Origin of the sequence: Streptomyces sp. S063, assembly GCF_002832675.1 — a bacterium.
Taxonomy (GTDB): Bacteria; Actinomycetota; Actinomycetes; order Streptomycetales; family Streptomycetaceae; genus Streptomyces; species Streptomyces sindenensis.
The window spans coordinates 4,427,472-4,540,855 of record NZ_CP021707.1; the positions used below are offsets into that span (position 1 = coordinate 4,427,472).

Below are 113,384 nucleotides of genomic sequence, written 5' to 3' on the forward strand. Positions count from 1 at the left end.
GCCGCGCTGCCGGAGACCCGGGCCCGGCGCCGGGGCATCGCGCTGGTGCTGCTGGCCTCGGCCCAGGTGCAGCAGCGGGAGGTGGAGCGGGCCTGCCACACGGGGACCCGGGCGATGGAGCTGCTGTCGACGGTGCGCTCCAGCCGGGGCGCCGAGTATCTCGACGACCTCCAGCAGCGGCTCACGCCTTTCGGGGAGGAGCCCGCGGTACGGGAGTTCGGCGAGCGGCTGGAGCTCCAGGCGGCGTGAGGAACAGGTGGTCGTCCGGGGTGGCCCGGGCCGCTTCCGGGGCGGTCCGGGGGCCCGGCGCGGCGGTACGGCCCCATAACAGCGTCGTCGGACCGCGGGATGTTACCCACCCTGTGAAGGGGTGGTGAGCGGTACCACGCGCTTGGCGGAGACGGGCGACCACCCGATAGCGTGAGCCGACGATTCCGTAGGTTCACACGTAGGAGTCCCGGTGACGCAGAGCGGACAGGGCGGACAGGGCGGCGAGCATCAGCTCCCCGCCGCACGACCCGCGCACGAGGGTGTCGTGCTGCCCGCCGACGGCGGAGCCCCCTGGGCCCCGGGGGCACCCCCGGCCGGGCCGGGCGGGCAGGGCGCTCCCGCGGGCGGTCAGCCGTGGGGGCAGACCTGGGGACCGCAGTCCGCCGGGGCGCCGCAACCGGACCAGCAGGCGCAGGGGGGCTACGGCTACCCGCAGGCGCAGCCCCTGCCGCCCGCGCAGCAGCCGCCGGGCCCGGAGTCGTACCAGCAGCCCGGCGCGTACCAGCAGCCCCAGCGGCCCGGCTCCTACGAGCAGCCGCAGCAGCCCGGGCCGTACCAGCCGCAGTACCAGCACCAGCCTCAGCACGACCAGCACCAGCACCAGCCTCAGCACGACCAGCACCAGCACCAGCCTCAGCACGACCAGCCCCAGCACCAGCCGCTTCCCTACGCGCAGCCGCTTCCGCCGGAGGCCGGGCCGGGTGCGCCGGGCGGTCAGGGGGTTTTGGGCGGGGACGCGGACGCCACGCAGTACATCGCGCCCGTCCCGGGCGACCCGGGGCCCGTGGGGCCGCAGCCGGGCGGCGGGGACGCCGACGCGACCCAGTACATACCCCCGGTGCCGGGCGGAGCCCCGTACGGGATCAGGCCGGGCGCGCCGGCGGACCGGCAGCCGCCCGCGGAGTTCGACAACCTGTTCCGCAGCGAGGAACCGGCGGGCGCCACCCAGCAGATGCCGCGGTTCGACGCGGGGCAGCAGCCCCCGTCCGCGTACGAGCAGCAGGGCTACCAGCCCCAGCAGCCCCAGGGCGGCCAGTTGCCGCCGCAGGCGCCCGGCGGCTATCAGTCCGGCCTCCAGGGCTTCCAGAGCCGCGCGGAGGACGACGGACCGGTTCCGCAGCAGAGCGGCGAGGCACCGCGTCGACGGTCCGCGCACATTCCGCTGATCGCGGCGGTCGTCGTCGGCTGCGCGGTCATCGGACTCGGCGCGGGCGCGCTGATGAGCGGCGGCGACGACTCGGGCAAGGACGACAAGCAGCCGGTCGCCGCGCAGAGTTCACCGGTCGCGGCGGAGCCCACCGAGAAGGCGGCGGTCGATCCGGCGAAGCCGCAGGCCGAGGCGTTGGACAAGCTGCTGGCCGACAGCAACAACAGTCGGGCCGCGGTGATCAGCGCGGTCGAGAAGATCAAGTCCTGCAAGGACCTGGACCAGGCGGACAGTGACCTCCGGGGCGCCGCCCAGCAGCGCCGCGACCTCGTGACCCGGCTCCAGGGGCTGACCGTGGACAAGCTCCCGCGGCACGCGGAGCTGACGGCCGCGCTGAACCGGGCCTGGAAGGCCTCGGCGGCGGCCGACGACCACTACGCCACCTGGGCGCGGCAGGCCAAGAAGCAGAAGCACGTCTGCAAGGGCGGCCAGGCCCGGACGACCAATGAGACGGCCAAGGGGAACAACCAGAGCGGCGTGGCCACCGAGGCCAAGCGCGAGGCGTCCAAGCTCTGGAACGCGATCGCGGTGAAGTACGGCCTGACGAAGCACGCCTACACGGAGCTCTGACCCCGGCCCGTGAGGGAGGGCTTCAGCTGCGCGGGGCGTCCGTCAGGGCGTCCGCGACGTCCACGAAGCCCTTCCGCTGGGCGGTGAGACGGCCCTCGCGGACCACCTGGAACGTCACCTTGGTGTTGACGATGCGCGGGTAGCTCAACGTGCCGACGAGGTCTTTGAAGCGCCAGCGGAGCGTCGGGGTCAGGCCGCCGGTGTCGACCTCGACGCCCCCGTTGAGGGCGGCCACGACCCGGCCCGGGGTGGCGGGCTCGTCACCGATCGCGCGGACGGCCGCCCGCAGCGCGGTGTACGCGATCCAGGTCGTCTGGACGGTGGTGTCGTCCGGGTCGATGCGGTTGTCGCCGAACGCGTACTTCTCGATCACGTCGCGCATCTGCTGCCAGCGGGCGTTCCTCGCGTCCGGGTACCAGCCGGTGACGTAGGCGCCCTCGAAGGGGCTGTTCCGGCCGCCCGTGCGGTTGATGAGCGGCTGGCTGACGCTGCCCAGCACGGAGGAGATCCTGACCTGCTTGCCGTCCGGCTCCAGCCGGCGGAAGGAGTCGAAGAACGTCTCCGTACGGGCGCCGAGCACCGCGGTCACACAGCCGCCGCCGGACCGCTCCAGGGCCTGCGCGGCCTGCTCGTCGTAGGACGTGGCGTCCAGGGGGGCCAGGATGTCGGTGGAGGCGGGCCGGTTGGCGGCCAGCAGCCCGTTGTTGAGGAGCGGCGGCATGCCGTCGCCGCCGATCGAGTCGGGCCGCACCAGCGAGACCCGGGTGCAGCTGCCGCCCAGCTGCCGCCCGTGGCCCGCCAGCAGGGCCGACTGGCCGCCGTTGACCGGGTAGGAGAGGTAGCTGCTGAACTCCTCGGTGGAGGCGCCGTACCCGCCGATGTACGGGACGCCGCCCGCCTCCAGCGCCGGCATGAAGCTCTGCCCGTGACGGCTGTACGAACCGACGACGGCGGCCACCTTCTGGTCCACGGCCTCCCGCGCGCACCGCTCGGCGCCGATCGGGGTGTCGCCCTCGTCGCAGACGATCACCCGCAGTTCGCGCCCGTCGATGCCGCCGGTGTCGTTGACCCAGCGGGCGTACGTCTGCGCCATCGCGGGCACCCCGGCCATCTTCACCGCGTTGATGTCCTCGGACCGGTCGGGGCCCAGGTCATCACGGTGACGGGCTCCCTGGAACCCCCCGTGGCTCCAGGGAGCACGCCGCAGCCGGACAGCAGGAGCGCCCCCGCCGCCGCCGCGCTGATGACGCCCGGGAAGGGGCGGGGAAAGGTGGGGCGTCGCCGTCCGGTCATGGAAAAGGACCCTTCCGGGCCCGGGGTAACGGCGCGGTGTGCCGTTCTCAACGCTCGGTGACGTCCAGGTGAATTGCGGGGGCCCGTGCGGAGGTGCGGTGAAGGAACGTACGATCGAGCACCGTGCAGCAAGGTTCGGAGAACTCTTCCCGTCGCGGCCGTCGCTCCTCCACCATGGGCGGCATGCCGCTCACTGACATGCCGTGGTGGCGCTGGCGCACCAACGTGCGCTCGGCGCTGCACATGCTCTCCGACCCCGTCTTCCACCACGAGTGCTGGCTCGCCGGCCGGGAAGGGTACGGGGACGTCACCGACGCCGTGTACCGCCTGGTCGAGGACACCTGGCTCGACAACTGGTCCGCCGAGAAGTACGTCGGCACCATATTCAGGGACTCCGCCGAGGCCGCCGCCGTGGACGCCGCCGCCCTGCGGGTGCTGCGAATCATGCACCAGGTCGGCGCGGACGCCCCCGTCTCCGCCTATCTGGAGCACCACGGCTGGCCCGAGGCCGTCCACGCGGCCCGCGAGGCCCATGTGATGCTCGCCACCAACGACGCGGAGGATCCGGACATACCGCCCCGCTCGCTGGATGTCATCCGCATCATGACCAGGGCCGCCTGAGACCGGGAGGGTGTGGCACGCTACAAGGATGACCGCGCCACAGCCCGCCCCCGCCGCCATCCCGGACGCCGCCGCGACCGAGCAGTACGTCCTCACGCTCTCCTGCCCCGACAAACAGGGCATCGTGCACGCCGTGTCGAGCTATCTCTTCATGACCGGCTGCAACATCGAGGACAGCCAGCAGTTCGGGGACCACGACACGGGTCTGTTCTTCATGCGCGTCCACTTCTCGGCGGACGCCACCGTGACCGTGGACAAGCTGCGCGCCAGCTTCGCCGCGATCGGCGAGGCCTTCCGGATGGAGTGGCAGATCCACCGGTCCGCGGAGCGCATGCGGGTCGTGCTCATGGTCAGCAAGTTCGGCCACTGCCTCAACGACCTGCTGTTCCGTTCCCGTACCGGTGCGCTGCCGGTCGAGATCGCGGCCGTCGTCTCCAACCACACGGACTTCGCCGAGCTCGTCGCCTCGTACGGCATCCCCTTCCGGCACCTCCCGGTGGCGAAGGACAACAAGCCGGAGGCGGAGGCGGCGCTGCTGGAGCTGGTCCGCGAGGAGAACGTCGAGCTGGTGGTCCTCGCCCGCTACATGCAGGTCCTCTCCGACGATCTGTGCAAGCAGCTCAGCGGCCGGATCATCAACATCCACCACTCGTTCCTGCCGAGCTTCAAGGGCGCCAAGCCCTACCACCAGGCGCACGCCCGGGGCGTGAAGCTGATCGGCGCGACCGCCCACTACGTCACCGCCGACCTCGACGAGGGCCCGATCATCGAGCAGGAGGTCGAGCGCGTCGGCCACGACGTGACCCCCGACCAACTGGTCGCCATCGGCCGGGACGTGGAGTGCCAGGCGCTGGCGCGCGCGGTGAAGTGGCACGCGGAGCGGCGCATCCTGCTCAACGGCCGCCGTACGGTGATCTTCGCGTAACCGACGGGTTCGACCTCGGAGACGGTGGGGACGTCGGGCCCGGCGTCAGAGACGGCTGAGCGAGGCCGCCGCGAACAGCACGTCGCGGATGGCCTCGCGGTCGCCCTCCTGGCCCGCCGCCGCTTCCACCGGCGAGATGTGGCCCGCGACGAGCCGGCAGAACTCGACCCCGTCCAGCGCGACCTGCGCCACCGCGCGCTCGGGCGCGCCGACGGCGGCGGGGGAGTCCAGCGCGATGTACCAGTCGCCTCCGCCGTGGCCCTCGATCTCCAGATGGAGCGAGCGGCCCGGCGCCCCGGCCGTGACCAAATCCTTCGCCGGTCCGGCCAGTCCGGCGCCGCGGCGGCCCGCGAGGGCGCCCGGCAGCATCCGGGCCGCCAGGTCGATCATCCGGTGCAGATGGCTCGCGGACGGGGCCGGGTACGGGTAGTCGACGGCGTCGGCGATGTCCCCGCCGTGCACCCAGCACTCGAACGCCCGGTCCAGGGCCGCGTCCTGGAGCGGCAGGGCGAAGGCGCCGTAGGAGACGGATGTCTCGGCGACGTTCCGCCCGGCGAAGGACGCCGTACGGATGAGCTCGTGGCTCTGGGCGCGCCAGGGCTCACGGATGGCCCGGGTGGGCGGCCGTGAGCCCTGGCGCGCCCAGTACGTCTCGGTCCGCCCGGTGGGGTCCAGCGGTGCCTCGCCGCCGTCGAGCGGGTCGTCGAGCCCGAGCGCTGCGGACAGCAGCCCGTCGACGGCCATCAGATGCCCGATCACACCGGCGACCGTGGTCCGGCGGCTGACCTGACGCTCCTCCTCGAACCACTGGAGCCGCACCGGGGCGTGCCACTCGGAGTCTCCGATGTCGCGGAGCAGCGCGTCGAGCCGGGCGGTCTCGGCGTCGTACGGGACGGCCCACTCCGGCACCGGTATCCGGGCCGGACGGCGGCCGAAGCAGCCGTCCAGCACCCGGGTGCGGAGCGTCGGGTCGAGGTCCAGCGAGCCGTCGGTGTGCAGCAGCCCCACCGCGTCCCGCAGCCGCAGCGCCTCGTCCGCGCACGGGGCGCACCCGGTGAGGTGGTCCTCCACGGCGGCGGTCTCCTCCGGAGAACAGGCGGACAGCGCCCAGGCGCCGAGGAGGGCCTTGAGGACCCGGTGGGGGAGGCCGGCCCGGGCGGAGCTCACGAAGGGCTCCGGGGAGCGGGCCGCCGGACCGTCGGCGGCCACCCTCGGCCCGGGGTCGGGGTCGGACCCGAGGGCGGGGTCGGGGCCGGGAACCGGTTCCGAGGCCGCCGGCCCGGGTTCGTTCCGCTCCGGTTCCGAGGCCGGTGGCCCGGGCACATCCCGTTCCGCGGCCGCAGGCTCCGGTTCGCCCTGTTCCGCCTTCGGAGCCGACTGTTCCGGCACGGCCCGGTCCGGGGCGGTTCGGCCGGGCTGCGGCAGGGGAGGCAGCGGGACGGAGGCCAGGTCGAGGTCGTCCGCCGCCCCGCGCGGGCCCGGTATCCGGCGAGCGCCGCGCACCTCCTCCTCGCCGTCCTCGCTCTCGCGTCCGTCGCCGTTCACCGGCCCCGTCCGTAACCGGGTGGCGCGGACCCTTCGAGCGGGCGGGCGCTCGCCGTGGAGAGCAGTTGGAGTCCCAGCCGGAGCCGACGGCGCGCCTCGTCCTCGGTGACCCCGAGATCGGCGGCGGTCTGCCGGTAGTCCCGCCGGTGGATGTACGCCAGCTCCAAAGCCTCCCGCAGCGGTACGGGCATCGAGGAGGCGATGTAGTCGGCGCGGGCGGCGGCCGTGGCGCTGCGCACCCGCCGCTCCAGCTCCTCCGGGTCGGGCACCGCGCCCTCGCCGTGCTCCGCCTCGTAACGGGAGGTCACTGCGTGGCGCAGCCGCTGGACGGACCGGAGGTGGGTGAGGCGGGCCACCCAGGAACGCATCGAGCCCTGCTTCGGGTCGTATGCCTCGGGGTTCTCCCAGACCTGGGCGAAGACCTCGCGGGTCACCAGGTCGGCGGCGTCCTCGTCGTCGAGCATCCGGTGCGCCTGGCTGTGGACGAGGGCCGCGAACCGGTCGTAGAGCTCGCCGAGGGCCGCCGCCTCGCCGCGGGCCAGCCTCTGCTGCATCCTGCGGTCCCAGCGGGGTGCTGTGTCCTTCGCCATGAACCCCCCAGCCCCCGGCCCTGTCCTGCCCAGCTCCGTGTTCTGCCCAGTTCCGTGCTTCACCCTGTGCCCGTGAGGACCGAATGTAGTCCGCCGGGTGTGCGGTGCACGCGCCTTTCAGGCAACTCTCCTGCCGCGGCGCGTGGCCGACGACGGTAGTCGATTTTCGGCCCGAATGGATCCCCGGCCACTCTGAGCAGCGGAAACGGGCCGAACTGCGCCTTTCCGCCGGAAACCTCCTGGGCCTTGACGGGCGCTTCGGTGTTTCATGGGGGTGCGGTTGGGCAGCCGCGAGGAGGAACGGAAACTTCCGGACGACCGGGAGCCCTGGAACGAGAGGTCCAGTCGTGACGCTCAAGGTGGACGAGGCGGAGCAGGGGTCCTGGGCCGTGCTGCGCATAAGCGGTGAACTCGATCTGGTGACCTCGCCCGTCGTGCGCCAGTCCGTCCACGACGCGGTCGCGGAGGGGCAGCACGATGTGGTGCTCGATCTGTCCGAGGTGTTCTTCTGCGACTCCAGCGGCGTCGGTGTGCTGATCGCCTCGCGGCGGCTGATGAAGTCCTGCGGCGGCCGGCTGCGGCTGATCCTCCCGGCCCGGGGCGCGGAGGACGGCTCGCACGTCAACAAGGTGCTCGGCGCGCTCGGTGTGCGCCGGCTCTTCGACGTCTACCCCGACGCGCTGTCGGCCACCGACGAGGAGTGCAGGCCGCTGAGCGCCTGAAGCGGGGGCCGCCGATGCGAGGTTGTCACACAGGAACAGCTTCTCGGTGACACGTGATCCCTTCCGGCGACGTACGCTCCCCGCATGGACAGCGCAGAGTACGAGCGAAAGATCGCGCACCGTTTCGCCGCCTTCGACCAGGACGGCAACGGCTACATCGATCGCGCCGATTTCAACGCCGCAGCCGCCCGTCTGCTCACCGAGTTTGGTACGACGGCCCGTTGCGACAAGGGGCAGGCGCTCTACACCGGGGCCGAGGCCTTCTGGCAGGGCATGGCGGGGATCGCCGACGTGGACGGGGACCAGCGGGTCACCCGCGAGGAGTTCGTGGGCGGGGCGGTGAAGCGGCTCCGGGACAGTCCCGAGCGGTTCGCCGAGATCGCCCGGCCGTTCCTGCGGGCGGTCATCGCGGTCGCGGACGGCGGAGACGGCAGAGCGTCGGTGGCGAACGTGGAGCGGGCGCTCCGCGTTCTCGGGGCCAGCGCCGAGATCGCGGGCATCGCCGCCCAGAGTCTGGACACCGACCAGGACGGGAAGATCGCCGAAAGTGATGTGGTGGCGGCGTTCGCCGTGTACTTCACGGTGATCGAGCCCGACGCGTAGCCGTTCGCGGTGTTACGGGGACGGCGCGCCCGTCCCCATGACGCCTCGCCGCCCCCTCGCGCTCAGCCGCGGAACCGCTCCCGCAGTTTGTACTTGAGCACCTTGCGGAGCGTCTCGTTGCGGGTTCTTCGCGCTGCGGCTGCCGGAGGCGGCGGGCGGGGTGGGCCTCGGGCTGCCCGAGACGGTGCTGCTCTCCGAGGAGGCGGGCCGGGCGCTGCTGCCGGGCCCGCTGGTCGTCACGCACCTGGCGGCGGGCCTGGTGAAGGGGGCCGCGGAGGGCGAGGCGGTGGTGTCGGCGGTGGACGTCGACCTGCCGGGGAGGCGCTGCGCGCCTTCGTGGCCGCCGCCCGGCCCGTACGGTCGATGGACCCGCTCCCGCCGCTGCACCGCGCGCCGGCGGCGACGGTGGACGACACGGTGACGACGACGGCGGGGCGCGTGTCGGTGACGGAGGGGTCCTGGGCGGAGGCGGAGCGCACGCGGGCGGATGCGAACCGTGGCCCGGTCGCTCCGGAGCGCACCCCGGCGCACGCCGGGCGATTGGGCTTCGAGGCCGCGCCGCCTGCCGCCGCCGAACAGCTCGGCAGCGCCGCCCGGACCACCGAGGCGGCCGTCCAACACGCCGGGGAGCGCGAGCAGTTCGGATCGCCCATCGGATCGTTCCAGGCGGTCAAACATCTCTGCGCCGCCGCGCTCGCCCGCACCGGACCGGCCCGCGCCGCCGTGTACGCGGCAGCCGTGACCGGCGACCCGGTGGAGATCGCGGCGGCCGAACTCCTCGCCGACGAGGCGGCCGTACGCAACGCCCGCGACTGCCTCCAGATCCACGGCGGTATGGGCTTCACCTGGGAGGCAGATGTTCACCTCCACCTGAAACGGGCCCGGATCCGGGCCGCCTCCCGGCTCTCCGGGGCCGGCGCCGAGGAGCTGCTGACCGCCGGTCTGGGGGCGGTGGGGCGGCTTCGGCGCAGCTCGACGGCGTACGGACGGCCGACCCCGGAAGCAGGGGGCGGAGGGTGACGCAGCGCATCCGCCCGGTGGCGATACCGGGTTGTGTCCTTTGCGTGATTCGTCACCGGGTGGAGTCGGGGCCCGGCTCGGGTACGCTCCGTGGGATGCGAGTGGTTCTGGAACCGGGCGATCCGGGGGCGGCCTGTGCGGCGGCTCCGGTCCGGAGCGAGGGCTCTCGCCGGAGATGTGCCGGGCCTGCCCGAAGAGCGTTTCTCGCAGTCTCTGCGCGCTCCTGTTCGACTCCCCGCAGCGTGCGTCGCACAGTATGCACCACGCGTACTCCTTCGCGCTGGAATATGCCCGAAGCGCTTGTTGCGGTGACTGTACGTCAACCATGCTGTCGCGTAAGGGAATCACGTTCCGTGACCCTGAGGAGGCGCGAGGCGATGTGTCCGCCGGTTCGGATGGTGTGAGCGGTGCAGGTGCTTCAAGTTCAGCTGGAGGTCGGTCCGGATCCCGCAGAGGTCGGGCGGGCCCGTAGGTGGGCGCGGTCGCGCCTGATCGGTTCCGGGATAGGGGATGACGAGCCGCTCGCCGAGACGCTCATCCTGCTGATCTCGGAGCTGGTCACGAACGCCGTCGTCCACACGGGCTGTCCCGCCGTGCTGCGGATGCTCTTCGGAGGGGGCGGGGCCTCCGGCGCGGCCGGGACCGTCCGGGTCGAGGTCGCCGACGCCAGCGACTGCCCCCCGCTCCAGCGGCACGCGGCGGGCGAGGACACGGGCGGCCGGGGCCTGGAGCTGGTGGACGGGCTCGCCGACCGCTGGGGCTGGCTGCCGGAGGGTGCGGGCAAGCAGATCTGGTGCGAGGTCGACCGGAGCGGGCCGGTGCGGGCCGCGGAGCTGCCCACGGTGGTCGTCCAGGGCGGCGGCGAGGTGTGCGAACCGCCTTCGTGCGTCTTCACCGACAACCTGGCCTGAACCGCTCGCCCTTCTCTTCTACAGGACCGCGACCGGGGCGACCGGCGACCCGGTGGCCCCGGTGAACGGCTCCGGCGTGGCGGTGAGCAGGAAGGCGTACCGGCCCTCCTCCGCACAGGCCGCGGACAGCGCCTCCAGGTTCCAGTTCTGGCCCTGGAGCAGGCCCATTTCGACCAGGTGCAGCGCGTGCAGGGTGGTCGCCGTGACGGACAAGTCGATCCTGAGCTGCCGCTACGGCTCCTCGCAACCGCAGCGCGACACCGTCCTGTACGCGGACCTCTACCGGGAGGGCCGGCTGCTGCTGGACGAGCTGGTGACGGAGACGTACCCGGTGGAGGACTTCGCCAAGGCGGCCGACGACGCGCACCACGGGCGGGTGGCGCGGGGGGTGCTGGTGTTCTGAGCCGGTGGGCCCGCAGGGGCTTCCTGATAGCTTCTAACGAAACTTTGAGTAGGTAGCAGGCAAGCGAGCCGGGGAAGGTGGCAGTCCATGGCCGGGTCCGAGGCGAAGACTCCGCGCGAGCGCTACCGCGCCCAGGTGCGCGCCGAGATCAAGCAGCACGCCTGGGAGCAGATCGCCACGGCCGGGGCCTCCGCGCTCTCCCTCAACGCGATCGCCAAGCGGATGGGCGTCAGCGGACCCGCGCTCTACCGCTACTTCGCCGGCCGTGACGAGCTCATCACCGAGCTCGTCCGGGACGCTTACCGCAGTCTCGCCGACGCCGTCCACGCGGCGGCCCTCACCGGCGCCGACCCGGCCGCCCTCGCGCACGTCCTGCGCGACTGGGCTCTGGCGGATCCCCACCGGTACTTCCTCGTCTACGGCACCCCCGTCCCCGGCTACCAGGCGCCCGACGAGATCACCGGCATCTCGCAGGAGATCATGACCGACCTGCTGACCGCCTGGACGGCCTTCGAACCGGACCCGCCCGCCTCACCGTTCGCCGCCCACCTGGCGGACCACCGCGACTGGGCCGGCGACCACCCGGCCCCGCCCGGGGCGCTGCGGCGGGCTCTCGCGTTCTGGACCCGGCTGCACGGGGTGCTGTCCCTGGAGCTGGCGGGCCATTTCACGGGCATGGGCTTCGATCCGGCCCTGCTGTTCCGGGCCGAGCTGGACGATCTGGTGGGGCGCACGGGCTGAGGCTTCTGGGCCGGGGCTCGTGGGCAGGCCTAGGCGTCGGCCGATGACCGGAACGTACGCCGGTAGACCGTCGGCGGCACGCCCAGGGCCGCCTGGAGGTGCTGGCGCAGCGAGGTCGCCGTGCCGAAGCCCGCGTCCCGGGCCACCTGGTCGATGGACAGGTCCGTCGACTCCAGCAGCTGGCGCGCCCGCTCCACCCGCTGCTGGGTGAGCCACTGGCCGGGGCTGATCCCGACCTCCTCGCGGAAGCGGCGCGTGAACGTCCGTACGCTCATGGCCTCCTGTTCCGCCATGTCCCGCAGCAGGATCGGCCGCTCCAGCCGGGCCAGTGCCCAGGCCCGGGCGGCGGTCGTGGTCGCGAACTGCGGTTCGGGGAGCGGGCGGTGGATGTACTGGGCCTGCCCGCCGTCCCGGTGCGGGGGCACCACCGTGCGGCGGGCGATCTCGTTCGCGACGGCCGCCCCGTGGTCGCGCCGCACCAGGTGCAGGCAGAGGTCGATCCCGGCCGCGACCCCGGCGGAGGTCAGGACGTCCCCGTCGTCGATGAACAGGACGTCCGGGTCGACGCGGACCTGCGGGAAGGTGCGCTGGAAGTGGTCGGCGGACGACCAGTGCGTGGTGGCGGGGCGGCCGTCGAGGTATCCGGCCGCCGCCAGCACGTAACTGCCGGTGCAGATGGAGACCATCCGGGTACCGGGCCGGACCAGGGCGAGCGCGGCCGCCAGCTCGTCGGTGAGCCGGCCCTCCTCGAAGACCGGGCCCAGCTCGTAGGAGGCGGGGACGACCACGGTGTCGGCGGTGGCGAGCGCCTCCGGGCCGTGCTCCACGAGGACGGCGAAGTCCGCGTCGGTCCTGACCGGGCCGGGAGGGCGGACCGAGCAGGTCACCACGTCGTACAGCTTCCGGCCGGCACCGTCCGCCTCCGTGCCGATACTGCGGCCGAAGATCCGCTGCGGGATGCCCAGTTCGAACGGGAGCAACCCGTCGAGAGCCAGGACGACGACGCGGTGCGGCATGACGACCTCCTCGGAGATCAGCGGCGGCGGGTATTGGTATAGACCAGGAGGTGGTACAGAGTAGCGACGTGATGGAGAAGCCGACAGAGCCCGCGTCCATTCCCGCAGCGGATCGTGACACCCGTACGTCCCCGCCACCGAACCCGCCGTGGCGCCCGCGCGATCTCAGGGCTCGCTCGGTCGCGGCGGTGGCGGCCGTCGGCACCGTCGCCGTGGGCCTCGTCGTGCGCACCGGGGCCGACGGGGCCTTCGCCAAGTACGCCGGGAGCGCGCTCTACACGGTGCTGCTCTGCGCGCTCGTCGCCTTCTGCGCCCCCCGCGCCCGGCCTGTCGTGGTGGCCCTCGCGGCGCTCGGTCTGAGCTGGGCGGTGGAGTTCGCGCAGCTCACCGGCGTACCGGCGGAGCTGTCCGCACACAGCACGGCGGCCCGGCTGGTCCTCGGCTCGACCTTCAACGCGCCGGATCTGTTCTGGTACGCGGTGGGTGCGGCCGGTGCGTGGGCGGTGCTCCGTGCGGCGGCCCGGGCCTGCGGCTGACGCCGGCCCGGGTCCTCACTTCTTGCCGCGGGCCCGTTCCTCGCTCGCCTGCATCTCCAGTATCGCGAAGACATGGGCGCTGGTGCGCCGCCGGGAGGTGCCGCTGACGACGAGCGCCGCGCCCGCCACGGCCGTGGGGACGGACAGGGCCAGGATGCCGACGAGTTCGGGCCAGTCGCGCTCCCCGGCGCACAGGGAAGGGCTGGTGTGCGAACGGCCGTACGCGAGCGGGGACTCGCACTCCAGCTCGCGGCTGGGGGAGGACGCGATGGTGTACGGAGCCAGCAGCAGGTAGCCGAGCCAGAGCAGCAGCCCGGCTGCCACGGCGGACAGGCCCACTCCCCAGGCCACGCGGGCCCCGGCTCGGCGGTCGAACTCCTGACGGACGGCCCAGTGCATGTCGCTCCTCGTGTCGTGTCGTGCCGGGGTCCGGCGGGCAACCTCTCTCGTTCAGGCGGCGATCGTACGCAGTGCCCGTGACCGCGCCCGTCCGCCCCGGAGCATGCCGTCGTGGCCCGATTCCTGCGAACCATGTCTTTCAGGCCACTCGTAGGGAAAGCCCAAGGCCAAGAAGCTGGTCCACGTGACCGAGACCATCGAAAGCGCAGCCCGGGACGACCGCCGTCCGCCCCGCGAGGAGCGGCCCCGTCCCCGCCCCCGCATTCACCGGGCGTGGCTCGTCGCCGCAGTCACCTTCGTGACGATCATCGGCGGTGCGGCCTTCAACTCCCTGCCCGGCCTGCTCATCGACCCGCTCCACACAGAGTTCGGCTGGTCGCGCGGTGAGATCGGGCTCGCGGTCTCCATCGACATGGCGCTGTACGGTCTGACCGCGCCGTTCGCCGCCGCACTCATGGACCGCTTCGGTATCCGGCGGGTCGTGGCGGTCGCGCTCACCATGGTGGCAGCCGGGGCGATCGCCAGTGTCTGGATGACCGCGTCCTGGCAACTGATGCTCTACTGGGGCCTGTTGGTAGGCCTCGGCACCGGCTCCATGGCGATGGCGTTCGCCGCGACCGTCACCAACCGCTGGTTCGTCGCCCGCCGTGGCCTGGTCACCGGCATCCTCACCGCCGCCGGGGCCTCCGGGCAGCTCGTCTTCCTCCCGCTCTGCGCCTGGATCGTCGACGAACACGGCTGGCGGCCCGCCTCGGTCACCGTCGGTCTGGCGTCCCTCGTCGTCGTCCCGTTCGTCTGGCTCCTGATGCGCGACCACCCGGCCGATGTGGGGCTCGCCCCGTACGGCGGTGCGTACGTGACGAAGCCCGCGCCGGCCCGGGGTGCCGCGCGCCGTGCGCTGCGCGTGCTGTTCGACGCGGCCCGCACCGGTCCGTTCTGGCTGCTCGCGGGCGCCTTCGCGATCTGCGGGGCCTCCACCAACGGCCTGATCCGCACCCACTTCGTGCCTTCCGCGCACGACCACCACATGCCCATCACCGTGGCGGCCTCGCTGCTCGCCGTGATCGGGGTCTTCGACGTCATCGGCACGATCTTCTCCGGCTGGCTCACCGACCGCTTCGACGCCCGCAGACTCCTCGCCGTCTACTACGCGCTGCGCGGGATCGCGCTGCTGTTCCTGCCGATGCTCATGGCCCCCGACGTGCGCCCGCCGATGGTCTTCTTCATCGTGTTCTACGGTCTCGACTGGGTCGCCACCGTCCCGCCGACGCTCGCGCTCTGCCGTGAGCAGTACGGCGACGACAGCGCGATCGTCTTCGGCTGGGTACTGGCGTCGCACCAGGTGGGCGCGGCGGTGGTCGCGTTCCTCGGCGGAGTCGCGCGGGACGTGTTCGGCAGCTACGACGTGGTCTGGTACGCGGCCGGGGCACTGTGCGCGATGGCGGCGCTGATGTCGCTGGTGGTCCGCCGCGTTCCGGCGCCGGGGGAGCCCGCCGCCGACCGCTGAACCCGAAGCCCGGCTGCCGGCCGCCGAGGCCGCTGAACCGCCGGCGGACGGCGGTGGCGGCCATGCCTGCGTGTCCCATCACGCCGTCCATGAGAACTGACGGGGCGTCAGATGTGAACCCGTGTGCGGATCGGCCGGGCCCGGGCCCCGGGTCTTACGCCCTCGTGCGCCGGGCGTAGTGGCGCTGCGCCTTCGCGCGATTGCCGCACCCCGCCATGGAGCACCAGCGGCGCGTGCCGTTCTTGGACACGTCGTGGAAGTGCAGGACGCAGGCGTCGTTCGCGCAGTGGCGGATGCGGTCGGGGCGGTCCGCGACGAGCCGTAGCCAGTTCTCCGCCGCGTACCAGGCGGGCAGCCAGGACGGCTCGTCGACCTCCACCACCGACTCCGGCACCCCGCCGGGGCCCAGTGTGCGGCGGATCCGTCCGTGGGTGAGGACCTCGTTCAGCCGGGCGCTGTCCTCGGGGGTGGCCGGATCGCGGCGTACGGCCGTGGCGGCGAGGGCGTCGAGCGCCGTGCGGGCGGCGAGCAACCGGTCCAGCGTCGCGCGGTCGGCGGCGAGGAGGGCTTCGGGGGTGCGGTCGGCGGAGGCGCCGGGGGCGAGGTGCTCGCGCACCGGGGGGCTGCCGAGCCAGATGGCCAGGCCCGACACGGTATCCAGCAGGTCGTGCCGCCCGTCCCCGTCGATCCAGCGGGTGTTGAGCAGGTCGATGGCGAGCGGCTCGCCGGTCAGCGGCCGGGGGTCGGGCCCGGGAGGCTGCGTCACGGTCGGGCTCCTTCGTCGTGGAGGAGGGGCGGGGCGGGGGCGGATGGCCCATCGATGATAACCGGCCAAATGGAGATCACCGGTTTGCGCTGGCTGTTTCTAACCTGCAAAATGAATGACAACGGTTACGAGATGACCTCGTGGCCCCGACCTAAGGCACGGGATCGACCATGAGCAAGGCCAGGAACCTCCGGACCGGCCACGTCGGCCTCAACGTCACCGACCTCGACCGCTCGACCGCGTTCTACCGGGAGGTCTTCGACTTCGACGTGCTGGCCGAGGGCAAGGACGCCGACCGCCGATGGATCTTCCTCGGCCGTGACTCCCGGCTCCTGGTGACCCTGTGGCAGCAGAGCGAAGGGACGGCTCCCACGGCCCTCCCCGGCCTCCACCACCTCTCGTTCGAGGTGGACACGGTGGACGAGGTCCGAGCCGCCGAGGAGGTCCTGCGGGGGCTGGGCGCGGAGTTCTCCTACGAGGGCGTCGTCCCGCACGGCGAGAGCGGCACCTCGGGCGGCGTCTTCTTCGCCGACCCCGACGGCATCCGCCTGGAGATCTACGCGCCCACCGGGGCCGACCCGGCGGACGCCCCGACCGCGGGTGCTCCCACCTGCGGATTCTTCTAGGCGTCGGCGGCTGGGCGCGAAAGGGCAGGGTGCGGACCATGAGCGGATATCACCGGGGCGAGGTCGCCGTGCAGGAGCGGGCGGGGCTGGCCCGGCGGGCGGCGAGTGCGGAGCGGGCCATCCGCTCCGACATCCCCGAGGTGGCGGCGGAGTTCCTCGGCCGGCAGCCCTTCCTGGTGGTGGGCGGCGCGGACCGGCAGGGGCGGATCTGGGCGACCCAGCTCACCGGCGAACCGGGCTTCCTGGCCGTCCCCGCGCCGGACGTCCTGACCGTCGACGCGCTGCCGCCGCCCGACGACCCGCTGGCGGGCCTGCTGTCCGGTGCTCACGGGGGTGGCACCGGCGCGGCGGGACCCGCCCGGATCGGGATGATCGCCATCGAGCCCGCCACCCGTCGCCGGATGCGGATGAACGGCCGGGCGGTCCGCGAGGGGAGCGGGCTCCGCGTCACCCTCGACCAGGCCGTCGCCAACTGCCCCAAGTACATCCAGGAACGCCACCCCCACCGGATCGCACCGGGCGGGGCGGGCGAGGGGCGGCGCAGGGTCACCGACGGGGGCGCCCTGAGCCCCGCGCAGCAGGAGGCGCTGCGGTCCGCCGACACCTTCTTCGTCGCCACCGCCTCCGACCGGGGCGACGCCGACGCCTCGCACCGGGGCGGTAACCCGGGCTTCGTGCAGGTCGTCACGCCCTGGCTGCTGCGCTGGCCCGACTACGCGGGCAACGGCATGTTCCTGACCCTGGGGAACCTCGAACTCAACCCCGCAGCCGGGCTGTTCGTGCCCGACTGGGACAACGGCTCCGCCCTCCACCTGACCGGCTTCGCCCGCACGGTCTGGGACGCGGACGAGGTGGCCCGCATCCCGGGGGCGGAGCGGCTCGTCGAGTTCGAGATCACCGCCGTGCGGGAGATCGCCGCCGCCTCGCCGCTGCGCTGGTCGGCCCCGGCGTTCCACCGCTTCAACCCGCCGGTGGCGTCCTGAGGTCTCGTACTTCTGTCCGTAGCCTCGGTACTCCGGCGTACGGCGCTCGACGAAGGAGGCCACACCCTCGTTGGCGTCGCGCGTGGTCATGTTGATCTCCTGGGCGGCGGCCTCGGCCGCGAACGCGGTGGCCCGGTCGCCGTCCAGTGAAGCGTTCACCAGCTGCTTGGTCAGGGCGACGGCCCGGCTCGGCCCTTCCGCCAGCCAGCCCGCCCACTCCTTGGCCAGGCCTCCAACTCCCCGCCCGGCGCCGTACGGTTGACCAGGCCCATCCGTTCCGCGTCCGCCGCCGACAGCGCGTCGCCGAAGAACCCGGTAGGCGTCCCGGACCGCGGAGTGAGGCCGCCCTCCGGGGACTGTTCTTCGGTAGAATCGGCGGAACGACCCTCCACCGAAGCGTCGGCAACGGCCGGCACGCCGACAGGCAAGCACGCACTGCGCATCGACAGGTTCGGGGCAGGGGCTCGGGTACGGCCGGGACTGGCCTCGGTGTTCGGCGTCGAGGGAAGAGCGGTAGCTCGACCTTCAAGCCCGCCTGGTGCGACCTGTGACGCAGGTGCTGCACGCCGTAGCCGTCGAGGGAGGACGGAGGGGCCGTGAGATCCGAGCCGGATTCGATGTCCCGTCTTCGCAGTTCCGAGTTCGGCGTTGGGGTGGTGGGGCTCTGCTTCTCGGTCGCGCTGGGCTTCTTGCTCGTGGCCGTCCAGCCGGCCGGTGAGACGCTGCCACTCCGGCAGCGGTCACTCCACGGGCTCCCATGGAGCCTGGCACTGGGATATCCGGCCTGGTTGCACCTCAGATGCCGGGTGGTCCTGGGCAAGGACGGGCTGTTGATGCACAACAGGCTGACGGACATCCGGGTGCCGTACGGTCTCATCCAGCGCGTCCTCACCACGAACGGGCTCGCCGTCGAACTCAAGGACGGCCGCATCCTCACAAGCCCGGCGGTATCGCCGTCGTTGAGCGGGAGGATCGGCGGATACCAGGCCGCGAAGCAACTCCGGCGGGCGGTGCAGCCCCGGCTGACCCCGGCTGATCCCGCGCCGGAGGGCTCGGACATCGAGCGGCAGGTACAGCTGTCCTGGGCGTTCTTCCCGGCGATGACCGCCGTTCACGGATTCTGGTACCTCCTGCTCCTCGCCCGGGGGGCATGACAGGGCGCGAGGCGGGCGGCGCAGCTGCCCCGTGGGGGCGATGCTGTCGGGCGGGCCCGCCGGGGCGGCGTACGAGGGGGACCAGGCCGTTGCCGACCAGCTGAACGGCCCGCCCTCCGGCATGACCAGGGAGTGGGTGACGGGGGCTTCGGCGCGGGCGGTGGCGTGGGCCGAGGCGCTGGTGCGGGCGTCGGAGCGGGGGCGGGCGTCGGAGCGGGGTGGGCATGCGGGCCCGGCGCCCGGTGCCGGACGCTCGGACATCCCTCCCGGACGCTGACCCATGGGCGGGGGCCGCCCCGCCGCGTGAGGCTGGTGCCATGACTCAGACAGACGTGACCGCGGCAGCGGCCTCCGTGCAGGGACCCGTACTCGTGACCGGCGGCACCGGCAAGACCGGCCGCCGGGTGGTGGCCCGCCTCCGTGAGCTGGGGGTGGAGACCCGGGCGGCCTCGCGGTCCGGGGACACCCCGTTCGACTGGACGGACCCCACCACCTGGCAGGCCGCCCTGGACGGCGTCACCGCCGTCTACATCACCCCGCTCGACGCCTCCCCCTCCCCGACCCCCGCCTTCGTCGAGCAGGCCGTCGCGAGCGGGGTGCGGCGGCTGGTGCTGCTCTCGGCCCGGGGTACGGACGTGCCCGGCTACTTCGGCCCCGCCTACGAGGACGGCGGACCGCACGGCGAGGGGGAACGGGCCGTCCGGGCCTCCGGGGTGACCTGGACGATCCTGCGGCCCGGCTGGTTCGCCCAGAACTTCAGCGAGGGCGTCTTCCTCGACGGCGTACGCGACGGGGAACTGGCCCTGCCCACCGGGGACGGGAGGGCCGCGTTCGTCGACGCCGACGACATCGCGGACGTGGCCGTCGCGGCGCTCACCGAGGACGGCCACGCGGGCGAGGAGTACGGACTCTCGGGCCCTCGCGCGCTCGGCATCGCCGACGTCCTGGACGAGATCGCGAAGGAGACCGGAAAGCGCGCAGCGTACGTCCCCGTCGAGGCCTCCGTCTTCCGGGCCGGACTCACCGCCCAGGGCTTCACGGACTGGGAGGCCGACCTCTGGACCGACGCGCTGGACCCGATCACGTCGAGCCGGGAGGCGCCCGTCCTGGACGGGGTTCGCCGGGCACTCGGCCGGGAGCCGCGGGACTTCGCCGACTTCGTCCGGGAGGCGGCGGCGCGGGGGGTCTGGGGCTGACGCCCGGGGCGGGGCCGAGGCTGAGCAGTGGGGCCGGGCCCCTGCGGGAGGAGCCCCGGCGCGGAGGGCCCCCGGGGCGACTCCCGAGGCCGGTCCACCGGAAGGGAACCCGGCCCCGGGGCGGGGCCCCAAGCCCCGGTCGCCCGCCCCCGCGCTCTGCCCGCCGGCCTACCCCGCCGGGGCCTCCGCCTCCGCCTCCACCGGCCCGGACGCCAGGGCCTCCCGCCGGAACGCGCTCGGGCTCTCGCCCCGCACCCGCTTGAACGCCGCGCTGAATCCGAACGCGTCCGCGTAGCCGACCCGGCGGGCCACGGCCGCCACGGTCAGCTCGGGGCGGGTCAGCAGGTCGGCGGCGAGCGTCATCCGCCACTCCGTCAGATACGCCACAGGCCCGTCCCCGACGAGTTCGGTGAACCGCTTCGCCAGGGTCGTCCGCGACACCCCCGCCCGGCCCGCCAGCTCCGCCGTCGTCCAGGGGTGCGCCGGGTCCTCGTGCATCGCCCGCAGGGCCGGGCCCGCCACCTCGTCGCCGAGCGCCCCGTACCACCCCGGCGGGTTCGCCTCGGGCCGGTCGAACCAGTCCCGCAGCGTGCACACCAGCATCCAGTCCAGCAGCCGGTCGAGCACGGTCTGGTCCCCGGGCCGGCCCCGGCCGAGCTGTGCCTCCAGGTAGTCCCGCAGCGGCGCGCAGTCCTCCTCGTCGGGCACCACGAGGGCCGGGGGGAGCGCCCGCAGGAGCCGCTGGGGAAGCTGCTCCTGTACGTCATAGGCGGCGGCCAGCAGCACGGTGGCGCAGTCGAACTCGGGGACACCGCCCGGCGCTGCGCCGGTGTCCCGGGCCTGGTCCCAGCGCACCTCCCGTACGCCCCCGGCCCGCGCCGGCCCCGTACCGTCCCCCGGGGCGTCGGTGAAGACGAACGGGGCCGGACCCCGGACGATCGCCGCCTCCCCGACCTCCACCCGCAGCGGCTCGCCGCCCTCCGGCACGATCCACCCCGCGCCCCGCAACGGCAGGCACAGGGTCAGATACGCCCCGTCCGTGAACCGCAGCGACCAGGGTGCGCACAGCACCGAACGGCCGAACACCGCACCCCGGCCCCGCACGCCCCGCAACAGCTCGTCGAACACATCCATGACGCCAGCCTAGGCAGAGGCGACCCCGTTCCGGGCGTGCCCGGCAGCGGACCGGGCACGCCCGGAACGGAGTTCAGCGGTGACTCAGCACATTGACCACCCGGCCGTCGGGGTCCCGGACGAAGAACCTCCGCACTCCCCACTCCTCGTCCTGGATCGGGTGGACGATCTCCGCCCCGCTCTCCCGGACGACGGCGTACACCGCGTCCACGTCGTCGACCTCGACGCTCAAGTCGGGGACGACCGGGCCGGTGAGGTCGTGGGTCATGAAGCTGACCTGCTCCTGCGGGCGGGACGGCGAGGCGACGGTGGTGATCCAGCCGAGGTTCATGACCTCCTCGAAGCCGAGCAGACCGTAGAAGTCCCGGTTCTCCTCGACCGTTTCCGTCCGGAGGTTGGGCACGACACGGCGAACGGTCATCATGGACTCCTCTGGAGAAGGGCTCGCGTCAGACCGGCCATCACGATCAGTTCACGGATGACGGCCGTGGGCCGGACCCTACCCACCGGCACCGACAGCCCGGTCCGTCCCGGCGCACCCTCAACGGGGCGCCCGGGCCACCCTCTTGGCGATCTTCTCGGCGTCCAGGGCCATCTCCCGCAGCATTCCGCTGATCGGGTTGGTGAACCCGGTGAAGTAGAGCCCGGGGGCTTCCTTCGGGGACCGGGCGCCGTGGGTCACCGGGCGGCCCCGCCCGTCCAGGACGTCCAGGTGGCCGAGGAGCGGCTCCAGCGCGCGGTGGTAGCCGGTGGCGGCGATGACGGCGTCGGGGGTGAGCCGGGTGCCGTCGGCCAGGACCACCGTGTCCTTGTCGAAGGAGGCGACCGTGGCCACGGGGGCGACCCGGCCGGTCTTCACGGCGTCGATCAGGCCGACGTCCTGGACCGGGATCGCCCCTTCGCGGACCCGGGAGTAGAGCCCGGTCGCGGGGCGCGGGAGGCCCCTGTCGGTCAGGTCGGGCACGGCGACCTTCGCCATCAAGGCTCCCGCGCGGTCGACGAGCCGTACCGGCAGGCGGCGGACCAGGATGCCCGTGGCCTGGGCCGGCCAGCCGGCGGTGGAGCGGCGGACGATGTGCGGGGCCGTCCGGACGGCGATGCGCACGGCGGACGCCCCGCCCTCCGCCAGGTCCGCGGCGATCTCCGCGCCCGTGTTGCCGATGCCGACGACCAGGACGTCCTTGCCGGCGTACGGGGCCGGGTTCCGGTACGCCGCCGCGTGCAGCAGCTCGCCCGTGAACGTGTCGCGGCCCGGCCAGTCCGGTATGCGCGGGGTGTGGTTGAAGCCGGTGGCGACGACGACCGCGCGGCCCCGCAGGACCCGCCCGCCCGTCGCGGTGAGCTGCCAGTCGCCGGAGCCGTCGGGGGCCGGGTCGACCCGGGTCACCTCGACGCCCGTCACCACTTCCAGCCCATGGTGCTCGGTGTACTTCTCCAGGTACCGCACCACGTCGTCCCGGCCCACCCAACGCCCGAACTTCCGCGGCATCTTCAGCCCCGGCAGCGCCGACCAGCGGCGGGTGGTGTGCAGGTGCAGCCGGTCGTAGTGGCCGCGCCAGGACGCCCCGACCCGGTCCGACTTCTCCAGGACCACCGCCCGTACGCCCCGGGCGCGCAGCGCGGCCGCGGCGGCGAGTCCGCCGGGACCGCCGCCGATGACGTAGACGGGCCGGTCCTCCGTACGGTCGGTGAGGGTGACGGCGTCGTGACTGTCCGCGGAGGGCGTGCTGTTGGGCATGGTTCGGAGCGTAATCGTCCGCTCTGTTGATGGGTCTCGGTCAAGAGGGAAATCGGTTGCGAATTGATCACGAGTGGGTGAGGGGGCTGTGAGCCGCGCGGGTCCTGTTCCGTCGGCCGGGGAAGGCAGGCCCCTCCGGGCTGTACGGGGACGGGTGCGGGCCCCTTGCGCGGTGCGGCCCGTATCCGCTGAACTGACAGGTCGTCAGATGTGCATTGCGGACAAGCACCGTTGGGGCGTGGTCCGCACGGGTTTCCGGCGGGTCGTCGAACCCCGCCCGAAGCTGATCGCGTACGTCGCCGTCTACGCCGAACTGGGCCGAGCAGGGGCAGAACGCGATGATGGCGTTGATCTCGCTCGTGGCCCTGTTCGCGATGGCGTGGCAGACCTGGTCACTGGACGCGGTGATCGGACTGTTCCTGTGAGCGCCGAACGCGCGTCCGCAGGCCCCCGCTTCGACCTCCCGGAGCCGGACGCGTTCACCCGCCCGTACTGGGACGCGGCGGCGGAGGGCCGGAGGCTCCGCGCGTCGGGATGCGGCTGACCGTTGCTTTCCGGGGGGCGGGAGAGGGCGGAGCGGGGGAGGCCGTGGCGGTGTTTTGGCCGCGGGGCTGAGCGGCGGCCTCGGTGAGGGCCGGCCGGCTGCCGCCCGTCCCCGGAAGTCGTCCGCTCGCCGGCGGCGCGTGTGGAAGGCTGGTCAGCGCCACGATCCGGAGGCGCGAGGGGGCGGCGTGCGACTGTCGGGGGATGTCACGGGCTGGGCGTTCGTGGCGGAGGCGGACGGTGTCCGGCACGCCGGGATCGCGGTGGGGCAGGCGGGGCTGGGCCCGTTCACCGGTGCCGGGGCGGGCGGGAGCCTGGCCAGCCTGGCGTACGTCCGGGGGCTGCCCACGCTCACCTCCCTGGACGCGTTGCCGTTCGCGGGGCCCGTGGACGCCCGGTGGTGCGTTCAGCGGGACGCCGGGGGTGTCGTCTCCGTCCACGGCCCGGGCGGCCTGGAGCTGGCCCGTGATCTGGACCTGGACCTGCCGGCCGGCTGGCTGGAGTCGGTGGCCGCCACGGGATCGCTGGTGCTGGTGGTGTCCCATGTCATGCCGCCCTCGGACGACATGGCCGCCGTGCTGACATACGAGACCCAGCACGGCAAGGTCTGCGCCGGCCGGGTGCGGTTCGGCCCGCCCGGTCACGAGGCCGCCGGGCCGCCCACGCTCACCTACGTCCTCGACCCCGTCTCCATCCTGCTGGAACTGGTGCTCCACGTACGGGACCGGGTGCTGCCGCTCGATGCCGCCAAGCGGCGAGCGCGTGAGCTGGAGCGGGTGCGGCGGAGCCTGGAGGAGGCCCACGGGCTGTCCGCCGGGGCGCTGCTGGAACCGCTGGTCGCGGAGGGGAGCCGGAGCCGGGGAGGCGCGGCCGATCTCCTCCACCTCTACTGGCGGTTGGTGGCCGAGGTCGCCGAGGAGTGCGGGGCGGAGGCGGTCTGGCGGGAGGCGGCGCTGCGGACGGTCGAGAGTGCGGCCCCGGTCCTCGCGGAACGGTGCGATCGCCCGGTGTTCGAGGACGCGGACGAGCTGGCGGGTCGCCTGATCGAGCGGCTTGCGGGCCCCCCGAACGGCCCCCCGAACGGCCCCCCGAACGGCTCCCCGGACGGCTCCCCGGACGGTTCACCGGGCCTGGCGGCGGCGCTCCTGGCGGCTGCCCGGCTGCGGCTGGCGGTCCGGGGCCCGGAGGACCTGGGCGGTGACGCGTACGCCGGGGAGGGAGGGACCGTACGGGCCGCCCGGCTCGCCGCCGATCTGTACCGGTCGCCGCTGTACCGGCCGTGGTTCGGCGGAGCGTGGCCCTTGCGGTTCGACGCGCGCCTGCGGGACGAGGCCCGGGAACTGCTGGTACGGGCTGCCGAGTCGGACGAACGCGAGGGCGGTCCGGGCAGTCCGCTGCGCCCTCGGATCCTGGCCGCGCTGGCGCAGGTCGTCACGGAGGAGGAGGGGGAGGGGGAGCAGGAGGGCGGCGGTGTGGACCGGGCGACCGCGCGGGCCGCGTTCGACGCCCTGTTCGCCGTAGGCGCCGCCGCTCCGCCGGATCTGCTGCTCCTTCTCCTCCGGTCGGTGGACGACGCGCCCGCGACGTTCGTCGACGCCGTACGGGAGAACGTGTTCGGCTCGGACGTGGATGCCTTCCTCGCCGCGCACGGCGGAGACGTCGCCGCCCGGACCGTGGACCAGGGGATCAGCCTCGCCCGGGAACGCGGGGACCGGCCTCTCCTGCGCGCGGTGCTGGACTGGGCCGACCGCTCGCCCCTCGCCCCGGGCCCCGCGCACCGCCGCCAACAGATCGAGGCCCGGCTGCACGCGCTGCCCGACGACCCCACCGACTGCCCGGGCCCCGACCTCCTCCCGGAGCCCTTTCCGGCCGACTGGTCCCCGGCGCAGCGCTCCGCCGCTCTGCTGCACGCGGCCGCCCACGCCCGTGACCGGGGGCAGCCCGCGCTGGGCGTCGCCCTCCTGCGGCAGGCGCGAGCGGGAGACGGCGCGGGCGTCAGACTGCTGACGGCGGACCTGTACCGCCTGGCGGTCGAGCGGGGCGAGCCGGTATCCGACCGGGTCCCCTTCCCGTGGGGCCACTCCACCTACGCGGCCCTCTCCTACGCCTCACTGAACCAGCAGGACCTGGCCCAGGCATGCCTGCTGCCCGTCCTCCGCGATCTGCCCGACCTCGGCGGGGACGCCCTGAGGAACGCCGTGCACGCGATCATCGTCGACGTACCGAACTTTGACACCAGCGGCGCCCCCGAGCTCGGCGAAGTGCTCCGCGACCTCGTTCACGCGGCCGTATGGCAGGTGACCCTCGGGATCGAGTCGTTGCCGGTGGCGCTGATGCTCGGCCTCCACCAGGCGGGCAAGGGGCCGGAGGCCGGGGCGTGGCGGAGGATCGACGGCCCGATCGCCCGCCCCGCGCACATCGAGAACTACATCGGGAAACTCCGCGCCGCCGAGAACCCCACCGCCGTCGGCGGCGCGACGGCGAACCTGCTGAACGCCCTCGACACGGATCCCGGGGAGGAGCACCACGACGACGACCGGTTCGTACGCGGTCTGCGTCGGCGGATCTCCTCCTTCATCGACGACGAACTGCGGGCCTGCTCGGCGGCCTTCGCGGACGACCAGTACCTCTGGGCGCGCACCGGCGAACTGCTCGACGAGCGCAGCGTGCTGCTCACCTGGTTCCTGCCGACCGCGGTGAACGGCGCCGCCGTCCTGCTCGCCGTCACGCGCGAAGGCAGCGCGATCACCGTGCAGTTGGGTGATCCCGGTTCCGATGCCGCTGCCGGCGGACGGGAGAGCGCAGCAACGTACGCCGACCGGCACCCCGTCGCCGACCTGGTCGAAGCGGTCCGTACGGAGGTCGAACGCGACCCGCTCTTCGGCGAGGTGACACCGGAGGGCCGACGACTGCTGACGGGGTCCGAGCTGCCGCTCGCCCTGGGCGACCTGTGGGCCGGGTGGCGGGCCCAGGGCAAGGACCGCCTCCTGCTCTGGCCGCACGGCGCACTCCACTACCTGCCGGTCGCGCTCTGCTCCGTCGACGGCCGCCTGATCGCGGACGACTGGACGGTCACGACCATCGCGGGCCTCGAAGCGCTCGTCCCCGCCGACCCCTCCGCCGGCCTCCCCGTACGCCCGCGCCGCACCGCCGTCATCGCCTCGGCCACCGGTGGCGTCCCCTACGGCCTGCCCGCCGAACCCGCGCTGGAGGAGCACGCCCGGACGGTCGCCGCGGCGGTCGGCGCGGACGCGGTGACCGGCCCGGCCGCGACCAGGGCCGGACTGCTCGCCGAACTCGCGACGGCCGACGTCGTCCACCTCGCCGTCCACGGCACGATGGATCAGGACGCCCCCTGGCTGCACTGCCTCCACCTCACCCCGGACGAGGACGACGACGGCCGGGTCTTCGCCCACGACTTCCTCGAACTCGACCTGAGCGGGGTCCGGTTGGTCACCCTCGCCGCCTGCGAATCGGCACTGGGCCGCTTCGACCGGGCGGACAACGTGCGCGGCGTCCCGGCCGCCCTGATCACCGCCGGGGCCCAGGCCGTCGTCGGCTGCGTGTGGGCCGTACGCCCCGAACCGGCCACGTACTTCTTCCACCGCCTGCACCAGCGGGCCGACCTCGCCGACGCCCCCGAGCGGGCGTTCCGCGCAGCCCAGACCGCCACCCGGGCGCGGTACCCGCAGTACCGCGACTGGGGGGCCTTCACCTTCCTACGGGGCCGGAGCACGGGAGCCACCGCATGACCGAGATCCAGTTGCACGACATCGCCCTCGAACCGGAGCGCACGCTCGGCGCCCCGGCCGACGACGGACCCTTGCGCGGCCGTCTCACCTTCGGCTGGGACCTGCTGCCCGCCGATCACGCGAGCGCCCCCGCCGACTGGCACGCGCACGTCCGGTCCACGCCCGGGCGGGACTACCGCCACCTCCTGCTGGTGTGCTCGTTCCGCCCGGAGACCCCACAGGCCCCGGGCACGTTCCGGCACGCCTCCCTGGCCCTCTCCCTTTCCACCCCCGACCCGGCCCTGCGGCCCGTGGCCCGCCTCATCGACCCGGGGGAGCGCACCCGCCCGACGGCGGCCGGCCCCGGCACCGGGCTCAGCTTCACGGTCAGCACCGGCGTCGTCGACCTCGGCGTGGAGCGGCAGCAGCCGGAGCCGGGTCCCGCCCGGGAGGAGTGGATCGTCCGCGGCCACGGGGCGTCCCAGCCGGACCCGCAGTGGGAGTTCCGCGGCCTGCGCCGGCTGCCGCTGGTCGGCGATCACCCGGTGTCCGCGCTGGTGGAGCTGGTCCCCGGCCTGCCGAACACGGCTGACGTCCTGGTCGCCGCCGAACTGGAGCACCGCAGCTGGGGCATCCGCCGCTACCGGGCGCGCCTGGGGCCCACGGCCCACGGCATCGCGGTCACCAACGGCTGATCACAGCCCTGGCGCCCCCCACACCGGGAACCACCGGGACAGGTCCTTCTCCACCCGGAGATCGTCCCCGAGGGCGCCCCGGACCTGGAGCTCCCGCTGGTTGTCCCGCTTCTCGGCACCGCCGGGCAGCGGGGCGAACGGGTAGAACGTGCCGCGTTTGTAGAGGTAGACCAGCGCCAGCGACCGGCCCTCCGGGTCCCGGAAGCCGATCAGCGAGCACAGCAGGTGCGGGCCGAAACCGCCGTCCTGGAGCATCGTGTTGACCGCGTGCAGGTCGTTGACCAGGCCCGCCGTGTCGTCGGCCGGGTGGGTGGCCAGCAGCCAGGTGTAGCCGTACGAGTCCCGGCTGAACTCCACCGGGATGCCGCCGCGTTCCGTGTCCGCGTCCAGCAGTTCGCGTACGTCCTCCTGGAGGCGGGCGAAGCCGCCGCCCTCCACCCCGGCGAAGCAGACCGAGCCCCGGCCGGTCGGGGTGAGACCGGTGGCGGCCTGGAGGGTGAGGGCGGCGGAGGGCACGGCGAAGAGCTGGTCGAGGTCGGGGCGGACCGGTTTGCTCCGGCCGAGGATCGCGTCGAGCAGGCCCACGGGCGTAACTCCTTCAACGCTCGATGGTTCGTCCGGGCGGTTCAGCGGGACAGGTCGGTGGAGATGCGGGACAGCTGGTCCAGGCGTTGTTCCAGCGTCGGGTGCGAGGAGAACAGCCGGCCCATGCTCTCCTTCGCGGAGAACGCGGGCATGAAGTAGAACGCGTTGTACGGCTCCGCCTTCCGCAGGTCCTCCGTCGGGATGCGGGCCATCTGCCCGCTGACCTTGGTGAGGGCCGAGGCGAGCGCGGAGGGACGGCCGGTGAGCAGGGCGGCGGCCCGGTCGGCGGAGAGTTCGCGGTAGCGGGAGAGCAGCCGGGTCAGCAGGAAGCTGATCGCGTACACGACGGCGCTGATCAACGGGATCAGGAGCAGCAGAATCCCCGCCGGGTCGTTGCCCGGTCGGCTGCGCGCGAAGCCGCCCCACAGGGCGATCCGGGTGATGATCCCCGCCAGCACGCCCAGGAACGAGGCGATGGTCATGACGGCCACGTCCCGGTGCGCGACGTGCGACATCTCGTGGGCGAGGACCCCCTCCAGCTCCTCCGGCTCCAGTCGGCGCAGCAGGCCCGTCGTCGCGCAGACCAGGGCCGTCTTCTCGCTGCGGCCGGTGGCGAACGCGTTCGGTACGTCGCTCTCGGCGATCGCCACCTTCGGCTTCGGCATGTCCGCCAGCGCGCAGATGCGGTCGATGGCGCCGTGCAGCTCGGGAGCCTGCTCGGGAGTGACCTCGCGGGCCCCCATGCCGTACGCGGCGATGCGGTCGCTGAACCAGAACTGGGCGATGAACATCCCGCCCGTGATGATCAGGATGATCGGCCAGGAGCCCCTCAGGGCCGCGAGGAGAACGCCCACGAAGACCACGTAGAGCAGACCGATCAGGAACATGGTGGTGACCATGCGGCCGGTCAGGCCCCGGTCGGGGGCGTAACGGGAGCGGGCTCGTGGCATCGGTGCCTCCCAACAGCTCAGCTGTCTCCCATAGTGCCCCTTTGCGGTGAGAACCGGATAAACGTGCCGTGTGCAGCTTCCTGTGCCGGTCAGGGCCAGAGCAGCTCCCGCGTCCAGTCGCCCCCGCTCCCCGCGCCCGCCTCACGGCGGTAGCGCAGCCGGATGTGGCGGCGTCGTGCGTCGCCCTGGAAGAACTCGACCTCGGCCGGCTCGACGACGTACCGGGTCCAGGTCGGGGCCTCCGTGTCCGGCTCCGCCACCGCCCGGTCCCAGGCCGCGTCCGCCGTCCGGTGCAGCTCCGCCACCGAGCCGACGACCTGGCTCTGCGACCCGGTCAGTGCGGCGGCCAGCGCCCCGGTGGACCGGGCGTGCAGGTCGGCGTGGCTCTCGGCCGGGGTGCAGGGGACGACCGGACCCCGGACCCGTACCTGCCGGCCCTGCGCGGGCCAGTAGAAGCCGAGCGCGGCGTGCGGGCGGGCGGCGAGCTGAAGGCCCTTGGCGCTGGTGGCGTGGGAGGCGAAGTGCCAGCCCCGCTCGTCGGCGCCGTGCAGGAGCAGCGTGCGTACGTCGGGGAGGCCCTCGGCGTCGGCCGTGGCCAGCGCCATCGCGTGCGGCTCGGGCTGCCCCGCCGCCACGGCCTCGGCGAACCAGGCGTGGAAGAGGGCGAGCGGCGCGGGCGGGGCCGACTCCGGATCGAAGGCGGGCAGCTCGGTGTCCCAGACGCGCTGGGCGTGCAGGAGCTCGCGGAAGGGGCGCTGGGCGGTGTCGTCGTCGGCCATGGGGCCATTGGACCGTACGGGGCGGTGGGGCGGACCGTCCGGGTGTGGGAGGCCGCGCTCGCGTTCTGGCCGCCGTGCACGGCGTACCAGCGGCGGGTGGAACGGGAGATCCGGCTGTTCCGGCTGGAGCGGCGGTAGCGGAGGGGCGGCGGTGGCCGGGGGTGCGGCGGGGGCCGGGGGTGCGGCGGGGAGGCGGGGAGGCGGCGCGGGGAAGGCCGCCGAGAACGTCCGGGGACGCCGACGGCGGACCACCCGCAGGGGCGCGTGGGGTGGTCCGCCGTCGGTGAGACAGGACGTGGCGGGGGCGGGCCTACTTCGTCGGCTTCTTGCCGGTGATGCCGAGGTGGACCAACAGGGCGAGATTGGGCCGGAGTTCGGCCTGCTTCACACCCCAGGTGGTGAACCCCTTCTGGTGCGAGGCGACCGCGGCCAGCATCGCCACCAGGGAGCCCGCCATCGCCGCCGGGCTGACGTCCTTGTCGACCTTGCCCTTGCTCTGGAGCTCCTTCACCGAATCCGTGAGGGAGTTGGTGACCGAGTTCAGGATCTTCATGCGGATCTTGTAGAACCGTTTGTCCCCCTCGGCCGCGCCGAGGTCGATCACACGGAGGATCGCGTCGTTGTGCCGCCAGAAGTCGAGGAATCCTTCGACGAGTTGCTCGGAGGTGGTCCAGCCGGCCTTGCCGACCCAGGAGCGTCCGGCGACCAGTTCGGTCAGTCCGGCACCCTCCTTGGCGACTTCCTCGGCGATTTCGAGGACGGCGCCCTCCACGTCGGGGAAGTACTGGTAGAAAGTCGCGGGTGAAGTCCCGGCCTTCCGGGCGACGTCGATGACTTTGACGTCCCGGTACGGCGAGGAGCTGAGCATCTCGCTGAGGCAGTCGAGCAGCTTCTGCCGCGTCGCCTGACCGCGTCGACCGGCTACGCGGCCGTCGACGGTGCGTACTTGTCCTGTCATGCCGTCAGCTTACCGAGGGGGGATGAGAGCGCGATTCGGCCGACTGCAAATGGGGAACGGCGCAGGACCGGCGGGGTGTGCGGGGGCGGGGAGCGGCGGTTTTCGGCCGCCGCCCGCGAAGGCGGCGGAGCTGGGGGTGTTACGTACGGTAAATGTTATCAACAGCCTGTGGATAACTTCGGTGGACAACTTTCGTCCACATGCTGGGCGCCCCCTTCACCGGTCGGTCGCATGTTCCCTATGGGGGTATTCGCCGTGCATCGGCTGTGCGTGCGCCGCGCCTCGGGGCGCGCGGGGCCCGGGGCGACGTTACGTTGACTGTGACGGGCGTCACCGCTACGGAAGGACCCGGTCCCATGGCCGTATTCGCGCATTCCGCGCCGTGCTGGGCGGACGTGCAGCTCTCCGACCTCGAAGCGGGCAAGCGCTTCTACGGCGGGCTCTTCGGCTGGACCTTCCGCGCGGGCGACGGAATGCCCTTCGCGGACGCGCTCAGCGATGGCCGCCTGGTCGCCGCGCTCGCCGCGAAGAAGGACGGCCGGATGCCCACGGCATGGGGCGTCTACTTCTCCACCGACGAGATCCGGGCCACCGTCGCCTCGATCCGCGAGCACGGCGGCCAGATCATCACCGACCCGGTACGAGCGGGGCGCGCCGGCATCGTGGCGGAGGCGGCCGACCCCGGGGGCGCGGTCTTCGGGCTCTGGCAGCCGGAGGAGCGCGCCGGCTTCGAGAAGCAGAACGACCCCGGCTCCTTCTGCTGGACCGAGGTCTACACCCGGCAGCCGGACCGCGTGGACCCCTTCTACGAGAAGGTCTTCGGCTTCCACAGCACCGACCTGGACGAGGCCGGCCACGACGTCTCCGACGACACCGAAGCGCTGGTCGACTTCCGGATGTGGTCCCCCGAGGGCGTCGAACCGGGCCCGGACACCGCCGTCGGCGGCCGCAGCGTCATCACGGACGCCTTCCCGGCCGAGATGCCGAGCTACTTCCTCATCTACTTCGCCGTCGCCGATTGCGACGCCGCCGCCGAACTCGCCGTACAGCTGGGCGGCCGGGTCGCCCAGCCGCCCTTCGACATCCCCTACGGCAGGATGGCCGTGCTCCACGACGACCAGGGGGCCGCCTTCGCCGTACTGCAGCCCAGCGAACTGCTCCCCTGACCGGTGCGGGCGGACCCGGTGTGGACGCATACGGGATGAAGTGACATGGGACACCCCGATCCGCCCCCGGGTTCGCAACCGGGGCCCGGGCCAGGAAGAATCGGGGTGCGCGCAGGGCGGGATTCGACCGGGCGGTAATTCGCGGACTTCGTCGCCGAGGTCCGTACGGGGAGGTGGCAGGCAAGTGGTGGAGCAGCTGACGCAGCACGACCCGAGACGGATCGGCCCGTTCGAGGTGCTGGGACGACTCGGGGCCGGCGGCATGGGGCTGGTCTATCTCGCCCGCTCGGCGTCCGGCCGGCGGGTGGCGATCAAGACGGTGCGGACCGAGCTCGCCGAGGACCAGCTCTTCCGGGTCCGCTTCACGCGAGAGGTCGAGGCCGCCCGCGCCGTCAGCGGGTTCTACACCGCCGCCGTGGTCGACGCCGACCCGCGCGCCGCCGTGCCCTGGCTCGCCACTGCCTATGTGCCCGCGCCCTCGCTCGAGGAGATAGTGAACGAGTGCGGGCCCATGCCGACGCAGGCCGTGCGCTGGCTGGCCGCCGGCATCGCCGAGGCCCTCCAGTCCATCCACGGCGCGGGCCTGGTCCACCGCGACCTGAAGCCGTCCAACGTCCTCGTCGTCGAGGACGGGCCCCGGGTGATCGACTTCGGCATCGCGTCCGGCGTCTCCAATACCCGCCTGACCATGACGAACGTCGCCGTCGGCACGCCCGCGTACATGTCGCCCGAGCAGGCCCGGGACTCCCGCAGCGTCACCGGGGCCAGCGACATCTTCTCGCTCGGCTCCACCCTCGTCTTCGCCGCCACCGGGCACGCCCCCTTCCACGGGGCCAACCCGGTCGAGACGGTGTTCATGCTGCTGCGCGAGGGCCCCGACCTGGAAGGGCTGCCCGACGACCTGCGGCCGCTGATCGAGTCCTGCATGCAGATGGACGCCACCCAGCGGCCCAGCCCCGCCGATCTCCAGGCCCAGCTCGCCCCGCACCTCTTCGCCTCCGGCGGCGACGACAGCGGTACGGCGTCGGCCTGGCTGCCGTCCCGGGCCACCGCGATGATCGAGGCGCGCAGGGGCGGCGGGCGGACCGCGCCGCCCGCGGCCCCGGTGTCGCCCCCGCCGCCCCCGCGGCAGCCCCCCAGGGCCCCGGAGCGGGACCCCGCCTGGCGCAGCGGGGCCGATCTGCGCTCCCCCTCCCCGCTGGCCTCGCCCTCGCCGATGTCCGGCGGGCCCGCCCCGGCCCCCTCGGCGGGACCGTCCGCCGCACCCGACAGCGGGCCGGTCCGGCTGCCCGGCGCGAAGGTGCCGATCGGGCCCGGTCCGCGTGCGGGGGACGGGCGCGGCGCGGCCGCCGCGCATCCGGCCCCCGCGACCGGCTGGGTCCGCCCGCCCGCCGGGGGCAACGGTTCGTCGGCCGCGGCGGCGGCCACGGCTCCGACCGCCCCCGTCCCGGCCCCCGGCCCCGCCCCGGAGGCCCCCGCCCCCGACCGCTGGCGGCCTTGGCGCTTCCGCATGTCCAACGACGTGTGGGGCACGCCCGTCGTCTCCGGCGATCTGCTGTACGTGACGTCCTTCGAGGTCCACGCGCTGGATGTGGGCAACGGCCGACGCCAGTTCAAGACCCGGGACGTGGCCTGGGCGATGGCCGTCGAGGGCGGCAGGATTCACGCGTCGGACGGTCCCTCGCTGTACGCCCTGGACGCCACGACCGGCGCCGAGCAGTGGCGCCTGTCGACCGACGCCTGGGTGTACGCCCTCAAGGCCGACCGGGGCACGGTCCTGACCGCGACCCGGGGCGGCGGCGTACAGGGCTGGGAGGCGTCCAACGGCGAGAAGCTGTGGGAAGTCACCGGCGCGCAGACCGACTTCGAGACGGCGGAGGCCGGGCCGGTCATCCACGACGGCACGGTGTACGTCTGGCAGGACGCCCGGCTGCGCGCGCTGGACGCCCGGACGGGACTGGAGCGCTGGTCGTACCCGATCGGCGACGCGGCCTCCTGCGGCGGCGTCCCGGTCCGGGTCACCCCGGCCAACGACGGCTACGTCTACATCGCGGCGGGCACCCGCGTGCTGGCGGTGGAGACCGGCTCCGGCCGGGTGCGCTGGCACTTCGAGGCCCCGGCGGTCTTCCTCTCCCCGCCCGCGTTCGCGCCGGGCCCGGCGGTGACCGGCGGCGGGGTGTACCTCGCGGACTACCTCGGCACGGTGTACGCGCTGGACGCGACGACCGGCAAGGACCGGTGGCGGATCGCCACGGAGGCCCGCTCCTCCATCGAACCGGTGCTGGTCGCCGTGGGCAACGTGCATGTCGGCAGCGGCAGCGCGCTGTACACCCTGGACGCGGTCACCGGCACCCCGAAGTGGCGCTTCGCGGCGGGCGGCGACGTGGTGGGCGCGCCGGTGGTGGCGGACGGCCGGGTCCACTTCGGCTCGGCGGACCATGTGCTGTACACCCTGGACGCGGCGGGCGGCCAGCTCCGCTGGAAGCTGGCGACGGGCGGCGAGATCACGGGATCGCCGGTGGCGCGGGCGGGCGTGGTGTACGCGTGCAGCAAGGACCGGTGCGTGTACGCGCTGGACGCGCTGAAGGGGACGGGCACGGGGAACCGCGCGCGGACCTGACCCGATCGCCCTTCTGTCCTCGATCGCGGGAGAGGCCCGGGCAAGCCCGTCCGACGACCTCCCGGCCCGTCCCGGCGTACGAGGACGGAAACCCTTGGCGGGGGCGGGCGTCAGCCCTGTGGGGACGGAGGCGGCTGCGGCGGGTGTACCGGGTCCCGGGGGTCGTCCTCCGGGTGCGGGGCGGCCTGCGGATACGACCGCGTACGGGGATCACGGGGATCGGGCCCCGTGTACGGGTCCACCTCCGGCTCCGGCCACGGCGACGTCTGCACGGACATCCCCGGCTCCTGTGTCGGCGGCCACGTGTCCACCTGATCCGCCGCCGGCACGGCGAACGGCTCCACCGGCTCCCGCCCCCGCACCGTCCTCCGCTCCCGCCGGCTCCGCCGGCCGCTCATCAACAACGCCCCGATCAGCATCAGCACCCCGCCCGCCAGCGCGTTCACCACCCCCACCTGCAACCCCGCCCCGTCCCCGCCCACCACCAGCGACCCCGCCGCCTGCCCCTGCCGGACCATCCACAGGATCGTGAAGCCCAGCACCACCAGGCCCGCGAGGGCGACCACGAGCCGCGAGCGGAGCACCATGCCCAGGACCACCAGCAGCGCCGCCCCCAGGAACGGCAGCAGGATCGAGACCAGCACCCCCGACTCCCCGGCGGTGATCCCCTCGAAGAGGTCCGCCACCCGGTAGTCGCGCCCGGCCCGCCCGCCGTACCAGTCGCGGAACGGGCTCAGCACGGCGGAGGCGGCCCCGGCCAGGGCGACGGCGGAGCCGAGGACGTTGCGGATCATCGTCAGCCTCCAGGGGCGTACGCGAACGGCCCCCGTCACCGACGCTACGCCGGGACGATCACCCCCGCCACGCAGACCATGACCGGACCGTGACAGGGTCATGACCTGAACAGGGGGTCCCGCACGGCAAGCTGAGGGTCACAACGCACGCCACCGGCCCGACATACGGCAACGAAACGCAAGGGGGGCTGCATCCATGATGCGGCGACAGATGAAGCTCGCGGCGGTCCTGGTCGTGGTGGTGCTCGCGCTCACCGGATTCTCGACCTCCAGCAGCGGCGGCAAGAGCGGCAAGAGCAAGAGCGGCAGTTCGAGCGGCGGCGGCTGCTCCAGCTCGAAGAAGAGCAACGACGGCTACCGCGACCACGACTACGACGACGACAGCGACGACTCCTCGTCCTCCGGCTCGTCCGGCTCCTATGCCACCCCGACGCCCACCGCGTCCGACGGCGCACCCGCCGTCCGGGTCATCCGCTGTGCGGCGCCGCGCAAGGGCAAGCGCAAGGCGGTCACCTCGGCGCTGATCGAGGTGGAGGCGAACGACCGGTACACCCAGGAGTACGAGATCGACGTGCGGTTCGTCGACGCCCTCGGCAAGACCGTGGACACGGCCGAGGCCACCACGACCCTCGACGGCGGCGACTTCCGGAGACTCACCGTACGGATGGAGAGCCCCGGCAAGGTCTCCCGGGTCAAGCGCTGCGAAGTGACCGCCAAGGTGGTCTGACCGCACGGCACACCCGCTCACCGCACCCGAGGCTCCCCGGTAGCATTTTCTCTGCCATAAGGCCGGCGTCGCCCGGACACGCGTGAGGGGCCCGAGCGTTTCCCCCGTCTCGGGCCCCTCACACATTCCCCCGTACCGCGACCGCGGCGGCTCCCCCTCGGCGCTGCCGTGATCGCTTCCCCCGTATCCCCGTCGGGAAGGTCTAGGCGGGCTCGCCCGTCGCGTGGTTGTCGAGCGGCTTGACCGTGCCACCGGTGGCGTGGTTGTCCAGCGGCTTCAGCACACCACCTGTCGCGTGGTTGTCCTGCGTCGTGGCTTCCCCGCCGGTGGCGTGGTTGTCGAGCGGCTTCACGACCGGCTTCTTCTGCGCATCGCTCATGGTGTTCTCCAGCTCCCTGAATGGCTGTGCTCGGACTCGACGAGCCCGCCCGGCAACTCCCCCGTCGGGTTGCCGGGCAGGTGTCGTTCGGCCGCTCAACCTACCTCTGCGGCCGAGGCCGGCCCGTCTGCCCCCCGACGCGACGGAACGACTGGAACCACCATGTCGGGGCGCGATAAACGAATGATGAACGCCTCGCGGGCTCACGCGGGCAGCGTCGGCGCCAGCAACTTCCGTACGGCTTCGACCTCCGCCGAACCGAGCGCCTCGTATATGTCCAGCGCCTCACGCCAGCACACCTGGGCCCGACCCGGCTGGCCGATGTCTTTGAGTGCCTGGCCCAGGACGGTGAGGACATTGCCGCGCCGCCACTCCCCTCCGATGCCGCGCAGCACCGCGAGAGCCTGCTCGGCCTTCGTGGCGGCCTGAGCCGGAAGACCGGCGGCCAGATCCACCTCCGCGAGACGGAACGTCGCCATACCCTCCCAGAGGCGCTGTCGGCTGTCCCGGAACACCGCCAGCGCGTTGTGGAGTTGCTCCGTCGCATCGGCGAACCGGCCGCTCTGCGTGAGAGCCAGGCCGAGAGCGTAACGGCCGTTCGCACCGCGCAGCGCGTGGCCCAGCTCGTCGTAGATGTCTATGCCCTGCTGGGCCAGGGACACCGCGCTCGTGGTGTTCCCCATCGCCAGATGGATGCGGGAGAGGTTGCACAGGGCGCTCGCCTCGCCCGGGCGGTTGCCGTCGGCCCGGAAGTTGGCGATGGCCTGCTCCAGATACGCCTCCCCCTCCGCATGGCGGTTCTGGTACAGCGCGATGATGCCGAGGTCGTTCGGAGCCCAGCAGCTCGGCAGCGGATCGTCCACGGCGCGGGCGAGCCGCATGGCACGCTGCGCGTCCCGCTCCGCCTGGTCGAAACGGCCCGCGACCAGACGTGCGTTGGTGAGCGTGATCAGCGCCCGCCCCTCGGCCCGCGCGTCGTCGCTGGACCGCGCCAGATCGCGCATCGTGATCGCCGCGGCCTCGTACTGCTTGGAGTTCGCGCCCGACTCCGCGAGGTCCTTGGTGGCCCAGAGCAGATCGACCGCCCGGCGCACCGCACCGGGCCCCGACGACTGACGTACGCAGGCGAGCAGGGAGTTGGCCTCCGTGTAGAGCCAGTCCTGAGCGCTGTGCCGGTCGGCGAACGTCAGCCCGCTGTACTGCGTGGGCTCCCGGTGATCGGCCAGCCGGTCCCCCGGCCGCTCCAGCGCGTACACCCCCGCGGCCGTAGCCAGATAGAAGTCCAGCAGCCGCGACAACGCCGACTCCCGCTCCGCCGCCCGCTCGTCCCGTTCCGCGCACGCACGCGCGTAGAGGCGGACCAGGTCGTGGTAGCGGTAGCGGCCCGGGGCGGCGGATTCCACCAGGCTCGTGTCGACCAGGGCCTCCAGGAGGTCCTCCGCCACGTGCGGGTCCAGGTTCAGCAGGGCCGCCGCCGCGGCCAGGGAGATGTCCGGCCCGTCCGCCAGGCCCAGGAGGCGGAAGGCCCGGGCCTGGGCCGGTTCCAGTTGGCCGTAGCCGAGCTCGAACGTGGCCTTCACCGCGAGGTCCCCCGCCTGGAGCTCGTCCAGCCGGCGCCGCTCGTCCGCGAGCTTCGCGGCGAGGACCGACACCGTCCAGGTGCGGCGCGCCGCCAGGCGGGAGGCGGCGATGCGGATCGCCAGGGGCAGGAAGCCGCACGCGGCCACCACGTCCAGGGCCGCCTCCCGCTCCGAGCCCACCCGCTCCGAGCCCACGATCCGGGTGAAGAGCTGGAGCGCCTCCTCCGGCGACATCACGTCCAGGTCCACCAGATGCGCCCCGGCCAGGTCCACCATCCGCACCCGGCTCGTCACCAGCGCCGCGCACCCCGGCGTACCGGGCAGCAACGGGCGGATCTGGGCCGCGTCATGGGCGTTGTCCAGCAGGATCAGGATCCGGCGGCCGTCCAGGGTCGAGCGGTACAGCGCGGCCCGCTCGTCCAGCGTGTCCGGGATCGCCGAGTCCGCCGTGCCGAGGGCGCGCAGGAACGAGCCGAGGACCGTCTCCGGCTCCGCCGCCCGCGCCCCCGCGCCCTGGAGGTCGACGTACAGCTGTCCGTCCGGGAAGTGCTTACGGGCCTGGTGCGCGACGTGCACGGCCAGGGTGGTCTTCCCCACGCCTCCGATCCCCGCCACCGCGGAGACCGCCATGACCGAGCCCTCCGCCGTGGCCAGCCGGCCGCTCAGCTCCGCCACGAACGCCGAGCGGCCGGTGAAGTCGGGCACGGTGGCGGGCAGCTGCGCCGGCTTCAACGGCGCGGGCGCGGGCGCCGGTTCGTCCGCCGGGCGGGCCAGCTCGTCGTCCGCGCGCAGGATCCGCTGCTGGAGCTGGGCCAGTTCGGGGCGCGGGTCGACGCCCAGCTCCTCGGCGAGGAGACGGCGTGTGTCCGCGTACACGGCCAGCGCCTCCGCCTGCCGGCCGCTCCGGTACAGCGCCACCATCAGCAGCTCGCGCAGCCGCTCCCGCAGCGGGTGCGCCGCGGTGAGCGCGGTCAGCTCGGAGACCGCCTCCGCGTGGCAGCCCACCTCCAGGTCCAGATCGAGCCGCGTCTCGGTGAGCTGGAGCCGCCACTCCTCCAGCCGGGTCCGCTGGTTGTCCGCGTACGGGCCGGGCACGGAGGCCAGCGCCTCGCCGTCCCACAGGCCCAGCACCTTGTTGATCAGGGTGCGCGCCTGGCACCGGTCCCCGGCTGCCCGCGCCTTCTCCGCCTCGGCCGACAGGTCCTGCGCCAAAGTCAGGTCCAGCGCGCCCCGGTCGATCCGGATCGCGTACCCGCCCGACTCGCTCACCAGCGTGTCCTGGCCGAGGATCTTGCGCAGCCGGGAGGCGTACGTCCGGATCGTGGCCAGCGCCTGCGAGGGCGGGTCCTCGCCCCAGAACGCGTCGATCAGCTCACCCGCCGTGGCCGTCCGGCCCTCGCGCAGCAGCAACGCGGTCAGCAGGGCACGCTGCTGGGGCGACCCGGACGAGAGCAGCTCCGAGCCCCGCCAGGCCCGTACGGGGCCGAGCACGGTGAACCTGAGAGCGTCCGCCGTACCCGGTTTCTCCGGAGCACGCTGCTCCGGTACGCGCACGCGTGGCCCGCTGTCACGGTCCATTGATGCCCCCTGTCCTGCTCGCCTGCCGGTCCCGCTCGGCTGCGGATCCTGCCGGTGGTGCCCGCGCCCGAATGTCCCCCGTGCGCCGAAGTGCGGTGTGCATCCGGATGGCGCGGTACCGCTGGTATCGCGCTCAACAGTCTGCCTTGTCTCGGGCGGACTCGTCAGCAGTGGGTGACGCTCTGCACAAGCCCTCGACAACGATTCGGGAACCACGCCCCGTCGCATGCTCCCCGGCGCGCGCACGGGCCGTGTCCCACGTCCATGCCCGCACGATAGCTGGCGGCCCATCAGGTCGGCGTGTCCGTGGAGCGCATGGAGCCCTTCCCGAAGATCATCTCGGTGGACGCGACGACGGTCCGGTCGGCGACTGGTGGGTGTACGAGGACCTGCACCGGCCGCTCACCCGCCTGGACACCGCCGTCGGCTACGACAGGGACGAGATCAGGCTGGAGATCATCACCTACGAGCAGATGCGTCCCGGGACGGGCCCTGGGCGGGCCCGTGAGTCGCAGTCCGTACGGGGAGGGCCCGGCCCTTCCCCGTACGGACCGCGTACACACCGCGTCTTAGACCTTCGCCACCGGCTCCTGAAGCTCCGTCACCCACTGCTCCCGGTCGGGCGGGCACTCCAGGTTGACCTCGCGGGCGTACCCCGTGGAGCGGTAGCCGTTGGCCTCCAGCCAGCGGGCCAGGGTGTTGGCCGCCGGCAGCACGTCGTCCATCGCGCCCCGGTGCACGATCGTCGCCGCCTCGAACGCCGGCAGCTCCACCACCCGCACCCCCGTGTCCCCGACCGTGCCCACCGGCGCCGACACGGTCACCCCGGCGTGCACGACGATCCCGCCGCCACCCCCGGGCTCGTCCTCGTACCGGGCGATCCCGGGGCCGGTGGGCCGGACGCCCGCGCCCTCCAGGAGCGGGAAGAGCCGCTCGTACAGCGGGCCGATCACCGGCCCGATGTCCTCCGGCTGGTAGCTCGCGGCCGTCCCGGTCAGCTCGGCCACCCGGACCGCCGGAACGGTCTTGATCACGACGTCGTCGGCAGGCATGTGCCCCTCGCTCTCGATCGACCGGAGCCTCGCCTCGACCCGGGCCAGCCGCGCCGTCGCCGCTGCCGCCGCCTCCGCCAGCTCCGCCCGGCGCAGCCGCAGCATGCCGCGCAGCTGCTCCGGGCCCACCTGCTCGTCCAGGACCGCCCCCACCTGCTGGAGCGTGAAGCCGAGGTCCTTGAGCGCGATGATCCGGTTGAGCCGGGCGAGCTGGGCCGCGCCGTAGAGGCGGTAGCCGGTGGCGGGGTCGGTGCGGGCCGGGCGCAGCAGCCCGATGGCGTCGTAATGACGCAGCATCCGGGGCGACACCCGCCCGTACCTGGCGAAGTCTCCGATGGTGAACATGATGGCTCCCACTGCACCGCCTCACACGGTGTCAAGGTCAAGGCCGACATCCAGCGGCTCCGGCCGCCCCGGGCCGTATACAGGCAGGAGCCCCGTTCCTCCGCCGAAGCGGGGGAGCGGGGCTCCTTGGGTACTGCTATGTGCGGCCGCGATCGACCGACCCGGGCAACTAGGCCGGGGTGACGTTCTCAGCCTGCGGGCCCTTGGGCCCCTGAGTGACGTCGAAGTTCACGACCTGGTTCTCCTCGAGGGAGCGGAACCCGGACGCGTTGATCGCGGAGTAGTGAACGAAGACATCCGGGCCGCCGCCGTCCTGGGCGATGAAGCCGAAGCCCTTTTCAGCGTTGAACCACTTGACGGTTCCGGTAGCCATAAGCCCTCCTTGGGCCAAAGGGTTGCCCTGCTCCAGAACCTGCAAACAAGTCTGAAAACTACAAAAGCCTGCGGGTTACATGCTCCGCAGGCTCTGTACTGCAAGGGAAACCAAACTGCAACTTGCGGGCGAGCCTAGCACGCAGTCTCCGGAGAGCGGTAGAGGGAAAGATCACTTCACCCGAAGGTTTGATCGGCCCGTCGGGCGCCCGGCGAGAGGCCCCCGGAAGCGTCCTGGGAAGCGCTGCGGAAGGGCCCCGGGACGGGCCCCGGGAAAGGACCTCGGGAAGGGGCCCCGGGAGGGCCCCGGAAGGTCTCCGGAGCGGGGCGCGGCGAAAGGGTGCGCGGGCCCCGGTCGTGCTCGTTGCCGGACGCGGGTCTAGCCTCGCGATGTGGACAATTCAACCGTCTCCCCCCGCGAAGGCGACGACGACCGTCGCAGCCGGCCCCGCGTCGGCCACATCCAGTTCCTGAACTGCCTCCCCCTCTACTGGGGCCTGGCGCGGACGGGAACCCTGCTCGACCTGGAGCTCTCCAAGGACACCCCGGAGCGGCTCAGCGAGCAGCTGATCAGGGGAGACCTGGACATCGGTCCGGTCACCCTCGTGGAGTACCTGCGCAACGCCGACGACCTGGTGGCTTTCCCCGACATCGCGGTCGGCTGCGACGGACCCGTCATGTCCTGCGTGATCGTCTCCCAGCTCCCGCTGGAGCAGCTCGACCGGGCCCGGGTGGCGCTCGGCTCGACCTCCCGCACCTCGGTGCGGCTGGCGCAGCTGCTGCTGGCCGAGCGCTACGGCGTCCGGCCCGACTACTACACCTGCCCGCCGGACCTGGGCCTGATGATGCAGGAGGCGGACGCCGCCGTGCTGATCGGCGACGCCGCGTTGCGCGCCAATCTGCACGACGCCCCCCGGCTCGGGCTCCAGGTCCACGACCTGGGCCAGATGTGGAAGGAGTGGACGGGGCTGCCGTTCGTCTTCGCCGTCTGGGCGGCCCGCAAGGACTTCCTCGCCGCGCACCCCGAGCGGGCGGCCCAGGTCCACCAGGCGTTCCTGGCCTCCCGGGACCTTTCCCTGGAGGAGGTCACCAAGGTCGCGGAGCAGGCGGCCCGCTGGGAGGCCTTCGACGCGAAGGTGCTGGAGCAGTACTTCACGACGCTCGACTTCCGCTTCGGCCCGGACCAGCTGGCCGGTGTCCGCGAGTTCGCCCGCCGTACGGGCGCGGACACCGGCTACCCGGCGGACGTCCGGGTGGAGCTGCTCGGCGGCTGAAGTCGGCGGCCCCACCCGGGAAAGGAAGGAATTCCCTTATCCCCTTCCCGGAACAGGTCTGCCGGATAGGCGCGCGGGGCAGTGAATGGTGGGCTGCGGAACAACACATTCGCGCCTTTCCCCGGGGCGAAAAGATCCCCTCCTGACCGGAGAAGGGGGAATGGTCCGGCCGTTTCCCGGTGACCACGCCGGTGGCGGCCCCTAGGCTTCGGTCCGGGTCCGGGCCGACCACAGGATTACCGTCCACGGTTTCACCGTCCGCAGGGATCACAGGGTTCACAGGGGGAGTCCATATGCAGCCGCTGGAAGCGGGCGAACCGCACACCATCGGTGCCTACCGGCTGCTCGGCAGGCTCGGCGCGGGCGGGATGGGCCGGGTCTATCTCGGCCGCAGCGCGGGCGGACGTACGGTCGCGGTCAAGGTGGTCCACCCCCACTTCGCCCTCGACGAGCAGTTCCGCGCCCGGTTCCGGCGCGAGGTGGAGTCCGCCCGCCGCATCGGCGCCCAGTGGACGGCCCCGGTCCTGGACGCCGACCCGGACGCCCCGGTGCCATGGGTCGCCACCGGTTACGTCGCGGGCCCCCCGCTCTCCCAGGCGATCACCGAGCACGGCCCGCTGCCCGAACACGCGGTACGCACCCTGGGCGCGGGCCTGGCCGAGGCGCTCGCCGTCGTCCACGGGCAGGGGATCGTCCACCGTGATGTGAAGCCCTCCAACGTGCTGCTCGCCCTCGACGGCCCCCGCCTCATCGACTTCGGCATCGCGCGGGCCCTGGGCGCGACCGTCTCCCTCACCTCCACCGGGGTCTCCGTCGGCTCGCCCGGTTACATGGCGCCCGAGCAGATCCGGGGCCGGGACGTCTCCGGCGCGGCCGACGTCTTCTCGCTGGGCGCGGTCCTGGCGTACGCGGCGACGGGTGCCGCACCCTTCCCGGGCGACTCCTCCGCCGTACTCCTCTACAAGGTGGTCCACGAGGAACCCGAACTGGGCGATCTGGAGGGCGAGCTGCGCGAGGTGGTCGCGGGCTGCCTCGCCAAGAACCCGGGGGACCGGCCCGCCCCGGCCGAGCTCGCCCGGGCGCTCGCCCCCGGCGGGGCGGCGGCGATGGTGGCGGGCGGCTGGCTACCGGGCCGGCTGGTGCGCGAGGTGAGCCGGTCGGCGGTGGCGCTGCTGGACCTGGAGCCGCAGGACGCCCCGGTGCAGTCGGGGCCCGTGCCGTTCAGCAGCGCGTCGCTGGGGGCGGGGATGGGGCCGGGGCCCGGCCCGCGGCCCCGGCCGGGGGAGGCCGCACCGGGGCGGGCCGGGGAATTCGGCCCGCCCGCCGCGAACCCGCAGGAAGCGGCCTACGGGACACCGCGTCCACGGGAAGCCTCACAGGAAGCGCCGAACAGGACACCCCATCCGGCGGAAGCCCTGCGGGAAGCCCCCCAGGAAGCGCCCCAGCAGGCGTCCCAGGACGTGCCGTTCCGGGCGCCGCACCCCCAGGACGACGTGTACGGGACGCCGCATCCGCAGGACGACGCCTATGGGACGCCGCCCCCTCCGCCGCCCCCGACGCCTCCGCGCGCGAAGCCCACCGCGCCCCCGCTCCCCACGCACGCCGGGACCTACCGGCAGGACGGCGGCGGTGCGCACGGCGGCCACGGCGGGAGCGGGCTGCCGGGGCAGCGCGGCGGCGACCCCCGCCTCTCCCTGACCGTCAGCGCCGAGAACCGGCGGACCCCCGGCGAGCGGCGCGGCCGCCGGGTCAGCTGCACCGTCGCCCTGGCCGTGGCGGGCGCGCTCGCCGCCGTCACCCTCGGCACGGGTGTGCTCGACGGGCTCCTCCCGGGCGGCGACGCCGACCAGGGCAACGACAGCGCGGCGAACCCGCCGTCCGCGACCTCCACCGCCTCCCCGCCGGCGGGGGAGAAGCCGACGCCCGCCGAGTCCGACGACGACGGGAGCGAGCCCTCGGCGACCGCCCTGCCGAAGGCGTACGTCGGCACGTGGAAGGGGCCGGTCACCGAGAAGACCACCGGTCAGCCCCACGGCACGCTCACCGCCGTCTTCACCGAGGGGAAGCGCGGGGAGCGGGTCGTCCGGATGAGCACGACCATCTCCCAGCTCGGCATCACCGTCACCTGCAACAGCGTCGGCACTCTCACCTCCGGCACCGCGAAGGAGCTGAACATCCGCGAGGCCACCGACCCGGACCGCCCGAGCACTCCCGGCCTGTGCACCACCACCGAGGCCGATCTGGTCTTCCGCCTCGCGGAGGACGGCACCCTGGACTACCGCTCGAAGGAACGCGCCGCGGGTCTCCCGTACGGGAAGCTCACCCGGTCCGGCGACTGATCGCGCAAGGGGCTGGCGTACGCTGGATCGGTCCGTGGATCCTCAAAAAACCGCCGAAAGGTGACAGCCCGGTGACCGAGAAGGCCGACCTTCAGCCCGTCCTCGACCGAGCCGCCGAAGGCGGTCGGATCACCCCGGAGGAGGCGCTCGACCTTTACCGGTCCGCGCCGCTGCACGCGCTGGGCGCCGCCGCCGACGCCGTACGCCGCCGCCGCTACGCCGGTACGGAACACATCGCGACGTACATCATCGAGCGCAACATCAACTACACCAACGTGTGCGTCACGGCCTGCAAGTTCTGCGCCTTCTACGCCCCGCCCAAGGCCACCGACAAGGGCTGGACCCGCGACCTCGACGACATCCTGCGCCGCTGCGCGGAGACCGTGGAGCTGGGCGGCACCCAGATCATGTTCCAGGGCGGCCACCACCCGGACTTCGGCGTGGAGTACTACGAGGAGCACTTCTCCGCGATCAAGAAGGCGTACCCGCAGTTGGTCATCCACTCGCTCGGTGCCTCCGAGATCGAGCACATGGCCCGGATCTCCAAGGTCTCCGCCGAGGAGGCCATCAGCCGCATCCACGCCGCCGGGCTCGACTCCTTCGCCGGCGCGGGCGCCGAGCTGCTGCCGGCCCGGCCGCGCACCGCCATCGCCCCGCTCAAGGAGTCCGGCGAGCGCTGGCTGGAGATCATGGAGATCGCCCACGGCCTCGGCGTCGAGTCGACCTCCACCATGCTGATGGGCACGGGCGAGACCAACGCCGAGCGCATCGAGCACCTGAGGATGATCCGGGACGTCCAGGACCGCACCGGCGGCTTCCGCGCCTTCATCCCGTACACCTACCAGCCGGAGAACAACAAGCTGAAGGGCCGCACGCAGGCCACGCTCTTCGAGTACCTGCGGATGATCGCGATCGCCCGGCTCTTCCTCGACAACGTCGCCCACATCCAGGGCTCCTGGCTCACCACCGGCAAGGAGGTCGGCCAGCTGTCGCTGCACTACGGCGCGGACGACCTCGGCTCGATCATGCTGGAGGAGAACGTCGTCTCCTCGGCAGGCGCCAAGCACCGCTCCAACCGGCTGGAGATCATCGACCTGATCCGCAAGGCGGACCGGGTCCCGGCCCAGCGCGCCACGACGTACGAGCACCTCGTCGTGCACGACGACCCGGCGAACGACCCGGTCGACGAGCGCGTCGTCTCGCACATCTCGTCCACCGCGATCGAGGGCGGCACGGCCCACCCGGAGCTGAAGCTCCTCAACGCCAACTAGGCCCTCGCCCCGTGCTGACGATCCATGCCGCGCCCCTGGTCCTCCCGGTGGGCGCGGCGGCCGTGGTGGACGGTGCGGTCGCGGTGGACGGCGACCGGATCGCCGCCCTCGGTCCGTACGGAGAGGTCGTCGCCGCGCACCCGGCCGCCCGCGTCCGCCGCTGGCCCGGCCTCATCGCCCCCGGACTGCGCCAGGACCGGGCTCGGGAGCTCCTCACCCGCTGCTATCACCCGGACCCGCGCGAGGCCGGCGCGCTGGGCGAACTCCCGCTGTGGGGCGAGGACTTCGAACGGCTGGCGACGACGATGGACGCGACCCGGCGGGCCGGCAGCGTACGGCGCGGGCTCCAGCGGATGCTGCGGCACGGCACCACGCATGTGGCGGGCCCGTTCGGCGCGGACGACCCGGCGCTGCGGGCGGCCGTCTCCCGGTCGGGGCTGGTCCGGGTCGCTGCCCTACCCGGAGAGCCGCCGCTCGTACGCGAAGGCGTGCCGGACCTGGACCCCTTCGCGGCGGGCGGCGACCTGGCCCGTACGGCGCACGGACCGCTGACCGCGGGCGGCCGGGCCGACCTCGCCGTCTTCGACGTGCCCGACGAGGCGGCGCTGTACGGGGGAGGGCCCCGGCCCTGCGTGGCGACCGTGCTCGCGGGGCGGCTGGTGCACCGCGTCCGCTGAGGCCGCCTCCGTACGGGTCGGGCTCACGGCACCTTCGGGCCGCCCAGGTAGCGCCCCTTCGCGTCGTACGGCCAGGCGTTGGCGACGCAGCCCTTCAGCCCGTTGATCTGCTGCATCATCGCGGGCGCGGGACGCCCCTTCCCCGGGCAGGTCTCATGGCCGCGCCCCAGCCAGTGGCCGACCTCGTGGTTCACGATCAGCGCCCGGTACTCGGAGACGGGCCCGTCGAACTGCGGTGAACCGAGCTGCCAGCGCTTCAGGTTGACCATCACCTTCTCGCCGCCCCGGCAGTTGACCTCGCCGCGCGTGTTCAGGCCGTAGGCGCCGCACATCCGGTCCGTGGTCGCCGGGGTCGCGATCCGGATCACCAGCCCGGCCGATCCGTCGGCGACCTGGCGGAACGAGCGGTCACCGCCGTGACTCCAGCCGCGCGGGTCGGCCAGGATCGCGGCGATGTCCTCGGCGGCCCGGTCGGGGTCGACGCCGATGCCGTTCTCCACCTCGACCCGGTAGGCGCTGCCCCTGCCCTTCGACGTGACGCCCGCACGGGCCACGGTGAAGGTCCCGGGGCCCGAGGCGGGGATGTCCTCGGGGCCGAGGGCGTCACCTTCCCGGGACCCGTCCGTGTCCGCGTCCGCATCGGCCGAGGCGGACGGCGTCGGAGCCGGCGGGGGAGTGGGCTCGGGGGCGTCCTCCAGCGGCTCCGACGCGTTGTCCGGTCCGCCCGCCGGGGCGGTACGGGACGGGGCCGCGTCGGCCGGGCCGCCCCCGTGGAGCCAGGGGCGGCCGACGAGGAGCGCCGCGCCCGCCGCCACCGCGAGTGCCAGCACGGCCAGCGCGAGGACCCGCCGCCTGCTCCGCTGCCGCCGTCGCACCCGCGACCGCGCCGCCGCCCGGGACCGGGGAGCGGGGACCGGCCAGGCCCGGGGCGGCGGTACGCGCAGCCGGAACGTGTCCTCGTCGCGGACCGGTTCCCCGTACGGGGGCGGCAGCGTGCCGGTCGTGCGGCGGCGCGTCACGAGCGGCCCTCCGGGCGGCGGGTCTCCTCGGGGCCGGGCCCGGGCGGGACCGACAGGGAGGGCGTGGGCGGCCCGGGGGGCGCGGGCGGCACGGCCTCGGACTCCGTCGGCACGGGGGTGGTGGGGCTCGGCATGTCGGGGGGTTGCTCCGTAGGTCGGGGGGACGGGGTGGGTGAGGCGGCGGCGGGGGGAGGGGCGGGCCGGGAGACGGTCGGTACCGAGGGCGCGGCGGGCCCCGTGTCCGGTCCCGGCAGCAGCCGGGGGCCGAGAGCGGAGAGCCCCAGGGTCAGCGCGGTGACCGCGACGAAGGTGCCCGCGACCGCGAACCCCCGGCTCCTGGACCGCCGCCGGTGGCCCTCCCGTACGGCGTCGGACACCAGATCGGGCTGGAGGGACAGGGCGCCGACGGTCCGGTGCAGGGCGTCCCGGAACAACTCCTCGTCCCGGCCCGGCTCCTCGTCCCGGACCTGTTCTTCGGCCCGGCCCGGTTCTTCGCCACGGCGGGGGCGCGGCAGGTGCTCGTGCGGTTCAGGGGTCATGACCGGCCCTCAGCTTCCGGTGGAGTAGAGCTGGACGTCGCCCATCCGGGCGCGCAGGCGGACGAGCGAACGCGAGCACTGGCTCTTCACCGTGGACTCGCTGCACCGCAGCAGCGACGCCACGGTCGCCACGCTCAGATCGTCCCAGTAGCGCAGGACGACCATCGCCCTTGCCCGGGGCGGGAGTTCGGCGAGGAGCGCGAGCAGGGTGACCCGGAGGTCGGCGCCCGGCGCGGGATTGGGGTGCGGGCGGGGCACGTTGCGGTTGTGGGCGAGCAGGTCCCGTACGGAGCGGCGGCGTTCGGCCACGAAGGTGCGCACCAGCACGGTCTTGGCGTAGGCGTCGAGGTTGTCCGCCCGGCTCGCCCTGCGCCAGTGCTGGAACAGCTTGGCGAGCGTCGTCTGCGTCAGGTCCTGTGCGCCCTCGGTGTCTCCGCACAGCAGGTAGGCCGTCCGGTACAGCCGGCGCTGCCCGGTCCTGGCGTACGCCTCGAACGCGGCGCGCTCGCCGTCCGCCATGGCGGGCTGAGCCCCTGCCGGCATCCGCCCTCCCCTCTCTCTCCTCGACCCCCACCCGTTACAGAGCACCCGTGTGCCGAAAAGGTTGAAGAGGAGTGAAGATCAGTTCGAGACGGTTGGGCGTGCCGGCCCGGCCCCGGCCCTGGCCCCGTCCACGTACCCGTCGGAGCCGTCTCACCGGCTGGGGCTCCCGCGCCTGCTGTTCCGGCAGGCGCGTGGCCATCGCGGGCGACCGCCCTCACTGATACCGGTGGCGCGGCTGCTTGAATGGAAGGGTGACCCGAGCCTCCCTGGAAAAGCAGCCGCACGAAGTCGCCTCGATGTTCGACGGGGTGGCGGCCAACTACGACCTGACCAACGACGTGATCTCGCTCGGCCAGGCCCGGCTGTGGCGCAAGGCGGTCGCGGCGGCGGTCGACGCCCGCCCCGCGCAGAAGATCCTCGACCTGGCGGCCGGTACGGCGACCTCCTCGCAGCCCTTCGTGAAGGCGGGCGCCTACGTCGTACCGTGCGACTTCTCTCTCGGGATGCTCAAGGTCGGCAAGGAGCGCCACCCGTGGATGCCGTTCACGGCGGGCGACGGGATGAGGCTGCCGTTCAAGGACGAGACGTTCGACACCGTCACGATCTCCTTCGGGCTGCGCAACATCCAGGACACCGATGTCGCCCTGCGCGAGCTGTACCGGGTGACGAAGCCCGGCGGCCGGGTCGTGATCTGCGAGTTCTCCCAGCCGACCTGGACCCCGTTCCGCACGGTCTACACGGAGTACCTGATGCGGGCGATCCCGCCGGCCGCCCGCGCGGTGTCGTCCAACCCGGACGCGTACGTCTACCTCGCCGAGTCCATCCGCGACTGGCCCGACCAGCCCGCCCTCGCCGCACTGCTCCAGAACGCGGGCTGGTCGAAGGTCGCGTGGCGCAACCTGACCGGCGGCGTGGTGGCCCTGCACCGGGCCACCCGCGCCTAGGTCTGTCGTTCGGATCGGGCCGGGCTCGCGGGCCCCGGCACGCACATCTGCGGCGTTGTCGTCGGTCGCCAATGCTCCGCAGTGACTCCCTCCTCCGCCTTGCAGCTGCACGCACCGGACCCCGCTCCCTGATCCGGCCTGATCCGAACGACAGGCCCTGAGTCACCTCCGGGGCCTCACAGCTCCAGCCGGAAGCAGACCGCCTCCTGGCCGCGCGGGGTGTCGTACGACTCCGCGCGCCGCATCCCGAGCCGCTCCGCCACCGCCATCGACCGGGCGTTACGGGAGTGGATCATCGCGACCACCTCGTCCACCCCGGCCGCCCGCACCCGCTCCAGCGTGGCGCGGGCGGCGGCGGTGGCGTACCCGCGCCCCCAGGCCGTACGCCCGAGCCGCCAGCCGATCTCGATCGCGCCGACCGGCCCGTAATGCGTGTGCGGCCACGGCTGCGCCCCGGTGAAGCCGAGGACGGTGTCCGCCTCGTCCGTGAGCGTCCACAGGCAGTAGCCGAGCTCGGCGTCGTGGCGGCGCTGGCGGGCGGTGAGCTCCTCGTAGACGGAGAAGTCCGCCCGTCGGCCCCCGAAGAACTCCATCACCTCGGGGTCGTCGAAGACCCGGTACCAGGTCAGGGCGTCCTCGTCGGTCGGAACACGGAGGCGTACGGTGGGGGCCGAAGCGTGGGGCGTGGCAGGCGCGATCGACATGAGGGAGCCCTTCGGAGGGTTGTTTCGCAGGCCCCCATAGACTGCACGGGACATGTGCCGCGCGGCACGCGAATTCGAGTCTTCGGGAGATCCGACCGTGACCGAGCCCCTCTCCGAGCACAGCGCGGATGTCATCGTCGTCGGAGCGGGCCCTGCCGGCTCCACGACCGCTTACTACCTCGCCAAGGCCGGACTCGACGTCCTGCTGCTGGAGAAGACCGCCTTCCCCCGCGAGAAGGTCTGCGGCGACGGGCTCACGCCCCGCGCCACCAAGCAGCTCGTCGCCATGGGGATCGACATCTCCGAAGAGGCGGGCTGGCTGCGCAACAAGGGCCTGCGCATCATCGGCGGCGGCGTCCGCCTCCAGCTCGACTGGCCGGATCTGGCCTCCTACCCGGACTACGGGCTGGTCCGTAAGCGCGACGACTTCGACGAGCAGCTGGCCCGCCAGGCGCAGAAGGCCGGTGCCCGCCTGTACGAGCGCTGCAACGTGGGCGCCCCCATCCGCGACGAGCGCACGGGCCGCATCACCGGCGTCGAGGCGAAGATCGGCGAGGAGAAGACCCCGGTCACCTTCCACGCCCCGCTCGTCGTCGCCGCCGACGGCAACTCCACCCGGCTCTCCCTCGCCATGGGCCTGCACCGCCGCGACGACCGCCCCATGGGCGTCGCCGTCCGTACGTACTTCACCTCGCCCCGCCACGACGACGACTACCTGGAGTCCTGGCTGGAGCTGTGGGACCGGCGCGGCGCCGAGGACCGGCTGCTGCCCGGCTACGGCTGGATCTTCGGCATGGGCGACGGCACCTCCAACGTCGGCCTCGGCATCCTCAACTCCTCCTCCGCCTTCAAGGAGCTGGACTGGCGCGAGGTCCTCAAGGCCTGGTGCGCCTCGATGCCGGCGGACTGGGGCTACACCCCGAGAACATGACCATGCCCATCCGGGGCGCGGCCCTCCCCATGGCCTTCAACCGCCAGCCGCACTACACCAAGGGCCTCCTCCTCGTCGGCGACGCGGGCGGCATGGTCAACCCGTTCAACGGCGAGGGCATCGCGTACGCCATGGAGTCCGGCCAGATCGCGGCCGACGTCATCGTCCAGGCGCACGCCCGCGCCACCCCCGCCCAGCGCGAACTGGCCCTGAACAACTACCCGAAGGTGCTCAAGGAGACCTACGGCGGCTACTACACGATGGGCCGCGCCTTCGTGAAGCTGATCGGCAACCCGAAGGTCATGAAGGTCGCCACCCAGCGCGGCCTGACCCACCCGCTGCTGATGAAGTTCACGCTCAAGATGCTCGCCAACCTCACCGACCCGCAGGGCGGCGACGCGATGGACCGCATCATCAACGGGCTGTCGAAGGTGGCCCCGAAGGCCTGAAACGGCCTGTCGGAGGTGGCTCCGAAGGCCCGACGGAAGCCACGACCGGTGCGGTCGGGCGGTTTCGTTCCGCCCGCCGCACCGCCGGTTCCGAATCCAGGGGAGTGGTCGGCCCTGTCCGTGGCCCAGGTGGGGGCCTTGTGGCCGCGTCGCGCGCCGGCGCCGCGACCAGCCGTACGCCCGGGTCGTCCTCGGCCGACAGCACTCCTGATGCGGGCGGCCCGCCGACCGGGACCAGCCGCCCGGCCTGGCCTTCCACGTCCTGGGCGAGGACCGGCGGCTGACCACCCACTTCCGTGTCGTCCTCTGATCCGGACCACAGGTCTTAATCCTCGGCCCGCCAGGTGATCGTGTGCGATGATTTGCGCGCCTGCCGGGCCCGTCGGTGGCCCGGGCCGGCCGTGGCGGCGCGCGGTGCGTGCCACTCTCTTTGACGCACCCCCATATCGCACCCTCATATATCGCACCCCTTTATCGAACGCAGGCCTGCGGGGCACGGAACAAGCCGCTACAGCGCTGCTCGACCCCGAAGGACAGACAGCCATGACCACCGCTTCCCTGCCCCAGCACCAGGACCTCTTCCTGGAGCCCCGCTTCGCCGTGGACCTGACCGCGCCGGACGACGACGAGGACTTCGACGCCGCCTACGACGCGCTCCCCGCGCCCACCACCTCCGCCCGGGAGCAGGAACGCCCGAACCGCCGCCCCCGCCGCCGGTAGGATCTCGCCCATGACGAGCCCCGAGTCGGACAGACTCCGGCCACCGGTGCGCCGGTGGCCGTGCCCGTGCTGAGCTCCGCCGACTGACCCCTCCCGGGTCACCGGCCCCTCCGTCACGGTTCCACGCCCGCCGGATCACCGCGGGCACGGGCCGTTCCCCCTCGCGTATGTGCTGAAGCACCGCCGTACGCGGAATTCGTGCCACCGGCCGATCACCGCCGGGCACTTCTTCGCGCCGCCCCGCCGGACCTCCGGCGCGGCCGTCCGCGCGGCCCGTATCCCCGCACCCGGTCTGTCTGTCCATCCGACGGTTCCGTCCAAGGGGCTACTCACCCATGCCATTCGCCGTCTACGTCCTCGGGCTCGCGGTCTTCGCCCAGGGCACCTCCGAGTTCATGCTGTCCGGACTTCTCTCCGGCATCGCCGCCGACCTCGACGTCTCCCTCTCCGCCGCCGGCCTCCTCACCTCCGCGTTCGCCGTCGGCATGGTCGTCGGCGCACCCCTCATGGCGCTGTTCAGCCGCGCCTGGCCGCGCCGCCGCGCGCTGCTCCTCTTCCTCGCGGTGTTCGTCGCCGTCCATGCCGTCGGCGCTCTCACCCCCGGTTACGGGGTACTCCTCGCGAGCCGTTTCGTCGGGGCCCTCGCCAACGCGGGGTTCTGGGCGGTCGCGCTGAGCACCGCCGTCGCGATGGTCCCCGACCGGCTGAAGGGCCGGGCCACCGCCGTGGTGGTCGGCGGCGTGACGGTCGCCTGCGTGGTGGGCGTACCGGCCGGCGCGGTGCTGGGTGAGCGGTGGGGATGGCGGTCGGCCTTCTGGGCGGTCGCGATCGTCTCCCTGCCCGCCTTCCTCGCGGTCCTGCGGACCATCCCGGGCGGCCGGGGCGACCGGCGTGCGCGGGGTGGTACGGACGCGGGCACGGCTCCCGTCTCCGAGGCCACTCCCGCCCCCGAGGCCGCTTCCGTATCCGTACGCGACGAACTGCGCGTCCTGACGGGCCCCCGGCTGCGGCGGGTCCTGCTCACGATGGCCCTGGTGCAGGGGGCGACCTTCTGCACGTTCTCCTACCTGGAGCCGCTCCTCACCCGGGAGACGGGGCTGGGCGCGGGATGGGTGCCGGTGGCCCTGGCGCTCTTCGGGGCGGGGGCGTTCGCCGGGGTCACGGTGGCCGGCCGGTTCGCCGACGCCCGCCCGGTCGCCGTCGTCGCCACGGGCATGGCCGCTCTCGCCGTCGGCTGGGCGGCGCTGGCCCTGGCGGCGGGCAGCCCGGTGCTCACCCTCGCCCTGGTCCCGTTGCTCGGCCTGCTCGCCTTCGGTACCGGCACCGCCCTGATCACCCGGGTCCTGGGGCTCGCCCCAGGAGCCCCGACGCTGGCGGGTGCCTTCTCGACGACCGCGTTCAACCTGGGCGCGACGGTGGGCCCGTGGGCGGGCGGCCTGGCCCTGGACGCGGGGTTCGGCCACCGGGCGCCGGCCGGGGTGAGCGCCCTGCTGATGGTCGCGGCGCTGCTCGTCGCCGCGACGACGGCGAAGAGCCGCCGCCCCCGAGCGGGGGAGCGGCGGCTCTCAGCGGTGAACAGGGGCGCCCGGGGGCGGTGGTGATTCAGAGAACGCGGACCGCGCCGGTCGGCCGGTCGTAGTCCAGGGAGCGCTGCACCGTGCCGGTGCTGGAGTTCTGCGCGCCGACGAACTCGCCGCCACCGACGTAGATCGCCACGTGGTACGCGCTGCCCGCGCCGCCCCAGTACAGGATGTCGCCGGGCTGGAGGTTGTCCAGGGAGACCTGGGTGCCCGCGGTCGACTGGGACTGCGAGACGCGCGGCAGGTCGATGCCCGCCGTGCGGTAGGCGGCCTGGACGAGGCCCGAGCAGTCCCACGCGTTCGGGCCGGTGCCGCCGGAGACGTACGCGTCGCCGACCTGGGCCTTGGCGAACGCCACGATGGAGGCGGCGGAACCGCTCACGTTCGACGAAGAAGACGAGGACGGGGCGGAGGCGGAGGCGGAGCTTCCGGAGTCCGAGGAGCCGGAGGAGGCGCTGAGCGTCGTGCGCTCGGAGGTCCGGGAGGCGCGCTCGGCGCGCTCCTGGGCCTCCGCCTCGGCCTGGGCCTTCGCGGCGGCTTCGGCCTTCTTCTTGGCCTCGGCCTTGCGAACGGCCTCGGCGTGGGCCTTCTTGGCCGTCTTCGCGGCCTTCTCGGCGGCGGCGTCCTCGCTGGCCTGGATCTCCAGGTCGAGGGCGACCTGCTGCGTCGCCTGGGCGGAGGCGGCGACAGCGGTGGAGAGGCCGTCCGTGATCGTGGGCATCTCGATCGTCTGGGTCACCGGCTCGGCCTGGGCCGGACCGGCGGCACCCGCGACCGCGATGGTGCTGAGGAAGCCACCGGCAACTCCGGCCCGCAGTGCCGACTTCGAGGCGCGCTGACGGGGCTTCCGGTGGCTGGGTATGTGAGCGGTGTGGGACATGGGTACTAGCGCTATCAGGGCTGTAGGGGTCCCATCAAGAAACGTGTGTTGCGACACAGTTACGTTCGGAATCTGTGAATCCGCTTTCTGGGGCCCTTTATTGACGCCGTAACGGGCAAATCGGGCAGTCGTGATCAGGCCCGTGATCACTGCCTTTCGGTAATACGCCCGAATTGCCCGTCGCTTACCATCCGTTCACACCGATGGCCAAGCCCGGTTTCCTGACGCGAGGCGGAGGGTGGCGCAGGTCACAGAGTGCGTGTGTCGTCACAGGCAACCCTCGCGGGCGCGATGCGCGTGGACGGGTCCGAGGGCACGTGCTCCGGCGCGCGCTCTTCGGATCCCGACCCGGGCCCCTCTCCGAAGGCTCCCGAAGCGCCCGTTCCGGAAGTTCGTGAATGCGCGCACATGTCCCCTTCGGTCCCGGTCACCCCTCGTCCGGGTGAGCCTCGAAGGGAACGGGACCCTTTATCACTTCAGGGGCGTCCGCCGCCAATTTGCTTGTACAGGCCGTCCATTGATAGCGCGGCACACCTTTGACCAGCGGTGACACCATCGAATGTCACGTCTCGTGATCACTCGGCCGCTTCGCGTACGAAGATCACCGCTCATACGACTTCATGATCGTTCGTCAGGTGGTGGAGATCACAAACTCGTTGGCGTACCCCGTGTCGCAGATCACAGGGGACCGGGCATAGGATGCGGGGCAGTCGGGCTTGTGAACTGCCTCACATGTGCACGATCTTGGTGAGGTGGCGAGCCGGTCGCCCGATGCGGTCCAAAGGTCAAGGACGACTGGAAGGAGCGAGGAGCGTGAATGCCTACGCGCCCATCCTCGTGCTCGGCGCCCTCGGGGCAGGGTTTGCGATCTTCTCCGTGGTCATGGCCACGCTTATCGGCCCCAAGCGCTACAACCGGGCAAAGCTCGAAGCGTACGAGTGCGGTATCGAACCCACCCCGACTCCGGCCGGAGGCGGCCGTTTTCCCATCAAGTACTACCTGACGGCGATGCTTTTCATCGTCTTCGACATCGAGATCGTCTTCCTCTATCCCTGGGCGGTCTCCTTCGACGCCCTGGGGATCTTCGGGCTCGTGGAGATGCTGCTCTTCGTGCTCACCGTCTTCGTCGCCTACGCGTATGTGTGGCGGCGCGGCGGCCTGGAATGGGACTGAGGGGCTGAGGGGCACACCATGGGACTCGAAGAGAAACTGCCGAGCGGCTTCGTCCTGACCACGGTCGAACAGGCCGCGGGCTGGGTGCGGAAGGCCTCCGTCTTCCCGGCCACGTTCGGACTGGCCTGCTGCGCCATCGAGATGATGACGACCGGCGCGGGCCGCTACGACCTGGCCCGGTTCGGGATGGAGGTCTTCCGCGGATCGCCGCGACAGGCGGACCTGATGATCGTCGCGGGCCGGGTGAGCCAGAAGATGGCGCCCGTCCTGCGGCAGGTCTACGACCAGATGCCGAATCCCAAGTGGGTCATCTCCATGGGGGTTTGCGCGTCATCTGGCGGCATGTTCAACAATTACGCCATTGTGCAGGGTGTTGATCACATTGTTCCGGTAGATATCTATTTGCCGGGTTGTCCGCCCCGTCCCGAGATGCTGCTGGACGCCATCCTCAAGCTCCACCAGAAGATCCAGGACGGCAAGCTCGGGGTCAACGCGGAGGAGGCCGCCCGCGAGGCCGAGGAAGCGGCCCTCAAGGCACTGCCCCTGATCGAGATGAAGGGGCTGCTGCGGTGAGCGACCACACCCACGGCGAGGGACAGAACGGCAACGCCGTACCCGCCCCGCGCGACACCGGCGGCGAGGTCATCCGCGTCCGCAAGGGCATGTTCGGCGCGAACAACGGCGGCGACACCTCCGGCTACGGCGGTCTCATCCGCACCGTCACCCTGCCGGGAGCCGCCTCCCGGCCCTACGGCGGCTGGTTCGACGAGGTGGCCGACGAGCTCGAAGGGGCCCTGGAGGAACAGGACCTGCTCCCCGAGAACGCCATCGAGAAGACCGTCGTCGACCGCGACGAGCTGACCTTCCACATCGCCCGCGAGCACCTGCTCCAGGTCGCCCGCACCCTGCGCGACGACCCCGCCCTGCGCTTCGAACTCTGTACGGGCGTGAGCGGCGTCCACTTCCCGGGCGACAAGGGCCGCGAGCTGCACGCCGTCTACCACCTGCGCTCGCTCACCCACGGCCGGCTCATCCGGCTGGAGGTGTCCGCCCCGGACAGCGACCCGCACATCCCGTCGCTCGTCGAGGTCTACCCGACCAACGACTGGCACGAGCGCGAGGCCTACGACTTCTTCGGGCTCATCTTCGACGGGCACCCGGCCCTGACCCGGATCATGATGCCGGACGACTGGCAGGGCTTCCCGCAGCGCAAGGACTACCCGCTCGGCGGCATCGCCGTCGAGTACAAGGGCGCCCAGATCCCGGCTCCGGACCAGCGGAGGTCGTACAGCTGATGACCACTCCCCACGCAACACCTCGCGCCACGACCGAGGGGACTGTATATACCGTCACCGGCGGCGACTGGGACGAGGTCGTCGAATCCGCGGTGAAGTCCGACGACGAGCGCATCATCGTCAACATGGGCCCCCAGCACCCGTCCACGCACGGCGTGCTCCGCCTCATCCTGGAGATCGACGGCGAGACCGTCACCGAGGCCCGCTGCGGCATCGGCTATCTCCACACGGGCATCGAGAAGAACCTCGAATTCCGCAACTGGACACAGGGCACCACCTTCGTCACGCGCATGGACTACCTGACGCCGTTCTTCAACGAGACGGCGTACTGCCTGGGCGTCGAGAAGCTCCTCGGCATCGAGGACCAGATCCCCGACCGGGCCACCGTCATCCGCGTGCTGCTGATGGAGCTCAACCGGCTCTCCTCGCACCTGGTCTGCATCGCCACCGGTGGCATGGAGCTCGGCGCGACCACGATCATGATCTACGGCTTCCGCGATCGTGAACTGGTTCTCGATCTCTTCGAGCTGTTCACCGGACTGCGCATGAACCACGCGTTCGTCCGCCCCGGCGGCCTCGCCCAGGACCTGCCCCCGGGCGCGGTCGACCAGCTGCGCGAGTTCATCAAGACCATGAAGAAGAACCTGCCGGAGTACGACAAGCTCGCCACCGGCAACCCCATCTTCAAGGCCCGGATGAAGGACGTCGGCTACCTCGACCTCGCCGGCTGCATGGCGCTCGGCGCCACCGGCCCGGTGCTGCGCTCCGCCGGCCTCCCGCACGACCTGCGCAAGATTGACCCGTACTGCGGCTACGAGACCTACGACTTCGAGGTCCCCACCGCCGACACCTGCGACTCCTACGGACGCTTCCTCATCCGGCTGGAAGAGATGCGCCAGTCGCTGCGGATCATCGAGCAGTGCATCGAGCGTCTGGAGCCCGGGCCGGTCATGGTCGCCGACAAGAAGATCGCCTGGCCCGCCCAGCTCGCGCTCGGCCCCGACGGTCTCGGCAACTCGCTCGACCACATCCGCAACATCATGGGCACCTCCATGGAAGCCCTGATCCACCACTTCAAGCTGGTGACCGAGGGCTTCCGGGTGCCCGCCGGACAGACGTACACCGCCGTCGAGTCCCCCAAGGGCGAACTCGGCGTGCACGTCGTCTCCGACGGTGGCACCCGCCCCTACCGGGTCCACTTCCGCGACCCGTCCTTCACCAACCTGCAGGCCATGGCGGCGATGTGCGAAGGCGGCCAGGTCGCCGACGTCATCGTCGCCGTCGCGTCCATCGACCCCGTGATGGGAGGCGTCGACCGGTGACCACCTCACGCCAAGACGTCAGTCTGGGGATGCCGCAGCTCCCCGCCACCCCCTACCCGGCCGAGGTGCGCGCCCGGCTCGACGCGGACGCCAAGGAGGTGCTCGCCCGCTACCCCGGCAGCCGCTCCGCCCTGCTGCCGCTGCTGCACCTCGTGCAGTCCGAGGAGGGCTACGTCTCCCGTACGGGCATCGCCTTCTGCGCCGAGACGCTCGACCTCACCACCGCCGAGGTCACCGCCGTCTCCACCTTCTACTCCATGTACCGGCGCAGGCCGAGCGGTGACTACCAGGTCGGCGTCTGCACCAACACCCTGTGCGCGGTCATGGGCGGCGACGCCATCTTCGACACGCTCAAGGAGCACCTCGGGGTCGGCAACAACGAGACCACCGAGGACGGCAAGGTCACCCTCGAGCACATCGAGTGCAACGCCGCCTGCGACTTCGCGCCCGTCGTGATGGTCAACTGGGAGTTCTTCGACAACCAGACGCCCGAGAGCGCCACACAGCTCGTCGACGACCTGATCGCCGGCCGGACCGTCGAGCCGACCCGGGGTGCCCCTCTCTGCTCGTACAAGGAGACCGCCCGCATCCTCGCCGGCTTCCCCGACGAGCGCCCCGGCGCCGTCGAGGCCACCGGTGGCGCGGGCCCCGCCTCCCTGATCGGGCTGAAGCTCGCCAAGGGCGAAGCGCTCCCCAAGGCACGCGTGGTCTCCCCGCGCGCCGGACAGCCCCAGGGCGGTCAGGGGCACGACGCGCAGGTCCACGATCCGTCGCCGGCCGAGCGCCTCAGCTCGCACGACGCACCGCAGCAGACCTCGGCCTCCGACCCGGAGCACCCGGCCGGGCCCGCAGCCGAGGAGGGGGAGTGATGACCTTGGCCGCCGAGATCGACCACAACGGGACGAGCCCCGAGAAGCTGCTCGCCCCCGTCCTCTCCTCCTTCTGGGACCAGCCCGAGTCCTGGACGCTGGACACCTACCGCCGCCACGAGGGCTACGAAGGGCTGCGCAAGGCGCTGGCCATGGCGCCCGACGATCTCATCGCGTACGTCAAGGACTCCGGTCTGCGCGGCCGCGGTGGCGCGGGCTTCCCCACCGGGATGAAGTGGCAGTTCATCCCGCAGGGCGATGGCAAACCGCACTATCTGGTTGTCAACGCCGACGAGTCGGAGCCGGGGACCTGCAAGGACATCCCGCTCCTCTTCGCGAACCCGCACAGCCTCATCGAGGGCATCGTGATCGCCTGCTACGCGATCCGTTCGTCGCACGCGTTCATCTACCTGCGCGGCGAGGTCGTCCCCGTGCTGCGACGCCTGCACGAGGCCGTACGAGAGGCGTACGAGGCGGGTTATCTGGGGACGAACATCCTGGGTTCAGGACTCGATCTGGAACTCACGGTGCACGCGGGCGCGGGTGCGTACATCTGTGGTGAGGAAACCGCGCTGCTCGACTCTCTCGAAGGACGGCGTGGCCAGCCCCGGCTGCGGCCCCCCTTCCCTGCGGTCGCCGGTCTGTACGCCTGTCCCACTGTGGTGAACAACGTCGAGTCCATCGCCTCGGTTCCCGCGATCCTGAACAAGGGCAAGGACTGGTTCAAGTCGATGGGCAGCGAGAAGTCCCCGGGCTTCACGCTCTACTCGCTCAGCGGTCATGTCACCAGCCCCGGCCAGTACGAGGCCCCGCTCGGCATCACGCTCCGCCAGCTCCTCGACATGAGCGGCGGCATGCGGGCCGGTCACCGCCTCAAGTTCTGGACCCCGGGCGGCTCCTCCACCCCGATGTTCACCGAGGAGCACCTCGACGTCCCCCTCGACTACGAGGGCGTCGGCGCCGCCGGATCCATGCTCGGCACCAAGGCGCTCCAGTGCTTCGACGAGACGACCTGCGTCGTGCGGGCCGTCACCCGCTGGACCGAGTTCTACGCCCACGAGTCCTGCGGCAAGTGCACACCCTGCCGCGAAGGGACGTACTGGCTGGTCCAGTTGCTCCGCGACATCGAGGCCGGCAGGGGCGAGATGGCCGACCTCGACAAGCTCAACGACATCGCCGACAACATCAACGGCAAGTCGTTCTGCGCGCTCGGCGACGGAGCGGCCTCGCCGATCTTCTCCTCGCTCAAGTACTTCCGCGAGGAGTACGAGCAGCACATCACCGGCAAGGGCTGCCCCTTCGACCCCGCCCGGTCCACGGCCTGGGCCGACGACAAGAACACCGACGGCAAGAACGCTCACCGGGGGGTGAACGCATGACAGTCACCACGAGTGCGCCCTCCGGGGGCGGCGAGGCGGCGGTTCCGCCCGAGGACCTGGTCACGCTGACCATCGACGGCATCGAGATCAGCGTCCCCAAGGGGACCCTGGTCATCCGGGCCGCCGAACTCCTCGGCATCGAGATCCCGCGCTTCTGCGACCACCCGCTCCTCGACCCGGCCGGCGCCTGCCGCCAGTGCATCGTCGAGGTCGAGGGCCAGCGCAAGCCGATGGCCTCCTGCACCATCACCTGCACCGACGGCATGGTCGTCAAGTCGCAGATCACCTCTCCTGTCGCCGAGAAGGCGCAGAAGGGCGTGATGGAGCTGCTGCTGATCAACCACCCGCTGGACTGCCCCGTCTGTGACAAGGGCGGCGAATGCCCGCTCCAGAACCAGGCGATGTCACACGGCGGCGCCGACTCCCGGTTCGAGGGGAAGAAGCGGACCTTCGAGAAGCCCGTCCCGATCTCCACCCAGGTGCTGCTGGACCGCGAGCGGTGCGTGCTCTGCGCGCGCTGCACCCGGTTCTCCAACCAGGTGGCGGGCGACCCGATGATCGAGCTGATCGAGCGCGGCGCGCTCCAGCAGGTCGGCACCGGGGAGGGCGACCCCTTCGAGTCGTACTTCTCCGGCAACACCATCCAGATCTGCCCGGTCGGCGCACTGACCTCGGCGGCGTACCGGTTCCGCTCCCGCCCCTTCGACCTGGTCTCCACCCCCTCGGTGTGCGAGCAGTGCTCGGGCGGCTGCTCCACCCGGACCGACCACCGGCGCGGCAAGGTCATGCGGCGTCTCGCGGCCAACGAGCCCGAGGTCAACGAGGAGTGGATCTGCGACAAGGGGAGGTTCGGCTTCCGCTACGCCCAGCAGCGCGACCGCCTCACCACCCCGCTGGTCCGCAACGCCGACGGCGAACTGGAACCGGCGAGCTGGCCCGAGGCGCTGGAAGCCGCGGCGGCCGGACTCCTCGCCGCCCGCGGCCGCACCGGTGTCCTGACCGGCGGCCGGCTGACCGTCGAGGACGCCTACGCGTACAGCAAGTTCGCCCGGGTCGCCCTCGACACCAACGACATCGACTTCCGTTCCCGGGTCCACAGCGCCGAGGAGGCCGACTTCCTGGCCGCCCGCGTCGCCGGGCGCGGCCGGGACCTCGACGGCGAGGGTGTCACGTACACCGCCCTGGAGAAGGCCCCCGCGGTCCTGCTCGTCGGGTTCGAGTCCGAGGAGGAGGCCCCCGGCGTCTTCCTCAGGCTGCGCAAGGCCCACCGCAAGAGCGGCCAGAAGACGTTCGCGCTCGCCTCGCACGCCACCCGGGGCCTGGTGAAGGCGGGCGGCACGCTGCTGCCCGCCGCCCCCGGCACCGAGACCGAGTGGCTGGACGCGCTCGCGGGCGGCGTCGGACTGGAGGCCGAAGGGGCCGCGGCCGCCGAGGCGTTGCGCGCCGAGCACGCGCTGATCATCGTCGGCGAGCGGCTCGCGGGCGTGCCCGGCGCGCTGTCCGCCGCGATCCGCACCGCCACCGCCACCGGCGCGCGTCTGGTGTGGATTCCGCGCCGGGCGGGCGACCGGGGCGCGATCGAGGCGGGCGCGCTCCCCTCGCTGCTGCCCGGCGGCCGTCCGGCCACCGACCCGCGGGCCCGCGACGAGGTCGCGGAGCTGTGGCGGCTGGCCGAACTGCCCTCCCGCCACGGCCGCGACACCGGCCAGATCGTCGAGGCCGCGGCCACCGGCGAACTGGGCGCGCTGCTCGTCGCCGGGGTCGGCGTCGAGGACCTGCCCGACCCGAACCGCGCCATCCAGGCGCTGAACGAGGTCGGCTTCCTGGTCTCCCTGGAGCTGCGGCCGAGCGCGGTCACGGCCCGGGCGGATGTGGTCTTCCCCGTCGCCGCCGTCGCCGAGAAGTCCGGCACCTTCCTCAACTGGGAGGGCCGGGTCCGGATGTTCCAGGCCGCGCTGAAGCCCGAGCAGATGCCCCGGACGCTCGCGCCGACCGACTCCCGGGTGCTGCACATGCTGGCCGACGCCATGGACGTGCACTTCGCGCTCCCGGACCTGACCGCCGCCCGCCGCGAGCTGGACCGGCTCGGCGGCTGGGAGGGCGGCCACGCGGACGACCCGCGTGAGGGCGCGCAGCCGCTGCCCCGGCCCGGCGACGGCGAGGCCGTCCTCGCGGGCCACCGCATGCTGCTCGACCTCGGCCGGCTCCAGGAGGGCGACACCGCGCTCGCCGGAACCCGGCACGCGGCCGTCGCCCGGCTTTCGGCGGTCACCGCCGCCGAGACCGGCGTGAAGGACGGCGACCTGCTCGCCGTCACCGGACCCGTCGGCACCGTCGAACTGCCCCTTCAGGTCACCGACATGCCGGACCGGGTGGTCTGGGTGCCGCTGAACTCGGTGGGACGCGGCATCCCCGCCGACACCGGCGTCAACCCGGGCGGCCTCGTGCGGATCGGGCCCGCCGCCGCACCGGGCGCTCCCGTCGAACCATCGGAGGTACGAGCGTGACTGGCCTCGCCGCACTCACGACGGCGCCCGAGGGCGTCGTCCTCGCCGCCGAGGATCTCTCGATGTTCGGCACCGACCCCTGGTGGCTCATCGCCGTCAAGGCGGTCTTCTGCTTCGCGTTCCTGATGCTGATCGTGCTCTTCTCGATCGTCTGGGAGCGCAAGGTCGTCGCCTGGATGCAGCTGCGCGTCGGCCCCAACCGGCACGGACCCTGGGGGCTTCTCCAGTCGCTCGCCGACGGCGTCAAGCTGATGCTGAAGGAGGACGTGGTCGTCAAGGGCTCGGACAAGGCGGTCTACATCCTCGCCCCGATCCTCGCGGCGATCCCCGCCTTCATGGCGATCGCGGTCATCCCCTTCGGGCCGGCCGGCAACGAGATCTCCATCTTCGGCACCCGTACCACGATGCAGCTGACCGACCTGCCGATCGCCGCGCTGTACATCCTCGCGGTCGGCGCGGTCGGCGTGTACGGATTCGTCCTCGGCGGCTGGTCGTCGGGCTCGACGTACCCGCTGCTCGGTGGAATCCGCAGCTGTGCCCAGATGATCAGCTACGAGATCGCGATGGGCGCCGCCTTCGCCTCGGTCTTCCTCTACTCCGGGTCGATGTCGACCTCGACGATCGTGGAGGCGCAGGCGGACCGCTGGTACATCATCCTGCTCCCGGTCTCCTTCCTCATCTACATGGTGACCATGGTCGGTGAGGCCAGCCGGGCGCCGTTCGACATGCCGGAGTCCGAGGGCGACCTGGTCGGCGGCTTCAACACCGAGTACAGCTCGATCAAGTTCGCGATGTTCATGCTCGCCGAGTACATCCACATGGTGACCGTGTCGATGATCGCGGTGACGCTGTTCCTCGGCGGCTGGCGCGCTCCGTTCCCGGTCTCCGCGTTCTGGGAGGGGGCGAACCACGGCTGGTGGCCGATGCTCTGGTTCTTCCTCAAGCTCCAGGCGCTGATCTTCTTCTTCATCTGGCTGCGCGGAACCCTGCCCCGGGTCCGCTACGACCAGCTGATGAAGCTCGGCTGGAAGGTCCTCATCCCGGTCTCCGTGGTCTGGCTGATGCTCGTCGCCACCGTCCGCGCGCTGCGCAACGAGGGCTACGACTTCTCCCGGATCGTGCTGTACGTCGGCGCGGCCGTGATCGCGATCCTGCTGATCTCGTTCGTCGTCGACATGTTCCGCGACCGGCGGAGGCGGGCCGAGACGGAAGCGGCCGGACCCGAGCCCGCCTTCGACCCGATGGCGGGCGGGTATCCGGTGCCGCCGCTGCCCGGACAGACCCTGCCACCGGTGCCCCGGCGCAGGCCACGGCGGGAGCGGGAGCTCGTTGTCAGTGGCGGGTCGGATACTCAGAGTGACGGAAACGCGAGTGACGGAAAGGAGGCCGGCGGTGTCTGAGAAACCAGAACTCACGGGCTCATCGGGGTCCGCTGGGTCCTCGGGCGAATCGGGAGCGGCGGAGGAGAAGTTCCAGAACCCCGTGGCCGGCTTCGGCGTGACCTTCAAGGCCATGTTCAAGAAGCGGCTCACCGAGCAGTATCCGGAGACGCCGAAGACGACGGCGCCCCGCTTCCACGGCCGACACCAGCTCAACCGCCACCCGGACGGCCTGGAGAAGTGCGTCGGCTGTGAGCTGTGCGCCTGGGCGTGTCCCGCCGACGCGATCTACGTGGAGGGCGCGGACAACACCGAGGAGGAGCGCTACTCCCCGGGCGAGCGCTACGGCCGCGTGTACCAGATCAATTACGCGCGCTGCATTCTGTGCGGACTCTGCATCGAGGCCTGCCCCACCCGGGCGCTGACGATGACGAACGAGTTCGAACTGGCCAACACCACCCGCGAGAGCCTCATCTACACCAAGGACGAGCTGCTCGCGGGGCTCCAGGAGGGCATGGTCGACAGCCCGCACGCGATCTACCCCGGCATGGACGAACAGGACTACTACCGGGGCGTGGTCACCGAGGCCGCCCCCGGCACCGTCCGGCAGACGGCCGTGTCCAAGGGCGAGAGCGACAAGGCCGACGAGGACCCCATCGAGTCCACCCGGGCCGCCGACGCCCGGCAGGACAAGGGGGTGGACGCGTGAACGCGCTGGCCGCAGCCACCACCACCTCCACCGGCGAGGCCGTCCAGTTCTGGATCCTGGGCACCGTCGCCGTGATCGGCGCGCTCTCCACGGTCCTGCTGAAGAAGGCCGTGCACAGCGCGCTCTCCCTCGCCGGAACCATGATCGTCCTCGCGGTGTTCTACCTCGCCAACGGGGCGTATTTCCTCGGCGTCGTCCAGGTCATCGTCTACACCGGCGCGATCATGATGCTGTTCCTCTTCGTCGTCATGCTCGTCGGTGTCACCGCTGAGGACTCCCTGAAGGAGACCCTCAAGGGGCAGCGCTGGCTGGCGGCCGGATGCTCCCTCGGGTTCGGCATCCTGCTGATCGCGGGCATCGGCAACGCCTCGCTCTCCACGTTCAACGGCCTCGGCGCGGCCAACGCCCGGCACGGGGGCAACGTCGAGGGACTCGCCAACCTCATCTTCACCAAGTACGTCTTCGCCTTCGAGATCACCGGCGCCCTGCTGATCACCGCATCCGTGGGGGCGATGGTGCTGACGCACCGCGAGCGCACCGAACGGGCCAAGACCCAGCGGGAACTGGCCGAGCAGCGCGTGCGCGAGGGCAAGCACCTCCCGCCGCTTCCCGCACCCGGCGTCTACGCCCGGCACAACGCGGTGGACATCCCCGGTCTGCTCCCCGACGGCACGCCGTCCGAGCTCACCGTCATGCAGACGCTGCGGAAGCGCGGTCAGATCCGGGACGTCTCACAGGAGTCCCTCGCCGATCTCAAGGCCCTGGAGCAGCGTTCCGGGGAGCGGCTCGGACGTGAGGACGCGGACGCCGTGACCCGCGGGGCAGGTCCCGCGTCCGCGGCGGAGAATTCGGAGGCCGCTCAGTGAACCCGGTCAACTACCTGTATCTCGCGGCCCTGCTGTTCGCGATCGGCGCTTCCGGAGTGCTGATCCGGCGGAACGTGATCGTGCTGTTCATGTGCATCGAGCTGATGCTGAACGCGTGCAATCTGGCGCTCGTCACGTTCTCCCGGATGCACGGCAACCTCGACGGGCAGATCGTGGCGTTCTTCACGATGGTCGTCGCCGCCGCGGAAGTCGTCGTCGGGCTCGCGATCATCGTGTCGTTGTTCCGCTCCCGCCACTCGGCCTCGGTCGACGACGCCAGCCTGATGAAGCTGTAAGGGGTCGGAAACGTGGAGAACCTGATTGCGCTGCTCGTCGCGGCGCCCCTGCTCGGAGCGGCGGTCCTGCTCTGCGGCGGCCGCCGGCTCGACAAGACCGGCCACTGGCTCGGTACCGCGCTCGCCGCCGCCTCGTTCGTCGTCGGACTGATCCTCTTCACCGACATGCTGGGGAAGGGCGCCGAGGACCGGGCCCTGCACCAGCACCTGTTCAGCTGGATCCCGGTGGAAGGCTTCCAGGCCGACATCGCCTTCCAGCTCGACCAGCTGTCGATGACGTTCGTCCTGCTCATCACCGGTGTGGGCACGCTGATCCACATCTACTCCATCGGCTACATGGAGCACGACGAGCGCAGGCGCCGCTTCTTCGGCTATCTCAACCTGTTCCTCGCGGCGATGCTCATCCTGGTCATCGCCGACAACTACCTGCTGCTGTACGTCGGGTGGGAGGGCGTCGGTCTGGCGTCGTTCCTGCTCATCGGCTTCTGGCAGCACAAGCCCACCGCGGCCACCGCCGCGAAGAAGGCCTTCCTGGTCAACCGGGTCGGCGACATGGGCCTCTCGATCGCCATCATGCTGATGTTCACGACCTTCGGCACCTTCGCCTTCGGGCCGGTGCTGGAGTCGGCGGGCGAGACGAGCCAGGGCAAGCTGACGGCCATCGGCCTGATGCTGCTGCTGGCCGCCTGCGGCAAGTCGGCCCAGGTGCCGCTGCAGTCCTGGCTCGGGGACGCGATGGAGGGCCCGACCCCGGTCTCCGCCCTCATCCACGCCGCGACCATGGTCACCGCCGGTGTCTATCTGATCGTCCGCTCCGGCGCGATCTTCAACGCCGCCCCGGACGCCCAGCTGGTCGTCGTCATCGTCGGCGCGGTCACGCTGATCTTCGGTGCGATCGTCGGTTGCGCGAAGGACGACATCAAGAAGGCCCTCGCCGGCTCCACGATGTCGCAGATCGGTTACATGATCCTCGCCGCGGGCCTCGGCCCCATCGGCTACATCTTCGCGATCATGCACCTGGTGACGCACGGCTTCTTCAAGGCCGGGCTCTTCCTCGGCGCCGGCTCCGTCATGCACGGCATGAACGACGAGGTCGACATGCGCAAGTACGGCGGTCTGCGGAAGTACATGCCGGTCACCTTCATCACCTTCGGGCTCGGCTATCTGGCCATCATCGGCTTCCCCGGCCTGTCCGGCTTCTTCTCCAAGGACAAGATCATCGAGGCGGCCTTCGCCAAGGGCGGCACCGAGGGCTGGATCCTCGGCTCGGTCGCCCTGCTGGGCGCCGCGATCACCGCCTTCTACATGACGCGCGTGATGCTGATGACCTTCTTCGGCGAGAAGCGCTGGCAGCCCGACGCGGAAGGCCACGAGCCCCACCCGCACGAGTCCCCGAAGTCGATGACCATCCCGATGATCGTGCTGGCCTTCGGTTCGGTCTTCGCGGGCGGGTTCTTCGCGATCGGCGACCGCTTCGTCAACTGGCTGGAGCCGGTCACCGGTTACGACCACGGGCACTCCCCGCTGAGCGCGGCCACGGTCACCGGAGCCACCGTGGTGGCCCTGGTCGCCGGCGTCGGCATCGCCTGGGCGATGTACGGCCGCAAGCCCGTCCCCGTCGTCGCCCCGCGCGGTTCGGTCCTCACCCGGGCCGCCCGCCGCGATCTCCTCCAGGACGACTTCAACCACGTGGTCCTGGTCCGCGGCGGCGAGCACCTCACCCGCTCGCTGGTCTACGTGGACCACTCCCTGGTCGACGGCGTCGTCAACGGCACGGCCGCTTCGGTCGGCGGGCTCTCCGGCCGGATGCGCAAGCTCCAGAACGGCTATGCCCGCACCTACGCGGTCTCGATGTTCGGCGGTGCGGCGGTCGTCATCGCCGCGACCCTGCTGATGAGGGCGGTCTGATCACATGTCCTTTCCCCTCCTGACCGCGACGGCGGCGCTCCCGGCGATCGGCGCGATCGCCACCGCCGCCGTCCCCGCGGCGCGGCGCACCGCGGCCAAATGGCTCGCGCTGCTCTTCTCGCTCGGCACGCTCGTCCTGGCGGCCGTCGTCTTCCTCCGCTTCGAACCGGGCGGTGACCGCTACCAGCTCACCGAGTCCCGGGCCTGGATCGCCGACTTCGGCGTCCGGTACGAACTGGGCGTCGACGGCATCGGGGTGGCGCTCCTCGGCCTCACCGCGCTGCTGATCCCGTTCGTCATCGTCGCCGCCTGGCACGACGCCGACCCCCTGGAGACCAAGTCCACGCGCTGGCGTCCGACGCAGGGCTTCTTCGCCCTGATCCTCATGGTCGAGGCCATGGTGATCCTGTCGTTCGTCGCGACGGACGTCTTCCTCTTCTACATCCTGTTCGAAGCCATGCTCATCCCGATGTACTTCCTCATCGGCGGCTTCGGCGACCGGGCCCACGCGGGCACCGACGAGAGCGCCGCGGCCCAGCGCTCGTACGCGGCGGTCAAGTTCCTCCTCTACAACCTGGCCGGCGGTCTGATCATGCTGGCCGCCGTCATCGGGCTCTACGTGGTCGCGGGCAGCTTCTCGCTCTCCGAGATCGCCGAGGCCCGCGCCAACGGCTCCCTGGAGATGGCGACCAGCACCGAGCGGTGGCTGTTCCTCGGGTTCTTCTTCGCCTTCGCGGTGAAGGCCCCGCTGTGGCCGCTGCACACCTGGCTGCCCAACGCGATGGGCGAGGCGACCGCCCCGGTCGCCGTGCTGATCACCGCGATCGTCGACAAGGTCGGCACCTTCGCGATGCTCCGCTTCTGCCTCGGGCTCTTCCCGGAGGCCAGCAAGTGGGCGACGCCGGTGGTCATCACCCTGGCGCTGATCTCCATCGTGTACGGGGCGCTCCTCGCGGTCGGCCAGCGCGACATCAAGCGGCTCATCGCCTACGCCTCGATCTCGCACTTCGGCTTCATCATCCTGGGCATCTTCGCGATGACGAGCCAGGGCCAGTCGGGCGCCACGCTCTACATGGTCAACCACGGCATCTCCACGGCCGCGCTGCTGCTGGTCGCCGGCTTCCTCATCACCCGGCGCGGCTCGCGGCTCATCGCGGACTACGGCGGGGTGCAGAAGGTCGCGCCCGTGCTGGCCGGGACGTTCCTCATCGGCGGGCTCGCCACCCTGTCGCTGCCCGGACTCGCCCCGTTCGTCAGTGAGTTCCTGGTCCTGGTCGGGACGTTCAGCGCGTATCCGGTGGCCGGCATCATCGCCACCTCCGGCATCGTGCTCGCCGCGCTCTACGTCCTGGTCCTCTACCAGCGCACGATGACCGGCCCGGTGCAGGAATCGGTCCGCTCCATGCCGGACCTCCGGGCCCGTGAACTGGCGGTCGCGGTTCCGCTGATCGCCGTGCTGATCTTCCTGGGCGTCTTCCCCAAGCCGCTCACCGAGGTCGTCAACCCGGCGGTGGAGCACACCATGTCCGACGTACAGAAGAAGGACCCCCAGCCCGAGGTGGAGGCCGCCAAGTGAGCGCAACAGCTGTCCACAGTCTGTGGACGACGGCGAGCGGGGTGACAGCGGCGGCGCCGGGCGACTCGTTCTCGGCACCGAAGATCGAGTACACCCAGCTGATGCCGGTCCTGGTCATCGTGGTCGCGGCCGTCCTCGGCATCCTGGTCGAGGCCTTCGTGCCGCGCCGGGCCCGCTACCACACCCAGCTCTTCCTGACCGTGGTGGCGGTGGCCGCCTCGTTCGCCGCGATCGTCGGCCTCGCCGCCGGGGGATACGGCACCACGAAGGCACAGATCGCGGCCATGGGCGCCATCGCGATCGACGGCCCCACCCTGTTCCTCCAAGGCACCATTCTCCTGGTCGCCATGGTCGCGGTGTTCACCTTCGCCGAACGCCGGCTCGATCCCAGCAGCAACGGCAACCGCGTCGACTCGTTCGCCGCCCAGCCCGGGGCCGTACCGGGCGGCGAGGGCGAGCAGGCCGCGGTCCGTGCCGGGTTCACCACCACCGAGGTCTTCCCGCTGCTCCTCTTCTCGGTGGCAGGACTGCTGGTCTTCCCGGCCGCCAACGACCTGCTGACCCTCTTCATCGCGCTGGAAGTCTTCTCGCTCCCGCTCTACCTCCTGTGCGCCGTCGCCCGCCGCAAGCGGCTGATGTCGCAGGAGGCGGCCGTGAAGTACTTCCTGCTCGGCGCGTTCTCCTCGGCGTTCCTGCTCTTCGGGATCGCCCTCATCTACGGCTACGCGGGCTCCCTGTCGTACGCCGGGATCGCCAACGTCGTCGACGGCTCGGTCCTGGAGATCGACCCCGCCCTCGCCGACACCATGGGCAACGACGCGCTGCTGCTCATCGGCGGCGCGATGATCCTGACCGGCCTGCTCTTCAAGGTCGGCGCGGTCCCGTTCCACATGTGGACCCCGGACGTCTACCAGGGCGCCCCGACCCCGGTCACCGGCTTCATGGCCGCGGCCACGAAGGTCGCCGCGTTCGGCGCGCTGCTGCGCCTGCTGTACGTGGCGCTGCCGGGCCTCACCTGGGACCTGCGGCCGGTCATGTGGGCGGTGGCCATCGTCACGATGCTGGGCGGGGCGATCGTCGCGATCACCCAGACCGACATCAAGCGCCTCCTGGCCTACTCCTCGATCGCGCACGCGGGCTTCATCCTCGCGGGTGTCATCGCGGCCAACCCGGAGGGCATCTCCTCGGTCCTCTTCTACCTGCTCGCCTACTCCTTCGTGACCGTCGGCGCGTTCGCCGTCGTCACGCTGGTGCGGGACGCGGGCGGCGAGGCCACCCACCTGTCGAAGTGGGCCGGGCTCGGCCGCCGCTCGCCGCTGGTCGCCGCCGTCTTCGCGGTGTTCCTGCTGGCCTTCGCGGGGATCCCGCTGACCTCCGGGTTCTCCGGCAAGTTCGCGGTGTTCAAGGCGGCCGCCGAGGGCGGGGCCGGGACGCTGGTCGTCGTCGGTGTGATCTCGTCGGCCGTCGCGGCGTTCTTCTACATCCGGGTGATCGTCCTGATGTTCTTCAGCGAGCCGAAGGCGGACGGCCCCACGGTCGCCGTCCCGTCCCCGCTGACCATGACGACGATCGGGGTCGGTGTCGCCGTCACCCTGGTGCTGGGCCTGGCCCCGCAGTACTTCCTGGACCTGGCGAGCCAGGCGGGGGTCTTCGTGCGGTAGCCCGCGCGGGGAGCACCGCAGTACGAGCGGCAGCGACGCCGGACGGTCGGCTATCCACAGACCGTCCGGCGTTGTCGTTCCCTCCGCCTATCGTGGACGGGGACGAGAGCAGGACGGGACAGGGCCGGGCGTGCGGACCCTCGGGGGACAGAGCATTGGGCGTGACCATGGATGAGACCACCGGGCCGGTGACCGGCGCCGACACGGGCGGCGAGAGCGAGGCGCGGCGCACGTTGCACCGCGTCTTCGGGTACGAGTCGTTCCGCGGCGAGCAGGGCGCGATCATCGAGCATGTGGTGGCGGGCGGCGACGCGGTCGTTCTCATGCCCACCGGCGGCGGAAAGTCCCTCTGCTACCAGATCCCGTCCCTGGTCCGGCGGGGCACCGGTGTCGTCGTCTCCCCGCTGATCGCCCTCATGCAGGACCAGGTCGACGCGCTGCGGGCGCTCGGTGTCCGGGCCGGCTTCATGAACTCCACGCAGGACTTCGACGAGCGCCGCTCGATGGAGGCGCAGTTCCTCGCGGGCGAGCTGGACATCCTCTACCTGGCGCCCGAGCGGCTGCGCCTGGACTCCACGCTCTCCCTGCTGGCCCGGGGCGAGGTCTCCGTCTTCGCGATCGACGAGGCGCACTGCGTCGCCCAGTGGGGCCATGACTTCCGCCCCGACTACCTGGCCCTGTCCGTGCTCGGCGAGCGCTGGCCGGACGTGCCGCGCATCGCGCTGACGGCGACCGCGACGAACGCCACACACGAGGAGATCACCCGCCGGCTCTCCATGCCGGACGCCAAGCACTTCGTGGCGAGCTTCGACCGGCCGAACATCCAGTACCGGATCGTGCCGAAGTCCGACCCCAAGAAGCAGCTGCTCTCCTTCCTCAAGGAGGAGCACCCCGGGGACGCGGGCATCGTCTACTGCCTCTCGCGCAATTCCACGGAGAAGATCGCGGAGTATCTGAGCCGCAACGGGGTGGAGGCCGTTCCGTACCACGCGGGCCTGGACGCCTCCACGCGCGCCGCCCACCAGGCGCGGTTCCTCCGCGAGGAGGGACTCGTCGTCGTCGCGACGATCGCGTTCGGCATGGGCATCGACAAGCCGGACGTCCGCTTCGTCGCCCATGTCGACCTGCCCAAGTCCGTCGAGGGGTATTACCAGGAGACCGGTCGCGCGGGCCGGGACGGGGATCCGTCCACGGCCTGGATGGCGTACGGACTCCAGGACGTCGTCCAGCAGCGCAAGCTCATCCAGGGCGGCGAGGGCGACGAGGCGTTCCGCCGCCGGGCCGCCTCCCACCTGGACTCCATGCTGGCCCTGTGCGAGACGGTCCAGTGCCGCCGGGCCCAGCTGCTGACCTACTTCGGCCAGGAGCCCACGGCCCCCGCCTGCGGCAACTGCGACACCTGCCTGACCCCGCCGGAGACCTGGGACGGCACGATCGCCGCGCAGAAGCTGCTCTCCACGGTGGTGCGGCTGAAGCGCGAGCGGAACCAGAAGTTCGGCGCGGGCCAGATCATCGACATCCTGCTGGGCCGCAAGACCGCCAAGGTGATCCAGTTCGACCACGACCAGCTCTCCGTCTTCGGCATCGGCGAGGAGCTGGCCGAGGCGGAGTGGCGCGGCGTGGTCCGCCAGCTGCTGGCCCAGGGCCTGCTGGCGGTCGAGGGGGAGTACGGCACGCTGGTCCTGACCGAGGAGAGCGCGACGGTGCTCGGCCGGGAGCGCGAAGTGCTGCTCCGCAAGGAGCCGAAGAAGCCCACGTCCCGGTCTTCGTCGTCCTCGTCCGGCGGAGGCAGGGGCGGCAAGGCCAAGGCCCCGGCCGACCTCCCCGAGTCCGCCGTCCCGGTCTTCGAGGCGCTGCGCGCCTGGCGCGCGGCGCAGGCGAAGGAGCAGGGCGTCCCGGCGTACGTGATCTTCCACGACGCGACGCTGCGGGAGATCGCCACCGTCCACCCGACGACGATCGGGGAGCTGGGCGGCATCAGCGGCCTGGGCGAGAAGAAGCTGGCGACGTACGGGGAGGGCGTGCTGGAGGTCCTGGCCCAGACGTCCCCGGGAGCGGCCCCGGAGGAATCGGCGGCCCCGGCTCCCGCCCCCGCGGCCCCGGCTTCCGCACCCCGTACGACGCCGCCGCCGGCCCGCCCCGAGGGCCCGGCAGCCCCGCAGCACAGCGATCCCGAGTTCGCCTGGGACGAGGAACCGCCAGAGTACGAGTGAGGGACGTACCCGGGCGGCGGGACCTGCTCCGGGCCCGTCGCCCGGCTGCGGCGGGCCGTGACTGCGGCCGGATCCAGGCCCACGGTGAACGGCACCGACACCTTCATCCGGTCGTGGAAGATCCCGGTCGAGGTGTACGCGCCGACGGCGGGTTTCCGCTCGAAGACGTAGACCACGGCTCGCCCGTCTGACCGCTCGCGCATGGAAGAGGGTCCGCGGACTCACGAAGACGAGGTTCCCGTCGATCAGCTCCGTGTGCCGAGGCAGATTCGGGAGTGTGTCCAGGTCATCGGCGGTCCAGCCGCCCTCGGGCGGGACCGTCCACCGGGCCTCGGAGGCCTCGGGTCCGATGCTCGTCATCGCTCCCATGGGGAGGAGTCTCGCGGGCCCGACCAGCGTATCCGCCGGGAACCGGATCCGGATGGCTCGAACGGGGGAACGCCTTTCGCGAGGCTGACCGGGTGCGCGTCGCCCTGCTCGTCCGGGACGCCGAGACGTCGAGGCCGGGGCGCCGGGCGCCCGGGGCCGCCGCGCTGAGCCGGGGCCCCGGGCCGGGCCGGCCTACCGGGCCCGGTAGGCCCCGCCGCGGGTCATGAAGGCCAGACGCCCGTGACGCGCCGGGTCGCCTTCGCGCCCGATCGTTCGACGGTGGCCTTGACCACGGCGAAGATCGCGCCCTGTACGGCGGCGGCGAGAAGGATCTGCCGCCACGGGCGGTCCTCGTCGAGGGCGTCGGGGGCGTCGCCCTCGCCTTCGATGACCTTCCACGTCTGTTTGAACACGGCGCTCGCGATCATGCCGCTGGCCGCGCCGAGGGCGAACCCCATCGGCTTGTACGCGATCGAGGACGCCTTCACTTGTTACCCCCCGGCCGCGGCGTAGCAACAGGAAGGCGACCAGCACCGCACCGCCCGCGAGGAGCGGGGTCCGGTTGGCGCGGGCGGCCTTCGCCACCCGGTCCGCCTTCTCCAACAGCGGGTCGGGGGTCCGGTCCACCGCGAACTGCCCCGCCCGGGCCGCGCTTTCCCGCACCTGCGTGGCGGCCTGTGCGGTCTTCTCCTGCACGGGGTCCGGAGTCCTGTCCTTCACCGCCTGCGCGGCCTGCGCAGTCTTCTCGCGGATCTGGGCGGTCGCCGATGCGGCCTGCTCCTTGACCGCCGCAGTCTTCTCGGCGGCCTGCTTCTTCGCCGCCTCGGTCTTCTCCTTCGCCTGCGCCTTGACGTCGGCCTTGCCCGCCAATGCCTCGACGGTCTGACCGAGTTCGTCGCGCGTGCGCTCGACCTGCTCGCGCAGTTCCTCGGGGGTGGGCGAACCCATCGTGTTCTGTGACTCGTCGTTCATCGGTGAGCCCTCTCCTTGACCTCGGCCAGATCGGCCTTGACGCTGTCGATGGTCTGCTCCGGCGTGGGGGTTCCGGCGCGGGCGATCTGCTTCTTCCCCGCGAGGGCGGCTGCTCCGGCCACCGCGGCCAGCACCGCCGTGACGATGAGGGCCGCCGCCCACAGAGGCAGAGCCAGAGCGAGCGCGGCGATGCAGGTCGCCACCAGGGCCTGGGCCGCCAGGATGCCGACGATCCCAGCGGTGCCGAACAGGCCGCCGCCCTTACCGAAGCGCTTGCCCTTCTCCGCCATCTCCGAACGCGCCAGCCGCATTTCCTCGCGGACCAGTTCCGAGATCTGCTGCGAGGCACGTGAGACGAGAATCCCCACCGGTTCCTCGCCGGTGGTGGTGGGGGTCTGCCGTCCGGCTGTGCTCATGAGGTCACCGGGTCCTTCCCTGTCGGCATCGGCACGTGGAAGCGGAGTGCCGCGACGGAATCTCCGCATCCGGATGTGTGCTGCTCTCGCCCGGGTACCCGCCAACCACATTCGCACCCGTCCCCACCGCGAGGAGCGTCCCACCGACACGCGCAGGCTCGTCCGTCAGTCCCCGCCCCCTCCGCAGCCGCCACCCCCGCCCCCGTCGCTCCAGCCGCCGCTGTCGCTGCTTCCGCCGCTGGACTGGTTCTGGCGGACGTTGTGGTGGACCGCCGAGGCGAACCACAGGGCGCGGCGTGCGGTCTTCATCGCCAAGCGGCCCTCGCGGCCGGCCGTGGTGAGGGTGCCGGCCAGGCCCGTCGCCGAGACGAGGCCCGCCAGGGCGCGGCTGCGCTGGTCGGGGAAGCCCCGGGCCTCCGCCTGGCCGAAGCGCCACCGGGTCGCGCCCGTCAGGTCGGGGTCGCCCGGGAAGTGGCGCTGGTAGCGGAAGACGCCGAGGAAGCGGCGGGTCTCGCGGCGCAGGAGGCCGCGTTCGATCAGGTGGTCCAGGTGGCGTTCCTCGGCGTTGCGGCCGTACAGCCGGATCCACGCCTTGGCGCTGGTCCCCGGGCGGAAACGCTTCTTCTTGCCGGACGGCGGGTCCAGCGTGGCCAGCAGCGAGGCGAGCAGCGGGTGGGCCGGGTCCAGAGGGTTGACCACCTGGACCCGCCCGCGTTCCTCGCGTATCCGGCCCTGGAGCTCCAGCTCCGCGAGGACCGCGCCCGCCGTGCCGTACCGCAGATGCGTGCGGTCGCAGAGCGGCTTGCCGCGCTCGGGGTCCAGCGTCAGCAGGAGCAGTTCCTCGGGCAGGGTCAGGGCGGATGCGTCGTGCGTCATGGAGCGGTGACGATCCTTCCGGTGACGTCGCCGAGGCCGACGCGGGTGCCGTGCGGGCCGGGGGCCCAGGCGGTCAGCGTGACCGTGTCGCCGTCCTCCAGGAACGTCCGCTTCCCCTCGGCCAGTTCGAGCGCGTCGCGGCCGTTCCAGGTCAGCTCCAGGAGCGAGCCGCGCTGGGCCGGCTCGGGGCCGCTGACCGTGCCGGAGCCGTACAGGTCGCCGGTGCGCAGCGACGCGCCGTTCACCGTCATGTGCGCGAGCTGCTGGGCCGCCGTCCAGTACATCGAGGCGAACGGCGGCTCGGCGACGACCTGGCCGTTGATCTCGACGGTGATCCGGATGTCGAAGCCGCCCGGCTCCTCGTCCTCGGCGTCGTCGAGGTAGGGGAGGAGAGGGAAGTCGCGTGCCGGCGGCGCGGTGCGGGCCGCGTCCAGGGCTTCCAGCGGGGTGACCCAGGCGGAGACGGAGGTGGCGAAGGACTTCCCGAGGAACGGGCCGAGCGGCACGTACTCCCAGGCCTGGAGGTCGCGCGCGGACCAGTCGTTGAGGAGGGAGAGCCCGAAGACGTGCTCGCGGAAGTCGGCGAGCGGGACCGGGGTGCCGTGCGCGGAGGGTACGCCGACGACGAAGCCCACCTCGGCCTCGATGTCGAGCTTCACCGAGGGCCCGAAGACGGGCGCCGGGTCGGTGGGGGCCTTGCGCTGGCCGCTGGGGCGTACGACGTCCGTCCCGGAGACCACGACGGTGCCGGAGCGCCCGTGGTATCCGATCGGCAGGTGTTTCCAGTTGGGGGTGAGCGCGTCGCCGTCCGGCCGGAAGATCCTGCCCACGTTGGTGGCGTGGTGCTCGCTGGCGTAGAAGTCGACGTAGTCCGCCACCTCGTACGGCAGGTGGAGGGTGACCGCGTCCACCGGGTGCAGCAGCGGCTCGATGTCCGCGCGGTGGGCGGGGACCGTCAGCCAGGCGGTGAGCGCGCGGCGCACATCGCTCCAGGCGGTGCGGCCCGCCGCGAGCAGCGGCGTCAGGCTCGGCCGGTCCAGCAGCCCCGCGTACGGGGAGCCCAGCGCGTGGGCGGCGGCGCCGGCGTCCAGGACGTGGTTGCCGATGCGGACGCCGACCCGGCGCACGTCGGGGTGGTCGGGGGTGGAGAACACACCGTACGGAAGGTTGTGCGGGCCGAAGGGGTCGCCCTCGGCCAGATCGAGCGGGCTGCTCTGCTCGGGCATGTGGTGCTGCCTCGCTTTCCAGGTCGCGTTGGGGGACACGTTACGTCGGGGCTCCTACCCAGCGGCAGTGCCCTGACCATCCCCAACTGTGCGTATTGCCCGGAAAGTTCACCGGTTACCGTCGGTTCCCCCGGAAATCCGGGGGAACCGAGCGGGAAACAAGGCAGCCGCTCAGCCCGCCGTGCGCGGGATCCGCTTCTCCCAGGTGCGGTGGAAGACGACTTCCTCGCCGTCCTTGCAGATCACCTCGTCGGAGGTGATGAAGTCGTGCTCGTCGGCCGCGATCTCGGAGCGGGTCTCGATGCGGACGTCCCAGGGCATCTCCGGCCGGTGCAGCCGGATCGCCCAGTCGCTGCGGGTCCGTGCGGAGAGCGGGTCGTCCTGCTGGATCGTGTACGTCTCCAGGGCGTCCTCGGTGAATTCGAGGCCGTCGGGGTAGACGCGCGTACCGCCGTAGCGGGGGTCGACCTCCAGGCGCCACTCGCCCTTGGCGACATCGCGGACGACGAGCCGTTCCGGGCGCGGCTCCTCCAGGGTGACCGGGTGGACGACGCCGAGCGGTTCGGACTGTTCCGGTTCTCCGAAGGTGATCCCCGGGTCCTCGGTGTGGCGGCGCACCGGAAGTTCGACGAAGCTCCCGTCGGCGTCGAGCGTGAAGCCCGCCGAGCCGGCCTGCGGCCAGATCCAGGGCCAGTAGGCGGAGGAGATCGCGATCCGGATGCGGTGGCTGGGCGGGAAGGTGTGGCCGATGCCGTTGAGGTCGAAGACCACGTCCTCGGTCTCGCCGGGCGTCCAGTCGTCGGTGCGGTCGCGGCCGTTGCGGGCGGCGAGGTTGAGGACGCCCCGGGTGACGAGCGTCGAGGCGCCGTCCGGGGCGACGTCGCAGAGCCGGGCGATCGCCTGGCCGCGGGAGGCGTCCATCCGGAGGCGGAGCTTCACCCGGGGGCGGCCCAGGATCTCGATCGGTGCCTCCGTGACCGGGAATTCGAACGACACCGACTTGGCGTCCTCGTCCCGCTGGTCCGGGGGCAGATCCGCGTCGTTGCCGAACGGGAAGAAGCGGCCCGCGTCCAGCCCGGTCTGCTGCGGCGAGGCGACGATCCGCTCGCCGCCCTGGAGGGCGTACGCCACCGGGGTCACGTTCTCCGAGGGCCAGGAGGCGTCCCCTACCCAGCGGCCGGGCAGCGTTTCGTACACCGTGGCGGGCGGGTGCGAGCCGCTGATCCAGGACCGCAGCAGCGGCTCCCGCATCACGCCCGTCTCCTTGCCCTTGAGGTGCTGGTCCCACCAGCGCAGCGTCTCCTGGAGGAAGCCGATCGCGGGCCCCGGCGGCAGCCCCCGGTCCGGGTACTGGTGCGACCACGGGCCGATGATCCCGCGCACCTGCCCCGGGTCGAGGTGTTCCACCAGCCGCAGGACGGTGTCGCGGTACGGGTCGTGCCAGCCGCCGACCGCGAGGACGCTCGCCTTGATCGCGCCGTAGTCCTCGCAGACGCTGCCGTGCTTCCAGTAGGCGTCGCGGCTCTGGTGGGCGAGCCAGGTGTGGCTGAAGGGCTCGACGGCCGCCAGCCGCTTCAGCCACATCTCCTTCCAGTCGTCGCCGACCTGCGCGGGGTCCGGCGGGCGGCAGACGAAGGCGAGCATGGTGGCGGCCCAGGCGTGCATGTCCACGGCGAGGACCGAGCCGCCCATGTAGTGCACGTCGTTGTCGTAGCGGTCGTCGGCAGAGCAGACGGTGACGATCGCCTTCAGCGGCTCGGGGGCGAGCGCGGCGATCTGGAGCGAGTTGAAGCCGCCCCAGGAGATCCCGAACATCCCGACCCGGCCCGAGCACCACTCCTGCTGCGCCAGCCAGTGGATGACCGCGACCCCGTCCTCCAGCTCCTGCGCGTCGTACTCGTCGCCCGGCAGCCCCTCGCTGTTCCCGTGCCCCCGGACGTCGACCCGTACGGAGGCGTAGCCGTGGCCCGCGTACCAGGGGTGGCGCTGCCAGTCGCGCGGCGCGGTCCAGTCGCTCAGCCGGTAGGGCAGGTACTCCAGCAGGGCGGGGACCGGTTCGTCGGTCAGCGGCCGCCAGATCCGGGCGTAGAGCAGAGTGCCGTCGGCCAGCGGGATACGGACGTCCTCGTGGGTGGTCTCGTACGGGAACTCGGTCGTGATGTTCATGGGATCACCTCGGTGGGGGACGGGGTGCTTCGAGCGGGCGTGCGGGCAGGGGGCGGGGCGTGTGAGGTGGACGGGTCAGTGGACGGGGTGCATCGTGCGCTTCAGCCAGGGCGCGGCCAGGATCATCGCCACACCGGCCGCCACGGCGATGGCTCCGTTGACGCCGAAGTACGCGGGGTTGGAGACCTCGCCGTACAGCTTCACGATCTGGGCCTGGATTCCGTTGGCCAGGGCGAGGGAGAGGAACCACAGGGCCATCGTCTGGCTGGCGAACGCCTTCGGGGCGAGCTTGGTCGTGGCGGACATGCCGGAGGTCTCCAGCAGGATGTCGCCGAGCCCGAGCAACAGGTAGGACCCGACGATCCACCAGGCGGCCATCCGGTACACGTCGTCGGCGTGACCGGAGGTCGGCAGGACCATCAGCAGGAAGGAGAGTCCGCCGAGGATCACCCCGAACGCGATCTTGTTGGAGGCGTGCGGCTGGCGAGGGCCCATCTTCACCCAGACCGCGGCGACGACCGGGGCGAGCGCGACCTCGAAGGCGCCGAGGGCGGAGGCGTACCAGCTGGCCGGGAAGGTGAAGCCGAGGATCTCGGTCCGGGCGTTCGTCGACGCGAGCAGAATCATCGTCGAGTACGCCTGGAAGAGGATGAAGTTGAAGACGACGGACCCGAGGAAGAGGACGACGTACGGGCGGAGCCTGCCGCGTTCCTCGGCGGTGACGCGGGGGGAGCGGAACATCACCACGAAGTAGACGACCGGCGCGATCACCGAGATGACGGTGAGCACGTCGACGAACCGGTCCATCGTCAGCCACCCCGCCAGGGCCAGCGCGGTGGCGGCGAGGGCGACCACGACCGCCCCGCCGACGATCAGCAGGACCGCGCGGCGCATCGCGTCGGGGGCCAGCGCGAACTCGGCCGCGTGCTTACGCCCGGCCAGGTGACGTCGGCCCACGACGTACTGGATCAGGCCGAAGGTCATGCCGATCGCGGCCGCCGAGAAGCCCCAGTGCCAGCTCCAGTGCTCGCCGAGCCAGCCGGTGATCAGCGGTCCGGCGAACGCGCCGATGTTGATGCCCATGTAGTAGAGGGCGAAGCCGGCGTCGCGCCGTTCGTCGTCGGTGCGGTAGAGCTTGCCGACCATGGAGGCCACATTCGGCTTGAGCAGGCCCGTTCCGGCGCTGATCAGGCCGAGGCCCACCCAGGTCATGGCGTCGGTGGGGACGGCCATGGAGTAGTGGCCGCAGGCGATGAGGATGCCGCCGTACAGCACGGCCCGGTACGAGCCGAGGATCCGGTCGGCCAGCCAGCCGCCCGCCACGGAGACCAGATAGACCAGCGTCCCGTAGGCGGCGGCGACGGAGGCGGCGGTGCCGGGGTCCATGGCCATGCCGCCGTTCGCCACGGTGTCGGCGAAGAACAGCACCAGGATGGCCTGCATGCCCAGGAACGAGAACCGCTCCCAGACCTCCAGGCCCGACAGGGTCATCAGCCCCCGCGGCTGCCCGAAGAAGGCGTGGTCGTCCTCGGGCGGGGGCTGGGCCGGCTCGGTGGCGGCGCTGCTGTGGGACAAAGCGGAGACTCCTGATCGTATGAGCTGATCCCGAACATACCGGCGGTCATGGGAAGCCGCCCACGGTGATCCATAGCGGACCGGATACGCTGAAGTTGCCAGGAGAGACAGCGACACATCGACATTGAGTGTGATCGTCAGCAGACAGGAGATGCTCCCGTGACCGTCGTCGGGTCGTTCGGACTGCACGTGCGGGACCAGGCTCTTGAGGCCGATGTCCAGTCGGGGCTGGCCGCTGTCGAGGCAGGGCTGCTCGAAGCCACCAAGAGCGATGTCCCCTTCATCACGGACGCCGCCCAGCACCTGTTGCGTGCGGGGGGCAAGAGGTTCCGTCCCTTGCTGGTCATGCTCGCGTCACAGTTCGGGGATCCCGACGCGCCGGGAGTCGTCCCCTCGGCCGTCGTCGTCGAGCTGACCCACCTGGCCACGCTGTACCACGACGACGTGATGGACGAGGGCGACGTGCGGCGCGGGGTGCCCAGCGCCAACACCCGCTGGGGCAACTCGGTCGCCGTCCTCACCGGCGACTTCCTCTTCGCCCGCGCCTCCCACATCCTGGCCGACCTCGGCCCCGAGGCCGTCCGGATCCAGGCCGAGGCCTTCGAGCGGCTCGTCACCGGCCAGATCCTGGAGACCGCGGGCCCGCGCGACGGCCGCGACCCGGTCGACCACTACCTGGACGTGCTGAGCGGCAAGACCGGTTCGCTGGTCGCCGTCTCCGGCCGGTTCGGGGCGATGATGTCCGGCGCCGACGAGCGGACCGTGGACGTCCTCACCCAGTACGGGGAACGGCTCGGCATCGCCTTCCAGCTCGCCGACGACGTCCTCGACATCGCCTCCGACTCCCACGAGTCCGGCAAGACCCCCGGCACCGACCTGCGCGAGGGCATCCCGACGCTCCCGGTCCTGCGGCTGCGCGCCCAGGCGGCGGCCGACGGCAAGCCCGACGACCTGGAGCTCGTCGAGCTGCTCGACGGGGACCTGAGCAGCGACGAAGCCCTGGCCGAGGTGCTGCGCCGGCTGCGCGCCCACCCGGCGCTGGAGCAGGCCCGCCAGGACACCGTGCGCTACGCCCAGGAGGCGCGCGCCACGCTCGCCCCCCTGCCCGAGGGGTACGCGAAGGCCGCGCTGGAGGAGCTGTGCGACGCGGTGGTGCACCGCGCCGGCTGAGGCCGTGCCCGGCCGCATCCGGCCCTGCCCCCCCGCCGTCGCCTGACGCGCTGTCACCGAGTGGCCCACCCCTACGGGACGGCGTACACGCCCCCTCCGGTTGTCATACCGGAGCAGTAGGCGGAGTTGATTCCCCGGGCTGACGCTTCGGACCGTCCGATTTGGTCAGATGGTTACCAACGGAAGCCGCCGACCACGGAGGTAGGGCACACCATGGCACCGAACGACAGCGCAGAGACCACCGGAGAGGCCACGGGCACTGTCGTGGGCCGCCGGAAGGCGGCGCGCTACATCGTCCCCGTCGCGGTCGCGGGGGTGGCGGCCGCGACCATCGGACTCGTCCCGGCGCTCGCGAGCCCGGGCGACCCCGACCTGCCGAAGATCAGCGCACAGGAACTCATCGAGAGGATCGCCGCCTCCGACGAGGAGCAGCTCTCCGGCACGTTCAAGATCAGCACGGACCTGGGCCTGCCCCTCGATGGCCTCGCGGGCTCGTTCGTACCGGGCGGCGCGGCCGGGGACAAGGACGGCGGCGCGGCGGCCCCGCAGGACAAGCTCATGGAGCTGACGTCCGGCACGCACACGCTGCGGGTGGCCGCCGACGGCCCGGAGCGGCAGAAGCTCTCCATCCTCGGGGACGCCTCCGAGTACAGCCTCATCCACAACCAGGGCGAGGTCTGGGCGTACGACAGCAAGTCCGACGAGGTCTACCACGCCGAGGCGCCCGAGGGCCGGGACGGCAGCCACGCGGAGAAGGCCCCGAAGGCTCCCGAGGGTGCTCCGGCCACCCCGAAGGACTTCGCCGAGCAGGCGCTCGCGGCGGCCGGGGACACCACCTCGGTGACCGTGGACGGCACGGCGCAGGTCGCCGGGCGGGACGCGTACCAGCTGCTGATCAAGCCGAAGCAGTCCGGTTCGACGATCGGCTCGGTCCGGATCGCGGTGGACGCCGAGAACGGCGTACCGCTGAAGTTCACCCTGTCCGCGGCGAGCGGCGGCAAGGCGGTCGTCGACGCCGGGTTCACCAAGGTCGACTTCTCCAGGCCCGCCGCGTCCACGTTCGACTTCACCCCGCCCAAGGGCGCCAAGGTGACCGAGGCCGACGAGCTGGAGACCGGCAAGGACGAGCGCGGCGCGATGCAGAAGGCGCTGCCCGGACAGCTGGCCGAGCTGGACGGTCTCGCGGACGAGGGCGGCTTCAACGTCATCGGGGAGGGCTGGACCTCGATCGCCGAGATCAAGTCCCCCGGCGGCAAGGGCCTCCCCGAGGCGGGCTCGGGCGACATGCCGGCCGAGGCGCAGGGCTTCCTCGACGCGCTCGGCGACAAGGTCACCGGGAAGTTCGGTTCGGGCACGGTCTTCAAGACGCGCCTGGTCAACGCCCTGCTGACGGACGACGGATCGGTGTACGTCGGAGCGGTGACGAAGGACGCGCTGGTGCGTGCGGCCGACGCCGCCGCGAAGTAGAACCTTGTCCGGGGCACCCGGACACCCGGCCGCCGCGGCCCCCACGCACCCGCGTGGAGGCCGCGGCGGCCCCCGTCCCTGCTGAACCGCGCTCACTCACCCGCGCTCACGGAGAGGTGCGACCGCCCATGACGGACACCGAGGCCGAGGCCGGCATCCCCGCGCCGTACGCGCCCCCCGCCGTCCCCGTCATCCGCACCCGTGGCCTGACCAAGCGCTACCGGGGCGGCCGGCTCGCCGTGGACGGCCTCGACCTGACCGTGCCCGCCGGCAGCGTCTTCGGCTTCCTCGGCCCCAACGGCTCCGGGAAGACCACCACGATCCGGATGCTGATGGGCCTCATCGACCCGACGTCCGGCACCGCCGAGGTGCTCGGCCGCCCGATGCCGGTGGGCGCCCGTGCGGTGCTGCCGGAGGTCGGCGCGCTGATCGAGGGGCCCGCGCTGTACGGCTTCCTGAACGGCCGGGACAACCTCCTGCGGTACGACCGGGCCGACCCCACCGCCGACCCGCGCACCCGCCGGGCCCGCGTCGGGACGGCCCTGGAGCGGGTCGGGCTCGCCGCCGCCTCCGGGAAGAAGGCCAAGGCGTACTCGCTCGGCATGAAGCAGCGTCTGGGCCTGGCCGCCGCCCTGCTCCGGCCGCGCCGGCTGCTGGTCCTGGACGAGCCGACCAACGGCCTCGACCCGCAGGGCATGCGCGAGATCCGTCTCCTGGTGCGGGAGCTGGCGGCCGAGGGCACCACGGTGTTCCTCTCCTCCCACCTCCTGGACGAGATCGAACAGGTCTGCACGCACGCGGCGGTGATGGCCCGGGGCCGGCTGATCGTCCAGGGCCCGGTCGCCGACCTCGCCGCGAGCGCCCGGGGCCGGCTCGCCGTCACCACCCCCGACCCCGGGGACGCCGCCCGCATCCTCAAGGAGCACGGGCTCACCGGCCTGAGCACCGACGGCGACCGGCTGACCGCCGACGCCCCGCCCGCCGCCGTGGACCTGGCCGACCTCAACGCGGCGCTGGTGGGCGGCGGGGTACGGGTGCGGTTCTTCGGTGTCGAGCGGGGTTCGCTGGAGGACGCCTTCGTCGCACTCACGGGAGAGGGATTCGATGTCGCAGGCTGAGAGGTCGCAGGTTGAGAGGTCGCAGCCTGGGAGGCCGCAGGCTGAGCAGGTCACACCTCCAAAGAGCGCGGGACGCCGCCCCCGTAACCCGCTCGGGGCGCCGGGCCTCCTGGGCTCCGAGATCACCACGCTGCTGCGCCGCCACCGCACCTACGCCCTGCTCGCCGTCCTCGCCGCCGTCCCCGTCCTCATCGGGATCGCGGTCCGGATCGAGACGGGCGGCGGCGGTGGTGGCGGGGAGGGCGGTCCGGACGGCGGGGCGGGCCCGGCCTTCCTCGCCCAGGTCACCAACAACGGCTTCTTCCTGGTCTTCGCCGCGCTGGCCGCGACGCTGCCGGTCTTCCTGCCGATGGCCGTCGGCGTCGTCGCGGGCGACGCGATCGCCGGCGAGGCGAGCAGCGGCACCCTGCGCTATCTCCTGGTCGCCCCGGCGGGCCGGACCCGGCTGCTGCTGGTGAAGTACGCCTCCGTCCTCGTCTTCTGCCTGATCGCGACCCTCGTCGTGGCGGTGTCGGCGCTGGCGGTGGGCGCGCTGCTGTTCCCGGTGGGGGACGTCACCACGATCTCGGGGACCCGGATCGGCTTCGGCGAGGGGCTGGTGCGGGCGGCGCTGACCGCGCTGGTCGTGGCGGTGTCCCTGGCCGGGTTCGCCGCGATCGGGCTGTTCGTCTCGACGCTGACCGGCAGCGGGATCGGCGCGATGGCGGCTACGGTCGGACTGCTGATCACGGTGCAGATCCTGGACGGCATTCCGCAGCTGAGCGGCGTGCACCCGTATCTGTTCGCGCACTACTGGATGTCGTTCGCCGACGTCCTGCGCGAGCCGGTCCACTGGGACGACCTGAGCAAGAACTTCCAGTTGCAGGGGCTGTACGTCGCGGTGTTCGGCGCGGCGGCCTGGGCCCGCTTCACGGCCAAGGACATCACGGCGTAAGGGCAAGACGGCGCAAGGTAGTACGGCGTAATGACGTCACGTCGTCAGGGGCGGCCCGGCGGATTGCGCAAGGTGGCCTGGCCGGATCGGATCGGCGGGGTCCGCACGCGCCGTCGGCCGGGCGAGCCGTCCCCCGATCGGCTCGTCGCGGCACGAACGGCACGAACGGTGCGGACAATGGGAACGACACGACACGGTACGTTCCGTTTCCGCCTGGGTATTGTTCGGTCTTTGGCGACGAGATGTCAACAAGAGATTGGCTGGAACCCCCCTATGCTCACCGAATGATCACATCGCCGAGCAGTGTGCGACGTAGCGAACGATCACGCCGCGCGATCCTGCGGTCCGCCCTCGACCTCTGTACGGAGCGCGGGTACGGGCACGTCACGATAGAGGCCATCGCGGCCGAAGCGGGAGTCAGCAAGAAGACGATTTATCGCTGGTGGCCCTCGAAGGGCGCGGTGCTGCTGGAGGCGTTCACGGACGCGCTGATCGACGCCACCCCGTTCGTCGACACCGGCGACATCGGCGCCGACCTGCGCTCGCACGTCGCCGGCGCGGTGAAGCTGCTCTCGGTCCCGCCCTTCGGACCCGCCTACGCGGGCATCCTCTCCGAGCTGCACCACGACGACCGCCTGGCCCAGCAACTGCGGGAAGAGCTCGTCGACCCGCGCGTCGAGGAGGCGATCGGCCGGCTCCGCAGCGCCCAGGAACAGGGCCAGATCCCGCCCGGCGCGGACCTCCCGCTGGCCGTGGAGATGCTGTACGGCCCCGTCTACTACCGCCATGTGCTGCGCAAGCCGGCCCAGGACGAGGAGACGATCGCCACACTGGTGGACCACGTCCTGCGGTCGCTGCGCGCGCCGGGGTACTGACGCGCCGGCCCGGAGGACCTGCGCGCTGCCCGGGTGACCGGCGCGCTAGAGGAAGCACTCCAGGATCAGCGGCAGGTCCTCCAGCCACGCCTGGAGGCGCGACCGCCTGCGGGCGGCGAGGACGCACGGGTGGGCCGTGCCGTAGTGCGGGTGGACGACGACCTGGAGGTGCTTGGGGCCCTCGGCCGCATACGTCACGGTGCGGATCTCGGCCCAGGAGTACTGCGTCTCCGCACCGACCGGACCCAGCGTGATGCCCGTGGCGTCGATCAAGAGGGAACTGCCCTGGCCGAGCGCCACGAACGTGAGGTCGGCGTCGTCCGGCGCGCCGCCGACCGGGGCGAGTTCGGTCGGGATCTGGTGCGGCAGAAGGTAATCGGACGGGGCCGGGTACGGCAGCGGGCCGTTGGGCGGGGCCTGGTGCGGGGGCTGCTGCTGGTACGGCGGCGGGAAGGCGTTGGACGGGGCGTACGCCGGTGGCGGCGGCATCACCACGGCGACGGTCGGGGCGTACGCAGCCCCGGGCGGGGACGGCACCGCGTCCGGGACGAACAGGTCCAGCAGGTCCGCCGGTGCGGGCCGCTCCTCCGGGGCCTTGGCCAGGCACGCGGCGAGGACCGGCCGCAGCTCTTCCGGCACGGCGTCCAGGTCCGGCGGCTCGTGCACCGAGCGGTACATCAGGCCCATCGGCGTACCCGCCCCGAACGCGCTGCCGCCCGCCGCCGCGACGAGCACCGCGCCCAGCGCGAACACGTCGGCGGCCCCGTCGACCTCCTGCCCCTGGGCCTGCTCCGGCGCCAGGAACCCCGGGGTGCCGAAGGCCGTACCGGTGGCCGTCAGCCGGGTCGACTCCAGCGCCCGCGCGATGCCGAAGTCCAGGACCCGGGGGCCGTCCGGCGCCATGATGATGTTGCCGGGCTTCAGATCGCGGTGCACCAGCCCGCAGCCGTGGATCGCCGCCAGCGCCTCGGCCAGCGCCGCGCCGAGCCGTCGCAGCCGCGCCTCGTCCATCGGGCCCTCGGCCTCCAGGAGCGCGGAGAGGGTGGGCCCGGGAATGTACGCCGTGGCCAACCAGGGCGCCGCCGCGTCCGGGTCCGCGTCCACCACGGGGGCCGTGTGGAAGCCGCCCACACTCCGCGCGGCCGCCACCTCGGCCCGGAACCGCTCCCGGAAGTGCGGGTCGCCCGCGAGCTCCGGGCGGGCCACCTTCACGGCCACCGCCCGCCCGCCACGGGAGCGTGCCAGATAGACGGTGCCCATTCCACCGGCACCCAACTCCCGCTCCACGATGTAGCCACCGATACGTTCCGGCAGATTCACGCCGCCCGCCGCCCCGTGCTCCATACGCTGTACGCCCCCTCGCGCTCCGGCGGATCAGTATGACGCAGGCCCGGGCGGGGTCCCGGCGGGAGCCTTCGCCGAACGGTCGCCCACGCGGTACGCCCCGGCAGTCGGGGCGCGCTGCTCACCGTGGACCGGGACTGGCCCCCGCCGCCCCCGGCACGCGTGTCGTCACACCCCTGCCGCCCTCCGGTGGCCGGGTCCGGTGCGGCGGGTGATGCTGGTCCGGCGCGTGTCGGAACCGGTACTCCGGCGGGCCGGAGGCGGAGGGCGGGTGGATCCGTGGTGGACAGCGAGACCCCGGCCGGGCCCGGGCAGGCCGTGAGGCCGGGAGGCGGCTTCGACGAGGCGCTTCTCGCGACGCTGTTCTCCCAGTCCGCCGTCGGCCTCGTCGTGCTCGACCCGCAGCTCAGACTCGTACGCGCCAACTCCCTCGTCGAGGGCGTGGGGACCCGGGAGGACGTCGGCCGGCCGATCGCCGAGGTCGTCCGGCTCGACGACCCGGACGGCTACGAGCAGCTCATGAAGCGAGTGCTGGCCGGTGAGGGCCCGGTGCGCGACCACCTCGTACGGGGCCGACTGCGGCGGATCGCCGGTGACCGGCAGTTCCTGACCTCCCTCTACCGCCTGCACGGCCCGGACGGTCCCGACGCCCCCGCCCTCGGCCTGGTGGTCGCGGTCGTCGACGTCACCGAGCGGGAACGGGCCCGGGCTCGGGAGGCCGCGCTCGCCGCCGTGCGGGACGCGGTCGGCGGCTCCCTCGACGTCGCCACCACCTGCCGTGACTTCGCCGACGCCCTGGCGCCCGGATTCGCCGACCTCGCCGTCGTGGAGGTGGTGGACGACGTCCTGCGCGGCGTCGAGCCGCCCGTGGGCCCGATGCCGCCCGCAACCCCGCTGCGCCGCGCCGCCAGCGGCCGGTGCGACGCCGTCCGGGACGCGGTGGCGAGCGGGAGCGGTGCCCGGGAGCGGGCGGCGGGTACCACCCGCCACCTCCCCGTCCGTACGCCGTACGCGCTCGCCGCCGCCGATCTGCGGGCCCGGCTCGTCCCGCTCGGGCCCGACACCCCCTGGCTCGGCACCGACCCGGACGGGGCGCGCGCCGTCGCGGAGACCAGCGCACACTCCCTGATCGTCGTGCCCCTCACGCTGCGGGGAGCCGTCCTCGGACTGGTCAGCCTCTACCGGTGCGGGGCCTCCGAACCCTTCGACGAGGACGACGTCTCCCTGGCCGTCACGGCGGCCACCCGCGCGTCCCTCGCCATCGACAACGCCCGCCGCTACGAACGCGAGCACGTCGTCGCCTCGACGGTCCAGCGGCGGCTGCTCCCGCAGGCCGAGCGGCGGCAGGCCGCCGTCGAGACCGCGCACGTCCTGCTGCCCGGCCGGGACAGCGGCTGCTGGTTCGACACCATCGCCCTGTCCGGCGCCCGTACCGCGCTCGTCGTCGGCGGCGTCGCGGGCGAGGGCCTCCAGTCGGCCATCGCCATGGGCCAGTTGCGTACGGTCATCCAGGCGCTGGCCGGTCTCGACCTGGAGCCGGAGGAGGTCCTCGCCCGGCTCAAGGACACCGCCGACCGCCTCGCCCATGAACGCGCCTCGCTGCCGCCCGCCGACGGCCTCCACGGCGAACCCCTCAGCGCGGGCTGCGTCTACGGCGTGTACGACCCGTTCACCCGTACCTGCACCGTCGCCCGCGCCGGGCACCCCGCTCCGCTGATCGTCGGCCCCGACGGGCGGGCGGTTCCCCTCGACGTACCGGAGGGGCCCGGGCTCTTCTCCGCCGACAGCGCCCTCTTCGCCCCCGCCGCCGTCACCCTGGAGGAGGGCAGCCTCCTCGCGTTCTGCACCGCCGAGGTGCTCTCCGGCGACCGTGCCCCCGAACGCATCACCCAGGCCCTCGCCCGGCCGGGCCGCAGCCTCCAGCAGCTCGGCGACGACATCGTGTACGCGCTGCCGGACGACACCCGCGCCGCCGGTGCTGCCCTGCTCCTGGCGCGTACGGGTACGGTCTCCGACCACCTGGTCGCCACCTGGGACCTCGCCGACGAGGCCACGACGCCCGCCACCGCCCGGGTGCTCGTCCGCGACCGGCTCCAGGACTGGGGCCTGGACGAGGACACCGTGGACGCGACCGAGCTGATCGTCAGCGAGCTCGTCACCAACGCGGTCCGCTACGGCACCCCGCCGCTGCGGCTGCGCGTTCTGCTGGATTCCACGCTCACCTGCGAGGTCCACGACGGCTCGACGGCCGCCCCGCACCTGCGGCACGCCCGGACCGTCGACGAGGGCGGCCGGGGCCTGTTCATCGTCTCCCGCCTCGCCTCCCACTGGGGAGCCCGCCACGGGCCGGACGGCAAGGTGCTGTGGACGGAGCAGGAGTTGCCGGACGGCCCGCCGGACCCGGTGACCCCGGCGGCTCCGGTGGCTCCGGCAGATCCGGCGGTTCCGGCCGGCTGAATCGCTCCCGGCGCGGCGGCAGCGCCCGCGCCAGTGCCCGCCGATCGCGCGGAGCGGCCCGTGTCGCGCACAGTGGTCCTCATGACGACCCCCGCGGAACTGCTCCGCTCCTTCGCCCGGACCCGCGCCTCCCTCGACGGCGAGGAGGTCACGTACTGGTGGTCCGGAGACGTCTACTCCTGGGCCCCCGACGAGCCCTACCAGCGCGTTTTCGGTTTCGAGGGGCTCAACGTCGCCCGTCTGGTCGAGGACGCCGAGGCCGGGCCCGACGCGTATCAACTGCTCACCCGGGAGGCCGCGTTCTACCTGGATCCCGTCAGCCGGGAGATCCTGGAGACGTGGCAGGACCTCCCGGTGGTGCACGTCTGGAACGACCCGGCCAACCAGAAGTGGCGCCCCTTCCCGATCCCCACGACCGACCTCGGGGACCAGGTCTGCTTCAGCCTGGAGATCCCGCTCGCCTACCCGTCGCCGCTGCCGGTCGCCCAGTACCCGGAGCACTCGGCGGGGGACACCTACAAGGCCCTGGAACTCTTCCAGTTCTTCGCGGACCGGGACGATCTGGCGGGCCCCGCCCCCAGTGTCCCGGCCACCCTGTCGTGGAGCCGGATGTCCCCGTGGCTGCCGTGGATGGCCCGGGGGCAGCGGCCCGGCGGTCTCACCTTCCACTGCCGGGGCCGCAAGCTCGGCGCGTACACCGAGGTCCCCGAGCGCACCCGGGCCCACATCGCCCGCCACCACCCGGAATTCGCGCACGCCCCCGAGCGGTGGAGCGAGCCGAACGAGACCAGCTGGACCTACTTCCGCAAGCTCAATCCGACGCAGGCGTGAGGGGGTTCGGGCGTGACGCGCGGCTCAGGGGAGCGTGATGTTCCGGCCCGGGCCGCCCTCGGCCGTGTCCTTCCCGGAGCCGCCGACGATCACGTCGTCGCCCGCCTCGCCGTGCAGCATGTCGTCACCGGGGCCGCCGAGGACGATGTCGTCGCCGTCCCCGCCCATGACGTGGTCGTCGCCCGGGCCCGCGTACACGAGGTCATCGCCGTCGTACGCCTCGATCATGTCGTCGCCCCGGCCGCCCCACAGCACCTGGTCGCCGTCGACGGCCATCAGATGGTCCATGCCGTCGCCGCCGTCCAGGACGACGCGCCCCATGACCATGTCGTCGCCCGCGTCGCCCCGCACGGTGTGCGCGGTGTGGGCGTGCAGCATGTCGTCACCGGGGCCGCCGCTGACGGTGGCGACACCGGGGTCGCTGGTGGCGATCTCGTCGTCGCCGTCGCCGAGGAAGACGTCGATCCGGTCCGGCCGGGCGCTGTCGGTGGGCAGTTCGCAGACGACGTACGTCTCGACGCCCGGCTCCAGGTACGTGCAGTGGTCGCCGGGCCGGAGCGGAACGGAATCCCGGAACCCGATCCGCCGGACCCCGTCGCCCCGGTCCATCGGGACCACGTGGAGGTCGTTGACCTGCCCCGGAGCGGCGGTGAAGGTGATCGACTGCTTCGCCCAGTCGGCGCCGACCCGCGCCCTGCCCTCGGCGGCGTTGGGCGCCGCGACGGCCGGCGACACGGCGAGGCCGGTGGCGAGCAGGGTCACGACGGCCGTCATCCTCTTGCGCTTCACGACAACTCCTCGGTGGGTCCGTGGGGTCCACCCGCCTGCCCTTGTGGAACGAGAGGAAAGCAGGTGCATGTCAAACGCCGCGCGTGGCGGTGGGGTCGCCACGCGGGCGACCGCAGCCTACCCGTCTTGGTCTAGACCAAACGGGATCCGGGGCGGGGCCTAGGCGCAGCCGGTGCCGAACAGCCGCTCCAGGACCACCGCGACCCCGTCCTCCGCGTTCGTCAGGGTCACCTCGTCGGCCGCCGCGCGCAGCTCCGGGTGGGCATTGCCCATGGCCACTCGAAGCCCCGAACCGGCGAACATCGGCAGGTCGTTGGGCATGTCCCCGAACGCGACGGTCCGCTCGGCCCCGATGCCCAGCAGCTCGGCGGCCGCCGCGAGCCCCGTGCCCTTGTCCACCCCGCGCGGAGCCAGCTCCACCGTGCCGGGCCCCGCCATGGTCACCGTCGCCAGATCGCCCACGGCCCCGCGTGCGGCGGCGGCCAGCGCGTCGTCGCCCAACTCCGGGTGGCGCACCAGCACCTTGATCACGGGATGCTCCCACAACTCCTCGCGGGAGCCCACACGTTGGGCGGGCAGTGTCGGATTCGGCATCCGGTAGCCGGCCTCGATCAGGGTCACCCCTTCCATGCCGTCCTGGTCCACGGCGGCGAACACGGCCCCGACCTCCGCCTCGATCTTGCCGAGCGCGGTGTCGGCGGCCTCCCGGTCCAGGGTGGCGGAGCGCAGCAGCCGCCCGGCGTCCGCGTCGTAGAGCTGGGTGCCCTGCCCGCAGACGACGAGCCCGGTGTACGCGAGGTCCGCGAGCAGCGCCCGTATCCCCGGGACGGGCCGCCCGGTCACGATCAGATGCCGGGCGTCCGAGGCGGCGGCGAGACCGAGCGCGGCACGGGACCGGGCGCTGACGGTGTCGTCGGGGCGCAGCAGGGTGCCGTCCAGGTCCGTGGCGACGAGGGCATATGCGGGGGGCGTGGGCATGGCCCCAGCCTAGAAGGCCCCGAACGGCCGCTTGCCCACGAGGGGTGGATCGGATATGGGGGCTCTCAGGCGGCGGTCCCTCCCGCGTTACGCACCAGCTGCCGCAGCACCTTGACGGTGGTGACGTAGTCCGCGTCGGGGATCCCCTCGTGGAGCGCGGCGCGGATCGCCGGGGCGTTGCGCCTGAGGTCGAGGCGTGCCTGTTCCCCCTCCTCCGTGATCCACAGCCGGTCCTCCGCGTCCCGCCGCAGCCAGCCCCGGCGTACGAGCACCTCGGCCTCGACCGCGAGGTCGTCCTCGGGCCGGATGTACGAGGCCATGGCCTGCTGAAGCTCGGGGAGGGTCATCCCCGCGCCGTCGGGTGAGATGTCGGCGGCCGACAGATTGCGCAGCAGCCAGAACTGGGGCTGCGTGTACCCCTTCTCGGCCTGCCGCTCCCGGGTGTAGGCGATGAGCGCCTCGTAGGCGACCCCGGTCCAGTAGGCGGCGGGCTGGGCGGCGAGTTCGGCGTCGCTGAGCTGCTGATCCGGCATGGCGGGTGCTCCCTCGGTGGCGTGACGGCCGGGTTGGTCGTACGGGCCTTACGGCGACCGTAGGACCTCAAGCGCGGTTGAGGGCAAGGGGGAGCGGGGGGCTGGGAGCGGGCGGCAACGGCAAAGCCCCACCGGGCCTGCGTGGTGGGGCTGTTCCTCGGCCGACGCGCGCGGCTCAGACGGTGCCGAAGTCCCCGGACCGGACACCCGCGACGAAGGCGCCGAACGCGGCGGCGGGGACGCTGAGGGCCGGGCCGTGCACGTTCTTGGAGTCGCGGACGGGGACGATGCCGTGCGGGGCGGCGAGGTTGGTGGCGACCTCGACGCACTGGCCGCCGTTTTCGCTGTAGGAGGACGTGAACCAACGGGGGGTCTCGGTTGTCACGGGGTGCCCTTTCGCAACTGCCTGAACATGTCAACGGATGCGGCCTGGGAGGGCGCTACCGCCTGCATCTGATGGTAGGCCGTCAGATGCTGCACCACCGAGCCACTTTCACGCTCCAGATACCCCTGCTGCGCGGACTCCGCGTACGACATGAGCGAGCGGTCGGGCATGGTCAGGATGGTGATTGGCAGGCTGAACGGACGGTGCTCTCCCATGGAGAACGGCACCACCTGGATTACCGTGTTGGGCTGCTCGGCGAAGTCGATGAGCCGGTCCAGCTGCGCCCGCATGACGTCCGGTCCGCCGACCGGCCGGAGCAGGCAGCTCTCGTCCAGCAGCGCGAAGACCAGCGGCGGCTTCTCCCGGACCAGGGCGGCCTGGCGTTCCGCGACCAGGGCGACGCGCTCCTGGGCCTGGTCCGCGGTGATCACTTGGCGCCGGACGACGCTGTCCGCCAGGACCGTCGCGTACTCCGGGGTCTGGAGCAGGCCCGGGATGACGCCGACCTCGTACAGCCGGATCTCCGCCGCCCGGCGCTCGTAACCGAGGAACTCCGGGAAGCCCTCCAGCAGGCTGCCGTGCTTGATCTGGCCCAGCTCGCGCTCGAACGACGCCTCGGTCCCGGTGAGCCCCAGCGCCCGGTCCGTACTGCGCGAAAAGCGCAAGGTCGCGAGTTTGCGACCGGTTTCCACCGACGAGATGTGGGTGCTGGAGTAGCCGTTGCGGTCTCCCAGGCCCTCCTGCGTCCAGCCCCGCTTCTCCCGTAAGTCGCGCAGACGTGCACCGTAGGCCGCTTGCGCGGAGCTTTCCGGGTTCAATTCCTTCACGTTCACGGACCCCGCCCCGATCTTCCGTGCCGAACAGGCAAGTTGAATGACTCCTCACGGTAGGTCACGCTGAATCGCCCTGGTAGTCATACGGCTACAGAGAGGAGCGATAGGTGTACGGCGAGAACGCTTGCCCGAATGCGCAGGGCCCTCCCGACCTGCCGGCCCTCGGTGCGCTCTTGGTGGATACCGGTCACGGTGACCGCGTGGGCGAGTTCCGTGGGGTCGCCGGCCCCTCCTGGTCGCTGCGGCCCGTCGGCGGCGGGGCCGAGTGGGAGGCCGAGCCGCACCGGGTCCGGCCCGCGCTCCTCATGGAGCAACTCCGGGCCAGGACCGCCCGGCTCAACGCCCGCAGTCGGGGCGAGGTTCTGTGAACGACCGCCTTCCCCCACCCTCACCGGCAAGGATGAGAGCCATGCTGCAGTGCACCGCCTTCACCGAACTCCCCGAGATGGGCGCGCGGGTCGCGCTCATGGGTCTGGAGGACGAGCCCGGCGAGGCGACGGAAGCTCCCGAACTGGACGCATTCCTGCTGTGCGAGCTCGGCGAGCACGAGGAGGGGGTCGAGCACGCGGCCCAGCTCCCGTCGGTGTCGGCTTCCGGCGGGCGCGACCTGTGGATGTTCTGGACCGACGGCGACGGACGCCGGAAGTTCCGGTTCGCCGAGCTGCTTCCGTGCCCGGCCGTCATCCACCGGCTGTCCGTCAAGGACGGCGACGCCTGCGTGCTGTACGACCGGCACCCGGCCGCGCACTCCTGGGACGTGACGGATCCGCTCGCCGACCTGATGGCGGAGCGGATCCGTGAGGAGGTGCGACGGGAGCGCGAGGGCGGTGGCGGGTCCGGCGGGGACGGGACCCGGGGTGGCAGGCCCTGAGACGTCCTACCGCCGCCTGCGGCCGACGGCGTTGCGCAGGCCGCCGGTGAGCGTGCCGACGCCGGTGCGCAGGCCGATGTAGTCGAGGGCGCTGCCCACGCCGCGAGCGGCCCACCGGAACGCCCTCACCAGCTGCTCGTCCATCGTGTCCCCGTCTCCCCTCGGCCGTGCCGCGTGCGTCGTTTTCCTGTATGACGCATCTACCGTGGTCGGGGTTGCCTGGCCGGGGCGGTCCGTGTTCCGCCCCGGGCCGGCCGGTTCAGTTCGGACGGAACCGCCCCGGGGCGGGCCGGTTCAGTTCAGACAGAATTCGTTGCCCTCCGGGTCCGTCATGACGATCCAGCTTCCGCCCTGCTCGTCGACCGTGCGCAGCGCCCGCGCGCCCAGCGCCGTCAGCCGCTCGGCCTCCGCGTCGCGCCGGCCCGGGGCGGAGTGCACGTCGATGTGGATGCGGTTCTTCACCGTCTTCGGTTCCGGCACCCGCTGGAACAGCAGCCGCCGCCCCTGCCCCGTACCGCTGACCTCGTCGTACGGATCGTCCGGGTGCCGGGCCGCCGCCAGGTCGAGCCAGGCGCGGCGGCCGTGGGCGTGGGTGGTGATGGCCTCGGGCACGGCTCCGGCCGCGAGCAGCTGCTCGACCAGCGGGCTGTTGTCCTCGACGACGTAACCCAGGGCCTGTGCCCAGAATCCGGCCTGTGCGTGTGGGTCGGCGCTGTCGATCACGAGCTTCCAGGACAGTGGCCGTGTCGGTGTCTCCGTCATGGAAACCGTTTATAGTGGTTACATGAGCGGAAAGGCAACCAACGCGCCGGGGCTGTTGCTGCGGCACCCGGACGGCAGTTCGTTCCGGTTCGATCCGGGCGCACTGTGCCTGGAGCTGCTGCCGACCGGTGGACCCGGGCCGCTGTCCCACTTCGAGGTGCTGCACGAGCCGGCCGACCTGGTGCGCTGGGCGGAGGAGAGCCGGTTGCCGGGCGGGCTCGGGGCCGCTGCCGGTCCTGGTTCCGGTGCCGGTCGCGGCTCGGGCGTGGGCGGCGGGCTCGTCGTGAGCGCGGCGGAGGTGGCGGACGCGCGGGCGCTGCGCGACGCGCTCTGGCGGATCACGGAGAGCCGGGTACGGGAAGAGCCTCCGGCCCCGGACGACCTCGCCACCCTCAACGACGCGGCCGCCCGGCCCTCGTTGACGTCCCGGCTGACCGCGGGCGGCGAGCGGGCGTGGACGCCGGGCGGCACCGGGACCGGGCTGCTGTCCACCGTCGCCCGCGACGCGATCGACCTGTTCACCGGGGCGTACGCCCACCGGATCCGCACCTGCGGCGCGCACGACTGCCGTCTGTTGTTCGTGGACACCTCCCGCCCCGGCAAACGCCGCTGGTGCTCGATGGAGCGCTGCGGCAACCGGCACAAGGTCCGCGCCCACCGCGCCCGGCTCACCGCGTCCGACGTGGAAACCATCGACTGATCAGTACCGGTGCATCGGTACGCCGACGCACCGACCGGATGAAGGGGTATCCGCCATGCCGACCGGACTCACGCAGGACGCAGGCTGGGAGATCGGCGTCTCCCGGACCATCCACCGACCGCTGACCGCCGTCTGGGACTTCGTCGCCGGCCCGGAGGGCGCCGCGCTCTGGCTCGGCCTCGACGGCCCGGTGCCCACCGAGAAGGGCGCTCCGTACCGTACGGCGGACGGCATCGAGGGCGAGATCCGCAGCTACCGCCCCGGCGACCGGATCCGCCTCACCCACGGGGCCTCCACCGTCCAGGTGGCCGTGACACCCGGCAGCTCCGAGGACCGGACCGTGCTGCGCTTCCACCAGGAGCGCCTGGCGAGCGCCGAGGAGCGCGAGGAGCGCCGTGCGCACTGGAGGAGCGTGATGGACCGGATCGAGGCCGAACTGGCCTGAGGCCCTTCCGGCTATGCCCCGTCCGGGGAAGGGGCGGGGCGGGCCGGGCAGGCGGGGCACGTGTGCCCGTCGATCGCGGCCAGCAGACGCGTCGCCGCCGCGCGGACGGTCCCAGGGGGCGAGGCCGCCGCGTCGTCCGCGGCCAGCCGGACGGCCGTGCCGCGCCCCTCCGCCACCGCCTCGTGCGCGGCGCGCGTCCACGCCGGGTGCTCGGGGTTTCCGGCGGCCAGGATCGTGGACAGCAGGTCCAGCACGCCGGCCCGGTCCCGGACCGTGTCCGTCGCCGCCAGCTCCCAGAGGAACGGCACCGTCGCCGCCGTCGAGTCGAAGACGGGCGGGGTGCCGATCCACCGTTCCAGATCGTTCAGCGCCTCGTCCGACGACGGCGCGTCACCCCAGGCGATCCGCGACAGCACCCCGGGAACCTGGGACGCGGAGCCGTACGCATGCTGCAATTCGTGCCACCGCACGTTCCTCATGGCCCCCAGGACAGTCCCCATCCGGGCACTCAATCAGCCTTTACGGGCGGCGTCCACCAATGCCGGAGAACCGTTCCGATCCGTGGAGCCGGCGCAGATACGCGTGTACGGAGCGGCCGTCGTCCGCCGGGGCGCACAGGCCCAGGTGATGGTCGGGGCGGACGACGACGACGGCGCCCGTGCCCGTATCGCCGAAGGCTCCCGTTCCGTACGCGGCGGCCGCGTGTCCCTCATCGTCGACGACCGCCGCTCCCGGGCCGGACCGCGCCCCGCCCTCGTACGACGCGTACACGCGGCAGGTCCGCACCTCGACGTCGCCGTACGCGGCCGCCACCTCGCGCAGGGCAGCCTCGCTGCCCGGTCCGAAGCCGAGAACGGTGGTGCGGGGACCCGCGAAGACGCGGTGGAGTCGGGTGCGGGCCCCGGTGGCGGCGTCCACGCACGGGGCGTCCGGGGCCCGGTCCCCGGCCTGCGGGATGCCGGTCGAGTCGTCCCCGGGCTGCCGCGAGGTGTCGGTCGAGTCGTCCCCGGGCCGCTGCGGGATGTCGGGCGAGCCGCCCCCCGGCCGCTGCGAGGCGCCGGCGCGGTCCCGGGCCAGGGAGCTCCAGCGGTACCCGACACCCAGGCCGGTCGTGTCCGGGGTGATCGCCGCGTCCAGGCCGCCACCGGGCCGGCGGATCGCCTCCAGCGTGGCCCGCAGCCGCTCCGAGGTGAGGTCCAGGGTCCGGGCCGCCACCGGAAGCCGCTCCTCCTCGTACGTGTCCAGCAGCTCCGCCCCCGCCCGACCGGCGAGCACCAGCCCCAGCTTCCAGCCCAGGTTGAACGCGTCCTGGATGCCCGTGTTCATGCCGAGGCCGCCCGCGACGGCGTGGACGTGTGCCGCGTCGCCCGCGAGGAAGACCCGCCCGGCGCGGAAACGGTCCGCCATCCGCACGTTGACCCGGTACGTCGACAGCAGCTCGGCCCGCGTCAGGGCCCGGCCGGGCAGTGCGGTGTGGCGGGCGAGCAGCCGCCGGAACCCGTCGGCGGTGGGCGTGAGCGGGCGGCCCCGCCCGTCCCGCTCCGGCCCGGCCTGGAACCACCAGCCCGTCCGCGTGCCGGGGATCGGGCAGAGCATGACCGCGCCGTCCTCGTCGAACCACTGATGCCAGCGGGTACGGTCCAGGGCGCCTTCGGCCAGGTCGACATCGCCGCAGACCATCACCTGGTCCTCGGCGGTGGTCCCCGCGAACCCGATCCCGAGCAGCTTCCGTACGGAGCTGTGGGCGCCGTCGCACCCGACGACGTACCGGACACGTTCCGTCCGGCCCTCCGCGAACGTCACGTCGACCTGCCGCCCGTCGGCCTGCTGCCTGTCGGCCCGCTCCGCCAGGCCCACGACCTCGCGGCCCAGCTCGACGCGGATGCCGTAGCCGGCCAGCCGGTCGCGCAGGATCTCCTCCAGCCGCCACTGGGCGATCAGCCGTCCCCGTGCGTAGGGGGCGTCCGGGGACGGCGCGGAGTCCGCCCACGGATCGGTCTCCGCGACCGGGAGACGGTGACGGTACTTGAGCATCGGCAGCGGGGCCGAACCCGCGGCGAGCACCTCCTCGGCCACCCCGAGGTCGTCCAGGATCTCCAGGGACCGGGCGTTGGGGCCCTTGGCGCGAGAGGTGCGTGGCGGCGCGCAGGACCGGTCCACGATCCGTACGGCGGCCCCGCGCCGGGCCAGATCACAGGCCAGCACCAGCCCGGTGGGTCCCGCTCCCACGATGAGTACGTCGGCGAGGTCGTCGGCCGTGCCCATGCCCATGCCTTTCCTTCGGTCACGCTTCTCCGGTCGTCCACGACCAGGAAAACGTAACCGAGTCAGAAAAGCAACTAGGTAATCTTTTGTTCTGCGGAGTTCGCCGGGGGCGGCCCGGGGTCCGGAACCGCGGTCGCCGGGGCGGCGGCCGCCGTCGCCAGCAGCTCCGCCGCCAGCGCCCGGTTGCGCCGCGCGGTACGCAGGGCGTCCCAGGTCAGCAGTGACAGGGCGAGCCAGACGAGGGCGAACCCGGCCCACCGCTCGGGCGGCATCGCCTCGTGGAAGTAGAGGACGCCGAGGCCGAACTGGAAGACCGGGGCCAGATACTGGAGAAGCCCCAGCATGGTCAGCGGCACCCGGATCGCCGCCGCGCCGAAGCAGATCAGCGGGAGCGCGGTGACGATGCCCGTCGCGGCGAGCAGCAACCCGTGCCCGGCGCCCCCGGCCATGAACGTCGACTCGCCGGTGGCGGCGAGCCAGAGCAGGAAGCCGAGCGCGGGCACGAAGAGCACGGCGGTCTCGGCGGCCAGGGACTCCAGGCCGCCCATGTTCACCTTCTTCTTCACCAGGCCGTACGTGGCGAAGGAGAACGCCAGCACCAGCGAGACCCACGGCGGCTTGCCGTACCCGATCGCCAGGACGAGAACCGCGGCCACGCCCGTGGCGACCGCGGCCCACTGGGCGGGCCGCAGCCGTTCGCCCAGCAGCAGGACGCCCATGGCGATGGTGACCAGCGGGTTGATGAAGTAGCCGAGTGAGGCCTCGACGACGCGCTCGTTGTTCACGGCCCAGATGTAGAGGCCCCAGTTGACGGAGATCGTCGCCGCCGCCACCGATATCAGGCCCAGCTTGCGCCGGTCGCGGACCAGCTCGCCGATCCAGGCCCAGCGGCGTACGAGCAGGAGGGCGACGGCGACGACGCCGAGCGACCAGACCATCCGGTGGGCGAGGATCTCGATCGCTCCGGACGGTTCGAGCAGCGGCCAGAACAGCGGGACCAGACCCCACATCCCGTATGCGCCGATTCCGTACAGCAGGCCCGCCCGCTGCTCGTTCTTGCCTTCCACCTGTGCCCTCCCGGCCCCCTCGTCCGCGCCGGCCGTATCCGGTCAACGGCACGACGGTAGCGCCGGAAGGGCTGTGTGTCATAGCCGTCTCACGGGGACGCTCATGACAGCCCCGGGTGGGGTGGATACGGCGGGCGGGGCTTGTGACTCAGGCGGCGGACAGGGCGGCCCGTACGGTCTCGGCGAGGGGTGTTGTCGGGCGGCCGATGAGCCGTGCGAGGTCGCCGCTCGTCCCCGCGAGCCGTCCGCGCCCGATCGCCTCGTCCACGTCGACGAGGATCGCCGCGAAGCCCTCGGGCAGCCCCGCGCCGACCAGGATCTCCTGGTGCGCGGCGGCCGGGACGTTGCTGTACGCGATCGTCTCGCCGGTCAGCTCGGAGAGCAGCGCGGCGTACTCGGCGAGCGACCAGGCGGTGTCGCCGCTCAGCTCGTAGGCGGTGTTCAGGTGGCCGTCGCCGGTGAGGACGGCGGCCGCGGCGGCGGCGTAGTCGGCCCGGGCGGCGGAGGCGACGCGGCCCTCGCCCGCGTTGGCGACGACCGCGCGGTGCTCCAGGACCGGGGCCAGGTTGGCGGTGTAGTTCTCCGTGTACCAGCCGTTGCGCAGGAAGGTGTACGGCAGTCCGGAGTCGAGGATCAGCTGCTCGGTGGCCTTGTGCTCGTCGGCCAGCGTGAAGTCCGCGTCCGGTCCGCCGAGGATGCCGGTGTACGCGAGCTGGGCGACGCCCGCAGCCTTGGCCGCGTCGATGACGGCCGCGTGCTGCGCCACCCGCCGGCCCACCTCGCTGCCGGAGATCAACAGCACCCGGTCCCCGGACCGGAAGGCTCCGGCGAGGGTCTCGGGGGCGCTGTAGTCCGCGATGCGCAGCTCCACGCCCCGGGCGGCGAGTGCGGCGGCCTTCTCCTTGTCACGCACGACCGCGACGACTTCGCCGGCCGGGACCGTGGTCAGCAGGGCGTCGACGACGAGGCGGCCGAGTGCGCCAGTGGCTCCGGTGACAACGATGCTCATGGGGGGCTCCGATTTTGATCAGCTGATGCGTCTGCGTGCTTCGAATGCGCGCTTTGCATACGTGCTTCGAGTACGCGCTTGGAACACCACCCTAGAGGAAGCGCTAACTTTTAGAAAGTGGAAGTTTCCGGGGGCGGCACGCGAGGCGTACGACGAGGCCCGGGCCTGATCCTCGCAAGGATCAGGCCCGGGCCTCGGTGATGTGCCTACGGAACTCGCCTCGGCTCAGCCGATGACCGTCCAGGTGTCGTTGCCCGCGAGGAGCGAGGCCAGGTCGCCCTTGCCGTCGCGCTCGACGGCGGCATCCAGCTGGTCCGACATCAGCGTGTCGTAGACGGGCCGCTCCACGCTGCGCAGCACCCCGATCGGGGTGTGGTGCAGGGTGTCCGCGTCCGCGAGCCGGGACAGCGCGAACGCCGTCGTGGGCGATTCCGCGTGGGCGTCGTGGACGAGGACCTGCGAGCGGTTCTCCTCCGTGACGGCCACGACCTGGAGATCGCCGGTGGCCGGATCGCGGACGACGCCCTTGGGCTCCTGGGAACCGAAGAGGATCGGCTGCCCGTGTTCGAGCCGGATGACGGCCTCCGCGGCCTGCTCCTTGTCCTTCAGGACCTCGAAAGCACCGTCGTTGAAGATGTTGCAGTTCTGGTAGATCTCCACCAGTGCCGTGCCCGAGTGCTCGGCGGCCGCGCGCAGCACGCTCGTGAGGTGCTTGCGGTCGGAGTCGACCGTCCGCGCCACGAACGTCGCCTCCGCGCCGAGGGCCAGCGACACCGGATTGAAGGGCGCGTCGAGCGAACCCATCGGCGTCGACTTGGTGATCTTGCCCAGCTCGGATGTGGGGCTGTACTGGCCCTTCGTCAGCCCGTAGATCCGGTTGTTGAACAGCAGGATCTTGAGGTTGACGTTGCGGCGCAGGGCGTGGATGAGGTGGTTGCCGCCGATGGAGAGCGCGTCGCCGTCACCGGTGACCACCCACACCGACAGATCGCGGCGGGAGGTGGCGAGCCCGGTCGCGATGGACGGGGCCCGGCCGTGGATGGAGTGCATCCCGTAGGTGTTCATGTAGTACGGGAAACGGGAGGAGCAGCCGATGCCGGAGACGAAGGCGATGTTCTCCTTCGCCAGCCCCAGCTCGGGCATGAAGCCCTGGACGGCGGCGAGAACCGCGTAGTCGCCGCAGCCGGGGCACCAGCGCACTTCCTGGTCCGACTTGAAGTCCTTCATGGACTGCTTCGCCTCGGCCTTCGGCACCAGCTGCAGCAGTTCGTTGTGCCGCAGTGCGTCGGTGTCAGGCATCGATGGCCTCCTTGAGAGCCGTGGCGAGCTGCTCGGCCTTGAACGGCATTCCGTTGACCTGGTTGTAGCTGTGGGCGTCCACCAGATACCTCGCCCGCAGCAGCATCGCTAGCTGACCGAGGTTCATCTCCGGCACGACGACCTTGTCGTAGCGCTTCAGTACCTCGCCGAGATTCTTCGGGAAGGGGTTGAGATGGCGCAGATGGGCCTGGGCGATGGGAGCCCCCGCGGCGCGCAGACGGCGTACGGCGGCGGTGATCGGCCCGTACGTCGACCCCCAACCGAGCACCAGCGTCGCCGCCCCGGCCGGGTCGTCGACCTCGAGGTCGGGAACCTCGATGCCGTCGATCTTGGCCTGGCGGGTGCGGACCATGAAGTCGTGGTTGGCCGGGTCGTAGGAGATGTTGCCGGTGCCGTCCTGCTTCTCGATCCCGCCGATGCGGTGCTCCAGGCCGGCCGTGCCGGGGACCGCCCAGGGGCGGGCCAGGGTCTGCGGGTCGCGCTTGTAGGGCCAGAAGACCTCGGTGCCATCGGCCAGGGTGTGGTTCGGCCCGGTGGCGAACGGCGTCTTGAGGTCGGGCAGCGCGTCCGTCTCCGGGATGCGCCAGGGCTCGGAGCCGTTGGCCAGATAGCCGTCGGAGAGCAGGAAGACCGGCGTCCGGTACGTCAGGGCGATCCGGGCCGCGTCGATCGCGGCGTCGAAGCAGTCCGCAGGGGTGCGCGGGGCCACGATCGGAACCGGGGCCTCGCCGTTCCTGCCGTACATCGCCTGGAGCAGGTCGGCCTGCTCGGTCTTGGTCGGCAGCCCGGTCGACGGGCCGCCGCGCTGGATGTCGATGATCAGCAGGGGCAGCTCCAGGGAGACCGCGAGCCCGATCGTCTCCGACTTCAGCGCCACGCCGGGCCCCGATGTCGTGGTCACCCCCAGCGCCCCGCCGAACGCCGCGCCCAGCGCCGCCCCGATCCCGGCGATCTCGTCCTCGGCCTGGAAGGTGCGCACGCCGAAGTTCTTGTGCCGGGAGAGCTCGTGCAGGATGTCCGAGGCCGGAGTGATGGGATACGAGCCCAGGTAGAGCGGCAGATCCGCCAGCTGCCCGGCGGCGATCAGGCCGTAGGACAGCGCGAGGTTCCCGGAGATGTTGCGGTAGGTCCCGGTGGGGAAGGCCTGCGAGGCCGGGGCGACCTCGTAGGAGACCGCGAAGTCCTCGGTCGTCTCGCCGAAATTCCACCCGGCCCGGAAGGCCGCCACATTTGCCTCGGCGATCTCCGGCTTCTTCGCGAATTTCGCCCGCAGGAACGCTTCCGTCCCCTCGGTCGGCCGGTGGTACATCCACGACAGCAGCCCGAGCGCGAACATGTTCTTGGACCGCTCGGCCTCCTTGCGGGGGAGCCCGAACTCCTTCAGCGCCTCCAACGTCAGCGTCGTCAGCGGCACCGGATGGACGTTGTAGGCCTCCAGCGAACCGTCCTCCAGCGGGCTGGTCGCATACCCCACCTTCGCCATCGGCCGCTTCGTGAACTCGTCGGTGTTCACAATGATTTCCGCACCGCGCGGTACGTCGTCGATGTTCGCCTTCAATGCGGCGGGATTCATCGCGACCAGGACGTTGGGGGCATCGCCCGGAGTCAGAATGTCATGATCGGCAAAGTGGAGCTGAAAGGAAGAGACCCCCGGCAGCGTGCCGGCGGGGGCGCGGATCTCCGCCGGGAAGTTCGGCAGGGTGGAGAGATCGTTGCCGAAGGAAGCGGTCTCCGAGGTGAACCGGTCGCCCGTGAGCTGCATACCGTCACCCGAGTCGCCCGCGAAGCGGATGATCACCCGGTCCAGGCGGCGGACTTCCTTCCCGTCGCCGCCCGTGGTTCCCGTCGTACCTGACAGGGGGGCTCGCTGGCCCCCGAGGACGGCGTCGTTGGCCTCATCGGCCTTCTCTGCCGCGCTACTGACCTGGCTCGTCACTGAACTGGACCTCCCTTGGGGCGGCGGTTCGGAACCGTCCGGCGGCCGGCGGATCCCAGAGGCCACCCTACGTCTGCGTAGGTTGTCCTCCAGGGACCGATCATATGGTGGACCCTCTTTTGAGACACCCTTTTAGTAAGGCTTGTCACGTTTCACCGGCCCTCGATCATGGGGCTGGAGATGCCCGCCCCCTGGGCCTTTCGCCCTAGGCCCTCCCTGATCAGAGGTGCCCGTCGGCTGTCCGCCGGACACCCCGGATCGGGTGGCGCCCCGAGGCACCTCCGGGGCGTCCCGGCGCATTCCCTCGCGCTCAGCGCCTGGCAGGGTGCTTAGGGCCTGGGGCTCAGGAATCAGGAATTCAGATAGGTCAGCACGGCGAGGACGCGCCGGTGGTCCCCGTCACTGGGCGAGAGGCCAAGCTTCAGGAAGATGTTGCTGACGTGCTTCTCGACCGCCCCGTCGCTCACCACGAGCTGCCGGGCGATGGCGGAGTTGGTCCGGCCCTCGGCCATCAGACCGAGGACCTCCCGCTCGCGCGGCGTCAGCCCGGCCAGCACGTCCTGCTTGCGGCTGCGGCCCAGCAGCTGCGCCACCACTTCCGGGTCCAGCGCCGTACCGCCCTGCGCCACCCGGACGACCGCGTCCACGAACTCGCGGACCTCGGCCACCCGGTCCTTCAGCAGATATCCCACCCCGCGGCTGCTCCCCGCCAGCAGCTCGGTGGCGTACTGCTCCTCCACGTACTGGGAGAGGACCAGCACCCCGATGCCCGGGTAGTCCTTCCGCAACCGCACCGCCGCGCGCACCCCCTCGTCGGTGTGCGTCGGCGGCATCCGCACGTCGGCGACCACCACATCGGGAAGCGCCTGCTCCGCGTCGAGCTCCGCCACGGTCTTGAGCAGCGCCTCCGCGTCCCCGACCCCCGCGACCACGTCGTGCCCGAGATCGGTGAGCAGCCGGGTGAGCCCCTCCCGGAGCAGTACCGAATCCTCGGCGATGACCACGCGCACCCTGTTCTCCACGTTCTCCACGACTGCGAGTCCCCCACTTTTCGAATATGCCGCGTTCCCCGCGACCCCGCACGCCCCGCGCCCGACCACTGCGCGTCACGCCCCGACCGCTCCAGCATCCCAGGACCCGGACACGGATGGGGGACCTGTGGATAACCCACCGGACCGGGGAGGGGAGGGCAAGGCGACAGGGGAGGGGCGGGCAAGGCGGCCGGGAAGGGGAGGGGGCCGACAAGGCGGCGGGGGGAAAGCGGGAGGCAGGAGCGGGCCCTGGGTGGGGAGAGGTGCCGGCCCGGATGGGAGGTGAGGGAGGGGGGAGGGGCCGGCCCGGATGGGAGGTGGGCGAAAGGGGAGGTGCCGGCCCCGATGGGAGGTGGGGGAGGGGCCGGCCCCGATGAGGAGCGAGGGAGAGCGAGGTCCGTCCTCAGCCCCGCCCGTCAGGCCGGCCGGGGGGGCGAGGTCCGTTCGAGGCGGCCCCGTCCACCTGCTCCGCCGGGCACCCTGCTCGGTCGGTGCGTCCGGGTCAGCCCCGCCAGGGCAGCTCGGCCGTAATCGTCGTCGGGCCGCCGGTCGGGGAGTCGACCACCAGGACCCCGTCCACGGCGTCCAGTCGCTCTGCCAGTCCGGTGAGGCCGCCACCCGCGGCCGACGACGCTCCGCCTCGGCCGTTGTCCGTGACCTGGAGCATCAGCCGGTCCCCCGCCCGCCACACATCGACCGAGGCCCGGGTCGCTCGGGCATGCTTGCTGATGTTCTGGAGCAGTTCCGAGACGGTGAAATACGCGATCCCCTCGATCGCCTGTGCCGGACGCGAGTCCAGGTCCACCTCGACGGCCACGGGCACGGTGCAGCGGGAGGCTATCGCGGAGAGTGCGGCGTCCAGGCCCCGGTCGGTGAGGACGGCGGGGTGGATTCCGCGGGCCAGGTCGCGCAGCTCCTGAAGTGCCACCTTCACCTCGCCATGTGCCTCGTCGACCATGCGGGCCGCGGCCTCGGGGTCGTCGGTGAGCTTCTCCTTCGCCAGCCCCAGATCCATGGCGAGGGCGACCAGGCGGGCCTGGGCGCCGTCGTGCAGGTCGCGTTCGATGCGGCGCAGGTCGGCGGCGGCGGTGTCCACCACCACACCCCGGTCCGACTCCAGCTCGGAGACCCGGGTGGCCAGCCGGGACGGCCCCAGCAGGCCGGTGACCATCAACCGGTCCACCGTCAGCAGACCCCGCACGACCCAGGGCGCCGCCATCACCAGCACCAGACCCACCGCCCCGGTCGCCGCCAGCTCGAGGGGCGAGTTCAGATACTCCGCGTGGGTGCGGTCGCCGTACAGCTGGATGCCGTCCTGCCCGGCGAACGCCGGGAAGAGCCAGAACCACAGCGGGTACGTCAGCCCCGCCAGACCGTACGTCCAGAACGAGATCGCGACGACGAACGTGAACACGGCCCACGGGAAGTGCAGCAGCGTGTACAGCAGGTGACGCCAGGACACCCCGCTCTTGAGTATCGCGCCCATCCAGGACATCGGGCCGCCGGTCTTCCCCCGCACCGGCTCCGGATCCGCTACCTCCACCCGCAGCAGCGCCCGCGCCCGGAGCCGTTCCAGCGATCCGAAGCCCCGGCACACGGCGAGCCCGACGGCGAGGACCGGTATCCCGACGAAGGTGACCATCAGGCCCGCGCTCAACGACGTCATGGTGACCGCGAAGACGAACATCACCGTGCTGAGCGGGAAGCTCAGCAGCGCGTAAAGGAGCTCGCTCCAGGCACGGGCCTCCAGCGGCGCACGCAGCGGCGCGGGGAGAAAGTGCTTCGTCCGGGTCTTCCCTCCGAAGCCGGGGGCGGAACCCTCGTGCTCCCGGTCCCGCGTGTCCGGTCCGTATGCCGTGGCCATGAGTCCCGTCCGTTCCGTCTCTGTCTCAGTCTCTCAGTGGGCTGTGCTCGTGAACTGCGCGCGCGGGCTGTGCTCGCGGGCTGCGCTTGTGGGGTGTGTTTGTGGGGTGTGACCGTGGGTTGTATGCGCGGTGCGCGCCGCCGTGGCGCCGGAGGCGGCCCGTCACCACGGACCGTTCTTCCTCCGTTCTCCCTTCCAGGGTGCTGGCCGGCGGCCTTCCGCACCATGAGGGCTCTCTCCGTATCCGACCGGGGGTTTTCCCTACCTCCGGTCGCGCCAGGGCAGCTCGGCGGTGACGGTCGTCGGCCCGCCTTCGGGCGAGTCCAGGACGAGCACCCCGTCGACCGCGTCGAGCCGCTCGGCAAGCCCCGCCAGCCCCGAGCCGCCGTCCAACCGGGCCCCGCCCCCGCCGTCGTCCGTGACCTGGAGCAACAGCCGGTCCCCCGAACGCCACACGTCGACGGCGGCCGACCGTGCGCCACTGTGCTTGCTGATGTTCTGGAGCAGTTCCGAGACGGTGAAATAGGCGATCCCTTCGATCGCCTCCGCCGGACGCCCCTGAAGCCCCACTGCCACCTTGACCGGGACCGTGCAGCGGGAGGCGATGGCGGAGAGTGCGGCGTCCAGGCCCCGGTCGGTGAGGACGGCGGGGTGGATTCCGCGGGCCAGGTCGCGCAGTTCCTGAAGGGCCACCTTGATCTCCCCGTGGGCCTCGTCGACCATGCGGGCCGCGGCCTCGGGGTCGTCGGTGAGCTTCTCCTTCGCCAGGCCGAGCCCCATGGCGAGGGCGACCAGGCGGGCCTGGGCGCCGTCGTGCAGGTCGCGTTCGATGCGGCGCAGGTCGGCGGCGGCGGTGTCCACCACCACACCCCGGTCCGACTCCAGCTCGGCGATCCGCCGCTCCAACTCGTCCGACGGAGACAGCAGCCCGCGCACCATCGCCCGGTCCACCGCCGTCAGCCCTCGCGCGATGAACGGCAGCACCGGCCACAGGACGAACAGGCTCACCAGCGTCACCCCGAACGTCAGCACCCCCCACGGCAGTCGAATGAAGGCGTACAACAACGCCCGCCAGCCCACCGGGTCCTTCAGTCCCGCCCACAGCCGGACGAAGAACCCCTCGTCCCGGTGGCCGCGCCCCAGCGGACTCGGCTCCTCCACCCGCACGCCGAGCATCCATCGGGCCCGCCGCCGCTCCAGCCCGCCCAGCAGCCGGGCCCCCTGGAGCCCGCCGACCAGCAGCGGCAGACCGATCACGGTGACGGACAGTCCGGCGCCCACGCTGATCACAACAACCGTGTAGACGAACCCGACGACAGCCACCGGCAGATTGGCCAGCAGGTAAGCGATCTCCCGCCAGGTCCATCGGTCGAGGGCGAATCGGGCGGGCGGCAACCGGTCGGGGTCCGGCAGGGAGGGGCTCATGGTCATACCCACAGCCTGCCGGGCCGCACGCACGCACACCATGGGGCTCGTGGGTGGGGGTGAAGTAGGGATAACCCCACCCGATGTCCGACGCGGCTGCTTACGCTCCGTTTAGCAGGCCCTAGACTCCCGTGCGTACAGAACCCGTGTGTACAGAACGGGCACGCGGGACAGACGCGGACGACGAGGGAGCGAGGGGCGGACGTGGCCGACGTTACGGACGTGACCGGCGTGACGGACTCGGCGGGCGCGACCAGGGTGTCCGGGGTGTCCGGCGTTCCGGTGGACGGAACCACCGCACTCGCCTCCGAGTACTTCCAGAGCTATTCGGTCATCGGCCTGCTCGCCCTGGTCGGCGTCCTGTTCGTCGCCGTGGCCTTCGGGGCCGGGCGGCTGCTGCGCCCCATCGTGCCCACCCCGGAGAAGCTGCTCACCTACGAATGCGGCGTCGATCCGGTCGGCGAGGGCTGGGCGCACACCCAGGTGCGCTACTACGTCTACGCGTTCCTGTACGTGATCTTCGCGGTCGACTCCATCTTCCTGTTCCCGTGGGCCACGGTGTTCGCGGCACCGGGATACGGCGCGACGACCCTGGTCGAAATGTTCATCTTCCTCGGCTTCCTGGCCGTGGGACTGCTCTACGCATGGAAGAAGGGCGTCCTCGCATGGGCCTGACGAGCCGGCCGACCCCCGCGTCGCAGCAGCCCGCGTCCCCGCCCCCACCCGCCGCCGACCCGGTCCTGCTTCCCGAGCCCAAGCGCCTCGGCGTGCTCTCCCGGCTCGCCCCGGAGCCGATGAAAGTCGTCCTCAACTGGGGCCGCCGCTACAGCCTCTGGGTCTTCAACTTCGGACTCGCCTGCTGCGCCATCGAGTTCATCGCCGCCTCCATGGCACGCCACGACTTCATCCGGCTCGGCGTGATCCCGTTCGCCCCCGGGCCCCGTCAGGCGGACCTCATGATCGTGTCCGGCACGGTGACGGACAAGATGGCACCCGCCGTGAAGCGGCTGTACGAGCAGATGCCCGAACCGAAATACGTCATCTCCTTCGGCGCCTGCTCCAACTGCGGCGGCCCCTACTGGGACTCGTACTCGGTGACCAAGGGCGTCGACCAGATCATCCCCGTCGATGTGTACGTACCCGGCTGCCCGCCCAGGCCCGAGGCACTGCTCCAGGGGATCCTCAAGCTTCAGGAGAAGATCGCGCGCGAATCCCTCGCCGAGCGGTACGCCTCCGGGGGGGCGGGCGGCGGCCCGTCCACCGAGGCCCTGCGCAGCGGTCTCGTCACCCCGCCGACAGCGGCCCCGACAGCCGCTTCCCGACGCGACGAGGAGGGGCGGCGATGAGCGGGCGCGACCAGCACGCGGAATCCACGGCCGCGGCCGAGGCCTACGACCGGCTGCCGGACGCGGTCGCCGACGTGTTCGGCGACGAGGCCACGGCGGAGTCGGCGTACGACCTGCTGACCGTCGACGTCCCCGCCGCCGACTGGCTCACCGCGCTGCGGACCGCCCGCGACGAACTCGGGTGCACCTACTTCGACTGGCTCAGCGCCGTGGACGAACCGGGCGTCGGCTTCCGTGTCTGCGCCCATGTCGCGGCCCTGGGCACGGGTACGGTGCGGCGGCTGATGGTCCGCACGACCGTGCCGCACGACGCGGCCGTGCTACCCAGCGCCATCGACGTGTACGCGGGCGCGGCCTGGCACGAGCGCGAGACGCACGAGATGTTCGGCGTCGCGTTCGACGGCCACCCCCATCTCGTACCGCTCCTCCTGCCGGAAGGCTTCGAAGGCCATCCGCTGCGCAAGGACTTCGTCCTGGCCGCGCGCGTCGCGAAGGCCTGGCCCGGGGCGAAGGAACCGGGGGAGCCGACGGAGGGCCACACCGGTCCCAAGCGACGCGCGATGCTCCCGCCCGGTGTTCCCGACCCGAACGAATGGGGCCCCCTGAAGGGCCAACTCCCCCGGCCGCCGCACGCCCGGCCCGGGCCACCCGCCCCGCGGCCGACCGCCCGCCCCGCCGCACCCGCACGGCGGGCGAGGGCTCGGCGGCCCAACGTGCCACGACGCCGGGCCCCGGCACGGAAGCCCCCACGGCTGCCGGTGCGGAAGCCCCTACGGCTGCCGGTGCGCAGTCTCCCGCCCCCGCGACACCGGAGGCCCCTGCGGCACCGGAGGCGTCCGCGGCACCGGAGGTGCCCGAGGCAACGGCGGCCCCTGGGGCGCCGGAGACCGCTGCGGCGGCCCGCCCGCGCCGTTCGCGGTCGGCTTCACAGGGCTCCGCCAGCCAGCAGCGGTCCGCCGATGGTCCCGCGGAGACCCCGTCCGCTCCGGCCCGCCGCTCCCGCTCGGCTTCGGAGGGCTCGGCCAGTCAACGCCCGGAGCCGGACGGGCCGGGAACCACCTCCGCCCGGCCCGCACGCCGTTCCCGGTCGGCCTCCGAAGGCTCGGCCGGCCAGCGCTCGGAGGCGGGCGCGCCCGAGGGCCCGCCGTCGCGTCCGCCCCGGGTGCGCAGCACGGACGCCCCGTGGCACGACGCCCAACCGGCCTTCGACGAACCCGCAAACCCGGAGCCCGCAAACCCGGAGCCCGCAGACCCGGAACCCGCAGACCCGGAGCCTGAGCCCCCGGCCGCGCCTGCCCCCGACAGCCAACCCCCCACCTCAGACAGCCGCACCTCAGACAGCCCCGCCCCAGACCACCCCGCCGGAGGCGATCCCGAGTGAACGACGTGTTCGACGTCGCCCTCCGCCTGGCCATCGTCTTCGTCGTGTTCCTGGTCGCCCCCCTCCTCGTGGGCCAGACGGAACACAAGGTCATGGCCCACATGCAGGGCCGCCTGGGCCCCATGTACGCAGGCGGCTTCCACGGCTGGGCCCAGCTCGTCGCGGACGGCGTGAAGTTCGCGCAGAAGGAGGACGTGGTCCCGGCCGCCGCCGACCGCCGCGTCTTCCAGCTCGCCCCCGCCGTCGCCCTCCTCCCGTACCTCCTCGTCCTCGCCGTCATCCCCGTCGGCCCCGG

At 72.2% G+C, this 113,384-nt stretch carries 101 protein-coding genes and 13 pseudogenes (2 of these 114 cut by a window edge); 64 read left to right on the plus strand and 50 right to left on the minus strand.

The genetic code is table 11. The features are described from left to right. A protein-coding gene (locus tag CCZ36_RS20515; RefSeq protein WP_128818313.1) for a transcriptional regulator crosses the window boundary here: on the plus strand, positions 1-249 show its end. It extends 1,134 nt beyond the left edge of the window; only the last 249 of its 1,383 coding nucleotides appear in the window; the start codon falls outside the window, past its left edge; it ends in the stop codon at positions 247-249. A 211-nt stretch (positions 250-460) separates the two neighbouring features. Beyond that, positions 461-2,047 (plus strand): hypothetical protein, encoded by a 1,587-nt coding sequence (locus tag CCZ36_RS20520; protein ID WP_206515758.1) that lies wholly within the window; start codon positions 461-463, stop codon positions 2,045-2,047. 22 nt (positions 2,048-2,069) lie between these two features. On the opposite strand, the pseudogene CCZ36_RS20525 reads toward CCZ36_RS20520, so the two are convergent. After that, positions 2,070-3,340: pseudogene (locus tag CCZ36_RS20525) on the minus strand (ABC transporter substrate-binding protein). A 174-nt stretch (positions 3,341-3,514) separates the two neighbouring features. Between CCZ36_RS20525 and CCZ36_RS20530 the strand changes: the two are divergent. After that, a complete protein-coding gene (locus CCZ36_RS20530; protein WP_032764190.1) occupies positions 3,515-3,961 on the plus strand; it encodes an SCO4402 family protein in 447 nt (148 codons plus the stop codon). Positions 3,962-3,989: 28 nt separating this feature from the next. After that, entirely contained in the window at positions 3,990-4,886 is an 897-nt protein-coding gene (gene purU, locus CCZ36_RS20535) for a formyltetrahydrofolate deformylase (RefSeq protein WP_128818314.1), read from the plus strand. 45 nt (positions 4,887-4,931) lie between these two features. Here the strand turns inward: purU and CCZ36_RS20540 are convergent, their stop codons facing one another. Further along, a complete protein-coding gene (locus CCZ36_RS20540) occupies positions 4,932-6,431 on the minus strand; it encodes a zf-HC2 domain-containing protein (RefSeq protein WP_128818315.1) in 1,500 nt (499 codons plus the stop codon). Beyond that, positions 6,428-7,021 carry a sigma-70 family RNA polymerase sigma factor gene (locus CCZ36_RS20545; protein WP_069740999.1) on the minus strand — a complete coding sequence of 198 codons (594 nt, stop codon included), beginning with the start codon at positions 7,019-7,021 and terminating at the stop codon, positions 6,428-6,430. Before CCZ36_RS20545 ends, CCZ36_RS20540 begins: the two co-directional genes overlap by 4 nt. A gap of 347 nt (positions 7,022-7,368) precedes the next feature. Between CCZ36_RS20545 and CCZ36_RS20550 the strand changes: the two genes are divergently transcribed. From CCZ36_RS20550 to CCZ36_RS20570, 4 genes and pseudogenes are all read left to right on the plus strand, one after another. After that, complete coding sequence (locus CCZ36_RS20550; RefSeq protein WP_032764186.1) at positions 7,369-7,743, plus strand: STAS domain-containing protein; 375 nt, start codon at positions 7,369-7,371, stop codon at positions 7,741-7,743. Between the two features lie 84 nt (positions 7,744-7,827). Then, a complete protein-coding gene (locus tag CCZ36_RS20555; protein ID WP_069735299.1) occupies positions 7,828-8,346 on the plus strand; it encodes an EF-hand domain-containing protein in 519 nt (172 codons plus the stop codon). A gap of 121 nt (positions 8,347-8,467) precedes the next feature. Beyond that, positions 8,468-9,366, plus strand: a pseudogene (locus CCZ36_RS20560) (acyl-CoA dehydrogenase family protein); the annotation flags it as partial. Positions 9,367-9,773: 407 nt separating this feature from the next. Next, positions 9,774-10,277: an ATP-binding protein gene (locus tag CCZ36_RS20570; protein WP_128818316.1), complete on the plus strand. Its 504-nt coding sequence runs from the start codon at positions 9,774-9,776 to the stop codon at positions 10,275-10,277. Positions 10,278-10,295: 18 nt separating this feature from the next. Here the strand turns inward: CCZ36_RS20570 and CCZ36_RS20575 are convergent. Continuing rightward, positions 10,296-10,469 (minus strand): annotated as a pseudogene (locus CCZ36_RS20575) (cyclase family protein); the annotation flags it as partial. A gap of 16 nt (positions 10,470-10,485) precedes the next feature. Between CCZ36_RS20575 and CCZ36_RS20580 the strand changes: the two are divergent. Further along, positions 10,486-10,680: pseudogene (locus CCZ36_RS20580) on the plus strand (Zn-dependent alcohol dehydrogenase); the annotation flags it as partial. Positions 10,681-10,767: 87 nt separating this feature from the next. After that, a complete protein-coding gene (locus tag CCZ36_RS20585) occupies positions 10,768-11,421 on the plus strand; it encodes a TetR/AcrR family transcriptional regulator (protein ID WP_069735296.1) in 654 nt (217 codons plus the stop codon). A 29-nt stretch (positions 11,422-11,450) separates the two neighbouring features. Here the strand turns inward: CCZ36_RS20585 and CCZ36_RS20590 are convergent, their stop codons facing one another. Beyond that, positions 11,451-12,437, minus strand: a complete 987-nt coding sequence (locus CCZ36_RS20590; protein WP_128818317.1) for a GlxA family transcriptional regulator — start codon at positions 12,435-12,437, stop codon at positions 11,451-11,453. Between the two features lie 71 nt (positions 12,438-12,508). Here CCZ36_RS20590 and CCZ36_RS20595 point away from each other — a divergent pair, with 71 nt between their 5' ends. Continuing rightward, positions 12,509-12,973, plus strand: coding sequence for a ribosomal maturation YjgA family protein (locus CCZ36_RS20595; RefSeq protein WP_069735294.1), 465 nt, complete (start codon positions 12,509-12,511; stop codon positions 12,971-12,973). A 15-nt stretch (positions 12,974-12,988) separates the two neighbouring features. Here CCZ36_RS20595 and CCZ36_RS20600 read toward each other — a convergent pair whose 3' ends face one another. Further along, on the minus strand, positions 12,989-13,372 hold the full coding sequence (locus tag CCZ36_RS20600) for a hypothetical protein (protein ID WP_069735293.1): 384 nt from the start codon (positions 13,370-13,372) through the stop codon (positions 12,989-12,991). A gap of 184 nt (positions 13,373-13,556) precedes the next feature. Between CCZ36_RS20600 and CCZ36_RS20605 the strand changes: the two genes are divergently transcribed. Further along, positions 13,557-14,879, plus strand: coding sequence for an MFS transporter (locus tag CCZ36_RS20605; protein ID WP_069741005.1), 1,323 nt, complete (start codon positions 13,557-13,559; stop codon positions 14,877-14,879). 154 nt (positions 14,880-15,033) lie between these two features. Here CCZ36_RS20605 and CCZ36_RS20610 read toward each other — a convergent pair whose 3' ends face one another. Then, positions 15,034-15,645, minus strand: coding sequence for a CGNR zinc finger domain-containing protein (locus CCZ36_RS20610; protein WP_128818318.1), 612 nt, complete (start codon positions 15,643-15,645; stop codon positions 15,034-15,036). A gap of 170 nt (positions 15,646-15,815) precedes the next feature. On the opposite strand from CCZ36_RS20610, the gene CCZ36_RS20615 reads away from it, so the two are divergent. Continuing rightward, positions 15,816-16,271 carry a VOC family protein gene (locus tag CCZ36_RS20615; protein ID WP_069735290.1) on the plus strand — a complete coding sequence of 152 codons (456 nt, stop codon included), beginning with the start codon at positions 15,816-15,818 and terminating at the stop codon, positions 16,269-16,271. A 38-nt stretch (positions 16,272-16,309) separates the two neighbouring features. Next, on the plus strand, positions 16,310-17,254 hold the full coding sequence (locus tag CCZ36_RS20620) for a pyridoxamine 5'-phosphate oxidase family protein (protein ID WP_069735289.1): 945 nt from the start codon (positions 16,310-16,312) through the stop codon (positions 17,252-17,254). Between the two features lie 21 nt (positions 17,255-17,275). Here the strand turns inward: CCZ36_RS20620 and CCZ36_RS35850 are convergent. After that, positions 17,276-17,568: pseudogene (locus CCZ36_RS35850) on the minus strand (enoyl-CoA hydratase/isomerase family protein); the annotation flags it as partial. 282 nt (positions 17,569-17,850) lie between these two features. Here CCZ36_RS35850 and CCZ36_RS20630 point away from each other — a divergent pair. Continuing rightward, entirely contained in the window at positions 17,851-18,408 is a 558-nt protein-coding gene (locus CCZ36_RS20630) for a hypothetical protein (protein ID WP_128818319.1), read from the plus strand. A gap of 317 nt (positions 18,409-18,725) precedes the next feature. Continuing rightward, positions 18,726-19,604, plus strand: a complete 879-nt coding sequence (locus tag CCZ36_RS20640) for an NAD(P)H-binding protein (RefSeq protein WP_176735172.1) — start codon at positions 18,726-18,728, stop codon at positions 19,602-19,604. 168 nt (positions 19,605-19,772) lie between these two features. On the opposite strand, the gene CCZ36_RS20645 is transcribed toward CCZ36_RS20640, so the two are convergent. From CCZ36_RS20645 to CCZ36_RS20655, 3 genes are all read right to left on the minus strand, one after another. Further along, positions 19,773-20,738, minus strand: a complete 966-nt coding sequence (locus tag CCZ36_RS20645; RefSeq protein ID WP_128818321.1) for an AraC family transcriptional regulator — start codon at positions 20,736-20,738, stop codon at positions 19,773-19,775. 73 nt (positions 20,739-20,811) lie between these two features. Then, positions 20,812-21,159, minus strand: coding sequence for a VOC family protein (locus tag CCZ36_RS20650; RefSeq protein WP_069735286.1), 348 nt, complete (start codon positions 21,157-21,159; stop codon positions 20,812-20,814). Positions 21,160-21,279: 120 nt separating this feature from the next. After that, positions 21,280-22,476 carry a flavin-containing monooxygenase gene (locus CCZ36_RS20655; protein WP_128818322.1) on the minus strand — a complete coding sequence of 399 codons (1,197 nt, stop codon included), beginning with the start codon at positions 22,474-22,476 and terminating at the stop codon, positions 21,280-21,282. A 214-nt stretch (positions 22,477-22,690) separates the two neighbouring features. On the opposite strand from CCZ36_RS20655, the pseudogene CCZ36_RS20660 reads away from it, so the two are divergent. The 4 genes and pseudogenes from CCZ36_RS20660 to CCZ36_RS20670 all read left to right on the plus strand — a co-directional run. Beyond that, positions 22,691-22,901, plus strand: a pseudogene (locus CCZ36_RS20660) (DoxX family protein); the annotation flags it as partial. Further along, positions 22,898-23,020 carry a hypothetical protein gene (locus tag CCZ36_RS36435; RefSeq protein ID WP_257791391.1) on the plus strand — a complete coding sequence of 41 codons (123 nt, stop codon included), beginning with the start codon at positions 22,898-22,900 and terminating at the stop codon, positions 23,018-23,020. The pseudogene CCZ36_RS20660 and the gene CCZ36_RS36435, both read left to right, overlap by 4 nt. A 187-nt stretch (positions 23,021-23,207) precedes the next feature. Then, positions 23,208-26,771 (plus strand): CHAT domain-containing protein, encoded by a 3,564-nt coding sequence (locus CCZ36_RS34830; protein WP_164873532.1) that lies wholly within the window; start codon positions 23,208-23,210, stop codon positions 26,769-26,771. After that, entirely contained in the window at positions 26,768-27,445 is a 678-nt protein-coding gene (locus CCZ36_RS20670) for a hypothetical protein (RefSeq protein ID WP_069735283.1), read from the plus strand. The genes CCZ36_RS34830 and CCZ36_RS20670 overlap by 4 nt, the downstream gene beginning before the upstream one ends. Here CCZ36_RS20670 and pspAB read toward each other — a convergent pair whose 3' ends face one another. The 3 genes from pspAB to CCZ36_RS20685 form a co-directional block, all read right to left on the minus strand. Further along, on the minus strand, positions 27,446-28,030 hold the full coding sequence (gene pspAB / locus CCZ36_RS20675) for a PspA-associated protein PspAB (RefSeq protein WP_128818323.1): 585 nt from the start codon (positions 28,028-28,030) through the stop codon (positions 27,446-27,448). Positions 28,031-28,071: 41 nt separating this feature from the next. Next, the gene (gene htpX, locus CCZ36_RS20680) at positions 28,072-28,980 is read right to left on the minus strand and encodes a zinc metalloprotease HtpX (protein ID WP_069735281.1); all 909 of its coding nucleotides are present in this window, start codon (positions 28,978-28,980) and stop codon (positions 28,072-28,074) included. A gap of 89 nt (positions 28,981-29,069) precedes the next feature. After that, positions 29,070-29,759: a pyridoxine/pyridoxamine 5'-phosphate oxidase gene (locus CCZ36_RS20685; protein ID WP_069741016.1), complete on the minus strand. Its 690-nt coding sequence runs from the start codon at positions 29,757-29,759 to the stop codon at positions 29,070-29,072. 39 nt (positions 29,760-29,798) lie between these two features. Between CCZ36_RS20685 and CCZ36_RS20690 the strand changes: the two are divergent. Beyond that, positions 29,799-29,897: pseudogene (locus tag CCZ36_RS20690) on the plus strand (nitroreductase family deazaflavin-dependent oxidoreductase); the annotation flags it as partial. A 172-nt stretch (positions 29,898-30,069) separates the two neighbouring features. Here the strand turns inward: CCZ36_RS20690 and CCZ36_RS20695 are convergent. Continuing rightward, the gene (locus CCZ36_RS20695; RefSeq protein WP_006126763.1) at positions 30,070-30,717 is read right to left on the minus strand and encodes a TetR family transcriptional regulator; all 648 of its coding nucleotides are present in this window, start codon (positions 30,715-30,717) and stop codon (positions 30,070-30,072) included. Between the two features lie 356 nt (positions 30,718-31,073). Between CCZ36_RS20695 and CCZ36_RS20700 the strand changes: the two genes are divergently transcribed. Continuing rightward, a complete protein-coding gene (locus CCZ36_RS20700; protein WP_128818324.1) occupies positions 31,074-31,883 on the plus strand; it encodes a VOC family protein in 810 nt (269 codons plus the stop codon). Between the two features lie 184 nt (positions 31,884-32,067). After that, positions 32,068-34,503 carry an outer membrane protein assembly factor BamB family protein gene (locus CCZ36_RS20705; protein WP_206515759.1) on the plus strand — a complete coding sequence of 812 codons (2,436 nt, stop codon included), beginning with the start codon at positions 32,068-32,070 and terminating at the stop codon, positions 34,501-34,503. 110 nt (positions 34,504-34,613) lie between these two features. Here CCZ36_RS20705 and CCZ36_RS20710 read toward each other — a convergent pair whose 3' ends face one another. Then, positions 34,614-35,297 carry a hypothetical protein gene (locus CCZ36_RS20710; protein ID WP_128818325.1) on the minus strand — a complete coding sequence of 228 codons (684 nt, stop codon included), beginning with the start codon at positions 35,295-35,297 and terminating at the stop codon, positions 34,614-34,616. A 196-nt stretch (positions 35,298-35,493) separates the two neighbouring features. Here CCZ36_RS20710 and CCZ36_RS20715 point away from each other — a divergent pair, with 196 nt between their 5' ends. After that, the gene (locus tag CCZ36_RS20715) at positions 35,494-36,024 is read left to right on the plus strand and encodes a hypothetical protein (RefSeq protein WP_128818326.1); all 531 of its coding nucleotides are present in this window, start codon (positions 35,494-35,496) and stop codon (positions 36,022-36,024) included. 202 nt (positions 36,025-36,226) lie between these two features. Here the strand turns inward: CCZ36_RS20715 and CCZ36_RS34835 are convergent, their stop codons facing one another. Next, entirely contained in the window at positions 36,227-36,403 is a 177-nt protein-coding gene (locus CCZ36_RS34835; protein ID WP_007451789.1) for a hypothetical protein, read from the minus strand. 203 nt (positions 36,404-36,606) lie between these two features. Further along, positions 36,607-39,561 (minus strand): AfsR/SARP family transcriptional regulator, encoded by a 2,955-nt coding sequence (locus tag CCZ36_RS20720; protein WP_069740580.1) that lies wholly within the window; start codon positions 39,559-39,561, stop codon positions 36,607-36,609. 107 nt (positions 39,562-39,668) lie between these two features. Between CCZ36_RS20720 and CCZ36_RS36975 the strand changes: the two are divergent. Further along, a pseudogene (locus tag CCZ36_RS36975) lies at positions 39,669-40,049 on the plus strand (hypothetical protein); the annotation flags it as partial. 81 nt (positions 40,050-40,130) lie between these two features. Here the strand turns inward: CCZ36_RS36975 and CCZ36_RS20730 are convergent. Together CCZ36_RS20730 and CCZ36_RS20735 are read right to left on the minus strand one after the other, a co-directional pair. Further along, the gene (locus tag CCZ36_RS20730; RefSeq protein ID WP_069740581.1) at positions 40,131-40,958 is read right to left on the minus strand and encodes a MerR family transcriptional regulator; all 828 of its coding nucleotides are present in this window, start codon (positions 40,956-40,958) and stop codon (positions 40,131-40,133) included. 169 nt (positions 40,959-41,127) lie between these two features. After that, positions 41,128-41,331: a cold-shock protein gene (locus CCZ36_RS20735; RefSeq protein WP_003967102.1), complete on the minus strand. Its 204-nt coding sequence runs from the start codon at positions 41,329-41,331 to the stop codon at positions 41,128-41,130. Between the two features lie 391 nt (positions 41,332-41,722). Here CCZ36_RS20735 and CCZ36_RS20740 point away from each other — a divergent pair, with 391 nt between their 5' ends. The 4 genes from CCZ36_RS20740 to CCZ36_RS20755 all read left to right on the plus strand — a co-directional run bounded on the left by CCZ36_RS20740 (position 41,723) and on the right by CCZ36_RS20755 (position 46,891). Next, entirely contained in the window at positions 41,723-42,604 is an 882-nt protein-coding gene (locus tag CCZ36_RS20740; protein WP_069740582.1) for a menaquinone biosynthetic enzyme MqnA/MqnD family protein, read from the plus strand. Positions 42,605-42,897: 293 nt separating this feature from the next. Next, positions 42,898-44,943 (plus strand): serine/threonine-protein kinase, encoded by a 2,046-nt coding sequence (locus tag CCZ36_RS20745; protein WP_128818327.1) that lies wholly within the window; start codon positions 42,898-42,900, stop codon positions 44,941-44,943. 71 nt (positions 44,944-45,014) lie between these two features. Next, positions 45,015-46,214, plus strand: coding sequence for a cyclic dehypoxanthinyl futalosine synthase (mqnC, locus tag CCZ36_RS20750; protein WP_010060965.1), 1,200 nt, complete (start codon positions 45,015-45,017; stop codon positions 46,212-46,214). Between the two features lie 11 nt (positions 46,215-46,225). Next, positions 46,226-46,891, plus strand: a complete 666-nt coding sequence (locus CCZ36_RS20755; protein WP_069740698.1) for an imidazolonepropionase-like domain-containing protein — start codon at positions 46,226-46,228, stop codon at positions 46,889-46,891. 23 nt (positions 46,892-46,914) lie between these two features. On the opposite strand, the gene CCZ36_RS20760 is transcribed toward CCZ36_RS20755, so the two are convergent. The 3 genes from CCZ36_RS20760 to CCZ36_RS20770 are packed head-to-tail and all read right to left on the minus strand — an operon-like array spanning position 46,915 to position 48,968. Next, complete coding sequence (locus CCZ36_RS20760) at positions 46,915-47,910, minus strand: DUF3152 domain-containing protein (RefSeq protein WP_128818328.1); 996 nt, start codon at positions 47,908-47,910, stop codon at positions 46,915-46,917. After that, entirely contained in the window at positions 47,907-48,449 is a 543-nt protein-coding gene (locus CCZ36_RS20765; protein WP_079134341.1) for a hypothetical protein, read from the minus strand. The genes CCZ36_RS20760 and CCZ36_RS20765 overlap by 4 nt, the downstream gene beginning before the upstream one ends. 9 nt (positions 48,450-48,458) lie before the next feature. Further along, positions 48,459-48,968, minus strand: coding sequence for a SigE family RNA polymerase sigma factor (locus CCZ36_RS20770; protein WP_128819651.1), 510 nt, complete (start codon positions 48,966-48,968; stop codon positions 48,459-48,461). Positions 48,969-49,243: 275 nt separating this feature from the next. Between CCZ36_RS20770 and CCZ36_RS20775 the strand changes: the two genes are divergently transcribed. Further along, a complete protein-coding gene (locus tag CCZ36_RS20775; protein WP_069736380.1) occupies positions 49,244-49,936 on the plus strand; it encodes a demethylmenaquinone methyltransferase in 693 nt (230 codons plus the stop codon). A 176-nt stretch (positions 49,937-50,112) separates the two neighbouring features. Here the strand turns inward: CCZ36_RS20775 and CCZ36_RS20785 are convergent, their stop codons facing one another. Further along, entirely contained in the window at positions 50,113-50,640 is a 528-nt protein-coding gene (locus CCZ36_RS20785) for a GNAT family N-acetyltransferase (RefSeq protein WP_128818329.1), read from the minus strand. Between the two features lie 97 nt (positions 50,641-50,737). Here CCZ36_RS20785 and CCZ36_RS20790 point away from each other — a divergent pair. The 4 genes and pseudogenes from CCZ36_RS20790 (at position 50,738) to CCZ36_RS20800 (ending at position 54,341) form a co-directional block, all read left to right on the plus strand. Beyond that, positions 50,738-52,020 (plus strand): annotated as a pseudogene (locus CCZ36_RS20790) (geranylgeranyl reductase family protein). A gap of 217 nt (positions 52,021-52,237) precedes the next feature. Continuing rightward, a pseudogene (locus CCZ36_RS35855) lies at positions 52,238-52,330 on the plus strand (phosphodiesterase); the annotation flags it as partial. 233 nt (positions 52,331-52,563) lie between these two features. Then, positions 52,564-52,740 carry a hypothetical protein gene (locus CCZ36_RS34840; protein ID WP_164873533.1) on the plus strand — a complete coding sequence of 59 codons (177 nt, stop codon included), beginning with the start codon at positions 52,564-52,566 and terminating at the stop codon, positions 52,738-52,740. Between the two features lie 335 nt (positions 52,741-53,075). Next, positions 53,076-54,341, plus strand: a complete 1,266-nt coding sequence (locus tag CCZ36_RS20800; RefSeq protein ID WP_069736384.1) for a Cmx/CmrA family chloramphenicol efflux MFS transporter — start codon at positions 53,076-53,078, stop codon at positions 54,339-54,341. Between the two features lies 1 nt (position 54,342). Here the strand turns inward: CCZ36_RS20800 and CCZ36_RS20805 are convergent, their stop codons facing one another. Beyond that, the gene (locus tag CCZ36_RS20805; RefSeq protein ID WP_069736385.1) at positions 54,343-55,200 is read right to left on the minus strand and encodes a C40 family peptidase; all 858 of its coding nucleotides are present in this window, start codon (positions 55,198-55,200) and stop codon (positions 54,343-54,345) included. 813 nt (positions 55,201-56,013) lie between these two features. On the opposite strand from CCZ36_RS20805, the gene CCZ36_RS20810 reads away from it, so the two are divergent. The 15 genes from CCZ36_RS20810 (at position 56,014) to recQ (ending at position 74,353) form a co-directional block, all read left to right on the plus strand. Continuing rightward, positions 56,014-56,373, plus strand: a complete 360-nt coding sequence (locus tag CCZ36_RS20810) for an NADH-quinone oxidoreductase subunit A (RefSeq protein ID WP_003967084.1) — start codon at positions 56,014-56,016, stop codon at positions 56,371-56,373. A gap of 18 nt (positions 56,374-56,391) precedes the next feature. Next, on the plus strand, positions 56,392-56,946 hold the full coding sequence (locus CCZ36_RS20815; RefSeq protein WP_006126795.1) for a NuoB/complex I 20 kDa subunit family protein: 555 nt from the start codon (positions 56,392-56,394) through the stop codon (positions 56,944-56,946). Continuing rightward, complete coding sequence (locus CCZ36_RS20820; protein ID WP_128818330.1) at positions 56,943-57,668, plus strand: NADH-quinone oxidoreductase subunit C; 726 nt, start codon at positions 56,943-56,945, stop codon at positions 57,666-57,668. Before CCZ36_RS20815 ends, CCZ36_RS20820 begins: the two co-directional genes overlap by 4 nt. Further along, on the plus strand, positions 57,668-58,990 hold the full coding sequence (locus CCZ36_RS20825; RefSeq protein ID WP_128818331.1) for an NADH-quinone oxidoreductase subunit D: 1,323 nt from the start codon (positions 57,668-57,670) through the stop codon (positions 58,988-58,990). Before CCZ36_RS20820 ends, CCZ36_RS20825 begins: the two co-directional genes overlap by 1 nt. A gap of 29 nt (positions 58,991-59,019) precedes the next feature. After that, positions 59,020-59,859, plus strand: a complete 840-nt coding sequence (gene nuoE, locus CCZ36_RS20830) for an NADH-quinone oxidoreductase subunit NuoE (RefSeq protein WP_006126798.1) — start codon at positions 59,020-59,022, stop codon at positions 59,857-59,859. Further along, on the plus strand, positions 59,856-61,238 hold the full coding sequence (gene nuoF / locus CCZ36_RS20835) for an NADH-quinone oxidoreductase subunit NuoF (protein ID WP_176734703.1): 1,383 nt from the start codon (positions 59,856-59,858) through the stop codon (positions 61,236-61,238). Before nuoE ends, nuoF begins: the two co-directional genes overlap by 4 nt. Continuing rightward, positions 61,235-63,745: an NADH-quinone oxidoreductase subunit G gene (locus tag CCZ36_RS20840; RefSeq protein ID WP_128818332.1), complete on the plus strand. Its 2,511-nt coding sequence runs from the start codon at positions 61,235-61,237 to the stop codon at positions 63,743-63,745. Before nuoF ends, CCZ36_RS20840 begins: the two co-directional genes overlap by 4 nt. Continuing rightward, a complete protein-coding gene (gene nuoH / locus CCZ36_RS20845; protein ID WP_069736390.1) occupies positions 63,742-65,145 on the plus strand; it encodes an NADH-quinone oxidoreductase subunit NuoH in 1,404 nt (467 codons plus the stop codon). Before CCZ36_RS20840 ends, nuoH begins: the two co-directional genes overlap by 4 nt. Continuing rightward, entirely contained in the window at positions 65,138-65,833 is a 696-nt protein-coding gene (gene nuoI, locus CCZ36_RS20850) for an NADH-quinone oxidoreductase subunit NuoI (protein ID WP_069736391.1), read from the plus strand. The genes nuoH and nuoI overlap by 8 nt, the downstream gene beginning before the upstream one ends. Next, complete coding sequence (locus CCZ36_RS20855) at positions 65,830-66,699, plus strand: NADH-quinone oxidoreductase subunit J (RefSeq protein WP_069736392.1); 870 nt, start codon at positions 65,830-65,832, stop codon at positions 66,697-66,699. Before nuoI ends, CCZ36_RS20855 begins: the two co-directional genes overlap by 4 nt. Beyond that, positions 66,696-66,995 carry an NADH-quinone oxidoreductase subunit NuoK gene (gene nuoK, locus CCZ36_RS20860; RefSeq protein ID WP_015610624.1) on the plus strand — a complete coding sequence of 100 codons (300 nt, stop codon included), beginning with the start codon at positions 66,696-66,698 and terminating at the stop codon, positions 66,993-66,995. The genes CCZ36_RS20855 and nuoK overlap by 4 nt, the downstream gene beginning before the upstream one ends. Positions 66,996-67,007: 12 nt before the next feature. Continuing rightward, a complete protein-coding gene (nuoL, locus tag CCZ36_RS20865) occupies positions 67,008-68,903 on the plus strand; it encodes an NADH-quinone oxidoreductase subunit L (protein WP_128818333.1) in 1,896 nt (631 codons plus the stop codon). Positions 68,904-68,907: 4 nt separating this feature from the next. Further along, positions 68,908-70,479, plus strand: coding sequence for an NADH-quinone oxidoreductase subunit M (locus CCZ36_RS20870; RefSeq protein WP_069744286.1), 1,572 nt, complete (start codon positions 68,908-68,910; stop codon positions 70,477-70,479). Continuing rightward, positions 70,476-72,140 (plus strand): NADH-quinone oxidoreductase subunit NuoN, encoded by a 1,665-nt coding sequence (nuoN, locus tag CCZ36_RS20875; protein WP_176735208.1) that lies wholly within the window; start codon positions 70,476-70,478, stop codon positions 72,138-72,140. The genes CCZ36_RS20870 and nuoN overlap by 4 nt, the downstream gene beginning before the upstream one ends. Before the next feature lie 167 nt (positions 72,141-72,307). After that, positions 72,308-74,353 carry a DNA helicase RecQ gene (gene recQ, locus CCZ36_RS20880; protein WP_128819653.1) on the plus strand — a complete coding sequence of 682 codons (2,046 nt, stop codon included), beginning with the start codon at positions 72,308-72,310 and terminating at the stop codon, positions 74,351-74,353. Positions 74,354-74,379: 26 nt separating this feature from the next. On the opposite strand, the pseudogene CCZ36_RS35860 reads toward recQ, so the two are convergent. The 8 genes and pseudogenes from CCZ36_RS35860 to CCZ36_RS20920 all read right to left on the minus strand — a co-directional run. Further along, positions 74,380-74,722: pseudogene (locus CCZ36_RS35860) on the minus strand (hypothetical protein); the annotation flags it as partial. A gap of 221 nt (positions 74,723-74,943) precedes the next feature. Then, positions 74,944-75,210: a DUF4235 domain-containing protein gene (locus CCZ36_RS20890; protein ID WP_069744284.1), complete on the minus strand. Its 267-nt coding sequence runs from the start codon at positions 75,208-75,210 to the stop codon at positions 74,944-74,946. A 7-nt stretch (positions 75,211-75,217) separates the two neighbouring features. Next, positions 75,218-75,694, minus strand: a pseudogene (locus tag CCZ36_RS20895) (DUF3618 domain-containing protein); the annotation flags it as partial. After that, a complete protein-coding gene (locus CCZ36_RS20900) occupies positions 75,691-76,110 on the minus strand; it encodes a phage holin family protein (RefSeq protein ID WP_069744282.1) in 420 nt (139 codons plus the stop codon). The pseudogene CCZ36_RS20895 and the gene CCZ36_RS20900, both read right to left, overlap by 4 nt. Before the next feature lie 165 nt (positions 76,111-76,275). Further along, complete coding sequence (locus CCZ36_RS20905) at positions 76,276-76,986, minus strand: GOLPH3/VPS74 family protein (RefSeq protein ID WP_128818334.1); 711 nt, start codon at positions 76,984-76,986, stop codon at positions 76,276-76,278. Beyond that, positions 76,983-78,212 carry a fumarylacetoacetase gene (fahA, locus tag CCZ36_RS20910; protein WP_069736397.1) on the minus strand — a complete coding sequence of 410 codons (1,230 nt, stop codon included), beginning with the start codon at positions 78,210-78,212 and terminating at the stop codon, positions 76,983-76,985. The genes CCZ36_RS20905 and fahA overlap by 4 nt, the downstream gene beginning before the upstream one ends. 171 nt (positions 78,213-78,383) lie before the next feature. Continuing rightward, positions 78,384-80,378, minus strand: coding sequence for a CocE/NonD family hydrolase (locus tag CCZ36_RS20915; protein ID WP_128818335.1), 1,995 nt, complete (start codon positions 80,376-80,378; stop codon positions 78,384-78,386). A gap of 75 nt (positions 80,379-80,453) precedes the next feature. Further along, a complete protein-coding gene (locus CCZ36_RS20920; RefSeq protein ID WP_128818336.1) occupies positions 80,454-81,953 on the minus strand; it encodes a peptide MFS transporter in 1,500 nt (499 codons plus the stop codon). A 159-nt stretch (positions 81,954-82,112) separates the two neighbouring features. Between CCZ36_RS20920 and CCZ36_RS20925 the strand changes: the two genes are divergently transcribed. The 5 genes from CCZ36_RS20925 to CCZ36_RS20945 all read left to right on the plus strand — a co-directional run bounded on the left by CCZ36_RS20925 (position 82,113) and on the right by CCZ36_RS20945 (position 87,517). Next, a complete protein-coding gene (locus tag CCZ36_RS20925) occupies positions 82,113-83,123 on the plus strand; it encodes a polyprenyl synthetase family protein (protein ID WP_109196934.1) in 1,011 nt (336 codons plus the stop codon). 213 nt (positions 83,124-83,336) lie between these two features. Next, the gene (locus CCZ36_RS20930; protein WP_069736401.1) at positions 83,337-84,590 is read left to right on the plus strand and encodes a LolA family protein; all 1,254 of its coding nucleotides are present in this window, start codon (positions 83,337-83,339) and stop codon (positions 84,588-84,590) included. 128 nt (positions 84,591-84,718) lie between these two features. Further along, positions 84,719-85,708: an ABC transporter ATP-binding protein gene (locus CCZ36_RS20935; RefSeq protein ID WP_128818337.1), complete on the plus strand. Its 990-nt coding sequence runs from the start codon at positions 84,719-84,721 to the stop codon at positions 85,706-85,708. Continuing rightward, the gene (locus tag CCZ36_RS20940; RefSeq protein ID WP_128818338.1) at positions 85,695-86,642 is read left to right on the plus strand and encodes an ABC transporter permease; all 948 of its coding nucleotides are present in this window, start codon (positions 85,695-85,697) and stop codon (positions 86,640-86,642) included. The genes CCZ36_RS20935 and CCZ36_RS20940 overlap by 14 nt, the downstream gene beginning before the upstream one ends. Before the next feature lie 284 nt (positions 86,643-86,926). Beyond that, positions 86,927-87,517, plus strand: a complete 591-nt coding sequence (locus CCZ36_RS20945) for a TetR/AcrR family transcriptional regulator (protein ID WP_069736404.1) — start codon at positions 86,927-86,929, stop codon at positions 87,515-87,517. Positions 87,518-87,562: 45 nt separating this feature from the next. Here the strand turns inward: CCZ36_RS20945 and CCZ36_RS20950 are convergent, their stop codons facing one another. Beyond that, positions 87,563-88,861 carry a serine/threonine-protein kinase gene (locus tag CCZ36_RS20950; protein WP_128818339.1) on the minus strand — a complete coding sequence of 433 codons (1,299 nt, stop codon included), beginning with the start codon at positions 88,859-88,861 and terminating at the stop codon, positions 87,563-87,565. A 279-nt stretch (positions 88,862-89,140) separates the two neighbouring features. Here CCZ36_RS20950 and CCZ36_RS20955 point away from each other — a divergent pair, with 279 nt between their 5' ends. Beyond that, the gene (locus CCZ36_RS20955; RefSeq protein ID WP_069736406.1) at positions 89,141-91,318 is read left to right on the plus strand and encodes an ATP-binding SpoIIE family protein phosphatase; all 2,178 of its coding nucleotides are present in this window, start codon (positions 89,141-89,143) and stop codon (positions 91,316-91,318) included. A gap of 81 nt (positions 91,319-91,399) precedes the next feature. Beyond that, positions 91,400-92,149 (plus strand): DUF1838 family protein, encoded by a 750-nt coding sequence (locus CCZ36_RS20960; RefSeq protein ID WP_069736407.1) that lies wholly within the window; start codon positions 91,400-91,402, stop codon positions 92,147-92,149. Between the two features lie 24 nt (positions 92,150-92,173). On the opposite strand, the gene CCZ36_RS36530 is transcribed toward CCZ36_RS20960, so the two are convergent. The 5 genes from CCZ36_RS36530 to CCZ36_RS20985 all read right to left on the minus strand — a co-directional run bounded on the left by CCZ36_RS36530 (position 92,174) and on the right by CCZ36_RS20985 (position 95,667). Continuing rightward, positions 92,174-92,923, minus strand: coding sequence for a calcium-binding protein (locus CCZ36_RS36530; protein WP_443069845.1), 750 nt, complete (start codon positions 92,921-92,923; stop codon positions 92,174-92,176). A gap of 174 nt (positions 92,924-93,097) precedes the next feature. After that, complete coding sequence (locus CCZ36_RS20970; RefSeq protein ID WP_069744272.1) at positions 93,098-93,916, minus strand: HAD family hydrolase; 819 nt, start codon at positions 93,914-93,916, stop codon at positions 93,098-93,100. A 65-nt stretch (positions 93,917-93,981) separates the two neighbouring features. Beyond that, on the minus strand, positions 93,982-94,449 hold the full coding sequence (locus CCZ36_RS20975; RefSeq protein ID WP_069736410.1) for a transposase: 468 nt from the start codon (positions 94,447-94,449) through the stop codon (positions 93,982-93,984). A gap of 175 nt (positions 94,450-94,624) precedes the next feature. Next, positions 94,625-94,834, minus strand: a complete 210-nt coding sequence (locus tag CCZ36_RS20980; protein WP_128818341.1) for a DUF397 domain-containing protein — start codon at positions 94,832-94,834, stop codon at positions 94,625-94,627. Next, positions 94,831-95,667 carry a helix-turn-helix domain-containing protein gene (locus CCZ36_RS20985; protein ID WP_128818342.1) on the minus strand — a complete coding sequence of 279 codons (837 nt, stop codon included), beginning with the start codon at positions 95,665-95,667 and terminating at the stop codon, positions 94,831-94,833. The genes CCZ36_RS20980 and CCZ36_RS20985 overlap by 4 nt, the downstream gene beginning before the upstream one ends. 107 nt (positions 95,668-95,774) lie before the next feature. Here CCZ36_RS20985 and CCZ36_RS20990 point away from each other — a divergent pair, with 107 nt between their 5' ends. Beyond that, complete coding sequence (locus tag CCZ36_RS20990; protein ID WP_069736413.1) at positions 95,775-96,035, plus strand: hypothetical protein; 261 nt, start codon at positions 95,775-95,777, stop codon at positions 96,033-96,035. A 41-nt stretch (positions 96,036-96,076) separates the two neighbouring features. Then, positions 96,077-96,538 carry a hypothetical protein gene (locus tag CCZ36_RS20995; protein ID WP_069744269.1) on the plus strand — a complete coding sequence of 154 codons (462 nt, stop codon included), beginning with the start codon at positions 96,077-96,079 and terminating at the stop codon, positions 96,536-96,538. A gap of 6 nt (positions 96,539-96,544) precedes the next feature. On the opposite strand, the gene CCZ36_RS34845 is transcribed toward CCZ36_RS20995, so the two are convergent. Together CCZ36_RS34845 and CCZ36_RS21000 are read right to left on the minus strand one after the other, a co-directional pair. Continuing rightward, a complete protein-coding gene (locus CCZ36_RS34845) occupies positions 96,545-96,682 on the minus strand; it encodes a hypothetical protein (protein ID WP_164873534.1) in 138 nt (45 codons plus the stop codon). 150 nt (positions 96,683-96,832) lie between these two features. Further along, positions 96,833-97,300: a VOC family protein gene (locus CCZ36_RS21000; protein WP_069736415.1), complete on the minus strand. Its 468-nt coding sequence runs from the start codon at positions 97,298-97,300 to the stop codon at positions 96,833-96,835. Between the two features lie 22 nt (positions 97,301-97,322). Between CCZ36_RS21000 and CCZ36_RS21005 the strand changes: the two genes are divergently transcribed. Then, positions 97,323-98,000 carry a CGNR zinc finger domain-containing protein gene (locus tag CCZ36_RS21005; RefSeq protein ID WP_128818343.1) on the plus strand — a complete coding sequence of 226 codons (678 nt, stop codon included), beginning with the start codon at positions 97,323-97,325 and terminating at the stop codon, positions 97,998-98,000. A gap of 55 nt (positions 98,001-98,055) precedes the next feature. Continuing rightward, positions 98,056-98,445, plus strand: coding sequence for an SRPBCC family protein (locus CCZ36_RS21010; protein ID WP_069736417.1), 390 nt, complete (start codon positions 98,056-98,058; stop codon positions 98,443-98,445). Between the two features lie 11 nt (positions 98,446-98,456). On the opposite strand, the gene CCZ36_RS21015 is transcribed toward CCZ36_RS21010, so the two are convergent. The 9 genes from CCZ36_RS21015 to CCZ36_RS21055 all read right to left on the minus strand — a co-directional run bounded on the left by CCZ36_RS21015 (position 98,457) and on the right by CCZ36_RS21055 (position 110,368). After that, the gene (locus CCZ36_RS21015) at positions 98,457-98,945 is read right to left on the minus strand and encodes a hypothetical protein (RefSeq protein WP_069736418.1); all 489 of its coding nucleotides are present in this window, start codon (positions 98,943-98,945) and stop codon (positions 98,457-98,459) included. A gap of 19 nt (positions 98,946-98,964) precedes the next feature. Further along, the gene (locus CCZ36_RS21020) at positions 98,965-100,716 is read right to left on the minus strand and encodes an FAD-dependent monooxygenase (RefSeq protein ID WP_237302714.1); all 1,752 of its coding nucleotides are present in this window, start codon (positions 100,714-100,716) and stop codon (positions 98,965-98,967) included. Positions 100,717-100,784: 68 nt separating this feature from the next. Further along, complete coding sequence (gene rarD, locus CCZ36_RS21025) at positions 100,785-101,777, minus strand: EamA family transporter RarD (protein WP_128818344.1); 993 nt, start codon at positions 101,775-101,777, stop codon at positions 100,785-100,787. A gap of 148 nt (positions 101,778-101,925) precedes the next feature. Beyond that, complete coding sequence (locus CCZ36_RS21030) at positions 101,926-102,786, minus strand: SDR family oxidoreductase (protein ID WP_069744263.1); 861 nt, start codon at positions 102,784-102,786, stop codon at positions 101,926-101,928. Between the two features lie 225 nt (positions 102,787-103,011). Then, positions 103,012-104,085 carry a 2-oxoacid:ferredoxin oxidoreductase subunit beta gene (locus CCZ36_RS21035; RefSeq protein WP_128818345.1) on the minus strand — a complete coding sequence of 358 codons (1,074 nt, stop codon included), beginning with the start codon at positions 104,083-104,085 and terminating at the stop codon, positions 103,012-103,014. Next, positions 104,078-106,042: a 2-oxoacid:acceptor oxidoreductase subunit alpha gene (locus CCZ36_RS21040; RefSeq protein WP_069736423.1), complete on the minus strand. Its 1,965-nt coding sequence runs from the start codon at positions 106,040-106,042 to the stop codon at positions 104,078-104,080. The genes CCZ36_RS21035 and CCZ36_RS21040 overlap by 8 nt, the downstream gene beginning before the upstream one ends. A gap of 350 nt (positions 106,043-106,392) precedes the next feature. Further along, positions 106,393-107,052 (minus strand): response regulator transcription factor, encoded by a 660-nt coding sequence (locus tag CCZ36_RS21045; protein WP_010060860.1) that lies wholly within the window; start codon positions 107,050-107,052, stop codon positions 106,393-106,395. 523 nt (positions 107,053-107,575) lie between these two features. Next, positions 107,576-108,937 (minus strand): sensor histidine kinase, encoded by a 1,362-nt coding sequence (locus tag CCZ36_RS21050; RefSeq protein ID WP_128818346.1) that lies wholly within the window; start codon positions 108,935-108,937, stop codon positions 107,576-107,578. A gap of 261 nt (positions 108,938-109,198) precedes the next feature. Next, complete coding sequence (locus CCZ36_RS21055) at positions 109,199-110,368, minus strand: sensor histidine kinase (RefSeq protein WP_128818347.1); 1,170 nt, start codon at positions 110,366-110,368, stop codon at positions 109,199-109,201. Between the two features lie 252 nt (positions 110,369-110,620). Between CCZ36_RS21055 and CCZ36_RS21060 the strand changes: the two genes are divergently transcribed. The 4 genes and pseudogenes from CCZ36_RS21060 to CCZ36_RS21075 all read left to right on the plus strand — a co-directional run. Beyond that, positions 110,621-111,037 (plus strand): NADH-quinone oxidoreductase subunit A, encoded by a 417-nt coding sequence (locus CCZ36_RS21060; protein ID WP_199888428.1) that lies wholly within the window; start codon positions 110,621-110,623, stop codon positions 111,035-111,037. Next, positions 111,028-111,708: an NADH-quinone oxidoreductase subunit B gene (locus CCZ36_RS21065; RefSeq protein WP_069736426.1), complete on the plus strand. Its 681-nt coding sequence runs from the start codon at positions 111,028-111,030 to the stop codon at positions 111,706-111,708. Before CCZ36_RS21060 ends, CCZ36_RS21065 begins: the two co-directional genes overlap by 10 nt. Continuing rightward, positions 111,705-113,089 (plus strand): annotated as a pseudogene (locus CCZ36_RS21070) (NADH-quinone oxidoreductase subunit C). Before CCZ36_RS21065 ends, CCZ36_RS21070 begins: the two are co-directional and overlap by 4 nt. After that, positions 113,086-113,384: the 5' portion of a complex I subunit 1/NuoH family protein gene (locus CCZ36_RS21075; protein ID WP_069736428.1), read on the plus strand. It continues 670 nt past the right edge of the window; 299 of the gene's 969 nt are visible here — the first part of the coding sequence; its start codon is at positions 113,086-113,088; its stop codon lies beyond the right edge, outside the window. The pseudogene CCZ36_RS21070 and the gene CCZ36_RS21075 overlap by 4 nt, the downstream one beginning before the upstream one ends.

Bases quoted from the DNA above. Each gene is read 5' to 3' on its own strand.
- CCZ36_RS20735 (WP_003967102.1), bottom strand. From the start codon at position 41,331: ATGGCTACCGGAACCGTCAAGTGGTTCAACGCTGAAAAGGGCTTCGGC.
- htpX (WP_069735281.1), bottom strand. From the start codon at position 28,980: ATGCCACGAGCCCGCTCCCGTTACGCCCCCGACCGGGGCCTGACCGGC.
- purU (WP_128818314.1), top strand. From the start codon at position 3,990: ATGACCGCGCCACAGCCCGCCCCCGCCGCCATCCCGGACGCCGCCGCG.
- CCZ36_RS21005 (WP_128818343.1), top strand. From the start codon at position 97,323: ATGAGCGGAAAGGCAACCAACGCGCCGGGGCTGTTGCTGCGGCACCCG.
- CCZ36_RS20710 (WP_128818325.1), bottom strand. From the start codon at position 35,297: ATGATCCGCAACGTCCTCGGCTCCGCCGTCGCCCTGGCCGGGGCCGCC.
- CCZ36_RS20935 (WP_128818337.1), top strand. From the start codon at position 84,719: ATGACGGACACCGAGGCCGAGGCCGGCATCCCCGCGCCGTACGCGCCC.
- CCZ36_RS20995 (WP_069744269.1), top strand. From the start codon at position 96,077: ATGCTGCAGTGCACCGCCTTCACCGAACTCCCCGAGATGGGCGCGCGG.
- CCZ36_RS34845 (WP_164873534.1), bottom strand. From the start codon at position 96,682: ATGGACGAGCAGCTGGTGAGGGCGTTCCGGTGGGCCGCTCGCGGCGTG.
- CCZ36_RS34835 (WP_007451789.1), bottom strand. From the start codon at position 36,403: ATGAGCGATGCGCAGAAGAAGCCGGTCGTGAAGCCGCTCGACAACCAC.
- CCZ36_RS21010 (WP_069736417.1), top strand. From the start codon at position 98,056: ATGCCGACCGGACTCACGCAGGACGCAGGCTGGGAGATCGGCGTCTCC.
- CCZ36_RS20545 (WP_069740999.1), bottom strand. From the start codon at position 7,021: ATGGCGAAGGACACAGCACCCCGCTGGGACCGCAGGATGCAGCAGAGG.
- CCZ36_RS20715 (WP_128818326.1), top strand. From the start codon at position 35,494: ATGATGCGGCGACAGATGAAGCTCGCGGCGGTCCTGGTCGTGGTGGTG.
- CCZ36_RS34840 (WP_164873533.1), top strand. From the start codon at position 52,564: ATGACCACCGCTTCCCTGCCCCAGCACCAGGACCTCTTCCTGGAGCCC.
- CCZ36_RS20815 (WP_006126795.1), top strand. From the start codon at position 56,392: ATGGGACTCGAAGAGAAACTGCCGAGCGGCTTCGTCCTGACCACGGTC.
- CCZ36_RS20600 (WP_069735293.1), bottom strand. From the start codon at position 13,372: ATGCACTGGGCCGTCCGTCAGGAGTTCGACCGCCGAGCCGGGGCCCGC.
- CCZ36_RS20655 (WP_128818322.1), bottom strand. From the start codon at position 22,476: ATGCCCAACAGCACGCCCTCCGCGGACAGTCACGACGCCGTCACCCTC.
- CCZ36_RS20530 (WP_032764190.1), top strand. From the start codon at position 3,515: ATGGGCGGCATGCCGCTCACTGACATGCCGTGGTGGCGCTGGCGCACC.
- CCZ36_RS20595 (WP_069735294.1), top strand. From the start codon at position 12,509: ATGGAGAAGCCGACAGAGCCCGCGTCCATTCCCGCAGCGGATCGTGAC.
- CCZ36_RS20765 (WP_079134341.1), bottom strand. From the start codon at position 48,449: ATGACCCCTGAACCGCACGAGCACCTGCCGCGCCCCCGCCGTGGCGAA.
- CCZ36_RS20840 (WP_128818332.1), top strand. From the start codon at position 61,235: ATGACAGTCACCACGAGTGCGCCCTCCGGGGGCGGCGAGGCGGCGGTT.
- CCZ36_RS20940 (WP_128818338.1), top strand. From the start codon at position 85,695: ATGTCGCAGGCTGAGAGGTCGCAGGTTGAGAGGTCGCAGCCTGGGAGG.
- CCZ36_RS20800 (WP_069736384.1), top strand. From the start codon at position 53,076: ATGCCATTCGCCGTCTACGTCCTCGGGCTCGCGGTCTTCGCCCAGGGC.
- CCZ36_RS20870 (WP_069744286.1), top strand. From the start codon at position 68,908: ATGTCCTTTCCCCTCCTGACCGCGACGGCGGCGCTCCCGGCGATCGGC.
- CCZ36_RS20670 (WP_069735283.1), top strand. From the start codon at position 26,768: ATGACCGAGATCCAGTTGCACGACATCGCCCTCGAACCGGAGCGCACG.
- CCZ36_RS20700 (WP_128818324.1), top strand. From the start codon at position 31,074: ATGGCCGTATTCGCGCATTCCGCGCCGTGCTGGGCGGACGTGCAGCTC.
- CCZ36_RS20805 (WP_069736385.1), bottom strand. From the start codon at position 55,200: ATGTCCCACACCGCTCACATACCCAGCCACCGGAAGCCCCGTCAGCGC.
- CCZ36_RS20590 (WP_128818317.1), bottom strand. From the start codon at position 12,437: ATGCCGCACCGCGTCGTCGTCCTGGCTCTCGACGGGTTGCTCCCGTTC.
- CCZ36_RS21020 (WP_237302714.1), bottom strand. From the start codon at position 100,716: ATGGGCATGGGCACGGCCGACGACCTCGCCGACGTACTCATCGTGGGA.
- CCZ36_RS20950 (WP_128818339.1), bottom strand. From the start codon at position 88,861: ATGGAGCACGGGGCGGCGGGCGGCGTGAATCTGCCGGAACGTATCGGT.
- nuoE (WP_006126798.1), top strand. From the start codon at position 59,020: ATGCCGCAGCTCCCCGCCACCCCCTACCCGGCCGAGGTGCGCGCCCGG.
- CCZ36_RS20785 (WP_128818329.1), bottom strand. From the start codon at position 50,640: ATGTCGATCGCGCCTGCCACGCCCCACGCTTCGGCCCCCACCGTACGC.
- CCZ36_RS36530 (WP_443069845.1), bottom strand. From the start codon at position 92,923: ATGACGGCCGTCGTGACCCTGCTCGCCACCGGCCTCGCCGTGTCGCCG.
- CCZ36_RS20945 (WP_069736404.1), top strand. From the start codon at position 86,927: ATGATCACATCGCCGAGCAGTGTGCGACGTAGCGAACGATCACGCCGC.
- CCZ36_RS20640 (WP_176735172.1), top strand. From the start codon at position 18,726: ATGACTCAGACAGACGTGACCGCGGCAGCGGCCTCCGTGCAGGGACCC.
- CCZ36_RS20745 (WP_128818327.1), top strand. From the start codon at position 42,898: ATGCAGCCGCTGGAAGCGGGCGAACCGCACACCATCGGTGCCTACCGG.
- CCZ36_RS21050 (WP_128818346.1), bottom strand. From the start codon at position 108,937: ATGGCCACGGCATACGGACCGGACACGCGGGACCGGGAGCACGAGGGT.
- CCZ36_RS20720 (WP_069740580.1), bottom strand. From the start codon at position 39,561: ATGGACCGTGACAGCGGGCCACGCGTGCGCGTACCGGAGCAGCGTGCT.
- CCZ36_RS20930 (WP_069736401.1), top strand. From the start codon at position 83,337: ATGGCACCGAACGACAGCGCAGAGACCACCGGAGAGGCCACGGGCACT.
- recQ (WP_128819653.1), top strand. From the start codon at position 72,308: ATGGATGAGACCACCGGGCCGGTGACCGGCGCCGACACGGGCGGCGAG.
- CCZ36_RS20620 (WP_069735289.1), top strand. From the start codon at position 16,310: ATGAGCGGATATCACCGGGGCGAGGTCGCCGTGCAGGAGCGGGCGGGG.
- fahA (WP_069736397.1), bottom strand. From the start codon at position 78,212: ATGCCCGAGCAGAGCAGCCCGCTCGATCTGGCCGAGGGCGACCCCTTC.
- CCZ36_RS21055 (WP_128818347.1), bottom strand. From the start codon at position 110,368: ATGACCATGAGCCCCTCCCTGCCGGACCCCGACCGGTTGCCGCCCGCC.
- CCZ36_RS20585 (WP_069735296.1), top strand. From the start codon at position 10,768: ATGGCCGGGTCCGAGGCGAAGACTCCGCGCGAGCGCTACCGCGCCCAG.
- CCZ36_RS20770 (WP_128819651.1), bottom strand. From the start codon at position 48,968: ATGGCGGACGGCGAGCGCGCCGCGTTCGAGGCGTACGCCAGGACCGGG.
- CCZ36_RS20650 (WP_069735286.1), bottom strand. From the start codon at position 21,159: ATGACCGTTCGCCGTGTCGTGCCCAACCTCCGGACGGAAACGGTCGAG.
- CCZ36_RS20730 (WP_069740581.1), bottom strand. From the start codon at position 40,958: ATGTTCACCATCGGAGACTTCGCCAGGTACGGGCGGGTGTCGCCCCGG.
- CCZ36_RS20555 (WP_069735299.1), top strand. From the start codon at position 7,828: ATGGACAGCGCAGAGTACGAGCGAAAGATCGCGCACCGTTTCGCCGCC.
- CCZ36_RS21030 (WP_069744263.1), bottom strand. From the start codon at position 102,786: ATGAGCATCGTTGTCACCGGAGCCACTGGCGCACTCGGCCGCCTCGTC.
- CCZ36_RS20645 (WP_128818321.1), bottom strand. From the start codon at position 20,738: ATGGATGTGTTCGACGAGCTGTTGCGGGGCGTGCGGGGCCGGGGTGCG.
- CCZ36_RS20615 (WP_069735290.1), top strand. From the start codon at position 15,816: ATGAGCAAGGCCAGGAACCTCCGGACCGGCCACGTCGGCCTCAACGTC.
- CCZ36_RS20825 (WP_128818331.1), top strand. From the start codon at position 57,668: ATGACCACTCCCCACGCAACACCTCGCGCCACGACCGAGGGGACTGTA.
- CCZ36_RS20960 (WP_069736407.1), top strand. From the start codon at position 91,400: ATGACGACCCCCGCGGAACTGCTCCGCTCCTTCGCCCGGACCCGCGCC.
- CCZ36_RS20695 (WP_006126763.1), bottom strand. From the start codon at position 30,717: ATGACAGGACAAGTACGCACCGTCGACGGCCGCGTAGCCGGTCGACGC.
- CCZ36_RS20915 (WP_128818335.1), bottom strand. From the start codon at position 80,378: ATGAACATCACGACCGAGTTCCCGTACGAGACCACCCACGAGGACGTC.
- CCZ36_RS20905 (WP_128818334.1), bottom strand. From the start codon at position 76,986: ATGACGCACGACGCATCCGCCCTGACCCTGCCCGAGGAACTGCTCCTG.
- CCZ36_RS21065 (WP_069736426.1), top strand. From the start codon at position 111,028: ATGGGCCTGACGAGCCGGCCGACCCCCGCGTCGCAGCAGCCCGCGTCC.
- CCZ36_RS21035 (WP_128818345.1), bottom strand. From the start codon at position 104,085: ATGCCTGACACCGACGCACTGCGGCACAACGAACTGCTGCAGCTGGTG.
- CCZ36_RS20970 (WP_069744272.1), bottom strand. From the start codon at position 93,916: ATGCCCACGCCCCCCGCATATGCCCTCGTCGCCACGGACCTGGACGGC.
- CCZ36_RS21000 (WP_069736415.1), bottom strand. From the start codon at position 97,300: ATGACGGAGACACCGACACGGCCACTGTCCTGGAAGCTCGTGATCGAC.
- CCZ36_RS21015 (WP_069736418.1), bottom strand. From the start codon at position 98,945: ATGGGGACTGTCCTGGGGGCCATGAGGAACGTGCGGTGGCACGAATTG.
- CCZ36_RS20685 (WP_069741016.1), bottom strand. From the start codon at position 29,759: ATGGCCGACGACGACACCGCCCAGCGCCCCTTCCGCGAGCTCCTGCAC.
- CCZ36_RS20975 (WP_069736410.1), bottom strand. From the start codon at position 94,449: ATGCCGGATCAGCAGCTCAGCGACGCCGAACTCGCCGCCCAGCCCGCC.
- CCZ36_RS20900 (WP_069744282.1), bottom strand. From the start codon at position 76,110: ATGAGCACAGCCGGACGGCAGACCCCCACCACCACCGGCGAGGAACCG.